We start from the raw sequence: 113,379 nt of genomic DNA, 5'->3' as shown, positions 1-113,379 counted from the left end.
GCCGATGGGCCCATCCCCGGGCCGCACTCGATGCTGAGCTTTGCGAGTGCCGCATACCTCGCCGACAAGACGCTCATCGGCACGTTCGAAGCGAATCTCGAAACGCTGCCCGGTGCACAGGGGCACCCAATCCAGATGCAATGGTGGCAAACGCAGCCCGAAGCCTGGGCTGCATGTCGCAAGAATCTCGAAGCGCCTGAAGTGGCTTTGCCGCGCTACGTGGAATGGGTCGAGAGCCTGCCCGGCAAGCCGGTGTTCGTGGCGTTTCCGGCGGGGTTCGATTTCACGTACATGTTCTGGTACATGATGCGGTTTGCCGGGCGCTCGCCGTTCGGCTGGGCGGCGCTCGACATCAAGACGCTGGCCTTTGCGCTTACGGGCTTGCCGTATCGGCGCAACGTCAAGGCGGCCTTTCCCGAGCACTGGCACGACCCGCTGCCGCACACGCATGTCGCGCTGGATGATGCGAAGGAGCAAGGCGCCCTCTTCTGCAACATGCTCGCTGAACTGCGTGTGCGAGAAGCCGAGCACGCGGCAATACAAACGGCCCTGCACAGCGCGCAAGACTGAGCGCCGCTCACATCACGCATTTCGCGAAGAGCCACAGTCCGTTTGCGTTTTGCCCGCGTGATGCACGCACCATGACGCAACGCAACTTGCGGCGCCGCAAACCCGCGTCTACGCTGGGCTTGTGCGAGGCGACCAGACGACTGCGCCACCCGGCGCCGACAAGCAAAGCCACTCGCATACGCCATTTGCTTGTCGTATCGTTTTCGGGCCGCGCGTACCCCCGACGCCGGTGCGTGCCGGCGTCGGCTATCAGCTAACGACGGGAGGTGCCGCGATGCGATTTTCCCGTGACGCGTTTGACACGCAACACTTGCGAGCGATGACGGAGCGCTTGCATTGGCATCGCAAAACAACCGCCAAGGCGATCCCGCTGAGCGCGCACACGCATCTGCATCGTGCCCGCGGCGACGAGAGCGACGACGCGGAAGTGATGAAGGTCACGGTGGTCTCGACCACTGTGGCGCTGGCAGTGGTGCTGGTTGCCCTGCTGGCAGTTGGATTCGGGTCAGAAATGGCCCGATGGATGGGCCTGGAATGATCCGGTGCCCTTGCGCGTCTTGACGGACGCAGCCCCGGCCCTCGCGCAAGGCGATACGGCCACCCCTGAACGGCCTGTCCGATGGAAATCGGCAGGCCGTTCAACTTTGGGGCGTGGGCGTTTGCGTCACTTCAGGAACGCGTCGAGCGCTTCCGGCGTCCGGCCGATGGTGGCCTTGCCATCGCGCACGAGCACGGGACGCTGCAGCAGCTTCGGGTGTTCTGCAATTGCCTTGAGCAGCGCATCGTCTGAGGCGGCGGCCAGGTTGAGTTGCGCGTATTCGTCTTCGTTTTCACGCACCAGGCTGCGCAACGGGGTGTCGAGCTGCTTGGCGAGGGTCTTCAACTCGGCCAGCGTGGGCGGCGTCTTCAGATACTCGATGACTTCGAGCGATTCGCCCTGCTTTTCGGCAAAGGCCTCAGCCTGTTCAAGCGCGGTGCGCGATTTGGAGCAGCGGGGGTTGTGATAGATCTGCATGGTCGAGATGGCTGACGGGTGCTTGGAGGTGCCATCTTAATGGCTTGGTGTGGTGGAGGACTTCGCCTCTCGCTAAGAGGGGGTTCGTCGAGTTTGACCCTGACGCCCCAAAGCAAAAAGGGCTGGCAAACGCCAGCCCTATCCAAGACGCAACGGTGATGATCAAGCGCCGCCGAGCAATTCCGCCACGGCACAACCCACCACCACCGTGGCACCACGCAAGTCATTGAGGCGCAGGTTCTCGTCGGTGTTGTGGCCGCGTGCTTCCATCAGCGTGCGCGGCCCAGCGCCATACAGCACCGTCGGCACACCATGCGCCGTGTAATGTCGCGCATCGGTGTACAGCGGCACACCATGCACCGGCACATCCCCACTAAATACCGTTAACGCATTGCGCCGCAGCGCACCGATCAGCGTTTCCACGCCCGGTAGTTCAGCCAGCGGCGCGGCCAGCAGAATGCGTTCAACCGACACCGCAATCCCCGGCCGCTCCGCCGCTGCACGCTCAATCACCGCACGCAGTTCGCCTTCGGCATCGCGCCCAGCCTCTTCGGGAATCATCCGGCGGTCGATCCGGAACGTCACCAGATCCGGCACCACGTTGGTGTTGATGCCACCCTGGATCAAACCGACATTCAGCGTCGCATGATCAATGCCCGAGACGCTCGATTTGCGTGTCGCCAGCTCCGCACGATACGCATACACGGCCTGCAAGATGTGTGTCGCGGCCTCGATGGCGTCGATGCCCGTGTGCGGCATGGCAGCGTGCGCCTGCTTGCCGCGCACCGTTACCTGCACGTGCAGGCAGCCGTTGTGCGCCGAGGTGATGCCATACGCAAACCCCGCCGAGATGGCGTAGTCGGGCTTGGAGAGGCCCTGGTCCAGCAACCACTTCGGGCCGATGTCGCCGCCGGTTTCCTCGTCGTACGTGAAGTGCAGTTCGACCGTGCCGTTGAGCTTGGCACCGCGCTTCTCCGCCTCAATCAGCGCGAGCAAGGCCCACGTGTAAGTCGCGAAATCCGACTTGGACACCGCCACGCCACGGCCAAACATGGTGGGGCCGTGTTCGGTCTCGACGATCTCGCCGCCGTACGGGTCGTGCGTCCAGCCCAGGCCCGGCGGAACCACATCGCCGTGCGCATTCATGGCGATGGTGGGGCCGCCGTTGCCGAACGTGTGCCGCACGATCAGATTGGTGGCGCTGACCATGCCGACAGCACGCACCTGCGCCTCCGGCACGGCATGTGCCTCGACGGTCAGGCCCAGTACCTCCAGCAGCGCCTTGGCGCGTGCTGCGTGCGGCGCGCAGTCGCCGGACGGGTTGTCCGACGGCACCTTCACCAGCTCGCGCAAGAACTCGGTTTGGCTGCCGTGTGCGGCCTCGACAAACGCACGGATATCCGTGCCGATGCCGGCGGTGGTGAGTTGAGCCTGAGTCATGTCGATGGTCTCCTTGTAGGTTCTAGAAGTGACTGAGCCCCCGTTGTGCGGGGGCCCAAAGTTGTCACCGATTCAGGGGAGGCTTACTGCGCGGCTTGCATCGCCTCGGCAGTCAACCACACCGATTCCGGCAAGTCCTGCTCGTCGCAGTTGTGGCCTTCGCCGCCGCGGTCGACGACGAGGAAATCGCTCACCTCGCCCAGTGCCAGCAGCGGGTGATGCCACACGCCGCGCGCATAGTTCACGCCCTGCCAGCCTTGCGAGACGAACGCGCGCAGCTTGGACGGATCCAGCTCACCGGCCGGCGCCACGACCACCAGGTAGGGCTTGTCGTTCTGCGGGATGAAGGCCTGGCTGCCACGCGGGTGGCGCTCCAGCATCTTCACCTCGAACGGCAGCGTGCGCGGCTGGCCACGGAACAGGCTGATCAGCGCCCGGCCACCCTCGCCCACATCCACGTTGGCGAGGTCATGAAAGCGGATGGTCGTGCCCTGGTTGATGGGGAACTGCTTACACCCCTCCAGCTCGATCACGTCGCCGAACGGCGCGAACGCTTCGCGCGTGAGCGGCTCGATGGTCAGTGCAATGCGAGGGTTGGCAACTGCAGCGGTGTCTTGGCTCATTCCAGTACCCCCCACAGACGCAGGCGCGACACGCCGCCGTCCGGGAACATGTTGAAACGCACGTGCGTGACGATACCCAGATCCGCGATTTCGGCTTCGTAGTAGTGCTGCAGGTCCATCTGCAGCTTTTGCTCGGGCAGCAGCGTCTGCCAGAACATCGCTTGCGTCTTCAGCGAGCTGTCGGTGCCGCCCACCACGCGTGCTGCCTGGATGGACACGCGGTCGGCAAAGTTGCCCTTGAAGTGCGCGGTGTCGACTTCGATCTTGCGGATGCGGCCCGGGTGGGCCAGGGCGATCACGCACCAGTCGTTGCCCGGCTCGCGGCGGCGGCGCGTTTCCCAGCCGTCGCCCATGTTCACGCCGCGGCCCGGCATCAGCATGCGCGAGGCCGGCCCAAAGTGTTCGTTGTTGGCTTCGACCACGTAGGCGCCGTTTTCCATGGCAGCCAGGTCGATCAGCTTGGTGCGGTCAGCGCCCTTCCAGTCGACTTGCGGCTGGCCGTACACGCGCAGGCGCGCAATGCCGCCGTCCGGGAAGATGTTCACGCGCAGGTGCGTGAAAGCGCCGGTGTTGGTCACGGCCACGTAGGCGTGGCTGTTGCCTTGCAGCGTGGTCGACGGAACGATTTCGGTCCACTGCGTGGCATCGGTCGGCTCGCCGTCCGGCAGGTAGGCAGCCTCAATGGACGCAGCCGGCGGGAAGTTGCCGGTGAAGTGGCTGGTGTCGATATCGACGCCCTTCACAACGCCCGGGCGGGCCAGCTTGACGATGCAGTGGTCGTAGCCACCGTTGCGGCGACGGCGCGTTTCCCAGCCGTCCATCCACTTGCCGTGGTCGTCGTACTTGCCGGGGATGAACACCGCCGGCTCCGGATTGAGCATGCGGTCTTTCGGCGCGAAGAATTCGTCGGTCGCGAACGTGGCCACGGCACCCAGGCGCGGATCGGCCAGGTTCGGATAGCGGCGGGTGAAATCAGGGGCGTTGGGATCGAGCGTAGGCAGCGCCATGAAGAAACTCCTTGGTGTTTGTCTCTGGATGTTATACGGCACGCCCATCGAACAAAAACGGCGAGTAAGAACACTCGAAACCATGGCGACGGGAACACCGGAAGTGCAGTGTAAATGGCGGAACCACAAGGGTTCGCGGGACTGCATGAACCGATGCTAGCATGTGAATTCAAAAATTGCATACAAAAATTGGATCGCCTATGATGCCGTCACCGCCCAACAATTCGCGACAACAATTTGTTGCGGTGCGATGAGCAAAAACAAAGCCGTGACGACAATCGCAATAGACCGAATTAGACGATTGGGCAGGGCTTGAGACACCTGAAATCCAAAGGAGGATTCACCATGCAACGCTTTACGCGCCCGTTGTTCGGGCAGGTTTTGATTGCCCTAGCAATCGGTATTGCGCTGGGCGTCTGGGCGCCTGAATTTGCACAGAAACTGCAGCCGCTCGGCGACGGCTTTCTGAAGCTCATCAAGATGCTGATCGCGCCGATCGTGTTCTCGGTGGTGGTGGTGGGCATCTGCGGCGCGGGCGAACTGAAGAAGGTCGGGCGCGTGGGCGGCAAGGCCGTCATCTACTTCGAAGTCGTCACGACGATTGCGCTGGCGCTGGGCATTGCGCTGGCTTATCTGTTCGGGCCGGGCCACGGCATGAATGTGGACCCGAAGACGCTCGACCCGGCGGCCATGGCCTCGTACATGACGACGGCCAAGCAGGTGGAGTCGACCGGCGTGGCGGCGTTCTTCCTCAAGCTGATCCCGGATACCTTCGTCAGCGGCTTTGTGAAGGGCGACATCCTGCAGGTGCTGCTGGTGTCGATCCTGTTCGGCTGCTCGCTGTCGCTGCTGGGTGAGCGCACCAAGCCGCTGGTTTCGTTCATCGACCAGCTCTCGCATGTGCTGTTCCGCATGATGGCGGTGATCATCCGCCTGGCGCCGCTGGGCGTGCTGGGTGCGGTGGCCTTTACCGTAGGCAAGTACGGCGCGGGCTCGCTCAAGCAGCTCGGCTTCCTGGTGCTGCTGTTCTATGCGGCCGTGGCGATCTTTGTGGTGGTGGTGCTGGGCACGATCCTGCGCGTGGCGGGTTTCAACATCTTCAAGCTGATCCGCTTCCTGCGTGCCGAACTGCTGGTGGTGCTGGGCACGGCGTCGTCCGATGCTGTGCTGCCGTCCATCATGAACAAGCTGGAAAAGATGGGCATCAAGCGCTCGGTGGTGGGTCTGGTGATCCCGACCGGCTACTCGTTCAACCTCGATGCGTTCTCGATCTACCTGACGCTGGCCGCGGTGTTCATCGCCCAGGCCACCAACACGCCGCTGGCCTTCCAGGATCTGCTGCTGATCCTGGGCGTGGCGCTGATCACCTCCAAGGGCGCGCACGGCATTCCGGGGTCGGCCATCGTGATTCTGGCGGCCACCCTGTCGGTCATCCCGGCCATTCCGGCCGTGGGCCTGGTGCTGGTGCTCTCTGTCGACTGGTTCATCGGGATCGCCCGCGCGCTGGGTAACCTGATCGGCAACTGCGTGGCCACGGTGGTGATTGCCGCGTGGGAGAAAGACATCGACCGCGTGCGTGCCAATGCGGTGCTGGACGGCAAGATCGACATCACCGAAGAAGGCGAGGCGATTGCGCATGGCCATGCCGCCCCGGCCGCCGCAGCGCACACCCTGCCACATGCCTGAAGCCGGCATCCTGTCGGACGGCGGTAAAATCGGCACCATGACCGAAACCACCGCCGCCGACATCTCCTCCGAAGGCATTGCCGACGACATCGCCCAGGCGATCGTCGCGCATCGGCTGCCTCCGGGCACCAAGCTGCGCGAAGAGGCGCTGGCGAAGGTCTACGGCGTCAGCCGCACCAAGATTCGCGCGGCGCTGCTGATGCTGGCCAAGGACAAGCTGATCCGCATGGAGCCCGACCGCGGCGCCTTCGTGGCCAAGCCGGACGAGACCGAGGCGCGCGAGGTGTTTGCCGTGCGCCGCGTGCTGGAGGTGGCGCTGGTGCGCGAGTTCATCGCGAAAGCCACGCCAGCCGATTACAAGCGCCTGGAAAAACACCTGGCCGAAGAACACCACGTGGCCGCCAGCGGCAACCTTGCCGACGTGCCGCGCCGCAACCGCCTGATGGCCGACTTCCACCTGCTGCTGGCCGACGTGGTCGGCAACAGCGTGCTCAAGGAAATGCTGCGCGAGCTGTCCGCCCGCAGCTCGGTCATCACAATGATGTACCAGTCCACCTACGACGCCGTGCGCTCGTCCGATGAGCACACCGCCTTCCTGGAAGCCGCCAAGCGCGGCGACGTCGAAGGCGCCATCGCCCTGATGGAAGAACACATGGCGCACACCGAGGCGTCACTCAAGTTCGAATCGCCGGGTGGTCGGGCAACAGACCTCGTTGCCGCCCTCCTCGCCTGACACGCGCGTGCCGACGTATACGCTGCGCGCGCCAGTCTCGGTCGAGCTGGAAATCAAGAAGAGCCGTTTCATTGGATGGGCCGTGCCGGTCGAGGACCGCGCCGCTGCCATGGAGGTCGTGGCACGCCTGCGCGCTGAGCATCCGGCGGCCACGCACGTTTGCTGGGCGCTGCTGGCGGGCGGGCAGTCCGGCATGTCGGATGATGGTGAGCCCTCCGGCACCGCAGGGCGCCCCATCCTCGAAGTGCTGCGCCATCACGACCTGGACAGCACGCTGGGCGCCGTGGTGCGTTACTTCGGCGGCGTGAAGCTCGGCGCGGGCGGGCTGGTGCGTGCCTATACCGATGCCATTGCCACCGCGCTCATGCAAGCCGAACGCGTGGAGCGCATCGCCCGCATCACTCTCACCCTGGTTACTGATTATGCCGATGAGGCGCGTATCCGGCGGTGGATCGATGATGGTGGCTATGCGTTGCTTGATGCTGCTTACGATGCGGGTGTCACGCTCACCGTGCGCCTGCCTGTGACGGGTGAAGCAGCGGCGCGCGTGGCGCTGCGGGATCTGACGCAGGGGCGCGTCATCATCGCGAGCTAGAAATCCAGTTGCTCCGGAAGAATGCCAAGTGCCCCTGCGATCTTTTCGCGGGATGACTTGCGCAACCTGTCGCTGTTCTCCTGCTGTGCGTAGGCAGGCTGCGAAATGCCCAGACGTTTTGCGATCTCGGCCTGCGTCAGGCCCAGGTGCTCACGCCAAGCACGGGCCGGCGAAGCGCCTTCGATTGTGCGTTCGATGACCCCATGCGGAATCAAGTCTCGGGCTTCGGCACGCTCCGCGAGGTAGTCGTCATAGGGAATGACGACGAACGCCGGCGAGCCGTCCGGACCGTTGATGATCTGGATGTTAGTAGGTGCGTTCATCACGTTTCCTCACCTCTTGGATGTCGACCACGCGGATGTCGCCATCCCAGTCGAAGAGCACGCGGTAGTTGCCGACACGCAGTCGGTAGCCGTACTGGTGTTCAACCAATGCCTTGACGTTCTGGCACGCCGGCATGGCGGCAAGCCCGCCCACCGCGCGCACGACCACTTGCTGTTGTGGCCGATCCAGCTTCCGAAGTTGCTTGGCAGCCCGTGTTGTCCATTGGATCGCATTCATGATGCGACCAGCGAACGATTTATAAGTTTATAGTATTTTTTATACGTTTTCATCGGCGGGGCTCACATAGCGTGCTAGCCCGCCATGATTCCCAGCGACCCGCGTCACGTCGATCAGACCGCGCCTTGACTTAACTGCCGCGCGACCAATACCCCGGCTGCGCATACACCGCCTTCAGGTGCTCAATAAAGAACCGAATCTTTGCCGGCACCGGCCGCTGCTGCGGGTACACGGCGAGGATGTCGTAGTCAGGCAGCGCGTAGTCATCCAGCACCGTCATCAGCGCGCCGGATTCCAGCTCGGGTTGGATCTCCCAGGTTGAGCGCCAGCCCAGGCCCAGGCCCTCGCCCATCCAGCGGTGCAGCAATTCACCATCGTTGCAGTCGAGGTTGCCGCTCACCTTGACGGTGACGGCCTTGCCGTTCTGCTGGAAGTACCAGCCGCGCTGTTGACCGCCCTGCAGGTTGAAGGCCAGGCAGTTGTGCCGCTCCAGATCGTCCAGCGTGCGCGGCACGCCGTGCTTGGCGAAGTACGCAGGCGTGCCGCACACCACGCGCTTGTTCGACGCCAGGCGGATCGCCACGAAGTTCGGGTCGATCGCCCCACCAATGCGGATGCCCACGTCGTAGCCCTCGCGCACCAGGTCGACCACGCGGTCGGTCAGGTTGAACGAGCAGCGCACATCGGGGTTGGCGCGCAGGAAGTCCGGCGCGTGCGGCGCGACGTGCTTGCGGCCGAACGCGGCCGGCGCGGACACGATCAGGTGCCCCGTCGCCTTGTGGCGGCCTTCGGCCACCAGCAGCTCGGCGCGGTCCAGCTCGCCCAGTGCCTTCTTGCACTGTTCCATGAACACCGCGCCCTGCTCTGTCACGGCAATGCGGCGCGTGGACCGGTGCAGCAGCTTCACGCCCAGTCGCGCCTCCAGCGCGTTGATGCGCCGGCCGATCATGACGGGCGTCACGTCCTGCGTGAGCGCGGCGGCGGCCATGCTGCCGTGTTCCACCACGGCGATGAACGCCTCGATCTGCTTGAGCTTGTCCATTCCATCATTCCAGTTCGCAATGTCTGACCATTTTATGGAGGATTCCATATGCGGATTGGTGCTATCCAACGCATATCACCTGTGACGAATGACTGAAATGACTGTCAGTGATGTGATCAATGGTTACGCGCGGCCTTGAGTTTTTGCGCCGCACAAAGTCGCGTGAATTTGGCTTGGTGACAGGCATCTCCGGCTGATTCCCTGGCCTCGGATTGCTGCGGTACGCAAAACCATTCGATACGAGAGGTTCGCAATCAACTGACGAAAGCTGCGTTTATCCATATCGGCATGCGGGAATAGGATCAGCTCAACCTTATTCCCACCTTCCCCTTCCTGGAGACACACCATGCCGAAGATGAGAGCGATTGACGCCGCAGTTGCGGTGATGGAAAAAGAAGGCATCACCACCGCCTTCGGCGTGCCTGGTGCCGCCATCAACCCGTTGTATTCCGCGCTGCGTAAGGCCGGCAACATCAGCCACGTGCTGGCCCGCCACGTTGAAGGCGCTTCGCACATGGCCGAGGGCTATACCCGTGCCGAACCCGGCAACATCGGCGTGTGTATCGGCACCTCGGGCCCGGCGGGCACCGACATGATCACCGGCCTGTACTCGGCCTGGGCCGATTCGATTCCCATCCTCTGCATTACTGGTCAAGCGCCGCGCGCCCGCCTGTACAAGGAAGACTTCCAGGCCGTCGACATCGAGTCGATCGCCAAGCCAGTCACCAAGTGGGCCGTCACCGTGCGCGAGCCGGCGCTGGTGCCGCGCGTGTTCCAGCAAGCGTTCCACCTGATGCGCTCGGGCCGCCCGGGTCCGGTGCTGATCGACCTGCCGTTCGACGTGCAAGTCGCCGAGATCGAATTCGACATCGACACCTACAGCCCGATGCCGGTCTACAAGCCCGCGGCCACGCGTGCCCAGGCTGAGCGCGCTATTGAGATGCTGTGCGCAGCCGAGCGCCCGCTGCTGGTGTGTGGCGGCGGCGTGATCAACGCGGATGCGGCCAAGCTGATGGTCGAGTTTGCCGAGCTGGTGAACGTGCCCGTGGTCCCGACTCTGATGGGCTGGGGCGTGCTGGCCGATGACCACCCGCTCAACGCCGGCATGGTCGGTCTGCAAACGTCGCACCGCTACGGCAACGCCACGCTGCTGGCGTCGGACTTCGTGTTCGGCATCGGCAACCGCTGGGCCAACCGTCACACCGGCAGCGTCGACGTCTACACCAAGGGCCGTAAGTTCATCCACGTCGATATCGAACCGACGCAGATCGGTCGCGTGTTCGGCCCGGACCTGGGCATCGTGTCGGATGCTGGTGCTGCGCTGGAGAAGTTCATTGAAGTGGCGCGCGAGCTGAAGGCTGCCGGCAAGCTGCCCTGCCGCAAGTCGTGGAACGCCGACGTGCAGAAGCGCAAGCGCACGATGCTGCGTCGCTCGGACTTCGACAACGTGCCGGTCAAGCCGCAGCGCGTGTACCGCGAGATGAACCAGTACTTCCCGCGCGACGTGCGTTACGTGTCGACGATCGGTCTGTCGCAGATTGCTGCTGCGCAGTTCCTGTCGGTCAACCAGCCGCGCCACTGGATCAACTGCGGCCAGGCAGGCCCGCTGGGCTGGACGATTCCCGCCGCGATCGGCGTGAAGGTGGCTTCGCCCAACAGCGACGTGGTCGCCATCTCGGGTGACTACGACTTCCAGTTCATGATCGAAGAAATGGCGGTGGCCGCGCAGTTCAAGGTGCCGTACATCCACGTGGTGGTGAACAACTCGTACCTGGGCTTGATCCGCCAGGCGCAGCGCAACTTCGACATGGACTACTGCGTCCAGCTCGCCTTCGACAACGTCAACGCGCCTGAGCTGAACGGCTACGGCGTCGACCACGTGAAGGTTGTCGAAGGCCTCGGTTGCAAGGCGATCCGCGTGTTCAAGCCGGAAGACATCGAACCGGCCTTCGCACAGGCTCGCAAGCTGATGGCTGAGTTCTCGGTGCCGGTGATGGTGGAAGTGATCCTCGAGCGCGTGACGAACATCGCGATGGGCACGGAGATCGACAACGTGGTCGAGTTTGAAGAGGTGCTCGACCTGGAAGACACCCTCACGGAAGCCGAAGGCGCCACCGCATAAAGACGGCGCGTCTTTCCCTCACCGTCCGATAAAGGAGAAAACATGACAAAGCTGGCAGCCAACCTGACCATGCTCTTCAACGAGCAGGCCTTCCTTGACCGCTTCGAAGCCGCCGCCCGTGCGGGCTTCCGTGGCGTGGAGTTCCTGTTCCCCTACGCGTTTCACGCAGACCAGATCGCCGACAAGCTGAACACCTACCAACTGGACCTGGTGCTGCACAACCTGCCGGCCGGTAACTGGGACGGCGGCGAGCGCGGCATTGCCGTGCTGCCGGATCGCGTGGGCGAGTTTCAGGAAGGCGTGGGCGAAGCCATCAAGTACGCCAAGGTGCTCGGCGTGAAGCAGCTCAACTGCCTGGTGGGGATTCGCCCGGAAGGCGTGAGCGAAGACGCTGCGCGCAAGACGCTGGTGGAGAACCTGAAGTTTGCAGCGAAGGCGCTGAAGGCCGAGAAGATTGATCTGCTGGTCGAGCCGATCAACACGTTCGACATTCCCGGCTTCTACCTGAGCCGCACGCAGCAGGCGCTGGACCTGATCAACGACGTGGATGCGTCCAACCTGTACGTGCAGTACGACATCTATCACATGCAGCGGATGGAAGGCGAAGTGGCGAATACGCTCAAGCGCCATCTGGACAAGATCAAGCATGTGCAACTGGCCGACAACCCGGGCCGCAACGAGCCGGGCACGGGCGAGATCAACTACCAGTTCCTGTTCCGCTGGCTGGATGAGATTGGCTACAAGGGCTGGGTCGGCTGCGAGTACAAGCCCAAGGCCGGGACCGTGGAAGGTCTGGGCTGGCGCGCCGCGCATCACGTCGCCTGATTTTCTGTTCGCCTTGACCCGGTGGGTGCGTTCATCGCTCCCCGGGGGCTAAAGAAGGTGGGCCACCGGCCCGCCTGTCAAACCACTCACATTTAAACCAAGGAGATCCCTCACCATGGCAAACGCACTCAACCTCGGTTTCATCGGTCTCGGCATCATGGGCGCGCCCATGGCAGGCCACCTGCGCGCCGCGGGCCACACGCTGTTCGTGCACGACGTCAACCCGGCACCGGCCGCATTGGTGGAAGCTGGCGTGACGGTCTGCACGAGCGCCGAGGAAGTCGCCAAGCGTGCCGACATCATCTTCGTGATGGTGCCGGACACCCCGCACGTTGAGGCCGTGCTGTTCAGCGAAAAGGGCGTCGCCAAGGCGCTGAAGGACGCAGGCAAGGATGCGGCTGCCAACAAGATCGTCGTCGACATGAGCTCGATCTCGCCGATCGCGACGAAGGACTTTGCTGCACGCATCAACAAGACCGGCGCGCAATACCTGGACGCTCCGGTGTCGGGTGGCGAAGTGGGTGCCAAGGCGGCCTCGCTGACGATCATGGTTGGTGGCGAGCAAGCTGCATTCGACCGCGCGCTGCCCCTGTTCCAACTGATGGGCAAGAACATCACGCTGGTGGGCGGCAACGGTGATGGCCAGACCACCAAGGTGGCCAACCAGATCATCGTGGCGCTGAACATTCAGGCCGTGTCGGAAGCGCTGCTGTTTGCATCGAAGGCTGGTGCAGACCCTGCAAAGGTGCGTCAGGCGCTGATGGGCGGCTTTGCCAACTCGCGCATTCTGGAAGTGCATGGCGAGCGCATGGTCAAGCGTACGTTTGATCCGGGTTTCCGCATCGAACTGCACCAGAAGGATCTGAACCTCGCGCTGCAAGGTGCCAAGGCGCTGGGCGTGGCACTGCCGAACACGGCGACGGCGCAGGAGCTGTTCAACACCTGTGCTGCCAACGGTCTGGGTAAGCAGGATCACTCGGCGCTGTGCCGGGCGATTGAGATCATGTCGAACCACGACATCGCCTGATATTGCTTTGTGGCGGGGATGGACTTTGGTTTCTGTGTTGTTGGTTCATCCCTTGTTTCATCCCCTGCCGGGGCTGACTCACTTTCTTTGTCTTGCCAAAGAAAGTAAGCAAAGAAAGGCGCGCCCGAGATGGCGAAAGACTCCTTGAATTTCTGTCGCAGAGAGGGAGTGCAGGCAACTCGCTTCGCTCAAACAGGCCTGCACTCTTTTCCTCTCTGCAACAGAAATTCAAGGCGCCATCAAGGGCAGGAACGTCAAAGGCCAAACCATCGAGGCACAACCGCAGTAGTAGTAAGCACACGCAGCAAGCAGCAGCAAATCGCAGCAAAAAACAAGAGCCACTAGGGCATGCAGACCAACGGTTTGCTTTTCCTCTGCCCTAGATGGCGCCTTGAATTTTTGTAAGCGGGCGGAAAAAAGACGGGGAACTGTTTGAGCGAAGCGAGTTTTCCCCGTCTCCGCCCGGTTACGAAAATTCAAGGAGGGTGTCGCCATCTTGGGCGCGCCTTTCTTTGCTTACTTTCTTTGGCAAGACAAAGAAAGTGAGTCAGCCCCGGCAGGGGATGAAATGAGGGATGGACCACCCAGGTCCAAACAACAACCCACCGGAGCCATCCAAAGTGCGCCGCTTCCGCAACACCAAAATCCTCGCCACCCTCGGCCCCGCCAGCAGCGACAAAGACACCATCCGCGCCCTCTTCGACGCCGGCGCAGACGTCTTCCGCCTGAACTTCAGCCACGGCTCGCACGAAGACCACCGCAAGCGCTACGACACCGTACGCGCGGTGGAAGCAGAGACCGGCCGCCCCATCGGCATCCTGGCCGACATGCAAGGCCCGAAGCTGCGCATCGGCACGTTTGCCGAAGGCCGCGTCGTGCTCAAGAACGGCGACCGCTTCGTGCTCGACCGCGACCCGACGCCGGGCGACGTTACCCGCGTGCACCTGCCACACCCCGAGCTGTACGCCGCCACCGCACCGGGCCAATCGCTGCTGCTCGATGACGGCAAAATCCGCCTGGCCGTGGAAGCCGTCGACCCAACTGCCATCGTCACGCGCGTGGTCGACGGCGGTCCGCTGTCGGACCGCAAGGGTGTGAACGTACCCGACGCGGTGATCCCCATCCCCGCACTCACCGAGAAAGACTTGCGCGACCTGGAGTTCGCCCTGTCGCTGGGTGTGGACTGGATTGCCCTGTCGTTTGTGCAGCGCGCCGAAGACGTGATCGCCGCACGCGAGATCATCGGCGACCGCGCCGGCCTGCTCTCCAAGATCGAGAAGCCCGCTGCGCTGCTGCACCTGGAAGACATCGTGCAGGCCTCCGACGCGCTGATGGTCGCGCGCGGCGACCTGGGCGTGGAACTGCCGCCCGAGCGTGTGCCCGGCGTGCAGAAGCGCATCCTGCGTATCGCGCGTCAGCACGGCAAGCCGGTGGTCGTGGCCACGCAGATGCTGGAATCGATGATCGAAGCACCGGTGCCCACGCGCGCCGAAGCTTCCGATGTGGCAACGGCTGTGTACGACGGCACCGATGCGGTGATGCTCTCGGCCGAATCGGCCAGCGGCAAGCACCCGGTGGCCGCGGTCAGCATCATGAACCGCATCATTGCCGAGACCGAGCGCGATCCGCTCTACCGCAACCTGATCGACGCACAACACCAGGCCCCGCTGCCGACGCGCCAGGATGCCATCTGCGCGGCCCTGCGCGACGTGACGCACATCCTGGGGGCGGTGGCCACCGTCACCTACACGTCCAGCGGCAAGACCAGCCTGCGCGCCGCGCGTGAACGGCCGCTGGCACCCATCGTGAGCATCACGCCGCGCCTGGATACGGCGCGCCGTCTGGCAATCACCTGGGGCGTGCACAGCACCGTGAGCGCCGACGTGCACAGCGTGGATGAAATGGTGGATGCGGCCTGCCGCGCCGCTGCGCGTGAAGGCTTTGCCGTGTCGGGCGACCAGATCGCCATCACGGCGGGCATGCCGTTTGGTCAGGCAGGGTCGACCAACCTGCTGCGTCTGGCCGAAGTCTGGCCGCAGACGGTCGCAACCGCGCAAACGGAAACGACTGCGCAGGAACCGGCCACGGCCTAATACAGGTCAGCCGGTCAGACCACCTTGGAGTAGCGCGGAACGAAGGCGACGGGCTTGCCCTGCGCCTCGACCGCGCGCTCGGTGCCAACGGCACGCAGATGCGCGTCGAACACCATCGCGATACGCCGCACCAGCAGCCGCCCCTGCGGCGTGATGAGGATGCGCTCGTCGCCCACCTTCACCAGGCCGGCTTCTTCCAGCGGCGCCAGCGCCTCCAGTTCATCGGCAAAGGTGCGCTTGAAGTCCAACCCATGCGCCGCGCCAAACGCGCGCATGTCCAGTTCGAACCCGCACATCAGTTCGCCAATCAGCGCACGCCGCACGTGGTCGTCCGGCGTGAGCGACAGGCCGCGCAGCACCGGCAGCTCGTTGGCATCGATGCGCGCGTAGTACGCATCGAGCTCCTTCTCGTTCTGCGCATACACATCGCCCACACGGCTGATGGCGGATACGCCAAAGGCCAGCAGGTCGCAATCAGCATGCGTGGAATAGCCCTGGAAATTGCGCTGCAAGCGCCCTTCGCGCTGCGCAATCGCCAGCGCATCATCCGGCCGCGCGAAGTGGTCCATCCCGATATAGACATAGCCTGCGTCCACCAGACGCTCCACCGTCATCGCCAACAGGTCGAGCTTCTCGTCGGCGGTGGGCAGCGCGAGCAAGTCGATGCGGCGTTGCGGCTTGAACAGGTGTGGCAGGTGCGCATAGCTGTAGACAGACAGCCGATCCGGCGCCATCTCCAGCACGCGATCCAGCGTGGCGTTGAAGGTCTCGGTACGCTGATGCGGCAAACCGTATATCAGATCGAAGCTGATCGATTCAAAACCGAGGCGGCGCGCACTGTCCACCACGCGGCGCGTGTCTTCCACGCTCTGGATGCGGTGGACGGCGCGCTGCACCTCCGGATCAAAGTCTTGAATGCCAAGGCTGGCGCGATTGAAGCCGAGGTCGGCCAGCACTTCCAGCGTGGCATCGTCTGCATGGCGCGGGTCGAGTTCGACGGAGATTTCCGCGTCGGGCATCAGATCGAAATGCGTACGCGTGGCGGCCATCACGGCGCGCATCTCATCGTGCGTGAGGAAGGTGGGTGTGCCACCGCCCCAGTGGAGTTGCGTCACGCGGCGCAGCGGGCCGATGTGCCCGGCCACGAGCGCCATCTCCTGCGCCAGGGCGCGGATGTAGCGCGCGCTGCGCGAGTGGTCCTTGGTGATGACCTTGTTGCAGCCGCAGTAGTAGCAGAGGTTCGCGCAGAACGGCAGATGCATGTACAGCGACAGCGGTGCATGCAGCGCTGGCGCAATCGCGGCGCGGCGGTGCAGTGCATCGAGGTAGGCCGCGTTGCTGAAGCCGTTGTGGAAACGGTCCGCTGTGGGGTACGACGTGTAGCGCGGGCCGTGCGTATCAAAGCGCTGCGCCAGCGCACGTACTTGCGGTGCAGACCAACGGAAGGCGGCGTCATTGGCGGCCGCATCCTCGGCGGCCGGTTGGGCAAAGGGGAACATGGGGCGTGGGGTGCGAGGGCGATGGTTGATGCTATGCCTGCGCTATCGGCGGCGCGTTGATATGTGTCAACGTCGGTCAATGCGGGTTCAAACGCGCCAATCCCTCCATCAGGAGGGGCTGAACTTCACTGATCTGTCACGTTGCACTGTCTAACATCGGCGATTGGCGCGCACCCGGCCTGCCAGGCTGATCACAACAAGAACAACGCGCCGTCGATTCGTCTTTGGGGGAAGCATGATGTGGCAGACACTGGCACGCCGCTGCGCGTGCGCATTCGCCTGCGCAACCGCCGTTGTGACGCTGACGGCGCATGCGCAAGGCAATACCACCTTCGTTGTCGGACAGTTGGTCGAGCGCGGAGGCGCCCAGGCCGACTACGCGCGCGACTTCATGGCCGGCGCCAAGGTCGCGTTTGATGCGGCCAACCTGAGCGGTGGTATCAAGGGCCGGCGCATCAGTCTGATCCGCCGCGACGTCGAACAGCCCGAAGCGGTGCCGCAGGCCATCGACATGATCGAGCGCGATCGCGTGGAAGTGCTCTTTGGCGTGAGTGAGCGCCTGTTGCCCGCGCTGACCGCGTCTGCGGAGATCGCGCGGCGCAATGTGCCGCTGCTGGCACCGCTCTCTGGCGCCACGTCCACGTCCGACAACGTCTGGTTCATCCGCCCCGACTACGACCACGAGATCGTCGCCGCCCACAACCGCCTGCGCCAGTTCGGCATGCGGCGCATCGCGCTGGTCACCACTGCGGGGTTCGATCCGCAACTCGGCGCGCGCCTGCGCAACACGCTGGCAGCCACACCGCCCGCCAAGGGGGATGTTGCCGAGACGCTCGATCTCTACACCCTGACGGGCGATCCGGGTGAACTGGCCGCACGCATCGCCCCCACCAAGCCGACTGCCATCATCGTCGCAGGCGACACCCTCGCCTACGCCAGCGTTGGCCGCGCATTGGCGCAGCATGGGTGGTATGGCTTCCTAGTCGGGCTCTCCTCGGTCAATCCGCAGGTGGCGCGTGAAATTCTCGGCACCGACTACAGCGGCGGCATGCTGCTCGCGCAGACCGTACCCAACCCAGCTGTCGGCAACACCAAGATCACGCGCGAGCACATTGCACGCATGAAGCAGTTTCTGGATGAGCCGCCCTCAGGGGCAACGTTGTCGGGTTATATCGCGGCCACGTATCTGATTCAGGCGATGAATGCGGTGGGTGGCAAAGCGGCCGGGGCTGAGTTGCGGCGCGCGCTGCAGACGCGTGCGGATGTGGGGGGATTTACCTTGGATTTCACTCGGGGGAATCGGGGGAGTGAGTTTGTGGATTTGAACTACATCCAGGGGACGGGGAATTGAGCGTTAGTGGTCTGCCCCCCCTTTCGCCCCCTGCCGGTGTCGACTCACTTTCTTTGTCTTGCCAAAGAAAGTAAGCAAAGAAAGGCGCGCCCGATGCGGCGAAAGACTCCTTGAATTTATGTCGCAAGGAGGGAGAGGAGGCAAACTCGCTGCGCTCAGACAGCCTCCTCTCTTTTTCCTCCTTGCAACAGAAATTCAAGGCGCCGCATAGGGCAGGAAAGTCAAAAGCAGAAGCCAAACCATCTGGACGCCAGCCAGAACGACAAAGGCCAATTTCGCGATGGGTTGGCCTTTTTCTTTTGACGTTGAGCCCTTGATGGCGCCTTGAATTTTTGTGAGCGGGCGGAAAAAGGAAGGAGGCTTGTCTGAGCGAAGCGAGTTTGCCTCCTTCCCCGCACGGTCACACAAATTCAAGGGGGTGTTACCATCTCGGGCGCGCCTTTCTTTGCTTACTTTCTTTGGCAAGACAAAGAAAAGTGAGTCAGCCCCGGCAGGGGATGAAACCAGGGACGAACCGCAACCGATTCAAGTCGCCACGGGTTTTTTAGCCGCCAACAACCCCTTCAGTGCCCCCAACCGATCCTTAGGCGACATCGCCGGCATCGAATCCTCGGGCGTCGGCCCAGCATCATCCCCAAGCTTCATCTCAGCGATGTAACGCGACGGCTCACACACCACCGTCTCCCGCGCGCGCTTGCGCTTCTTGCACCAACTGATATGCAAGCTGCGCTGCGCCCGCGTAATCCCCACGTACATCAGCCGCCGCTCTTCTTCGATCTTCTCGTCGGTCAAGTCGTCGTCCTCACGGCAGTGCGGGAGGATGCCCTCCTCCACGCCCACGAGAAACACGTGCGGATACTCCAGCCCCTTGCTCGCATGCAGCGTGGAAAGGCGCACCGCATCCGGGTCCTCTTCCCGGCCTTCGAGCATGCTGATCAGCGCGATGGTCTGCGTGAGCTCCAGCAGGTTCTTGCCTTCGTCCATCAAACCATCGGCATTGTCGAAACCGGTGGCCTCTTCAGCGTCTTCTTTCTCGGGCTTGGTGCCCTTGCGCTTGAGCCAGTCCACAAACTCCAGCACGTTGGTCCACTTGTTCTGGGCCTGGCGCTCGTCGTACGTGTCGTACAGGTAGGCCTCGTAGTGGATGCCGCCCATCATCTCGTCGAGCAGCGTGGCGGCGGGCTCCTTGGCGGCGCGGTCCGACAGCCGCACGATGAATTCGCAGAACACCCGCAGCGGCTCCAACTGGCGCGGTGCGAGTTGCCCTTCGATGCCACCCATCATCGCCGCCTCAAACAGCGACACCTTGGCCTGCCCCGCGAACGAACCCAGCACTTCCAGCGTCGCATTGCCCACGCCGCGCTTGGGCGTGGTGATGGCGCGGATGAAGGCGGGGTCATCGTCCGCATTGGCAATCAGCCGCAGGTACGCACACAAGTCCTTGATCTCGGCCTTGTCGAAAAAGCTCTGCCCACCCGAGAGCACATACGGAATGCGCTCACGCCGCAGGATCTGCTCGAACAGGCGCGCCTGGAAGTTGCCGCGATACAGGATCGCGTAATCCCGAAACTGCGCGCGACGCTCGAACTTGTGCGCGGAGAGCTTGAAGACCACGCTCTCGGCTTCGTGCTCCTCGTCGTTGGCGCTCGTCACGTTGATGGCGTCGCCCATGCCGTGCTCGCTCCACAGCGTCTTCTCGAACAGCTTCGGGTTCTGCGCGATGACCGCGTTGGCGGCGTTCAGGATGCGCACCGTGGAGCGGTAGTTCTGCTCCAGCTTGATCACCTTCAGGTTCGGAAAATCCGTCTGCAGCAGCTTGAGGTTGTCGAGCGTGGCGCCGCGCCAGCCGTAGATAGCCTGGTCGTCATCGCCCACCGCCGTGAAGGCCGGCGCACGCAGGTGCGAGCCACCCGCCAGCAGCTTCAGCAGCTGGTACTGGCAGGCGTTGGTGTCTTGGTACTCATCGACGAGGAAGTAGCGCAGGCGGTTCTGCCACTTCAGGCGCACTTCCTCATTGCGCGCGAACAGCTCGGCGGGAATGCGGATCAGGTCATCAAAGTCCACCGCCTGATACGCATGCAGCGTGGCGACGTAGTTGCGGTAGACCAGCGCGGCCTGGTGATCGTCGACGTTGTTGTTGGCGAGCGCTTCGGCAATGGCGGTTTCCGGATCGACGAGACCGTTCTTCCACAGCGAGATCGTGCTCTGCACGCGGCGGATCAGTTGCTTGTCGGTGGTCGCCAGCTGCTCCTGGATCATGCCGAAGCAGTCGTCTGAATCCATGATCGAGAAGCGCGGCTTCAGGCCCACGTGCTCGGCCTCCGCACGCAGGATCTGCACGCCCAGCGAGTGGAACGTACACACCGTCAACTGCTTGATGGGGATGCGCTTGCCGTCAGCGCGCGTCTGGCCGTCCATCAGCTTGGCCACGCGCTCCTGCATCTCCTTGGCCGCCTTGTTGGTGAACGTGACGGCGGCGATGTGCTTCGGCTCGAAGCCCTTGTCGAGAATCAGGTGTGCGATCTTCTGCGTGATCACGCGCGTCTTGCCGGAGCCCGCCCCGGCCAGCACCAGACACGGGCCGTCGAGGTAGTGCACACCTTCGGATTGGGCAGCGTTGAGCCCGTGGGCGAGACCAGAAGACATGGGGGCAGGCGGAGAAAAGCAGGCGGGAAGGTACAGCGGAGGGCGATGGTAGCACGCACGGGCGACAGGGCTTGGGGCCTCATCTGGCGTGGCGCGCACATGACTCGGCGCCGTACCGGTCAGGCATTTTCAGACGTGTTCCTGCAGGTGATTTTGAGATGCTCTGCTGGAGCTCACCGGCAAGCTGACCGTCCTGGCGTTCAACCCAACGTCTATGGATTGGCCAGCGTCAAACCCAAAAATAAGAATTTGCCGATCTTTGGGATTTTTCGTAACGGAGAAAATCGCGTCACATCGCGTCAACGGTGTCACGGACAGCAACACGGCGCACAGGATGCCGCGTGTTATCAGCGCTTTCTGATTCTTCAATTTCCGCAATTCATTGCGATTGCCATACAAATCGACGGAACTCATCCCTCGATTTCTCCAGACTCTGCGGCCGCCGATCAATGACATGGATCGGCTCGGAATTCCACTTTTATTCCCGCAGGGGGGATTGATATGAACAAGGCATATCGCGTTGTGTTCAACAAGGCGACTGGCGTATGGATGGCGGTTTCGGAGATCGCGCGTGGGCGCGGCAAGGGGCGTTCCGTTGTGCGGCCAGTGGGCGCCGCGCTGATCGCAAGCGCAGCATTGTTTTCTGCGCCTGGGGCGATGGCGCAAGTTCTGATCGAGCAGCCGGACGGTGGGGGGCCGATCAATATCGGCAGCAGCGTGACCGGGGGCTCCGTCAGTTTCTCCAACGTAGCGGGCCAAAACCGTCGCCTCACGGGTATTGAGAACGGTGTTGGTACAACCGATGCCGTGACCGTCAATCAGCTCAACGGTGCTCTCACCGCGCTCGGTGGGCGTATCAACAGTGTGACAGGCGCGATTGTTGCCCCGACATACACGCTGGGCGCAGACAGCAAGGGAGGCACAACGTACTCCACCGTGCCAGGCGCGCTGGGCAACTTGGATGACCGGATCAAGGGTAACACCGCCAGCATCGTCAACAACACCACCGACATCGCCAACCTGACCAACGGCACGGCCGGCATGGTCCAACAGGCCACGGCTGGCGCTGAGATCACCGTAGCAAAAGACACCGATGGCGACGCAGTGAACTTCGGCGGCAAGGGCGCGGACGGCAGCCCCATCACGCGCAAGCTGACCAACGTAACGGCTGGCACGAACGCCACTGACGCCGTCAACTTCAGTCAGTTGAGCGACGTCAAGAACACGGCTGAACAGGCCGCCACCAAGGCGAACAACTCGGTCCAGTACGACGCTGCTGGCGACACCATCACTCTCACGAACCCGGCGACTGGTACTGGCCCCGTGCAGATCAAGAACGTGGCTGCCGGCACGGCTGACACCGACGCCGTAAACAAGAGCCAGCTCGACAGCGTCAAGGCCGTGGCCGACACTGCCGTGCAGTACGACAGTGCAGCCAAGAATAGCGTCACGCTGGGCAATGTCGGCACACCGGTCAAGCTCTCGAACGTGGCCGATGGTGCAGTGGCTTCGGACAGCAAGGACGCTGTCAACGGTGGCCAACTGTTCGACGTCAAGAGCACGGCTGAGCAGGCTGCAAAGGCTGCCGCCAACTCTGTTCAGTACGACGCTGCGGGCAACACCATCACCCTCACGAACCCGGCGACTGGCACGGGCCCCGTGCAGATCAAGAACGTGGCAGCCGGTACGGACGACACTGACGCCGTCAACGTCAAGCAGCTCAAAGACGCAGGTCTGGTGGGCAGTGATGGAAAACTGGCCAACGTTGTGACATACGACAGCGATAAGAAGGACAGCGTTACTCTGGGTGGCCTGAAGGACGATGGTACGGGCGCCATGGTTCCGGCAACGGCACCGGTCAAGCTGTCGAACATCGCCAATGGCGTGAATGCCAATGACGCCGTCAACTTCAGCCAGCTCAATGGCGTAGGTAGCGCGTTGGGCGGCGGTGCTGGGTTCAACAACGGTGTGTGGACCGGCCCGACCTACACCTTCCGGAATGGCGACCAGTCGACCACTGTGGGCGATGCACTCTCGAAGTTGGATAACCGCGTTTTCACCCTGGAAGGCAGCAGCGTCGGCGGCGGTAGCGCTGCCAACGACAAGTTCTCCGGTAGCGGTGCAAACAACGGTAATCCCGGCCAGAAGGAGGAGGCCGTAGCATCGGGTACCTACGCCACGGCATCGGGCGCCAACGCGGTTGCCAAGGGCCAAAACTCCACGGCGACGGGCGCCAATGCCCGGGCAACCGCAGACAACAGCGTCGCCTTGGGTGCCGGCTCGATCGCGGATACGGCCAACACGGTGTCCGTCGGCTCCGTTGGCAACGAACGCGCCATTACCAACGTTGCGGAAGGTACGAACCCCACCGATGCGGTCAACAAGGCACAAATGGATCGTCAAATTGCAGGCGTGCAAAACAGCGTCGGCAACCTGCAGAACCAAGTCAGCCAGATCGACAGCAAGGTCAACCGCGTAGGCGCCATGAACGCAGCCATGTCGACCATGATTGCCAGCGCGGCCGGTCTGCAGACCGACAACCGCATGGCCATCGGCACGGGTCTGTATCGCGGTGAAACCGCATTGGCGATCGGCTACCAGCGCAAGGTCGGCTCGCGCGCCACGGTGACGATCGGCGGTTCTACCGCTGGCGGCAAGGAGTACAACGTGGGCGTGGGCGCTGGTTTCGGCTGGTAACCCACCGTCGTTGATGGTGTGAAGTAAAACGGGCGCGCGGGTCTCCACTGCACGCCCGTTTCTTTTTATGGGCGCAATCGTTTGTGCCCCTCGCTTTTTCCGATGGCGTTACACGGCTCACGTGCCTTGACACGTCCCACGAAGTGCGGCCAGTTTTTTGGGCAGCATTGCTGCCAAAAAGCGCCGCCGACTTGCCCTGATTGACAATCCCAGCCCCCTTCCGTAAATTCCGCCCATCCATCCGGGAGAGCGTGCCCGCCGCACACGGCCAGGCACCGCCGAAGGGGTAGCACCCGAAAACTCTCAGGCATCCAGGACCGGGTGGATCGGCCAGACATGCGTCTGACCGCACTCTGGAGAGCTGGCGCTGCACGACCACTGCAGGCGCCCACCGAAGGGGCTCACGAACGGCGCGCACCGCTATGCGCTCTGCTCGCAATCTCTCAGGTACCAAGGACAGAGGGGCCATCCGCGCAGCTTATATTTTCATGGCGTCACCATGAGGAAGCAGGCTGCGCGGGTGGCTTTTTTGCTTTTTGGTCCCCGATCCATGCGCCGCGCCCAGGCCACCGGCGGCGCACTCAGCCGAGAGATTCCATGACGCTCCAACACACGCCGCTCAACGCCATCCACCGCTCGCTGGGCGCCCGCATGGTCGACTTTGGCGGCTGGGACATGCCCGTCAACTACGGCTCCCAGATCGAAGAACACCACGCCGTGCGCCAAGACGCCGGCATCTTCGACGTCTCGCACATGTGCGTGGTCGACCTCACCGGCGCGCGCGTGCGCGATTTCCTGCGTGGGCTGCTGGCCAACAACGTCGACAAGCTGCAAACCCCGGGCAAGGCGCTTTACAGCTGCATGCTCAACCCCAAGGGCGGCGTGATCGACGACCTGATCGTCTATTTCTTCCGCGAAGACTGGTTCCGCCTGGTGGTCAACGCCGGCACCGCGCCGACCGACCTGGAGTGGATCGTCGCCCAGAACGCCGCTGCCGGCACCAACGTGACCATCACGCCGCGCCGCTCGGACAACAACGCTGGCGCCGAGCCGCTGGGCATCCTCGCCGTGCAGGGGCCGAACGCCCGCGCCAAGACGTACGCCGCACTGCCCGGCACGCAGGCCGTGGGCGAGGCGCTCAAGCCGTTCAACGCGGGCTTCGTTACCGTGGATGGCGTGGGCGAGATCATGGTCGCGCGTACCGGCTACACCGGTGAAGACGGCTTCGAGCTGGTCGTGCCCGCCTCGCAGATCGCCGGCGTGTGGGAGCGCCTGCTGCAGGCCGGCGTCCGCCCGGCCGGTCTGGGTGCGCGTGACACGCTGCGCCTGGAAGCCGGCATGAATCTCTACGGCCAGGACATGGACGAGCACGTCTCGCCGCTGGACGCGGGTCTGGCCTGGACGGTTGACCTGCAAAGCGAACGCGACTTCATCGGCAAGGCTGCGCTGCAAGCCGGCGGTCAGCGCGAGCAGTTCGTCGGCCTGATCCTGCGCGACAAGGGCGGCGTGCTGCGCGCCCACCAGAAGGTCATCACCCCCGCCGGTGATGGCGAGATCACCAGCGGCACGTTCAGCCCGAGCCTGTCGCTCTCCATCGCGCTGGCGCGCCTGCCCAAGGACGTGGCCATCGGCACCGACGTACAGGTCGAGATCCGCGACCGCAAGTTGACCGCGACTGTGGTTAAACTGCCGTTCGTGCGCAATGGCAAGGCGCTGGTCAGCTGAACCCGAATTCCAATCATTCCAAATCTTCCGGAGAACCTTTCATGAGCAACATCCCCGCCGATCTGAAGTACACCGAACACGACGAGTGGATCCGCGTTGAAGCCGACGGCACGCTGACCATCGGCATCACCGACTTCGCGCAAGACGCGCTGGGCGACATCGTGTTCCTCGAGCTGCCGGACGCCGGCCGCACCGTCGCCAAGGACGAAGCGATTGCCGTGGTGGAATCGGTCAAGGCTGCCTCCGACATCTACGCCCCGGTGTCGGGCGAGATCGTCGCCAAGAATGAGGATGCTGCTGGCGCACCGGAGTCGGTCAACGCCGACGCCTACGCCGCGTGGCTGTTCAAGATCAAGCCGACCAACGCCGACGACGTGAACGCCCTGCTGTCGGCCGAGCAGTACACCGCCAAGATCGGCTAAGCCGGTCCTTCAAGCCGATGTGCGCGCCCTGACCTGCGCCGCGCATCGGCTTTTTGCTGCATTGCCTGAATTTCAAGCCCTTGCCATGAACGCTCCGCACCCCGCTTCCTCGGCGCTGTCCGCCGAACGCCCCTCTTTGGCTGACCTGGAGGCGCGCGACGCCTTCTCGCACCGCCACATCGGCCCGTCTGCCGACGAGCAGGCCCAGATGCTCGGCACGCTCGGCTACGCCAGCCGCGCCGCGCTGATCGACGCCGTGATCCCCGCTGCCATCCGCCGCCAAGACGTAATGCCGCTGGGCGAATTCACGCAGCCGCTGACCGAAGAAGCCGCACTGGTCAAGCTGCGCGGCATCGCCGGACAGAACCGCGTGGTCAAGAGCCTGATCGGCCAGGGCTATTACGGCACGCACACACCGGGCGTGATCCTGCGCAACATCCTGGAGAACCCGGCCTGGTACACGGCTTACACGCCGTATCAGCCGGAAATCTCGCAGGGCCGTCTGGAAGCGATGCTGAACTTCCAGCAGATGGTGATCGACCTGACGGCCATGGACATCGCCAACGCGTCGATGCTGGATGAAGCCACCGCCGCCGCTGAAGCGATGACGTTGCTGCAACGCATCGGCAAGTCGAAGTCGACCGTGTTCTTCGTGGCCGACGACGTGCTGCCGCAAACGCTGGAAGTCGTGCGCACGCGCGCCGAGCCGATCGGCGTGCAAGTGGTGACGGGCCCGGCAGCAGACGCTGCCAAGCACGACGCCTTTGGCGTGCTGCTGCAATACCCGGGCGCCAACGGTGCGCTGCTGGGCGATCTGGCAACGTACCAAGCGCTGACCGATGCCGTGCACGCTGCCGGCGGCCTGGTCGTTGCCGCCGCCGATCTGCTGGCGCTCACGCTGCTGGCCGCGCCGGGCGAATGGGGTGCCGACGTGGTGATCGGCAACACGCAACGCTTTGGCGTGCCGTTCGGTTTCGGCGGCCCGCACGCCGGCTACATGGCCGTGCGTGATGCGTTCAAGCGTTCGATGCCGGGCCGCCTCGTCGGCGTGACGATCGATGCGCAAGGCAACTCGGCGTACCGCCTCGCGCTGCAGACGCGCGAGCAGCATATCCGCCGTGAAAAGGCCACCTCGAACATCTGTACCGCGCAGGTGCTGCTGGGCGTGATGGCGTCGATGTACGCCGTCTACCACGGCCCGCAGGGCCTGAAGCGCATCGCCCAGCGCGTGCACCGCCTGACCGCCACGCTGGCCGCCGGCCTGCGCGCGGTCGGCTACACGCTGGAATCGGACGCTTTCTTCGATACGCTGACCGTCGCTACCGGCCCGCGCACCGCCAACCTGCACATCGCTGCACAGGCGCACGGCATCAACCTGCGCCAGATCGACGATGCGCGCCTGGGCATCTCGCTGGACGAGACCGTCACGCGCGCCGACGTCGTTGCGCTGTGGGACATCTTCGCGCACGCCGCCCACGCTACCGCACCGGACTTCGACAAGACCGAAGCCGCCGTCGCCGATGCGTACCCGGCGTCGCTCGTCCGCCAGAGCGCGTACCTGACGCACCCGGTGTTCAACGCCCACCACTCCGAGCACGAAATGCTGCGCTACCTGCGCAGCCTGGCCGACAAGGACCTGGCGCTCGACCGCACGATGATCCCGCTGGGCTCGTGCACGATGAAGCTCAACGCCACCGCCGAGATGCTGCCGGTGACGTGGCCCGAGTTCTCGAACATCCACCCGTTCGCGCCGGCCGATCAGACCGTGGGCTACCGCGAGATGATCGACCAGCTCGAACAGATGCTGTGCGCCGCCACCGGCTACGCCGCCGTGAGCCTGCAGCCGAACGCCGGCTCGCAGGGCGAATACGCCGGCCTGCTGATCATCCACGCCTACCACGCCAGCCGCGGCGAAGGGCACCGCAACGTGTGCCTGATCCCGTCGTCGGCGCACGGTACGAACCCCGCATCGGCGCAGATGGCCGGCATGCAGGTCGTCGTGGTCGCCTGCGATGAGCGCGGCAACGTCGACCTGGCCGATCTGGAAAAGAAGGCGGCCGAGCACAGCAAGAACCTCGCCGCGATCATGATCACCTACCCGTCCACGCACGGCGTGTTCGAGGAAGGCGTCAAGCGCGTCTGCGAAATCGTGCACAGCCACGGCGGCCAGGTCTACGTGGACGGCGCCAACATGAACGCCATGGTTGGCACCGCAGCGCCGGGCCACTTCGGCGGCGATGTCTCGCACCTGAATCTGCACAAGACGTTCTGCATTCCGCACGGCGGTGGCGGCCCGGGCGTCGGTCCGGTGGCTGTGGGTGCGCACCTCGCACCGTTCCTGCCGGGTCGCGCAGCGTCGGGTGAAGACGCCAGCCAGAACATCGGCAACGTGTCGGCTGCGGCATTCGGTTCGGCGTCGATCCTGCCGATCTCGTGGATGTACATCGCCATGATGGGCGCGGCGGGCCTGACGGCTGCGACCGAGACGGCCATCCTGTCGGCCAACTACGTGGCCAAGCGTCTCGCCCCGTACTACCCGGTGCTGTACACGGGCGCGCACGATCTGGTGGCGCACGAGTGCATTCTCGACATCCGTCCGCTGCAGAAGGAATCGGGCATCAGCAACGAAGACATCGCCAAGCGCCTGATGGACTTCGGCTTCCACGCACCGACGATGAGCTTCCCGGTGCCGGGCACGCTGATGATCGAGCCGACCGAGAGCGAGCCGAAGGTGGAACTCGACCGCTTCATCGACGCGATGATCGCCATCCGTGGCGAAGTCGACAAGGTGATCTCGGGCGAATTCGACCGCGAAGACAACCCGCTCAAGCACGCGCCGCACACCGCTGCCGTGGTGATGGCCGATGACTGGCAACACAAGTACACGCGTGAGCAGGCCGCCTACCCGGTGGCGTCGCTGCGCAAGCAGAAGTACTGGCCGCCGGTTGGCCGCGCCGACAACGTCTACGGTGACCGCAACCTGTTCTGCGCCTGCGTGCCGATGAGCGAGTACGCGCAAGACTAAAAATGAAGTGCGTCTACTGTGCGGAGATCATCTCAGTCGGTTCACTTGAGCATGTGCTACCACAGTGCCTTGGGGGTGATTTCGCCCCCAAGGAGCTTCAAACTCAACACTGCTGTAAGGGCTGCAATAGTCTGCTGGGGCGCTACGTCGACAGAATTTTTAGACGTAACTGGTTTATCAGTAATTTCCTGGCAATTTCCGGTCACGCCTATCTAGAGTCCGATACACCTCGACCTATTCCGCTGGTCTACTTAGGTCCGACTAACGAATTCAGCAGCGAAGCAGACGAAGACGTTTGCGAAGTCTGGCTCGGCCCGTGCGGAGAACAAGTGCTGCATTTTCGGCCACGCGATGCATCGGACGATTTTTTGGGGGTCGCCGGCGGCGATCCCGTGCGCGCCCGCAAAGAGTCCTCCGTAGCGTATGTCTCCCTCACTACTGTCGAGCCGTTTTGGCTTGAAGTGACACTCCGCTCCATCGTTGATCACTTCAAGAAGTACAAGAAGGTCCGCAAGTTTTTGCTTTCCACGCCCGGCGATGACGCAACTCGACATGCCATGGAACGCCTCGGGTTCGATTTCCCAACACGAGCGGATTCTAGATTCGAGTTCATCAGAGATAGGGTTTTTGCTCCTGGTAGGCAGGGGTCCGGCAAGATCACATGGGATGTGAATTTTGAGCGACGCTTCCTCGCCAAGCTCGCACTCGGCTTGGGTGTTTGCAGTGGAGGAGATCGTTACGTTGAGAGTTCCTATGCGGACAAGCTCAGAGCAGTGTTATGGCGCAAGGACGAAACTGCTGCCGCCCCAGAGTTGCTGGGTTACTCGGACATGCTCGCATCCACTTCACCAAAGGAACCATGGCAAGAGCTGATATCACTTCCGAATGCAATCACACTGACAACTGCCTTATCAGAGCAGAGCTTTGGCTATCACCTGTCTCTCGGCGGCAAACACCTTGGCGGTCTGCAGATTTCTGATGATCCGGATCTATTTCCCAGGCCAGATGGTGAACCTGCCTCGCAGCCAGTTTATGTATCTGTGCCGAGTCTAAATACTGTCGTCACGCTGCCCTTGCATGAGTTGATTGCTCACAAGACAGGGAACTACAGACATCCCCAACTGACGTGGTTGGAGTCCGTTGCTGCGCGGTCAGCCTGCCTGCCCCCGAAGCGCCCAGGAATTTCAGGTGTTGGCCCATCACATTAGCAACCTAGCGCAACCGTTGTAACTTGCCCTGACAATTCACCCCTTTGGGTGCCTCGCCAAGTAAGGTGACGACCGTTCACCTGACTGATGAGACCCTTCCATGCCGATGTTCCACCGCGCCCCGCTCCTTCGCCTGCTTGCCTGTGCTGCCGCCGTTGCGGTGTGCAGCGCATGCTCGCCGACACAAGCGGGAGCAGCGGCATCTGTGTATGCCGGTGCACATGGTCCGGCAGGTCCGGCGCGCGACTGGTGCAGCGTTTCGCCTGCGCAGTCCGGCGACCCGGCTGCCGCCAAGCTGATTGCTCGCGCGACGCAGCACCTTGGACAGACCCCGCATCCGCTGCCGCGCCTGCATACCGAAGGCACGCTGCCGCATCAGGGCATCTACGACGAATCCGTTGCGGCCGCGCGGGACTTTCCCGTCATGCGCGACGCCGCGCTGGCCTGGCGACTCACCAGCGACAAGCGCTTCGCCGAGCAGGTCGATACCTTCCTGCACGCGTGGGTCGGCACGTATGTACCGAGCTTCAACCCGATCGACGAAACCAAGTTCGATGCGTTGATCCAGGCCTACACGCTCGCCCGCGACGGCCTCACACCCGGCACGCGGGAAGAGACGCAACGCTTCCTGCGCACGCTGGCCGAGGGCTACATCGGGCGCACGGACGCTGCCCGCCAGCCGCTGTCCCACACGTGGGTCAACAACTGGCAGAGCCACCGCATCAAGCTGATGGCGATGTCGGCCGCCGCGCTGGGCGACCGCGCGCTGATCGAGCAGACACATCGCCTGTTCCTGCGGCAACTCGCCAACAACATGCGCCCCGACGGCTCAGTGGAAGACTTTGAAGACCGCGATGCGCTGCACTACGTCGTCTACGACCTGGAGCCGCTGACGATGGCTGCGATTGCCGTCCAGCCGTTCAGCCAGCATTGGCTGCGCGAGCGCGCAAGCAATGGCGCCACACTCGCCGCCGCCATCGACTGGCTCGTGCCGTATGCCGATGGCAGTCGTACACACGAGGAGTACGTTCACTCGCACGTCGCGTTCGACAAGACGCGCGCCGATGCGGGCCTGCCCGGCTTCTCCGGTACGTGGGAGCCGAAAAGCGCCGGCACGCTCTACTGGCAAGCCGCACGACTGGACCCGAACTACCGCCCGCTGGCCGAACGGCTGGCCGCCACCGCGCCCGATTGGCTGGCGCTGTGCGCGGCACGCTGATCGGCGCATCATTGCAGCAGACAGCGGGCACGCAACAACCCGGCGCAACTGGCCACAAGCCAACTTGCCCTCACTAACGCCCCCGGAGCCCTACCCCATGGCTGTTTCTGTTTTCGACCTCTTCAAGATCGGCATTGGCCCGTCCAGCTCGCACACCGTCGGGCCGATGCGCGCCGCGCTGATGTTCGCCTCGGGCCTCGAAGCCGATGGGCTGATGCCGCAAGTGGCCAGCGTGCGCGTGGAGCTGTATGGCTCACTCGGCGCCACTGGCAAGGGCCACGGCACAGACCGCGGTGTCATCCTCGGCCTGATGGGCGAGGCGCCGGACACCATCGACCCCGACACCATCGACGCCAAGCTGGCAGCACTGCGCGCATCGCAGTCGCTATCGCTGCTGGGCCGTCATGCGGTGCGCTTTACCGAGAAGGAACACATCGCCTTCTACCGCCGCGAGGCGATGGCCGAGCACCCGAACGGCATGAAATTCCACGCCTTCGATGCGGCCGGCGAACGGCTGCGCGAGGCGCGTTATCTGTCGGTGGGCGGCGGCTTTGTCGTGACAGCCGGCGCGGCGAATACGCAAGTGCTGTCGGCGCATGACCAACTGCCGCATCCGTTCCGCAGCGGCAAGGAACTGCTGACGATGTGCGAATCGACGGGCAAGTCGATCGCCCGCCTGATGCTGGAGAACGAACTGACCTGGCGCTCGGAAGCCGAGGTGCGCACCGGTCTGCTCAACATCTGGCATGTGATGCAGGCATGTGTGGCGCGCGGTTGCCGCACGGAAGGCGAACTGCCCGGCCCGTTCCACGTGCGTCGCCGTGCGGCTGAGCTGTATTCGCGGCTCACAGTGCAGGCCGAGCGCACGCTGTCCGATCCGCTGTCGGTGATCGACTGGGTGAACCTGTACGCCATCGCCGTCAACGAAGAGAACGCCGCGGGCGGGCGTGTGGTGACGGCGCCCACCAACGGCGCGGCCGGCATCATCCCGGCGGTGATGCATTACTACGATCGCTTCGTGCCCGGCGCGAACGACAACGGCATCGTGGATTTCCTGCTCACGGCGGGCGCGATCGGCATGCTTTACAAGATGAATGCGTCCATCTCCGGTGCGGAAGTGGGTTGCCAGGGTGAAGTGGGCGTGGCGTGTTCAATGGCTGCAGGGGCGCTGGCTGCGGTGCTGGGCGGCACGCCTGCACAGGTCGAGAACGCGGCTGAAATCGGCATGGAGCACAACCTCGGCCTGACGTGCGATCCCGTTGGCGGGCTGGTGCAGATTCCGTGTATCGAGCGCAATGCGATGGCGTCTGTGAAGGCCGTGAATGCGGCGCGCATGGCGTTGCGGGGGGATGGTACGCACTACGTTTCGCTCGACTCCGTGATCAAGACAATGCGGGAGACGGGGGCGGACATGAAGACCAAGTACAAGGAAACGGCGCGCGGTGGGTTGGCTGTGAATATTGTGGAGTGCTGATTTGGGCTTGGGCCTTGGTGGTCCATCCCGTGTTTCGTCCCCTGCCGGGGCTGACGCACTTTCTTTGTCTTGCTGCTAAAGAACGTCAGTAAAGAACGGCGCCGCATCGGGTGGGAACGGCCAAACCGTTGGTTCGCGAGTGTTGTTGCTCGGGGGCTTGGCGGTTTGGCCGTTTTGCATGTTTGATGTGGTCGCTTAATGTTCACGACACGAGACTTCACGCAAACACGCCGCAACATCGGAGCATTCTCATACACGCACATGTTGCCTGGGCATAACGTCTGACACATTCAATCCCGTGCCGCCCGAGTCAATGTGTCGCGACAGGATCAGTTCGCTCGACCGGGTCGTCCGCTTGCTCTAGAGAACCCTTCAAGGGACACCCTCGTCGCATGCGGCCGCACTACGTTATGAGGGAAACTCAGTGCCTTCTCGCGAGAAATCTTCGGTCTTAGCGCCACAACTCGCTGCCCCCGCGTCTCCCATCCACGGCGCAGCCCCGGTTGAAACTGCGCCGGCACCGCACTGCGTCGCCGTTGTCGGCCTCGGCTACGTCGGTGCGTCACTGGCACACGCACTCTCAGGGCATTTCCGTGTGTGGGGCGTGGATATCGACGCCACGCGCGTGGCGGAGTTGCGCGAAGGCTACGACCGCACCGGCGAGCTCTCTCGCGATGCGTTGCTAAGCGCGCCAATACAACTGACCACCGATGCATCGGTACTGAAGCAGGCCGACATCATCATCGTCGCCGTGCCGACCCCAGTCGACGAGGCTCGGGTACCAGACCTCCGCCCCCTGGAACAAGCGTCCGCCGAGGTAGGCCGGCACATACAGCGGGGTGCGACCGTCGTGTACGAGAGCACGGTCTACCCTGGCGTGACCGAAGACGTATGCATCCCCCTGCTCGAACGGCACAGCGGCTTGAAGCACCTGCATGACTTCCACGTTGGTTACTCGCCCGAGCGCATCAACCCGGGCGATCGCGAGCACACGCTCACCACCGTCACCAAGATTGTTTCGGGCGACACGCCGCAGACGCGTGACACGCTGATGAAGCTGTACAGCGTGATCACACACGTGCATCCCGCCAAGAGCATCAAGGTGGCTGAGGCTGCCAAGGTGTTGGAAGACACGCAGCGCGACGTGAACATCGCACTGATGAATGAGGTGTCACAGCAGCTCAGCACGCTCGGCGTGGATACGTATGACGTCCTGGACGCCGCGCGCAGCAAGTGGAACTTCGTGGATTTCCGGCCGGGCCTGGTTGGCGGTCACGGCATTTCGGTCGATCCGCATTACCTGATGCACGGGGCGATCCCCCCCGGGTTCAATGCCAGCCTGATCCTGTCTGCCCGCGAAACCAACGATGGCATGGCGCAGTTCGTTGTCGACCAGTTGCTCCACTGGATGACGAAACGCCACCTGCTGCATCCGCAGACCATCGTGACGGTGCTTGGCGCCACGCTCAAGGAAGACGTGCCCGACGTTCGCCACTCGAAAGTGATCGACATCGTCAAAGCGCTCAACAGGCTGGGTATCCGCACGCAGATCGTTGATCCGCTGGCCAACAGCGACGAGGTGGCACAGGCGTATGGCCTCCACCTGACCCCGCTGGCCGAGGCCGAGCCTGCCGATGCCATCGTACTGGCGGTGCCGCATGCCGAATATCGGGACGGCGGCTGGCGTTTGATTGCATCGCTGGTCAAGCCTCACGCGCGGTTCGTGGTCTGCGACCTGAAGGCCGTGCTGGATCGGGATCTGCGCCCGGAACACGCGACACTCTGGCGGCCTTGAGCGTCGGTTGAGCAGCCGGTGTTGCCGCGTGTCGATGGGCGCGGCACAAGCCCGCCTCCCACCGAAGACGACCACCCACGGATCCGCCGTGCGCCCGTACGCAATTTAGAGGAAGCTCAAAACAAATCATTCGTCCCGTCGCATCCCGCCCCTCCTATAATCCGGGCCACAAAAACCCTCATCGGAGACCCGCAGGATGCAATCTCCTCGTCCTCTCAAGCACACACCGGCAGCCACGCTGCCGGAGTTGACGCTGCGCGGCATGATCCTCGGTGCCATCATCACCGTGATCTTCACCGCTTCGAACGTGTACCTGGGCCTGAAGGTCGGCCTGACGTTCTCATCGGCGATTCCCGCCGCCGTGATCTCGATGGCGGTGCTGCGCATGCTCGGCGGCACCAACATCCTCGAGAACAACATGGTGCAGACGCAGGCGTCTGCAGCCGGGACGCTGTCTTCCATCATCTTTGTTCTGCCGGGCCTGGTGATGATTGGCCACTGGCAGGGCTTTCCGTTTTGGCAAACGTTTGGCGTCTGCATGGCCGGCGGCATGCTGGGCGTGGTGTTCACGATTCCGCTGCGCCACGCCATGGTGGTGCAGAGCGATCTGCCCTACCCCGAAGGTGTGGCCGCGGCGGAAATCCTGCGCGTGGGCAGCGGCCAATCCGCTGACGGCACACAGGCCGCCAGTGGCGATGCCGTGCCGGCGGCCACCGGCATGCGCGATCTGGCGGCGGGCGGCATTGTCGCGGCCATCGTTGCGTTTGCGACCAGCGGCCTGCGTGTGCTGGGCGAAGGGGCGAGCTGGTGGTTCGCTGCAGGGGCCTCGGTGGTGCGTTTGCCGCTGGGCTTCTCGACGGCGCTGCTGGGTGCGGGCTACCTGATCGGCCTGATGGGCGGGTTGGCCATGCTGGTGGGCCTGGTGATCGCCTGGGGCATCGCCGTGCCGTATCTGACTGCCATCACGCCGATGCCGGAGGGCAAAGCGCTCGCCGCCTTCGGTGCAGATGTCTGGCGCACGCAGGTGCGCTTCATCGGTGCGGGCGTGATTGCGGTGGCGGCGGTGTGGACGCTCGGCACGCTGATCGGCCCGGTGGTGCAAGGCGTCAAGCGCTCGTTCGGCAGCCTGCGCCCGCAAGGCGATGCCCGCCAGCGCACCGAACAGGACATGGCGCCACGCTGGATTCTGCTGGTCACGCTGGCAATGGTGGTGGTGCTGGTCATCACCTTTGCAGCCTTCCTGGCGCCGACCATGCTGTCGGCCGGCTCGCGCTGGACGCTGATCGCCTGCGCGGTGGTGTTTGCCGTGGTGTTCGGCTTTCTGGTGGCGGCGGCGTGCGGCTACATGGCCGGGCTGATCGGCTCGTCCTCAAGCCCCATCTCGGGGATCGGCATGATCGCCATCACGCTGGTGTCGCTGCTGCTGTTGGCCGTGGGGGCAGACAACGGCATCGTCGGTTCGCCCGAGGCTAGCAAGCTGGGCATTGCGCTGGCGATCTTCACCACGTCGGCCGTGGTGGCGGTGGCCACCATCTCCAACGACAACCTGCAGGATCTGAAGACCGGCTGGCTGGTCGGGGCCACGCCGTGGCGCCAGCAGGTCGCGCTGCTGGTTGGCTGCGTGGCGGGTGCGGCGGTTATCTCGCCGGTGCTGGAACTGCTCTACAACGCGTACGGCTTCCCGGGTGCGCTGCCGCGTGCCGGCATGGATGCCGCGCAGGCGCTGTCCGCACCGCAGGCCACGCTGATGACGGCCATCGCCACCGGCATCTTCACGCACAAGCTGGAATGGAACATGGTGATTACCGGCACCATCGTCGGCGCCATCCTCATCGCCATCGACTGGGTGCTCAAGCGGCGCGGCGGTGCAGCACGGCTGCCGGTGCTGGCTGTGGGCATCGGTATCTACCTGCCGCCGACGGTGAGCGCGCCGCTGGTGATCGGTGCCGTGCTGGCGTGGATCATTGAGAAGATTCTCGCCAGGCGTGCCCAAGCGGCCGGCGTGCCGTACGAGCGCTATGCAGAGGTGCCGAGCCGCCACGGCGTGCTGCTGGCCTCGGGCCTGATCGTGGGTGAAAGCCTGGTGGGCGTGCTGATGGCGGCCATCATCGGCACCACGGGCACCGATGCGCCGCTGGCGATTGTCGGCGCGTCGTTTGAAAGCGCCGCGCAATGGCTGGGGCTGATCGTGTTCGCGCTGATCTGCTGGGCGTTTGCACGCCGCGTGCTGGCGGTGCGCCCCGCTCACTGATCAAGCGCTGTCACTCCACTTACGCAGGTTGTGTTGCCGCCTGCGTCCACCGCCCGCAACCCCGTCGCACGGTCTCGTGCAGGTTGCGGGTTTCGTTTTGGGCACGGCGGATCCACTCCGCATCCGTGTCACGCGCTTCCACCACCTCACGCACCATGTCGAGCGCACCTTCGGACGACAGCGCCTCGGCGTGTGTCGACAGCACCTTGCTGGTTTCCAGGATGTGATCGGCCAGCGCGCCACGATTGCCGGTAGCCGGGTCGACGTATTCCCCCGCAAGCCCGAAGCGGCACGCCTGGAAGCGGTTGAAGGTGTAGACGAGGTAGTCGTCTTCCACCGGCGTGAACGGACGGTCGAGCAGCAGCCAGCGGCCCAGCGCCTGGATGTAGGCGGCAATGGCGGCGGCGCGCTCAACGGTGAGCGGGGTGTCCATCACGCGCACTTCGATCGTGCCGAATTCGGGCTTGGGGCGGATGTCCCAGTAGAAGTCCTTCATGCTTTCGATCACGCCGGTGGCGTGCATCTTGTCGAAGTACGCGATGAAGGCGTCCCACGTCAGCACGAACGGCGCGCGGCCCGACATCGGGAACGCGCTGACCGAGTTCATGCGCGCGGAAGCAAACCCGGTATCCACGCCCTGCACAAACGGCGATGACGCGGCCAGCGCAATGAAGTGCGGCACGTAGCGCGACATGGCGTGCAGCAGGTACAGCGCGTCGTCGGGGTTCGGGCAGCCAATGTGCACGTGCTGACCGAACACGGTGAACTGCTTGGCCAGATAGCCGTACAGATCCGAGATGTACTGATAACGCGGCGATTGCGAGATCGTGCGCTGGCTCCACTGCTGGAACGGGTGCGTGCCGCCGCCGCAGATGCCGATGTTCAGCGCCGTGGCGGCTTCGGCCATGCGGTCGCGCATCTCGCGCAGCTGCCATAGGGCCTCGTCGTGGCTGTGGCAGATGCCGGTGGAGATCTCGATCATCGAATCGGTGATCTCCGGCTTGATGTCGCCGGGGTACTCCTTGCCCTTGAGCATGCGCAGCAAGTCCGGCGATGCCGAGGCTAGGTCGTAGTCGTGACGATTGACGAGCTGCAGCTCCAGCTCAACGCCAAACGTGAGGGCTTCGGATTTCGAGAACGGTTCGAGCGACATGCCTACCTCTTAGCGATGGTCGTTGTCCTGACGCACCTCACCGGCCCAGCGCAGCGACCGTGCAGTCAGGATGGGCGCAGCAATCTGCTGGATCGCCAGCGTGCACAGGATGATGGCCGCCAGCGGCGCGCCGGTCTGTGGATACAGCGCCGCCGTATCGTGCATCAACAACCATGACAATCCCGACATCGGCCCCAGCGCCAGGCCCAGCGCCACACTCTGGCGCATCGACAGCCCCGAGAACGAACCCAGCGCCGTCGTACCCGCCAGCTTGGCGACAAAGCGCGCCAGCACGAGTGCCACTGCCGCCACCCCGCCGATGGCCCAATCCGACGCGGTGAGCGGCAGCCCAAGCGACACGATCATCACCACAATCAGGATGCTGCCCGCGCTGCCGAAGTGCGACGGCCACACGCGCGGGTGCGCATCCTGGTGCTTGAACACCACGCCCGCCAGCAACAGCGTGAGCGGCACCGACAGCTTCAGCAGCTTGGCCATCGCCAGCGCAAACAGCACCAAGCCCACCAGCACCAGGAACGCGTAGTGATCGTCACCCGCCATGCGGTGATACAGCGCATGGCCCGCCTTGCCGACCACCCAAGCGAGTAGCACGGAGCCTGCCAGCAGATAGAGCGGGTGGATCAGCGCGGCAGCCCAGTGGCCGTATTCAGAGTGCAGCCAGCCGGCGGTGAGCGGCACCAGCACGCTGGCGTAGATGCTGTTGAGCGCCCCCAGCGAAAGCAACCGTTCGGTCACCTGGCCTTCGGCGCGCAGTTCGTTCTTCAGTTGTAGCAGCACGGTGGGCGAGGTCGCCACCGCAATCGCACCGGCCGCCACCGCCACCGGTGTTGCCACGCCAAACAGTTGCAACACCCAGGTGACGAGGCCCCAGGTCAGCAGGCTCTCGAAACCACTGGTGAGCAGCAGCCAGCGGTTGGCGCGCAGCCACTCGAACGAGAGCCGATGCCCTAGCTCGAACAACGCCAGCGCCAGCGCCATCTCGATCAGGATGTGGGTCTGGTCGAGCATGTCGGCGTCGATCAGCGGACGACCGAGTACCCCGGCTGCCAGCCCCGCCACCGCGTAGCCGACAATGCGCGGCAGCCTGAGCGCCACGCGCGCAAACTCGCCGCACAGCGCCGCGCCCACCAGCGCCAGCCCGATCCAGAACAGGCCGCCCGGAGCGGGGGGCCACGAAGGGAAGAGATCGTGAAGTCCTGTCATGGGCGACATGGTACCCGAAGCACCCAAACGGGAAAGTCAGTCAAGCACTGACACGCGATGAGATCGCGTTACACGATATTTGATATCAGATGAAAGATATTTGAAGAAGATCGCAGAATTAGCGTGTTTGCACCAGCCGGCGCCGGACAAAGAAAAACCGCCCCGAAGGGCGGCTTCTCATGCTGCGAACGGCGCAGAGCCGGTCGACGGGGGCTTATTTGCCGCCCACGCTTTCCAGCGGTGCCCACTTGCCACCGGTGACCTTGTAGACGGTGATGCCGCCGTCCTTCAGGTCGCCCTTGTCGTCGTAGGCGTAGTGCTTGGCGGTCACGCCTTGTGCGTTGGTCGCCGCCAGGATCGGCAGGTACTTGGCCGGGTCCGACGAGCCGGCAGCCACCATGGCCTTCATCAGGGCCATCGCGCCGTCGTAAGCGTACGGCGAGTACGTCTGCACAGGCGTGCCGAAGCGCTTCTCATAGCGCTGCTTGTAGCCCGCGCCGCCGGGCATCTGCTCCAGCGGCAGGCCAGCCAGCGATGCCACCATGCCTTCAGCCGCTTGCGGGCCGGCCAGCTTGATGAATTCGTCGGTCTTGGACATTTCGCCCGACATCAGCGTGGACTTGATGCCCAGTTCGCGCATCTGCTTGAGCAGCGGCGCGGATTGGCCTTCGGCACCGCCGTAGAACACGGCATCCGGGTTCTTGCTCTTGATCTGCGTCAGGATGGCCTTGAAGTCGCTGGCCTTGTCGTTGGTGTACTCACGACGCACGATGGTGGCGCCGGAAGCCTTGGCAGCCTTTTCGAACTCGTCAGCCAGACCTTGGCCGTAGGCGGTGCGGTCGTCAATGATGGCGATGTTCTTGTAGCCCAGCTTCTTGACCGCGAAGGTGCCGACCACCGAACCCTGCTGGGTGTCGGAGGTCATCATGCGGAAGGTCGTCTTGTAGCCTTGCTTGGTGTATTCCGGAGCCGTCGCCATGGCGATCTGTGCGATGCCGGCCTGGTTGTACACGCGCGATGCCGGAATGCTGGTGCCCGAGTTGAAGTGGCCGAGCATGCCCTTGATGCCGCTATCCACCAGCTTCTGTGCGACAGCAGTGCCCGTCTTCGGGTCAGCCTGGTCGTCTTCGGCCATGAGTTGGAACTTGACTTCCTTACCGGCGATCTTCGGGTGCGTGGCATTGAACTCTTCAACAGCCAGGGTCGCACCGTTCTTCATGTCCGTGCCGTATTGCGCTTGCGGACCCGACATCGGGGCAGCAAAGCCCAGTTTGATGACTTCCTGCGCCGATGCTGCGCTACCCAGCGCACACAGTGCGGCCGCCACCCACAGTTGTTTCAGTTTCATTTGTGCGTCTCCTAGTTCAAACGCAATTTGGATCAATAGCGCGACGGGATCGCCGTCGCCCTCCTCCCGCTTCGCATTCCACCCGCACCCGTCGTGTGGGTGAAACCGCGAATCCTGCTCGTGCTCCCCGTCAGCCGATGGTCATCAGGCTGGCGTTGCCACCCGCCGCGGCCGTATTGACCGATAGCGAACGCTCAATCAGCAGGCGCTCCAGCGCCAGCCCTTCCCCGCCGTGCGGCAGGCCTTGCACCCCCACGATCGGGCCGGCGCGTCGTGCCAGCCCTTCGCAGATGGCGCGTAGATGGTCCGAATCGCCATGGTGCAGCACCGCGTCGAACTCGGCCCCATCCAGGGCCGGCACCACACGGACGCGCGATTGTACTGCCGGCGGCAACTCCCGCAACACAGCTTCTACAGCAGGGTTTTCCAGCACCACAGCCATGCTGCCGACCGCCAGCACGGCGGCCAGTTGGCGCAGCCAGTCGGCCGGATCCACTGCCACGCACAGCACGGCTTCGCGCGGCAACAGCGTGTAGGTATTGCGCTCACCCGTCGGGCCCGGCAGCGTTGCCGTGGCACCGGTGGCCGAGGCAGCCGCCAGGCGTTCGCACAGCGCCGTCAGGTTGGCCAACTGCGCCACGGGCGACTGCTTGCGTGCCCAGTCAACCAGCGCATCGAACGGCGCGAGCAGTGCGCGGCGCGCTTCGGTGTCCACTTCGGTGCCAGCACCCGCGGTGAGCGACAGCGCAGTGCGCATGCCGTCCTGCGGGCAGGTCGACAGCAAACGCAGCAGATACAGCGGGCCGCCCGCCTTCGGGCCGGTGCCCGACAGGCCCTCGCCGCCGAACGGCTGCACGCCCACCACAGCGCCGACGATATTGCGGTTCACATACAGGTTGCCGACGTGCGCGCGGTCCACCACGTGCGCGATGGTCTCGTCGATACGCGTGTGGATGCCCAGCGTCAGACCGTAGCCCGTGCCGTTGATCTGCTCGATCAGCTTGGTCAGGCCGGCGTTGTCTGCTGAGCGCTTCCAGCGCACCACGTGCAGCACCGGGCCGAAGATTTCGCGCGTCAAGTCCGACAGGCTGTCGAGTTCGATCACGGTCGGCGGTACGAAGGTGCCGTGCGCGCAGGCTTCTGGCACTGGCGTCTGATGCACGCGACGGCCCTTGGCGCGCATCGCTTCGATATGGCCGACGATGTTGTCGCGCGCTTCGGCGTCAATCACCGGGCCCACGTCGGTCGACAGGCGATCCGAGTTGCCCATCGCCAACTCGGCCATGCCGCCCTTGAGCATCGTGAGCACGCGGTCGGCCACGTCGTCCTGCACGCACAGCACGCGCAGTGCCGAGCAACGCTGGCCTGCGGAATCAAACGCGGAGGACAGCACGTCCGCCACCACCTGCTCGGCCAGCGCGGACGAATCCACGATCATCGCGTTCTGACCGCCGGTCTCGGCAATCAGGGGGATTGGTGCGCCGTTGGCATCCAGGCGACCGGCCAGCGTGCGTTGCAGAATGCGCGCGACTTCGGTGGAGCCCGTGAACATCACGCCCTTGGTGCGCCCATCTTTCACCAGCGCCGCGCCGACGGTCTCGCCGCGGCCCGGCAGCAATTGCACGGCACCGGCCGGCACACCAGCTTCGCGCAGAATGCGCACGGCCTGGGCGGCAATCAGCGGGGTCTGCTCGGCGGGCTTGGCCAGCACCGGGTTGCCGGCGGCCAGCGCCGCGCTCACCTGGCCGGTGAAGATCGCCAGCGGGAAGTTCCACGGGCTGATGCAGACCACCGGACCCAGCGGGCGGTGCGTGTCGTTCGAGAACCCGCCGCGCACTTGCGCTGCGTAATAGCGCAGGAAGTCCACGGCTTCACGCACTTCAGCGATGGCGTTGGACAGCGTCTTGCCCGCTTCGCGAATGATCAGCCCCATCAGGTGCTGCATCTCGCCTTCCATCAGGTCCGCGGCGCGATCGAGCAGCGCGGCGCGCGCTTCCGGCGGCGTGGCTTGCCAGATCGGCGCGGCAGCAGCGGCAGCAGCGAGTGCAGCATCAACGTCGGCCTCGGTGGCTTCGGTCACGTGGCCAACGACATCGCGCAGGTCCGACGGGTTGCGCACCGGTTGCGGTGTGCCGCCCACGTACGATGCGTCACCGATCGTCGGTGCGGCGGTCCAGACCGTGCTGGTGCCAGCAAGAAGGGCGGACGACAACGACGCCAGGCGCTGCTCGTTCGCCAGGTCAATGCCCGACGAGTTTGCGCGAACGTCACCGTAAAGGTGGCGCGGCAGCGGAATTTTCGGATGCGGCATGCCGAGCGTCCCTTCATCGGCGTGCATCCGTTCCACCACCGCCACCGGATCGGCGACGAGGTCGTCCAGAGAAATCGACTCGTCCGCAATGCGGTTCACGAACGAGGTGTTGGCGCCGTTTTCCAGCAGACGGCGCACCAGGTAAGCCAGCAGCGTTTCATGCGTACCAACCGGCGCGTAGATGCGGCACGGGCGGTTGAGCTTGCCGGGCTTGTTGCCGACCACCTGCTCGTACAGCGGTTCACCCATGCCGTGCAGGCACTGGAACTCGTACTGGCCGGGGTAATAGTTCTGGCCGGCCATCTGGTAGATCGCAGCCAGCGTGTGGGCATTGTGCGTGGCGAACTGCGGGAAGATCGCCTCCGGCGCCGCCAGCAGCTTGCGCGCGCAGGCCAGGTACGACACATCGGTGTAGACCTTGCGCGTGTAGACCGGATAGCCCTCCAGGCCCTCGACCTGAGCGCGCTTGACCTCGCTGTCCCAATAGGCGCCCTTGACCAGGCGGATCATCAGGCGGTGCTTGCTGCGGCGGGCCAGGTCGATGATGTAGTCGAGCACGAACGGGCAGCGTTTCTGGTAACCCTGCACCACGAAGCCGATGCCGTTCCAGCCGGCCAGCTCGGGCGCAAAGCACAGGCGCTCCAGCAGATCGAGCGACAGCTCCAGGCGGTCGGCCTCTTCCGCATCAATGTTGATGCCGATGTCGTATTCACGCGCCAACACGGCCAGCGCCTTCACGCGCGGGTACAGCTCGTTGATGGTGCGATCGTATTGCGCGCGGCTGTAGCGCGGGTGCAGCGCCGACAGCTTGATCGAGATGCCCGGCCCTTCGTAGATGCCGCGTCCGCCCGAAGCCTGCCCGATCGCGCGGATGGCCTGTTCGTACGACGCGAGATAGCGCTGCGCGTCTTCCTCCGTCATGGCGGCTTCACCGAGCATGTCGTAGGAGTAGCGGAAGCCTTCGGCTTCAAACTTGCGTGCGTTGGCCAGCGCTTCGGAAATGGTCTCGCCGGTGACGAACTGCTCGCCCATCAGGCGCATCGCCATGTCCACGCCCTTGCGGATCAGCGGCTCGCCGCTCTTGCCGATGATGCGCGTAAGCGCCTTCGACAACCCCGCTTCGTTATGCGTGGCGACCAGCTTGCCGGTGAGCAGCAGGCCCCAGGTGGCGGCGTTGACGAACAACGACGGGCTCTGGCCGACGTGCGAGTGCCAGTTGCCGTTGCTGATCTTGTCGCGGATGAGTGCGTCGCGCGTGGCCTTGTCGGGGATGCGCAGCAGCGCTTCGGCCAGGCACATCAGCGCCACGCCTTCCTGGCTCGACAGGGAGAACTCCTGAATCAGGCCCTGCACCAGACCTTCGCGGCCGGTGCCAACCTTTTGTGTACGCAGCTTGCCGGCGAGATCACGTGCCAGCCGCTTGGCTTCCGAGGCGAGCGCGGCCGGCAGACGGGCTTGCTCCAGCAGCATCGGAATGGCTTCGGTTTCCGGCCGGCGATATGCGGCGGTAATGGCCGCGCGCAGCACCGATTGCGGTTGCACGCTTTGTGCGAATTCGAGGAACGGTTGCACCGCAGGGTCATCACCCTCGTGCACATCCGAGACGGCTGCGGCGGCGGACGGGAGGCCATCCGCCGCCGTGCCGTTTGCGTCTGCTTTTACGTCATTTGGCAGCTGCCCCCGCTCCACTTGATCCAGATACGTGAAGATCGCCTGCTTGATCAGCCAGTGCGGCGTGCGGTCAATGGACTGCGCAACGCGCTTGAGGCGTTCACGCGAAGCATCGTCCAGCTTGACCCCGAGGGTGGTTGTAGCCATGTGGGTTCCTATCCGTAGCTGCCATTGCCAAAGCTTGTGGCCGGCAAATCGAAGCGGATCATACGCCCGGTGGATTTGAAGGTGCAACCTAGTAAAACCCCTTGCATCGAAGGGGGTAGGTTTGGTGCAACCGCACGTGACGCGTGCTTGGTTTTGGGGCGACTGGCAGCCCTCGGGGGGTGCGTTTCGGCGCTCAGATCCGCAGCGGATCAATCTCCAACTGCCACCGCACGCCTTTCACTGTCTTCGTAATCTCCCCAAACCGCTCGGTCCAGGCAGACAACAGCTTCTGCAGCGCAGCGCGAGAAGCCGATTCCACCAGCAGTTGCGCCCGCTCGCGGTTGGCTAGCCGCACCATGGTCATCGGCACCGGATCATGCAGAAATACCGGCGCCCCCAACTCTGCGACGAGGGTTTCGCCCAGCGCCCGGGCAGCGGCGAGGAATTCCAGCGCGCGCGCCACTTCCTTGTGCTCGGTAGTCAGCAACGCCTGGTACGCAAACGGCGGCAACCCGGCCTGCTTGCGCTCACGCAGCAGTTGGCGCGCGAACCCGCCGTAGTCATGGCGCACGAGTGCCTGCAACGCGGGGGCATCCGGATAGCGCGTCTGGATCAGCACCTCGCCCGCCAACCCGGCACGTCCGGCGCGCCCGGCCACCTGCATCAGCGAGGCAAACAGGTGCTCCCCGGCGCGGAAATCATGCGAGAACAGCGACGGGTCTGGCGCCACCACGCCCACCAGCGTCACGCGCTGGAAGTCGTGCCCCTTGGCGACCATCTGCGTGCCGATCAGGATGTCGACGCTGCCTTCGTGCACGGTGTCGAACAGCGCTTCGGCACTGCCCTTGCGGCGCGTGGAATCGGCGTCGATGCGGGCGACACGGGCTTGCGGGAACAGCTCGCCGAGCGTCTCTTCGATGCGCTGGGTACCGCGCCCGAGCGGGGCGATATCGACGTTGCCGCAGTCGGGGCAGTGATGCGGAATGCGCGATTCGTAACCGCAGTGGTGGCAGCGCAGGCGCCGCTCCGGTTTATGCAGCACCAAGTACGCCGAGCACCGCGGGCAACCCGACAGCCAGCCGCACGCATCGCACGAGAGCACCGGCGCATAGCCCCGGCGGTTGAGGAACAGCAGGCTCTGCTCGCCACGCGCGAGGCGATCGGCCATCGCGTCGACGAGCGGTTTGGACAGCCCATCTCGAATCTCGCGCCCGGCGCGCCGCTCCAGATTCAGGTCGATGAGCGACACGCGCGGCAGCACCGCCTCGGCCTGTGCGCGCTGCGACAGCGTCAAGCGCGTGGTGGCGCTCTGCTCCGCGCGCCACCAGGTTTCCAGCGACGGCGTGGCCGACCCCAGCACGACGGGGATGTTGCGCTGCTTGGCCCGCCACAACGCCAGATCGCGTGCGGAGTAGCGCAAGCCCTCCTGCTGCTTGTAGGACGTATCGTGCTCTTCGTCGACGAGAATAAGCGCCAGGTTGGGCAGCGACGCCAGCATCGCCAGCCGGGTGCCGAGCACGATGCGCGCCTCGCCACGATGGGCCGCCAGCCAGTTCAGCGCGCGCGGCTGCTCCGCCAGGCCGCTGTGCAGCGCCGCCATGGGCACGCCCGGAAAACGCGCCGCGATGCGCGCTTCCAACTGCGGCGTCAGGTTGATCTCGGGCACCAGCATCAGCACCTGCGCGTTGGCGTCGCGCGCCAGGGCATCGGCGATGGCGTGCAGGTAGACCTCGGTCTTGCCGCTGCCGGTCACGCCGTAGAGCAGGAACGGGCTGAAGTTGCCGCTCGCCCCGCCCTGCGCGATGGCAGCCACGGCCGCAGCCTGTTCGGCATTCAGTGCGGGCGCGACAGACGGTTCGGGCAATTCCAGCGGTTGCGGTAACAGCGCCTTCGGTCGCAGTTCTGCGCGCAACCAGCCGACGGCGGCCCAGTCGCGCAGCTTGGCCACGGCCTGCCCGTGCAATGCGACGGCAGCGCTCGTGGAAAGCTCGCCGTCGCCAGTCAGCGCTTCAGCCAGCCGCATGGCGCCGGTCGCGCGCTTGGGCACGCTGTCCAGCAACGCGGCGCCGACGGTCGATGCAGGCTCCTGCATCACATAGACGGTTTCGGCGGCTTGGCGCGCGAGGTTGTCCCAGCTACCGGGTGTGCGCCACAGCGGCGGCAGCGCTGGCAACGTCACTTCGCCCAGCGCGCGGTGGTAGTAGCCGGCGGCAAATTCGGCCAGCGCACGCCATTCGGCATTGAGCGGCGGCACCCAGTCGAGCACGCGCTCCAGGTCACGCAGCTTGTCTTGCGGCACCTCGGTGGTGGCGGCGGTTTCCACCACCAATGCCACCACGCGGCGGTTGCCGAACGGCACGACCACCAGTTGCCCCGGCAACACCGGCTGCGCACACCGGTAATCGAACACGGCATCGAGCGGCGTGTCGATCACCACCCGTGCGATCGCGGCTGCGGTCTCGGCACCCGCCACGGCATCGGGAAACACGGTGTCGGCTTGTGCGGTGGTCATCCGAGAGGCAAACGGTTGAATTGCAAAGGAATTGTTGCGGTGCAGCGGCGCATCACGCACCTGGCGAAAGCGCGGCGCCCGTCTCACCTTGCCAGCACAGTGATTGCCATGCCTGACTCAATCTTCAAGTATCACTTGAGGTTTACGCAGTGGCACCCTGATCGGTGGCCGATTTTTAGGTCTATCCACACAGGCTGTGGATAACTTTGTTGAAAAGTCGCCCGCAACGCCCGGGAAAGCCGATGAATCCGCCGTTTTTCTGGCTTGCACGATTTCGGCGCGCACGCCATTCCCTCAAAAAAATCAAACACTTATGCGATGAGCGCACAAACCCGACTGTGTTGCGCCGCGAAAAAAGCCAGCCGCGACAGCTTTGTGCATAAGTCAAGTCTTGACAGTCAGGTTACGCACCAAAGTGCGCGAAATAAATCGCTTGACACCCCTTTGGGGCCAATCTGCGGGCCCGGGCATGCGAGTAGACGCTCACCCTCTTTGCACCAAAGCGGCGAGCGTTCCACTCATGCGCTCGGCTTCACGCACTGCGATGGCTCAATTCAAACGCCATCGCACCGCACCATGACTCTGTTACGCGGCTTTTTTGCGCAGTGCACGACTGAAGCTATGCACCTCATCCACCAGCACCGTGACAGCCTCGGGCGGCGTGAACTGCGAGATACCGTGGCCCAGGTTGAAGATGTGGCCATCGCTGTCGCCGCTGGCAGCGTAGTCTTCCAGCACGCGGCGCACTTGCGCGCGAATGGCGTCGGGTGCCGCAAACAGCACGGTCGGGTCGAGGTTGCCTTGCAGGGCGACGCGGCCGCCAGTGCGCTGGCGGGCAAGCTGCAAGTTGACCGTCCAGTCCACGCCCAGCGCATCGGCGCCGGTCTCGGCCATGGCTTCGAGCCACAGGCCGCCGCCCTTGGTGAACAGGATGACCGGCACGCGCTGGCCGTCGGCCCCGGCGCGGATGCCTTCCACCACGCGCTGCATGTAGGCCAGCGAGAACTCGTGATAGATGCCATCGGCCAGTGCGCCGCCCCAGGTATCGAACACCTGCACGGCCTGGGCGCCGGCCTCGATCTGCGCGTTCAGGTAGTCGATCACGGCCTGCGCGTTGATCTCCAGGATGCGGTGCATCAGGTCCGGGCGCGCGTAGAGCATCGACTTGACGGTGCGGAAGTCGTCCGAGCCGCCACCTTCGACCATGTAGCAGGCCAGCGTCCACGGGCTGCCCGAGAAGCCGATCAGTGGCACGCGCTGGCGGCCGTCCTGCACGAGCGCGCGGCGGATTTCCGCCACCGCATCAAACACGTATTGCAGTTGCGACATGTCGGGCACCGACAGCGCAGCCACATCCGCCTCGGAGCGCACCGGCTTGGCAAAGCGCGGGCCTTCGCCCTGCGCGAACGACAGGCCCAGGCCCATGGCGTCGGGCACGGTCAGGATGTCGGAGAACAGGATGGCCGCGTCCAGCGGATAGCGGTCCAGCGGCTGCAGCGTCACTTCCGTCGCATATGCCGGCGACTTGGCCAAGCCCAGGAAGCTGCCGGCGCGGGCACGCGTGGCGTTGTACTCGGGCAGGTAACGGCCTGCCTGGCGCATCAGCCACAGCGGCGTGTAGTCGGTCGGCTGGCGGCGCAGGGCGCGCAGGAAGGTGTCGTTGGCGAGCGGTGCAGACATGGCGTTGGACTCTTGATGAGGGCGCCATTGTAAGGGATGGTGTTTTTATCCCGGGCTGATCCACGCCAATACTCGGCACAGCTCAGGGCACCTTTTGCGTATCCCCCGCCCGCTGCGGCGGCAGCTTGATCGCCATGGCCTTGAAATCCGGGCTGGTGGTCAGCGTGCCGTGCACCACCCCGCGCGGGATAACGACCAGATCCCCCGCCCGCACCTCACGTGGCGCGTTGTCGAGCCAGAACGTGGCCGTACCGGCCATCACGTACTGAATCTCGTCCGAATATGTATGCGTGTGCTTGGCGACCGTACCCACCTGAACGCCCACCGTGCCGTTGGCGGCGTTCACCAGCGTTTTGGTGCGCAACGTGCCCATTTCGGCGATGACGGGGCCAATTTCCTCCGCCGTCATGCTGCCCATGTTGATGAGCTGCGGGGTGAGCGCGGCCGGCGCCGATGCCTGGGCTAACGCGCCGGTGCAACCAACAAGTACAGCGACGGCGCTGGCCGCCCGAATGCCAACCAGAGTGCGGTGCATGATGCCTCCTCTTTGCGCGGCCGCCGTCGGAGTGCGGCAGTCCGTGGCGATTGTCGCATCGGCGGGCGGGCGCGAAGAGTTAGGGCGATTCCGGAGCGTGCCGTGACGAGGCGGCTTAGCCCGCGCGCAACTTGAACAACCCCACCGTGCGCGCCAGACCCTGTGCCTGCTCGTTGAGCATCGCCGAGGCAGCGGTCGATTGCTCCACCAGCGCCGCGTTCTGCTGCGTGGCCTGGTCCATCTCGGCGACACTGCGGTCGATCTGGCTGATGCCGCTGCTCTGCTCGTGCATCGCCCCGTCGATCTCGCCAATGATGCGGGCGACACGCTCGATGCCGGACACGATCTCCTGCATCGTTGCGCCGGCGGCCTGCACGCGCTGCGCGCCGGTCTTCACGCTGGCCTCCGAGGCCTGGATCAGGTCCTTGATCTCGCGGGCGGCGGTGGCGCTGCGTTGCGCCAGCGTGCGCACCTCACCGGCCACCACGGCAAAGCCGCGGCCATTCTCGCCGGCGCGGGCGGCTTCCACAGCGGCGTTGAGCGCCAGGATGTTGGTCTGGAAGGCAATGCTGTCGATCACGCCAATGATCTCGGTAATACGCGCCGACGACTTGGCAATCTCGTCCATCGTGCTCACGGCGCTGGAGACCACCTCGCCGCCGCGCGTGGCGGCATCGCTCGCGTCGCTCGCCAGGCGCGTGGCCTGCACGGCCGCATCGGCGGAGTTCTTCACGCTGGTGGTCAACTCGGTCAGCGCGGCAGAGGTTTCCTGCAGGTTGCTGGCCGAGACCTCGGTGCGGTTGGAGAGATCGCGGTTGCCCATTTCGATCTCGCCGGTGGCCGACTTCATGCTGTCGACGCTGGCGCGCACTTCCAGCAGCACTTCGCCAATCTTGTCGATGAAGGTGTTGAACGCGGCGCTGATCTGCGCGACTTCGTCATTGCCGACCACGGGCAGGCGGTGCGTCAGGTCACCACCACCGGCGCCAATGGTCTCCATCGCATCGCGCACCTGCGACAGGCGGCGGAACGATTGCGACGTGAAGAACGCGGCGATGCCCACGGCGGCCAGCGTCAGCAGCACCATGGCCACAGCCAGTGCCTTGACGACGTTGCGCAAGCCGGCGGTGGCTTCGGCCTTGTCCAGGGCGATCACCAGATACCAGTCGGTGCCCTGCACGGCCTGCGCCTTGAGCAGCTTGGGCGCGCCGGCCAGTTCCACCTCCAGCGGGGTGCTGGCCTTGGCGAGCGTGGCGAGCGTGTCAGCATTGAGCGATGCGGCCACGTCGGTGGCCGGCTTGAGCATCAGCTTGGCATCGGGGTGGGCGATCACCTGGCCATCCTTGGCGACCACGAAGGCGAGGCTGGAGGGCGTGGGGTGCACGGCCGCCACCACTTCACGCACGCCGTCGAGCGGCACGGCGCCCGAGATGGCGCCGGTCGTTTCACCGTTGTGCACGAGCGGTGCGGCAAACGACACGTACTGCACACCGGTCGACACATCGCCGTAGGGCTTGGTTACGAGCAGCTTGCCGGCTTCGATGGCCTGCTTATACCAGGGCCGCCCGGTCGGGTCGTAGTCCTTGGGCGTAGTGGAGCTGGTGGAGAAGAACGTCTTGTCCGTCCAGCCGATGGTGATGATGGGGAAGCCGTTGGCATTGCCCATGTGCTTGCCAAAGCCTTGCGGATCGCCGTGCTCAACCACCTCGGCGGTGGCCTTCACGGCCTGCGCCTTGGCGGCCACCCACTTGTCGATGGCGAGCGTGTTGCCGCTGGCGATGGCGGCGAGGTTCTGGTCGATCGATTCCATCGTATTGCTGCGCACGATGGAATACGTGGCGGCGCCGGACAGCGCCAGAGCGCCGATCACGGTGGCCGACGAGATGAGGAGAATGCGGGTCCGAAGAGAGGAGATCATGATTCTTATAGGTGGAATGTCCTGCGTGAATCAGACTGCGTGCGGCGTACAGCGCTCGGTGCTACCGTTGCGCCCTCCAGAACGGCGAACCGCGGGCTGTTGGGGGGGCCACTGAGCAAGCTACGGCAGTGTTGGAGCGAACTTGAGGCGCAAAGCAGGAATGGCACCCCCGACGTATGAGGGGTATGTGCGCGCAGTGGGGTTGTTGTGTGAGTGCGCCGAAGTCAACAATGTCAGTTGCCCAGGCATCACGGGCCTTCGCCCTTCCTCTGACAACCGTCACGCATGCAAAAGATTCTTTTGGCCCTCGCTCTGCTTCTGTCCGCCTCAGTTGCCCGCGCCGGACTCGATATCACCGCGCTCAGTGGCCTGACCCAAGTCACCGCACCCACCCTCGATTCCGATGGCCAACCACAGGGAAAGAACCAGGTGATCCTGTCCCCGGTCAACTTCCCCGAGCGTTTCGACGACCTGCAAAGCGGCACGGTCTACGCGTTCAAGTCGTCGTTTGAGTTTCGCGCGGGGTCGTATTCGGGCTACAACGCCTGGCGAAATGAACTTGCCAAGCTGGCCGGCTACAAGGCAAGCCCATACGAATTCCTCGGCAAGACGGAGCTTCGATACGACGCCACTGCGTGGAGGCTTCAGCAGGGGCCGTTCTGGGAGTTGATCAATTTCTCCGACGCAGAAGGCGTCATCGGCCCAATCGCCTGCAAGAAGGTCTATCAGGACTTCATCCAGTACAGCGAAGCGGCTGAAAAGCATCCGGACCCGTATTTCAAGGAGTCCTACGCCGACTGGAAAAAGGCCTTTGAGATGTGCGCCGACAACGGTGCCATCGTGTTTCACTGATAGGCGTGGCGGCCTAGCGAAAGCCGATAGGCTGCCCCTGCTTTCTGGCGTTCCCTCGGATTGTGGGCACCTGAGCGTTGCGGTAGTGTCCTTGGCACCCCACCGGAGCCCCGCGCCATGGCCGTGCTGTTCACCATCCTGAAGATTGCCGTCGTGCTCGTGCTGGTGTCGTCATTGGCCGAGGCGCTGGCGCTGTCGTTCCTGCGCGGCTGGAGCAACTACGACTGGAAAGCCGCTGGCTTGTCAGTGGTCGATTTCCTGGTACGCGAGTACCCACTGCGCTGGCTGTTGCCGATGGCGTTCTGGCTGCAAGGCCTGGACTGGGTCTACCAGCACCGCCTGTGGACCCTGCCGATGGACAACTGGACCGGCTGGGCAGCCTGCTTTCTCGGCCAGGAGTTCTGCTACTACTGGTACCACCGCGCCGCGCACCGCGTGCGCTGGTTCTGGTGCACCCACGCCGTCCACCACTCGCCCAACGATCTGAACCTGTCGGCCGCCTACCGCTTTGGCTGGACGGGCAAGCTGACCGGCACCCTGCTCTTCTTCTCGCTGGCGCCGCTGCTGGGCATGCCGCCGCGCATCGTGCTGATGCTGCTGTCGCTGAACCTGCTGTACCAGTTCTGGATTCACGCGACGTGGATCCCCCGCCTTGGGGCCCTGGAGTGGGTCTTGAACACGCCATCGGCGCACCGCGTGCACCACGCAGCCAACCTGGAATACCTCGACGGCAACTACGGCGGCGTGCTGATCCTCTTCGACCGCCTGTTCGGCACCTACATCCCCGAGCGCAAAGACGTGCCCTGTCGCTATGGCCTGGTGCACCCGCTGCGCACATACAACCTGCTGACCATCGAGTTCAGCCAGTGGCGCGGTTTGTGGCAAGACCTGAAGACCGCCCGCTCGGCACCCGAGGTGTTTGGCTACCTGTTCCGCCCGCCGGGCTGGCGGCCCGATGGCAACGGCGAGACGACGGAGGATTTGCGCCGGCGTGCTGCGCTGGTTGCCGACGAGGGCGCCGTTGTGCCAACCACGGCCGTCGCCAACTGACCACGCCTCACGGCATGCGCAACACCTGCGCCAGATGCCCGTACACGGTCGCAATCCGTCGCAAGTGGCGCGACTCCGGATGCGTCAGCAACCACAGTTCCGACTGGTTCGCGTCCTGCAAGTCCCGCAGCGACACCAGATCACTGCGCGCCTGCGCCATCACCACGGGAAGGATGGCGATGCCCGACCCTATCGCCACCATCTCGGCCGCGATCTGCAGGCTGTTGACGAAGTAGGTGGGGACCACCTTGGGGAAGTGCCGCTTGCGCCAGGCCACGGAGGGGTGCTCCGGAATCGCATCGTCAATGGCAATCCACGGCACACGGCCTGCTTCCACGTCGGCATACGTGGTGTCGCAACCGCGCCCCGCATACAGCCCCACGCGAATCGGCCCCAGGTGTTTGCCGACCAAGTGCTGCGGCGGGCGGCGGGTGGCGCGCACGGCGATGTCGGCATCGCGGCGGGTCAGGCTCGCCAGCTCGTTGCCCACGCGCAGGTCATAGGTCAGGTTTGGGTGCTGCGCTTGCAACGCCTTCAACGCGGGGGCCACCAGGCCGACCAGGATGGTGTCGGTGGTGGTAATGCGCACCGTGCCCGACACCTGATCCGGCGCGGCATGCACCGCAGAGCGTGCGCCCTCCAGCGCGGCCTCCACCTGCTCCGCCCGCTCAGCCAATGATTGCGCCAGCTCGTTGGCCAGATACCCCGTACGCGAGCGCGCAAACAGCGATTGCCCAAGCCCCCGTTCGATACGCTGCAGAGACCGGAACACGGTGGACGCATCCACGCCCAGCCGATCGCCCGCTGCCGCCAGCGTGCCGGTGCGCGCCATCGCCAGCACGACTTCCAGGTCGGCGGCGCTCAGCCGGTATTGCGTTTCTGCATGCATGATTTTCCCTGTCGCCTATTTCATTGGCATGCATGCAATCCTACAGTGTTGATACCGCTGCCGCTGGCACCCCATCGCAGTTGGCGGCTTTCCAACTTGATGGATGAGAAAACGATCATGAAGCTCTACTACTCGGCCGGCGCCTGCTCGCTGGCTGTGCACATCGCCCTGCGTGAAGTCGGCGCCAAGTTTGACGTGACCTCGGTCGACCTTACCAAGCACCTCACCGCCGACGGCACGGATTTCTATACGATCTCGCCGCGCGGCTACGTGCCGCTGCTGGAGCTGGCCGACGGCTCGCGCCACACCGAAGCCGCGGCGCTACTGCAATACGTGGCCGACCTCGACCCGACCCAGGCGCTCATCGGCAAGGCCGGCAGCGCACGCCGCCTGGCCGTGATCGAATGGCTGACCTTCGTCAGCACCGAACTGCACAAGGGCTTCAGCCCGCTCTGGTACAAGGAAACGCCCGACGTCACACGCCAGGGTGCCAAGGACAAGCTGGCCAAGCGCTTTGCTGAACTGGATGCCCGCCTGGCCAAGCAGCCGTATCTGGCGGAGGACTACAGCGTGGCCGATGCCTACGCCTTTACGATACTGAACTGGGCCAACTTCCTGGCACTGCCGATGGGGGCATATCCGAATGTGCAGGCGTACATGGCGCGGGTGGGTGCACGGGCCGCGGCGCAGGAGGCGATGAAGGTGGAAGGGCTGGTGAAGTAACGCGCGACTGCGTTGCTGCGAATGCGAAGCGCTGGGCTGCAAGGTCTGGCGCTTTTTTTGTTTGGTGCGTGAGCCGGCCGCCGGTGATGTCCGGTGGCATGGCCAGCCCGATCCAGGCTTAATCAAAACCGCCTAATCCACCCCCTACACCGCCCAACGTTTGCGGAACGTCTTACAACACATGTCCATGTAGTGGATGGGCTCTATCAACGCAGCATGCCGCACCGCAGCACGCGCATCGCTACAATTTCAGGCTTCGCATTCCGCTGCCCGCAGGTCGTCTCATGTTCAAGCACGTTGTTTTGGCCCTGGCCGTTGTCGCCGCAGGCTTTTCCGCTCTCGCTCGCGCTGAGGTTCGTGGAGCGGGGTCGACCGCTGCTGCGCCGGTCTATCGCGTCTGGTCGGCGGGGTATGCGGCGGCGGCGGGCATCACGCTCAACTACGATGCCGTGGGTTCGGGTGAGGGCATCAAGCGTATCCGCGCAGGTTCGGTGGATTTCGGTGCGTCGGACGTGCCGCTGTCTTCAGCCGATGCGGCCAAGGCGGGCCTGGTGTGCGTGCCGTCGGTGGTGACGGGCGCGGTGCCGTTCATCAACGTGCCGGGCGTGGCGCGCGGCCAGCTCAAGCTGACGGGCGAAGTGCTCGCCCATCTCTTCCTGGGCAAGATCGATAGCTGGGACGCGCCCGAACTGCGCACGCTGAACCCGGGTATGGCGCTGCCCAAGCTGAAGGTTCGCCTCGTAGTGCGCGCCGATGGTTCGGGCACCACGTACCACTTCACGGATTACCTGAGCGCAGTCAGCGCAGACTGGAAGAGCACCTACGGCACCAAGTCAACCATCGCCTGGCCGGCGGACTACCTTGGCGTCAAAGGCAGCGGCGACGTGGTCAAGGCCGTGCAGGCCACCCCCGGCGCCATCGGCTATGTCGACTACAACTACATCCTCGACAACGACCTGAACGCCGTGCAGTTGCGCAACGCGTCCGGCCGCTTTGTCAGCCCGCAGGTGAGCGGCTTCCGCGAAGCCGTGGTGCAAAGCGCCTGGAACCGCAAGGGCGATTTCACCGCGCCGCTGGTCAACCTGCCGGGTGCAGAGACCTGGCCGATCACCATGGGGACCTTCATCGTGGTACCGGCGGTGAGCCAGTCCGGCCCGCGCACGCTGGCGGCGTTGAAGTTTCTGACGTGGGGCTACTTCCACGGCGACGAGCTGGCCGCCAAGGCCAAATTCGTGCCGCTGCCCGAGCGCGTTCAGGCGATTGCGTATCGTGAGTTGGCACGCATTACCGATGCGTCGGGTGCCGCCATCGGCCTGCAAAGCATGCCCGCAAACTGGGGCAAATAAGCGGTAAATGCGTCTTGCCGGTGCAGTCTTTGCACTGGCAACGGCATCGCAGTAGCACCGTTTTGATGCTGCGCAGACAGCGCGCTGAAAGCTTTGCAACAGGGCTGGATTGTTCCTGCGCGTTACCTATAGTGGTCACTCGTTGCGCGAACCAGCCGCGCAAGTCACTGCCACAGCAACGACGGGGAACCGCAATGGGCACCGCCATCGCAGACCAGGACGAACAGATCGACAAGATCGCTCACGACACCGGCGCACCTGCTGATCTCGTCCGCGTTCAGTACCAGGAAACCATGCGCGCATTGTCGGCGGACGCCAGCGTGCACGACTACCTCTCGCTGTTCGTCACACGGCGCGTGCTGGCAGCGTTCCGCCCGCGCCGCGCACCACAACGCTAGTTCCTGCTTATTCCTCGCTGATCATCCCGACGAATGCGTGCGCCGCGCGGCGCATCCATTCGCGTGCGCGCTCGACATCGGGTTGCATGCGCGCAAAGCCGTGCGTCATACCTGACGCTTCAATGGTGATGACCTGCGCGCCGTGCTGCACGAGGTAGTCGGCGTAGTGCAGGCCGTCGTCGCGCAGCACGTCGTGTGCGGCCACGATGACCACCGTGTCGGGCGGCGTGTATTTCGGCGGCTGCGCCATCAGGTAGATGCGCCCGTCCTGCTCAGCCAACGACTTGGTCAGCGCTTCAGCACCGATGAACTTCTCCCAGTACCAGCGCATCTCGTCGCGCGTGAGGCCGGGACCTTGCGCGAAGGCGTTGTAGCTCTCGCTGCCGAAGGCGGGTGTGCTCACCGGATAGACCAGCAGTTGCGCGTTGACGAGGCCCGGGCGCACGCTTGCCGTGGCTTGCACGGCGAGATGCCCGCCCGCGCTATCCCCGCCCACGGCCAGAAAATCGGGATCGCCCCCGAGGTTTGAGCGTTGCTCCGCCAGGTACACCAGCGCATCCCGCGCATCATCGGCCGGCACAGGAAACGGATGTTCGGGCGCAAGGCGATAGTCCACGCTCACGACCGCACAGCCGGTGTCCTGTGCGAGCAGCGCTGCCAGCAGGCGGTGCGTTGTGCGCGGCGCGCCCACCACCCAGCCGCCGCCGTGAAACCACACCAGCATGCGCGGCGTGGCCACGTGCTTCGGTCGAAAGACGATCGCGTCCAGCGTGCGGCCCGGCAGCGGCAGGCTCAGGTCGGATGCTTCAACGCTGTCCGGATCGGGGCGATCGGAGAGCGCGGCAATCGCCTCGAAGCGCTCGCGTTGGGCGGGGGCATCTTCGGGCGCAGGCAACGCGCCAAAGCGCTCGGCAACGCGTTGATAGAACTGCAGGATCTGCGGATCGACGGCCATGGTGCGGATGCTTCGTGCAAGTTTCGATGACCGTCGAAGTGTAGCGCGTGAGCTTCAGCACCCGCCTTAACTTCCACGGTACGTCGAGAAGCCGAACGGACTGAGCAGTAGCGGGATGTGATAGTGCTGCGCCGCGTCCTGCACGCGGAAGACGACGGGCACCTCGGGGAAGAACGTGGCCGTGTGATGCGCGCTGAAGTAATCGCCGGTATGGAAGGTCGCACGGTAGTCGCCAGCAGCAAGCGGCTGGTCCGCTTTCAGTAGCGTCTTGATGCGGCCGTCGGCATCGGTCGTGCCGCGGGCGATGGTGTGCCAGGCACCGCCCGTACGGGCCTCTAGCGTGACGCGCATGTCGGCTGCGGGTGTGCCGGTTTGCTGATCGAGCACGTGCACGCTCAGACCGCCTTCAGCAGCAACCGCCAGGGACGATGCAGCGGCCAGGGCGATGGTCGAGATCCAGTGTCGGAATGGCATGGGGGCTCCTTGAAAGTTGGAGCCCAAAGCCTAGGTGAAACGCTCTCGGTTTACCGTCATAAATGGTGGCGCTTTCAGGCGCGCTCGCCGATACCGAGTCGCCAGTGCTCGATCTTGGTACAGCGGTCCTGCACGGCAGGTATACCGGCGGCGCGCGCGGCGGCCATGGCCTCATCGTTGACGATGCCAAGCTGCACCCAGATGCCCCCCACACCCACGGCAATGGCTTCCTGCACAACGGGCAGCACCTGCTCTGCGCGGCGGAAGATGTCGACCAGGTCGATGCGCTGGCCGGCGGCCGCCAGTGTTGTCGCCGCTTCGGCCAGCGTGCCGTAGCACGGCTCGCCCAGCACGTCTTCGCCGGCGTGCTGCGGGTTGACCGGCACGATGCGATAGCCGGCCTGCTGCAGATAGCGCGCCACGTCATAGCTCGGCCGCGTGGGGCGCGGTGAGAGACCCACCACGGCGATGGTCTTGCCGGACAGCAGCCGGCGCATGATGGCTTGTTCGTCGACGTAGGAAGGACTGGCGGACATGGCGGACAGATAGCGCGTGTTCAGGTGGTGGGCCGCTTGCACGCGGCACCCAGATCATCGACCCGCACAGCGGCACGGAACGCGCCCGATGAATACGGGCCCACTTCATACGGCCCGTAGTGCACGACGATGCGGTCTCCTTGGAGCGTAAACGGAAACGCCGGGTTACGCAGATCCTTCTCTTTGAGCACGCCGCGCGTGGCTTCGGGCGCGCCTTCGCGTTTGAGCGCATCGACGATCTGCGTATTGAAGCTTTGCAGGCAGGTGGGCGTCGGGTTCAGTACATCCGCCAGGGTGATCGGCTGGAAACCCTGCGCGCTGCGTCGCCAGTTGCCCGCCGTGAAGCCGTAGTTGCCGTGCGCACCACCGCTGTACGCCCAGACCATGCGCAGCAGGCTCACCGTGTCGCCCAGGCCGACGGCGCTGATGCGGATGACGCATTCGGTGTCGTACTGGTCGCAGCGGTTGACGCGCAGCGATTGCACCAGCGCATCAACGGCCGCATCGCCGGTCACGGGGTAGCGCTCGGTGATGGTGGCCTGGCCGGCGGTGCCGGTCACTTCGCGATAGCGCGCTACGCGCTTGAGCGTGAAGGGCTGACTGCGGCCGCCGTCGCTCCAAGTGCCGGTGGCGGCAGTGCCGTCGGCCGACAGCGCGCCGGAGAGCGTACCGCCCTCGCGCACGATGGGCTGCCCGCTGGCATCGAGTGCATCGGCGCGCTCACGCCACACGAAGCGGCGCTCGGGCGCGTTGCGGCCTTCGATGGTCCACATGGTACGGCCTTGGGGGCGATCGTCGTAGGCGTCGCCGGTGAGCGTGTCCGCGACCGGGTCCTTGTCTTGGTCACGCGCCTTGGGAGGCGGGTCGTACACGCTCAGCCAGATGTTCCAGCCGGGGTTGTCGGCGCCCTTGCCGACCGTGCCTTGCCAGAACGTGCCGGCGTGGCGTTCGCGTGACTCCTGCGGTTTTGTAAGGGGGGTGGCTGGCGTGGAAGCAACAGGTGCAGAAGCGGCAGATGCATTTGCGGGCGCCGTAGACGGCGCGGAGGCCGCTTCGCCCGCGGCATGTGCCGAACCGACCGCGCAGACTGCCGCCATCAAGGTAACAAAAACGCCGCCTCCGGCCGATTTCCGTGCTGCCGAATGCGCCCAACAATGCACCGTCTGCCTGTGCATGCTTCCCTCCTATGACCCAACACCCCAGACGGGTCCGCACGTGGCAGGCCCGCCTATCCTCAAGCCCCGCGCCCCTGCGCGGCAAAGTCGTGGGACTGTGCAGGTGCAGCAGACGTTCCCCAGAACGTGCTTTCCAGCGCTTGTTGCACCACGCCAGGCGGGTTCTTACAGCACTTGCATTCGATTGCAATCCGACACATTTTGTTACGCCTTGTGGCCCCCTCGTCGCCCACAATGCCTCGGCACGCGACGTCTTTGTGTCCAATTGTTGTGCGCCAGCCGGGTTCTCTTCCCAGCAATGCGGCGCACACCAGACACGGTTGCGCTGCGAGGTTACCCCTTCCTTTCGAATTGACCCCTCGAAGGGATTTCCCGTCCGCGCGGTGCTCCCCGGCCCGCGCGCTTTTTTTTGCCTGCGCACTTTGCGTAAGCACCCCCTCACGGGTGAGCACGGTCCGTGCCGCCGCAGGGTCACCCCCCCCGATACACGCCCTTACAAAGCCAGGTCGACCCTTCGCCGCCTGCTGCGTTAAATGGAGACATCCACGCGGCACGTGCCGCCACAAAAACGAGGGCTCATCATGTCCACCACTCCATCCCGCCGTTCTCTCCCTCTCTCCGGTGTGCGGCTGCCGCACGTGTTGCGCGCCGTGGGTATTGCCGCGGTGCTGCTGGTCTGTGGGTCGCGCGCGGCGCTGGCCGCTGATCCGGCGTCGCGCGTTGCGCGGCTGTCTGACTTTTCGGGTGCGGTGAGCTTTGCGCCTGCAGGCTCCGACGACTGGGCCGGCGCCACCCTCAACCGCCCATTCACGACCGGCGACCGACTCTGGTCCGACCAAGGCAGCCGCAGCGAACTGCACGTCGGCTCCACCGCGCTGCGCCTGGGGCAAAACACCGGCGCCACGCTGGTCGACCTGGATGATCGCAATACGCAAGTCAAGCTGATGCAGGGCGCCTTGTCGGTACGCGTGCGGGCGTTGCCGCCCGATCAGACCATCGAGATTGATACGCCGAACCTCGCCTTCACACCTCAGGCGCCGGGTGAGTACCGCCTCGACGTGGCCCCCGATGGTTCCAGCACCACCGTCACTGTCTGGCACGGTCAGGGCACGGCCTACGGCGACGATCGTTCGACCCCGCTGGGCGCGGGCCAGCAGATCCGCTTTGGCGGCACGGACCTGGCCGAGGCCGGTGGCATGGACAACCCCGGCCGCGATGGCTTCGATCGCTGGGCCGAGTCGCGCGACGCGCGTGAAGATGCTTCCATCTCGGCCCGTTACGTCGGCCGCGAAATGACCGGCTACGAAGCCCTGGACGGCTACGGCTCATGGCGCGAGGAAGACGGCTACGGCGCCGTATGGGTGCCGAGCGCGGTGCCAACCGGCTGGGCGCCGTATCGCACGGGCCACTGGGCATGGGTCGCACCGTGGGGCTGGACCTGGGTCGACGATCAGCCGTGGGGTTTCGCGCCGTTCCACTATGGCCGCTGGGCCTATGTGGGCGCGACGTGGTGCTGGGTTCCAGGGCCGGTGGTACCGCGTCCGGTGTATGCGCCGGCGCTGGTCGGTTTTGTGGGCGGCGGCGGTGGCGGCGGTGTGAGCTGGGGCATCAACATCTCGATCGGCTCACCGGGCGTCGCGTGGTTCCCGCTGGCGCCAGGCGAGGCGTATCGCCCCGTGTATGCCGCCAGCCCCACCTACGTCACCAACATCAACAAGACGGTGGTGGTGAACAACGTCACGGTCAACAAGACCATCATCAACAACAACGTGACCAACATCACCAACGTGAACCGGGTCACGTATGTCAACGCCAACAACCCCGCCGCGCTGACGGCCATACCCGCCAAGACATTCGTGAGCGGCCAACCGGTCGGCCCGGCGATGACGACACTGCGCCCCGAGCAGATGCGCGCGCAACTCGCGCATGCGCAGATCGTGTCGACGCCGGCGCTGGCTCCGGTGAAGGCCAGCCTGGTGGGCGCGGCGGCCGCCAATGGCGCGCACCCGTTGCCGCCGGCACAGGTGTTCTCGCGGCAAGCCATTGCGGTGCGCGCACCGCAGGCGCTGGCGGGTGGGCACGATGCATTGGCCGAGCGCTTCCACGCCCAAGGCGGCACGTTGGCCGGCGCCGGCCCGGTGTGGACGGGCGGCAATGCCCCCGCGCACATCGCACCGGTACGTGGCCCCGCCAATGCCGGCGCTCAACCGATGCCGGTGGGTGCGCAGGCGGCTGGTCTGCGCCTCACGCGCGCCACACCGGCCAACATGCCGCATGGTGAAGGTGCGCCGCGCCCAGGCAACGAACCCAATGGCCCGCGCGGTGCCAACAACGAGCCGATGCCGGGGAATGCACAAGCCCCGCATGGTGCGCAGCCGCCTGCGCAGCAAGCCTTCACGGCGCCGGGCACGACCACGCGCCCTGGACAACAACCCGGTGCACAGCCCCCGCAGGAGCAACGTCGTGGTGAGGAGCGCGCCGTCTTGCCCAAGACCGCACTGCCCCCGCAGTCGCCCGCCGGGATGACGTCACGTCCGCAGTCGCAGGAAGGCGTACGCGGCGAGGAGCATCGTCCGGTGCAGGCGCAACAGCCACAACCGCGCCCCGCTGAAGTCATCCGGCCGACCGCACCCGCTCCGCAGGAACGCCCGCGCTCAGAGCCGCAAGCACAACCGCGTCCTGAGCCGCGTCAGCCTGAGCAGCACTTCGAAGCGCCGCGCCCATCGGCACAGCCGCCGCGTCCGGTGGAAATTCACCCGTCGCAACCGCTGCCTCGGCCCGAACCGCGTCCGGAGTCGCCGCGTCCGCAGCCCCAGCCGCAACCTCAACCGCCGCACGTCGAGCATCATGAAGCCGCGCCCGCACAGCAGCCTCACCCACAAGGCCAAGGCGGCGGCCACAACGAGCAGCACCGTGAAGAGGACCACCGCTAAGCAGCAGTAGCGACAGGCAACAAAAAAGCAGCCCGTTTGGGCTGCTTTTTCTTGGGTCATACCGACCTGCCAGGCAGATCGGCAATCACCGGCGTTCAGCGCTTGCGACGCAGTCGCGCGATCGCTGCCAACTGCGCAGCGGCCACGGCCAGTTCACCTTGGGCACGAGCCAGATCGATGTCGCTGCTTTGGTTCTGCAGCGCCTCTTCGGCCGCACGCTTGGCTTCGTTCGCCTTGGCTTCGTCCAGGTCGTGACCGCGGATTGCGGTATCGGCCAGCACGGTCACCTTCTTCGGCTGCACTTCGAGAATGCCACCGGCAACGAACACGAACTCTTCGCCGCCATCTTCCTTCTCGATGCGCACGGCGCCCGGCTTGATGCGCGTGATCAGCGGCGTGTGGCCGGGCAGAATGCCCAGCTCACCAGCCTCACCCGGCAGTGCCACAAACTTGGCATTGCCGGAGAAGATCTCGTGCTCAGCGCTGACGACGTCTACATGAATGGTTGCCATCTCGATTCCTTTGCTCAGAAAAGCGGCTCTCCGAGAATGTCAGAAAGCCAGTACTGGCCCAGCGTTACACGTACATGCGCGCACCGGGCCAGACATCGCTCTTACTGGAGCTTCTTGGCCTTCTCGAAGGCTTCGTCGATCGAGCCGACCATGTAGAACGCCTGTTCCGGCAGGTGATCGCACTCGCCGTCCACCAGCATCTTGAAGCCGCGGATGGTTTCCTTCAGCGGCACGTACTTGCCCGGCGAACCCGTGAACACTTCTGCCACGTGGAACGGCTGCGACAGGAAACGCTGGATCTTACGGGCGCGGCCCACAGCCAGCTTGTCTTCAGGCGACAGTTCGTCCATGCCCAGAATCGCGATGATGTCGCGCAGTTCCTTGTAGCGCTGCAGCGTCTTCTTCACGCGGTCGGCCACTTCGTAGTGCTCTTGGCCCACGACTTGCGGGTCGAGCTGGCGCGAGGTCGAGTCGAGCGGATCCACTGCGGGGTAGATACCCAGTGCAGCGATGTCACGCGACAGCACGACGGTCGAGTCCAGGTGCAGGAAGGTCGTAGCCGGCGACGGGTCGGTCAAGTCATCGGCAGGCACGTACACGGCCTGGATCGACGTGATCGAGCCGGTCTTGGTCGACGTAATACGTTCCTGCAGCTTGCCCATTTCTTCAGCCAGCGTCGGCTGATAGCCCACGGCGGAAGGCATACGGCCCAGCAGTGCCGACACTTCGGTACCGGCCAGCGTGTAGCGGTAGATGTTGTCGACGAAGAACAGGATGTCACGGCCTTCGTCGCGGAAGCGCTCGGCCATCGTCAGGCCGGTCAGCGCCACGCGCAGACGGTTGCCCGGCGGCTCGTTCATCTGGCCGAACACCATGGCCACCTTGTCGAGCACGTTGGAGTCCTTCATTTCGTGGTAGAAGTCGTTGCCCTCACGGGTACGCTCGCCCACGCCAGCAAACACCGACAAGCCCGAGTGCTGCTTGGCGATGTTGTTGATCAGCTCCATCATGTTCACGGTCTTGCCGACGCCGGCGCCACCGAACAGACCCACCTTACCGCCCTTGGCGAACGGGCAGACCAAGTCGATCACCTTGATGCCGGTTTCCAGCAGGTCCACCGACGGCGACAGTTCGTCGAACTTCGGGGCCTTCTGGTGAATCGCGCGCTTTTCGTCGCAGGCGATCGGGCCGGCTTCATCGATCGGACGACCCAGCACGTCCATGATGCGGCCCAGCGTGCCGTGACCGACCGGCACCGAGATCGGCGCGCCGGTGGTGGCCACGCGCATGCCGCGGCGCAGACCGTCGGACGAACCCAGTGCAATGGTACGCACCACGCCGTCGCCTAGCTGTTGTTGCACTTCGAAGGTCAGGCCCTTCTCGGCGAACGAGGCTTCGTTGCTGTCATCCAGCACCAGCGCGTCGTAAACCTTCGGCATCGCGTCACGCGGGAACTGAATGTCCACCACGGCGCCGATGCACTGCACGATATTTCCGTTTGCGATACTCATGTGTATCTCCAATAACTTAATGCTTTGCCGTGGGCGTCAGACCGCTGCCGCGCCGCTGACGATTTCGGACAGTTCCTTCGTGATCGCTGCCTGACGGGTCTTGTTGTAGACCAGTTGCAGTTCGCCGATCACGTTCTTCGCGTTGTCCGAAGCCGCCTTCATCGCCACCATCCGGGCCGATTGCTCGGAGGCCATGTTCTCGGCCACCGCTTGGTACACCAGCGCCTCGACGTAGCGGATCAGCAGCTCGTCGACCACCGTTTGTGCGTCCGGCTCGTAGATGTAGTCCCACGAGTAGGCTTGCTTCTCGGCGTCGGTCTGCGTCAGCTTGTCGGCCGTGAGCGGCAGCAGCTGCTCAACCACCGGCTCCTGCTTCATCGTGTTGATGAAGCGGGTGTACGCAAGGTACACAGCATCGATCTCACCAGCAGTGAACGCATCGAGCTGAACCTTGATCGCGCCGATCAGCTTTTCCAGATGCGGCGTGTCACCCAGGTGCACGACGTTCGAGACGACCTTCGCGCCAATACGGCCGAGGAACTGCATACCCTTGGTACCGATGGCCGTGGCCTGCGTCTCAATGCCCTTGCCCTGCTGCTCGCGCAGCTGGTTGGTGACGGCGCGCAGCACGTTGGTGTTCAAGCCACCGCACAGGCCCTTGTCCGTCGTCACCACGATCAGGCCGGCACGCTTGATGTCGCGCTCCACCATGAACGGGTGCTTGTACTCCGGATTGGCCAACGCCATGTGCGCAGCCACGTTGCGGATCTTCTCAGCGTACGGGCGGGCAGCACGCATCCGTTCCTGCGCCTTGCGCATCTTGGATGCGGCGACCATTTCCATCGCCTTGGTGATCTTGCGCGTGTTTTGCACGCTCTTGATCTTGGTGCGGATTTCTTTTGTTCCGGCCATTTCTTCCTCTCCGTTCAGTCCTGGCCACGCAGGCCGAATTTCTCAACCTCGTGTGGCCAGTTCCGGGAATGACGCGGTTAGAACGCGGCGGACTTCTTGAAATCCTCGATCGCGGCACGCAGGGCGGCCTCATCGTCCTTCGACAGATCCTTCGTATCTTCGATGCGGTTGATGAGATCGGCGTACTTCGTCTTCAGCGTGTCGTGCAGGCCCTTTTCGAAAGCCAGGATGTCCTTCACGTCCACGTTGTCGAGGAAGCCGTTGTTGGCTGCGTACAGCGACGCGGCCAGCTGCCACACTTGCAGCGGCTGGTATTGCGGCTGCTTGAGCAGTTCGGTCACGCGGCGGCCGCGCTCGAGCTGCTTGCGGGTCGCTTCGTCCAGGTCGGAAGCGAACTGCGCGAACGCAGCCAGTTCACGGTACTGGGCCAAGTCGGTACGGATACCGCCGGACAGCTTCTTGATGACCTTGGTCTGAGCGGCACCACCCACACGCGACACCGAGATACCGGCGTTGATAGCGGGGCGCACACCTGCGTTGAACAGGTCGGTTTCCAGGAAGATCTGGCCGTCGGTAATCGAGATCACGTTGGTCGGCACAAACGCGGACACGTCGCCGGCCTGCGTTTCGATCACGGGCAGTGCGGTCAGCGAACCGGTCTTGCCCTTGACTTCACCGTTGGTGATCTTTTCGATGTGGTCAGCGTTCACACGGGCAGCACGCTCCAGCAGGCGCGAGTGCAGGTAGAACACGTCGCCCGGGTAGGCTTCACGGCCAGGCGGACGGCGCAGCAGCAGCGAAACCTGACGGTAGGCCCAAGCTTGCTTGGTCAGATCGTCATACACGATCAGAGCGTCTTCACCACGGTCGCGGAAGTATTCGCCCATCGTGCAGCCGGCGTAGGCCGACAGGTACTGCATCGCAGCGGAATCCGAAGCGGCAGCCGCCACCACGATCGTGTATTCCAGCGCGCCGTGCTCTTCGAGCTTGCGCACCACGTTGGCGATCGTCGAAGCCTTCTGGCCGATTGCCACGTACACGCAGAAGATGCCCTTGCCCTTCTGGTTGATGATGGCATCGACGGCCACGGCGGTCTTGCCGGTCTGGCGGTCGCCAATGATCAGCTCACGCTGGCCACGGCCGATCGGCACCATCGCGTCGATCGACTTCAGACCGGTCTGCACCGGCTGGCTCACCGACTGACGTGCGATCACGCCCGGAGCGACCTTCTCGATCACGTCCGTCTTCTTGGCGTTGATCGGGCCCTTGCCGTCGATCGGCTGGCCCAGTGCGTTGACCACGCGGCCCAGCAGTTCCGGACCAACCGGCACTTCCAGAATGCGGCCCGTGCACTTGACTTCCTGGCCTTCGGAAATGTGCTCGTACTCACCCAGGATCACGGCGCCGACGGAGTCGCGCTCGAGGTTCAGCGCGAGGCCGAACGTGTTGCCCGGGAATTCCAGCATTTCGCCTTGCATCACGCCCGACAGGCCATGAATGCGGCAGATACCGTCCGTCACGGAGATGACCGTGCCGGTGTTCTTTGCGTCAGCGCCAGCCTTCAAGCCCTCGATACGGGTCTTGATCAGGTCGCTGATCTCGGAGGGGTTCAGTTGCATCGAATGCTCCTAATTCTTCAATCTGTCCGCGGGCAATCTCATCGGCGCCTCGCGGAACAGCATTACGCGGCGGTCAGCGCAGACTGCATCTGCGTCAGGCGCGCGCGCACCGAGGTGTCGAGCACTTCGTCGCCAATCTGCACACGCACGCCGCCGATCAACGAAGGATCGACACTTACGTGAGCCTGCAGCTTCTTGCCGAACTTGTGTTCGAGCGTGGCGACCAGTTCGGTCAGGGGCGCGCCCTCAAGCGGGAACGCACTGGTGATCTCGACGTCGGCGGCGCCTTCGCTGGCATTCCGCAGCACATGGAATTGCGCGGCAATTTCCGGCAGCAGCGACAGGCGCTTGTTGGCCACCAGCAGGCCAACCAGTTCCTTCGCCTCATGCGATACCGGAGATTTCAACGCCGACAGGAAGATCCCCGCCACATCGGCTTTGGAGAGCTTCGGATCATCGGCGATTGCCTTCATGTCGGGCACGGCGGCGACTTGCCCCATTTCCGACACGAGCTCAGACCATGCACCCAGATTGCCGGCCTTCGCTACGCGAAACAGCGCCTCTGCGTACGGACGGGCAACGGTTGCGAGTTCTGCCATGATTACAGCTCAGCCTTGAGTTGATTGAGCAGATCAGAGTGCACCTGCGCATTGACTTCACGCTTGAGGATCTGCTCGGCACCCTTCACAGCCAGCGTGGCAACCTGGTCACGCAGCGATTCACGCGCGCGCACGGTTTGCTGCTCGGCTTCGGCCTTGGCTTGCGCGATGATGCGTGCAGCTTCAGCTTGGGCGTTTTGCTTGATCTCGTCGGCGCTCATCTGGGCACGCTTTTCAGCGTCCGCGATGCGCTGCGCGCCTTCATTGCGCGCTTCGGTCAGTGCCTGCTCGACCCGCTTGTTGGCCAGCTCCAGCTCAGCCTTGCCCTTATCGGCAGCGGCCAGGCCATCGGCAATTTTCTTTGCGCGTTCGTCGAGCGCCTTCACCAGGGGCGGCCAAATGAACTTGGCAACAACCCACCACAGGATGAAGAACACGACCATCTGCGCAACGAGTGTGGCGTTCAGGTTCATGGTGTGTTCCTTTCGGTATTGAGACTACGGATCAATGCACGAAGCGGCGAGGGACACGCAGAGCGTTCACCCAAGCCGCCTCCGGCATCATGCAGACCGAAAAGAATTACTTGATGACCGACAGCAGCGGGTTGGCGAACGCGAACAGCATGGCCACACCAACGCCGATCAGGAATGCCGCGTCGATCAGGCCAGCCAGCAGGAACATCTTGGTTTGCAGCGGGTTCATCAGCTCAGGCTGACGTGCGCAGGCTTCGATGTACTTGCCGCCCATCAGTGCGATGCCGAGGCAGGCGCCGATAGCACCCAGGCCGATGATGATGCCGATACCGATGGCGGTCAGACCTTGGATGTTGGCGAGAAATGCTTGCATGATGACTCCCTTTTACGTGAAAGACTAAGAACTTGAGAACTTGGAAAAATCAAACGGAACCGGAGAACCTGAACCGCAACTACTTAGTGGTGTTCATGTGCCTGGCCGATGTACACCAGCGTCAGCATCATGAAAATGAAGGCTTGCAGCAGCACGATCAGGATGTGGAAGATCGCCCACACTGCACCCGCCACCACGTGACCCACGAAACCCAGTGCCGACGTGTCAGCACCGAACGTCCAGACCGAGCCAAGCAGCGCGATCAACAGGAACACCAGCTCGCCTGCGTACATGTTGCCGAACAACCGCATGCCCAGCGACACAGCCTTGGCGAGGAATTCAATGATGTTGAGGACCAGGTTGAACGGCGCGAGGTACCACTTGGCGCCGAACGGAGCGGACAGCAGCTCGTGCGCGAAGCCGCCCGCACCCTTGATCTTGAAGCTGTAGTAGATCATCAGGATCAGCACAGCGAACGACATGCCGAAGGTGCCGTTCAGATCAGCCGTGGCCACTGCGCGATGGTGCGGCACGTGCAGGCCGAAAGTGCCCAGAAGATGATTGACGCCCGTCACCCAATCCACCGGGATCAAGTCGACCGCGTTCATCAGCGTGACCCAGACGAAAACCATCAGGGCCAGCGGAGCGATCCAGGAGCGATCGCCGTGGATGATGCCCTTGGCCTGGTCGTCGACCATCTCGACAACCAGCTCAACGAAGGCTTGAAAACGACCGGGAACGCCAGAGGTGACACGGCGCGCGGCCATGCCCAGGAAGATGATGCCGATCAGGCCCATCAACACGGACCAGAACATCGTGTCCCAGTTGATGACGGTGAAGTCGACGACGGACGCCTGCTTGCCACCGATGCTATTGAAATTCTGCAAATGCTCCGCGATATACGCGGAAGGCGTGAGAGCGTGCTCGGCGGCGTGGCCGGCGGCTTCTGCGACTTCAGTTGCCATGATGATTCAGTCCAATATTGCGAAACATTCTTCGTGATCCGTTCCAGCTCGCGCCCGATGCTCAACAGGTTTCCCTGGAGATCGCGGACTGCACGCGGCTTGAACGCGCCACCTTATTCTTGCGGAGTGTCAGCGCAATGAACCGGGGCCTCTCCTGCCGCCAGTTCCTGCGGTGTTCCGACACATCCCGTGCGCCTGCCGCCATGCTGCAGGCTAAAGGTCCATCATCGCAATGCGAGACCGACCCAGTACATCTTGAGTGCCAGGATCAGGGTGATCAGCAAAGGCGGCCAGTGCAGCCCCTTGAACACCACCACCACGATCACCAGCAGTGCGACCGTGCCGAGCACCTTGATCGCCTCACCCACCACCAGACGGGCGATGGACTCGAACCCCTTGGCCGTCGACAGTCGCATCGCGAACCATGCCGAAGGCACCACGCACACACCGCCACCCAACAGGGCCGACAACGCAGCTTGGCCTGCCGACGCAGCGCCTGTGCCCGCAAACCAGCTACCCACATACCATCCGAGCGCACACAACAGTGTGATGGCCACCTGGCCGAGCACGATGGAGAAAGGCGTGATACGCGAAGCCCGCAGGGCCTGCTCGCCGAACATGGCAACCGCTTCGTCATGTGAGAGCACATGCACTGGCGGCTCCGCCTTCCCGGCATCGTCGTCCCAATCATCGTGCTTCGGATACTGCGCCGACTCAGGTCGGGCGGCTTCCAACGAAGCGTAAGAATCGGGCCGTTGCCGGTCAGCTGGCTGCATGGAAGAATGCGCTTTCGTCATGCCGCACCGCTTTGGGTCAGGCGGATTTAAAACCGCACGATTTTACGGGACATGGCGTTCACCAGTCAACGCGCAAGCGAACGGTCGTGCGGGCGCCTTCGACAGCACTCGGAGCGACTGCGTTCCACGCTCCCTACGCAATGATGTGCTGCTGCCAGGGCACCGAATCCGCCTGATGGAGCGGTGCCCCGGTGATTCCATGATGGTATTGCCCGCGCACAGCGTCGATGACGTGCGAGGTAATCGCACTGATTCGGTGCCGGCGGATGCCCGCAAATGACGCAGCGGCGCGGGTTACGCCAACTGCGTCAAACTGTCGCAGCAATACAACTCAGGCAGCCTCTTCGCCGCCGTCCGGACGCAGGCGCGCCAGCAAACCGTCAAACTCGTCGAGGCTGCTGAACTGCACGGTCAACTGGCCACGGCCCTTGGCCGCCAGCTTGATCTGTACGCCCAAGCCCAGTTGGTCCGCCAGTTCTTCTTCCAGGCGAGCGACATCGCGCCCCCCTTGATGTGCGCCCTTCTGCTTGAGCGACTTCAGCTCGAACGGCTTGAGCGTCAACGCCACCAGCTTTTCCGTCTCGCGCACTGACAGGCGCTTGTTGACGATCTGGTTGGCCAACAGGATTTGTGTCGCACTGTCGACTGCCAGCAGCGCACGGGCGTGGCCCATGTCGATGTCGCCGGCCATCAACATCGTCTGCACAGGCTGGGCGAGATTCAACAGGCGCAATAGGTTCGATACCGCGCTGCGCGAGCGGCCCACCGATTCTGCCGCCTGCTCGTGCGTGAACTGGAATTCACGCACCAGGCGCGCAATGCCCTGCGCTTCTTCCAGCGGGTTGAGGTCTTCGCGCTGGATGTTCTCGATGAGCGCCATGGCGGCGGCCGATTCGTCCGGCACGTCCTTCACGAGCACCGGCACTTCGGTCAGACCGGCCAAGCGCGAGGCGCGGAAGCGGCGTTCACCCGCAATGATTTCGTACTTGGGTTGCGGGCCGTCGGACGCGATCTTGCGCACCAGGATCGGCTGCATCAGGCCTTGCGCGCGAATGCTCGCGGCCAACTCCTGCAGCGCACCTTCGTCCATGCGCGTACGCGGCTGGTACTTGCCGGGCTGCATCTGGTCGAGCTTCAGCACCGTCGGCGCGCCCTCCTGCTTGGCGGTCTCGACAATCTCGGCGGGACTGCCCAGCAGCGCCTCGAGGCCGCGGCCCAGTCCCTTTTTCTTCATCGTGCTCATGTTGTCCTCTTACCGCATCAGGCCGGCGTGTCGGCCATCTGCCGCACGCGCGCGATCATCTCGGCGCCGAAATCCAGGTAGGCCTTGGCGCCCTTCGACGCAGGGTCGAACGCCACGCCCGGCATGCCATACGACGGTGCCTCGGCCAGGCGCACGTTGCGCGGGATCAGCGTCTTGAAGACCTTGTCGCCAAAGTGCGACTCGAGCTGCGCCGACACCTGCTGCTGCAGCGTCACGCGCGGGTCGAACATCACACGCAACAGGCCGATCACCTTCAGATCACGGTTCAGGTTGGCGTGCACCTGCTTGATGGTGTTGACCAGATCCGACAGCCCTTCGAGCGCGAAGTACTCACACTGCATCGGCACCACCACACCGTGCGCGGCGCACAGGCCGTTGAGCGTAAGCAGCGACAGCGACGGCGGGCAATCGATCAGGACGAAGTCGTAGTCGGCATCGACCTCAGCCAATGCGAGCTTGAGGCGGTTTTCGCGATGCTCCAGGTCGACCAGTTCGACTTCAGCACCGGCCAAGTCACGGTTGGCGGGCAGCACATCGTAGCGACCGGCTTCCGAGCGCTGACGCGCCTGCGGAATCGTCGCCAAGCCGACGAGCACCTGATACACGCTGAATTCCAGCGTGTGCTTGTCGATGCCCGAGCCCATCGAGGCGTTGCCCTGCGGGTCCAAATCGACCAGCAGCACGCGCTGCCCTTGCGCGACCAGGCCGGCGGCGAGGTTCACCGTGGTGGTGGTCTTGCCGACCCCACCCTTCTGGTTGGCGATCACGAAAATATTCGACATGACTCCTCTGCGGTGAATGACTCACGCCGACGGCGCAAGAATGACCAGATGACGCTCGGCCGGCAGCCCCGGCACGGTCAAGCGTTCGATGGATTCGACGGTCCAGCCGGCGGGCAAGCGTTCGATTTCGGTGTCCGGGCGCACGCCCTTCATGGCGACCATGCGGCCGCCCGGCGCCAGCAGGTGGCCGGCGAGATTCACGAAATCGACCAGCTCGGCAAACGCGCGCGAAGTGATGACGCCGTAGCCGGTGGTATCGGCCAGTTTTTCGACGTGACCCCAGTGCGACTGGGCGTTGGTCAGACCAAGCTCGGCGCGGCATTGCGTCAGGAACGCGGTTTTCTTTTGCACGATGTCGACCATCGTGACGCCCACATCCGGGTAGGCGATGGCCAGCGGAATGCCAGGCAAGCCGCCACCGGAACCAACATCCAGCACGCGTGGTGCATCAGGCTGCGCGCGGCGCGCCAACTCGGCAATGCGCGACACGGCCGAGAGCGAATCCAGCAGGTGATGCGTGAGCATCTCACCCGCATCGCGGATAGCGGTCAGGTTGTAGACGCGGTTCCACTTGGCAAGCAGCCCCTGGTACGCCAGCAGGCGATCCACTTGAGCTTCGTCCAGTGACAGGCCGAGCGCACGGGCACCCGCTTCCAGTTCCGATCGGGCATCAGTCAGTGCATTCGCCATCAAGCGGCCTCGCCTTCTGCGCCGGCGCGGGGGCCAACTTGGCCGCGCAGCACGCCCTTCTTCAGATGCACCAGCAGCAGCGACACCGCTGCCGGCGTGATGCCGGAGATACGCGACGCCTGCCCGATGGTCTCGGGCTTGTGCTTAGCCAGCTTCTGCTGCACTTCGATCGACAGGCCACGCACCTGCGAATAATCGAAATCCGCAGGCAGACGGGTGTTCTCGTTGGCGCCCAGGCGCTCGACTTCGTCGGCCTGGCGGGCGATATAGCCGTGGTACTTGATGCCGATCTCAACCTGCTCGCGGATTTGCTCGGCCAGCAGCGGATCTTCGGCAAACGGACCCTCGGGCGCGTACTTGCCGCCCTGCATGCCCATCAGCGATTCATACGTCACGTTCGGGCGGCGCAGCAGATCGGCCAGCGCATATTCGCGCTCGATGCCCTTCCCTAGCACCGGCTCGGCATCGGCTAGCGGTAGCGTGGCCGGATTCACCCAGGTCGACTTCAGGCGTTCTGTTTCACGTGAAACAGCGTCGCGCTTGCGGTTGAACGCATCCCAGCGGGCATCATCGACCACGCCAAGCTGGCGGCCGACTTCGGTCAGGCGCATGTCGGCGTTGTCTTCACGCAGGCTCAGGCGGAATTCGGCGCGGCTGGTGAACATGCGGTACGGCTCGGTCACGCCTCGGGTGATGAGGTCGTCGACGAGCACGCCCAGGTAAGCCTGGTCACGGCGCGGCGTCCAGGCATCCTTACCCTGCACTTGCAGGCCGGCGTTGATACCGGCGAGCAGGCCTTGGGCGGCCGCTTCTTCGTAGCCGGTCGTCCCGTTGATCTGGCCGGCGAAGAACAGACCGGAAATCGCCTTCGATTCCAGCGAAGCCTTCAGCCCGCGTGGGTCGAAGTAGTCATATTCGATGGCGTAACCGGGGCGCAGGATGTGCGCATTTTCCAGGCCGCGCATCGAGTGGATCAGGTCCAGCTGCACGTCAAACGGCAGGCTGGTCGACACGCCGTTCGGGTAGAACTCGTTGGTCGCCAGGCCTTCCGGCTCCAGGAAAATCTGGTGGCTGTCCTTGCTGGCGAAGCGGTGGATCTTGTCTTCGATGCTGGGGCAGTAGCGCGGCCCCACCCCTTCGATCACGCCCGTGTACATCGGCGAGCGGTCCAGCCCGGCGCGGATGATGTCGTGCGTGCGCTCGTTGGTGTGCGTGACCCAGCACGGTACTTGGCGCGGATGCATGTCCGCACGGCCCATGAACGAGAACACCGGCACCGGATCGAGGTCGCCCGGCTGCTCTTCCAGCACCGAGAAATCGATGGTCCGGCCGTCGATCCGAGGCGGCGTACCGGTCTTCAAACGGCCCTGCGGCAGCTTCAATTCCTTCAAGCGCGCCGACAGCGACACCGCCGCCGGGTCACCCGCACGGCCACCGGTGTAGTTATTCAGGCCCACGTGGATCTTGCCGTCGAGGAACGTCCCCGCCGTCAGTACCACGGCACGTGCGCGGAACTGCACGCCCACCTGCGTCACCGCGCCGACCACGCGATCGCCTTCCACCAACAGGTCTTCGACGGCCTGCTGGAACAGCATCAGGTTCGGCTGGTTCTCCAGGCGATGGCGGATGGCGGCCTTGTACAGCACACGATCCGCCTGGGCGCGGGTCGCGCGGACGGCCGGCCCCTTGCTGGAGTTGAGGATGCGGAACTGGATCCCGCCCTCGTCCGTGGCAATGGCCATGGCACCGCCCAGCGCATCCACTTCCTTGACCAGATGCCCCTTGCCAATGCCCCCGATGGACGGGTTGCAGCTCATCTGCCCCAGCGTCTCGATGTTGTGCGTCAGCAGCAGGGTCTGGCAACCCATGCGCGCCGCCGCCAGGGCGGCCTCGGTGCCGGCGTGTCCGCCGCCCACCACGATCACATCGAATTCAATTGGATACAGCATGGCTTCCTCCTCGCATGGAGGCATCAGAAATTTGGAGAAGCGGAATTATAAGTCGCGCAGCTACCCCGCTGTTCGACGATGCGGCAATCGAGACGAAATTCAGCCGCATTTCATGTTTCACGTGGAACATGCATCGCTTGTTTCGCAGCGTTTGTGTTTCACGTGAAACACATCACTCGGTTGACTCACCGCCCTTGCTGCCCGACCGAGCGCGCAGGAAATCGATGAAGACCCGCAGCTTGCCCGGCATCTGTGGCGTGCGGGGGAAATAGAGATGAAAGCGATACATCGGCGGACACCACGCCTCAAGCACCCGGACCAAGCGCCCGGCCGCCACGTCCTCGGCGACGAGGTCTTCCAGCACGTGCGCTAGGCCAACGCCCTGCCTCGCCGCCTCGACCATCGCCAACACATCATTCGCGATGAAGCCGCCCGTCACGTCGACCGACTGATTGGCGCCGCCCTGCTCGGGCTCGACAAACTCCCAGTCGTATAACGCGCCACTGCTCGGAAAGCGGTAGCGGATGCAGCGATGCCCGCGCAGTGCGTCCGGCGAATCGGGGGTGCCGTAGGCTTGCAGATACGCTGGGCAACCCACCACCGCGATGCGCCGCGCCGGGCCGATCGGCACGCCCACCATGTCGCGCTCGACCCGCTCACCAAAGCGGATGCCGACGTCAAAGCGGTCTGCGACGATGGCCGACAAACCATCGTCCACCGACACCTCCAGCTCGATGCGCGGATAACGCGAGAGGAAATCGCCAAGTACCGGCTGCAGCACCGCCTGATACGCCACGCGTGAAGCCGTCACGCGCAACGTACCGCGCGGCTCCGTCGCACGCTCGCCCACTTCCGCCATCGCGCCGTACAGCGCGTCGAGACTTGGCCGCGCGACAGCGAGCAAGGCCTCCCCCGCTTCGGTCGCGCTCACCTGCCGTGTCGTACGCGCCAGCAGTTGCGCGCCGAGCGCAGATTCCAGCCGCCGGATCGTCTGCGACAACGCAGAGGTGGAGACCTCCAGCGCCGCCGCTGCGTGCGTGAAACTCCCCGCCTCGGCCACGCGCCGCAATGCATCGAGCGCAGGCAGCAGGTCCGGATCGATTGTGAATTCTGTCTTCATAGTGCATCCGATTCTATCCACTTAATCGGCGCGATCATGCTGCCTAGACTGGCGACTCCTCTCCCTGACCTGACAAGGACATCGCCATGCAGACACGACAACTCGGTCAATCCGACCTGTACATCTCCCCACTCGGCTTCGGTACCTGGGCTTCGGGTGGTGGCAACTGGGAATACGGTTGGGGCGCACAGGACGACCGCGACTCCATTGCCGCGATCGCCGCTGCGGTGGACGCCGGCATCAACTGGATCGACACCGCCGCCGCCTACGGACTGGGTCACGCCGAAACCGTAGTCGGCCAAGCGCTCAGCGAACTGCCGGCCAGCCGGCGGCCGTACGTGTTCACCAAGGGCTCTCTGTTGTGGGACGCACAAGGGCGGATTTCGCATTCGCTCGATCCGGCGTCGCTCGCGCGCGAGATCGATGACAGCCTGCGTCGGTTGAACGTGGAAACGATCGACCTGTACCAGATCCACTGGCCCGCCTTTCCGCCGGGTGCGCCGGAGCAATCGATCGAAGCGGCCATCGCCGCCTTGGAACAGGCGCGCCGCGCGGGCAAGATCCGGCAGATCGGCGTGTCGAACTTCGATGCAGCGCAGATGGCGCGCGCGCAGTCTGTCGCGTCGATTGCCGCGCTGCAGCCGCCCTACTCGCTGCTGATGCGCGGCATCGAGGCATCCATCCTGCCCTACACGGCGGCGCATGGCATCGGCAACATCGTCTATTCGCCGCTGCAATCGGGGCTGCTGTCAGGGCGCATGACACGCGAGCGTATTGCCAGCCTGCCGGCCAACGACTGGCGCGCGCAGCGCAGCCCGGAGTTTCAGGAGCCCAACCTGACACACAATCTGGCGCTGGTAGAAGTGCTGCGTAGCGTGGGTGCACGGCATGGACGAACGCCTGCCGATGTCGCCATCGCGTGGACGCTGCGCAACCCGGTGGTGACCGGCGCCATCGTCGGGGTGCGACGACCAGATCAGCTCGATGGCCTGCTCGGCGCGGCGGACCTAAAGCTGACTGACGCGGATCTCGCCGAAATTCAGGCCGCACTGCCCGAGACGACGGCATCGCCAGTACCGCAAAGCCTGGTCAACGCTTGAGCGCCAAAAGCAAAACGCACGGCGCGAACCGTGCGTTTTGCGTGGGGCGATGAGGCTGCTACGTCGTCAGTTCTGCAGCTTCCACTTGCCGTCCTTGATCTCGACCATCACCCGCGAGCGCTGATCCAACCCCAGGTGATCCTTGGCATTCATATTCATCACGCCGTGCGAGATCGCCAGATTGGTCGTCGCCTCCATCGCATCGCGCAGCCCCTTGCGGAATGCTGGCGTACCCGGCTGCCCCTTCTTCAGCGCTTCGGGCATCGCGTTCGCCAGCAGCAACCCCGCATCCCACATATGGCCGCCGAAGGTCGAGACCTGACCACCGTATGCTTTCTCGTACGCCGTCTTGTACGCCAGCGCCGGCTTCTTCACCGGGTTGCTATCCGGCAGTTGCTCCGCCACCAGGATCGGGCCGGCCGGCAGGAACGTGCCCTCGCAGTCCTTGCCGCAGACGCGCAGGAAGTCAGCATTCGCGACCCCGTGCGTCTGGTACAGCTTGCCCTTGTAGCCCCGCTCCTTGAGCGCGCGCTCCGGCAGCGCGGCCGGCGTACCCGAGCCTGCGATCAGCACCGCATCCGGATTGGCCGACATGATCTTCAGCACCTGCCCCGTCACCGACGTATCGGTACGTGCAAAGCGCTCATTGGCCACGACCTTCAGCTTGCGCAGCCCCGCCACCTTGTCGAACTCCTGCGCCCACGAATCGCCATAGGCATCGGCAAAACCGATCAAGGCGACCGTCTTCACGCCGTGGTTGGCCATGTGCTCGGCAATGGCGGTCGCCATATGCGAATCGTTCTGCGGCGTCTTGAACACCCACGCGCGCTTGGCGTCCATCGGCTCGATGATGCGTGCGGAGGCGGCCAGCGTGATCATCGGCGTTTCGCTCTCGCCCACCAGGTCCACCATTGCCAGCGAGTTGGGCGTGACGGTCGAGCCGATGACCAGGTCGACCTTGTCTTCGGTGATGAGCTTGCGCGTGTTCTTAACGGCGGTGGTCGTGTCAGACGCATCGTCGAGGACGATGTACTCGATCTTCTTGCCCGCGATTTCCTTGGGCAGCAGCGCTACCGTGTTCTTCTCGGGAATCCCCAGCGAAGCCGCCGGCCCGGTGGCCGACACCGTGATGCCGACCTTGACCTGGGCGAATGCTGTACCCGCCAACAGTGCCGTGGCAGCGAGTGCAATGCGGGTGGCGCGCGAAACCTTCATGCCGTCTCCTGAAGTGTGCGGGCGGGTTCTGTGCCCGCCCTTGATCTGGGAATCTGGGAATTCACCGACCGATGGGTCGGGGATGAAGGAGTCTAGAAGGAGTCACGCCGCGCGGGCAAGGGGGAGATTCCCTTGTCCTTAACGTGTTCACGATCTGCACCGACTCAGCCGACCCGATACACCCGCCCGCTCTGTACGCCCTCAATGCTGCGCCGGTAGGCCAGTGCTGCACGCGCAGCCGGCACCGGTTCGAAACCGGGGAAGAACGGCCCGTAGGCACCCATCGATTCGGTCAGCACCGTCGGGCTCACCGCATTGATGCGGATGCCGCGCGGCAGCTCGCACGCAGCGGCGCGCACAAAGCCTTCGATCGCGGAGTTCACTGCCGTCGCGTTGGCGCCCTGGGCAATCGGCTCCTGGCCGACGATGCCGGTGGTGAGCGTGATCGATCCACCATCGTTCAGGTAGTGCTGACCGACCAGCGCCAGGCGCACTTGGCCGAGCAGCTTGTCCTGCAGGCCGATGTTGAAATCCGCCGCCGACATCTCGGTCAGCGGCCCGAAGAACAGATTGCCGGCGGTGGAGACGATGGCGTCCACACGGCCAACTTTGTCGAACAGCGCGGCCACGCTATCGGCGTTGGTGATGTCGACCTGGTGGTCGCCCTGCGTACGGCCCACGCGGATGATTTCGTGCGACCCACCCTGCTCCAGTTCGGCCACTACGGCGCGGCCCAAGGTACCGCTGGCGCCAATGACGATGATCTTCATGCTGTGCTCCTTTGCTGATTCGGTTGGAATGACGCCTATTCTTGGCCGAACCCTGCATGTGATAAAGTCGTGGTAACTTCGACCATTCCTAATCAACAGTTCGGAATATGGACAAGCTGCGCAGCATGGAAACCTTCATCGCCGTGGTGGAAGGCGGCAACTTCACCGAGGCAGCAGCGCGGCTGGAGATGTCGGCGGTGATGGTCGGCAAGTACGTGCAGGAGCTGGAGACGCGGCTCGGCGCACGCCTGCTCCAGCGCAGCACGCGCCGTCAGAGCCTGACCGATGCCGGCCGCGTGTTCTACGAAGACGCCAAGCGCGTGCTGGAGCAAGTCCGCTGGGCGGAGACCTCCGTCGAGCGGCTACGCGCGTCGCCCTCGGGCACGCTGCGCGTGAGCGCACCGACCACCTTCGGCGCATGCGTCATCGCTCCGTTGGCTGCGACGTTCCAGCAGGCGCATCCGCACGTGCGTGTGGAACTGAACCTGAGCAACAGCATGGTCGACCTCGTCGACGAAGGGTTCGACCTCGCCATCCGTATCGGCGCGCTGGGCGATGCCGATCTGGTGGCCAAGCCGCTGTGCGTGTATCGGATGGTCATCTGCGCATCGCCGGATTACCTGGCGCGGCATGGGCGACCCGAAACGCCCGCGGACCTGACACAGCATCGCTGCCTCTCGCACATGGTGTGGAACAACCGCAATGCGTGGCAGTTGCGCGGGTGGGAAGGCGACACGCCCTGGCGCGACGATCCGGCCTTCACGTGCAATGACGGCCACGGCCTGCGCATGGCAGCGATTGCGGGGGCCGGCCTGCTGCTGCAACCGGAAGTGCTGGTGGCCGAAGACCTGGCGAACGGCCGGCTGGTGCGCGTGCTGCAAGCCTATGCGCCGGAGCCTCGGCCGATACACATCGTGTACCGGCAGGATCGACGGCCGTTGCCGAAACTCTCCAGTTTTGTGGCGCATCTGCTGGAGCACGTAGCCGCGCGTGTGCCGGCCCAGGGTGCGACACCGTAGCCGTCGCAGCAAACGACATGGCTGACTACACTCAGGCCATCCTCCTCTGCGCCACCATCATGTTCCTCGCCCTCGTTGCTGGTCGTATCGCTTGCGCAGTGCTCGCCTTCCTCGGTTTGACACATCTGTACTGGGCAGCAGGAGGCTCCGCTGGCAAGCAAGCGGCACTGCCGTCGGTGGGTGCCGCACCGGTGTTCAAGCCGAGCGCGATTGGCACAGCATTGATCGCGGTGATCCTGCTGGCCATGGCAGCCTGGGTGGCTGCTGCGGCTGGCATCCTGGCCGCACCGGTTCCGCAAGGGGTACTGCGCGTTGGCGCCTTCGTGCTCGCCGCCATCTTTGTGCTGCGTGCGGTGGGGGACTTCCGCTATGTCGGCTTCTTCAAGCGGGTGCGCGGCAGTGTGTTTGCGCGGCGGGATACGTGGGGGTATTCGCCGTTGTGCGTGGTGTTGGCGGTGTTGATTGTCGCGGCCGCCTCACGCTGACACGGCACAATAGCGCCCATGCAACCCGAAGACCTCCAACGCCTCGTCACCACGCAAATGCCCTTCGGCAAATACAAGGGCCGGCTGATTGCCGACCTGCCGGGCCACTACCTGAACTGGTTCGCGCGCGAGGGCTTTCCACCGGGGCAGATCGGCCGCTTGCTGGCACTGATGCAGGAGCTGGATCACAACGGCCTGAAAGGCCTGCTCGATCCGTTGCGTCAGGGCAGATAGCGCGATCCCTCAATCGCCGTTGATGTAGCGTTGCAGCCCCACTGCCAGCGCATCAAATACCGCGCGGCAACGCGGGCTGTCGCGCAGGTCTTCATGCATGGCGAGCCACGTGTCGAGCGTGATCGAAACCTCGTCAACAAACAGGCGCACGAGATCCGGGTTGCGCTGCGCCAATCCCACTTGGCAGAAGCCGATACCGAAACCCGCGCGCAACGCGGCAATCGCTGCGAGATCGCTGTCGGTGCGCAGTGCGAAGCGGTTGCGTTGAATCCACGGTAACTGCGCACGCACGCCGCGCAGGAAGGCGTTCTCCTTGTCGTAGCCGATCAGCGTGTGACCGGCGAGATCACCCAGCGTGGCAGGCACACCGCGCCGCTCCAGATAACGCCGGTGCGCAAACGCCCCCAGCTCAATGCCACCGAGTTGCCGCGCAACCAGCACGCCCTGTGTCGGTGGCTGCATGCGCACGGCAATATCGGCCTCGCGGCGCAGCAGGTCTTCCAGGCGGTTGGACGGCACCAGCTCGATCGTCAGTTCCGGATACGCAGCATGCAGATCCGTGAGGATTGGCGGCAGCACTTCCACCGCCACCACCTCGCTGGCTGTGATGCGCACGGTGCCGCGCACACCCTCGCCCTGGCTGGATGCGGCGCGCAGCAAGGCGGCGCTGGTCGACTCCAGGGATTCGGCAAACGGCCGCAACGACAACGCCGCCTCGGTCGGGCTCAGCCCCTGCTGGGTACGGATGAACAGCGACAGGCCCAGCGCCTGTTCCAGCGCATCGACATGGCGCCCGGCCGTGGGCTGCGTCAGCCCCAGCGCGCGCGCCGCGCCTGATAGCGAACCCTCCCGCACAACGGCAAGAAAGGTCCGATACAGCTCCCAGCCCGGCTCGGTGAATGCTCCTGATTCAGTCATACAAATTCGTATAGCTGCACGATCATCATCAACAATTCCATTGAAGCACAAGCGCGACCAGAATGCCTCCATCGCAACGCTCATTCACTCGGGAGCAGGGTCATGGAACAAGCAAAACGCATCGCATTGGTACTGGGCGCCACCGGTGGCATCGGTGGCGAAGTGGCACGGCGTCTGGTGGCACGTGGCTGGCACGTGCGCGCACTGCAGCGCAATCCGGATGCGCTAGTGGATCGCAACACCGCCTTCGAGTGGGTGCAAGGTGATGCCATGGTGCGCGAGGACGTGGTCGGAGCCGCACAAGGCGCCGAACTGATCATCCACGCCGTCAACCCGCCGGGCTACAAGAACTGGGCTGGCCAAGTGCTGCCGATGATCGACAACACGATCGCCGCAGCCCGCGCTTCGGGCGCACGCATCGTGCTGCCCGGCACGGTGTACAACTTTGCGCCCGACACCTTTCCCGTGCTGCGCGAGAACACCGCGCAACAGCCGCTTACGCGCAAGGGCAAGATCCGCGTGGAACTGGAGCGCCGCATGCAGGCCGCCAGCGCCAATGGCGTGCGCAGTCTGATCGTGCGCGCGGGCGACTTCTTCGGACCGCACACGGGCAACAACTGGTTTGCCGCCGCGCTGGTGCGGCCGGGCAAGGCTGTCGGCACCGTCACCGTCCCTAACGCACGCGGCGTCGGGCACCAATGGGCGTATCTGCCGGATGTGGCCGAAACGATGCTGCGCCTGGTCGAGCAAGGCGACCGCCTGCCCGCTTTCGCGGTCTATCACATGCGTGGCCACTGGGACGCCGACGGCACGCAGATGCCCCGCTCGATCGGTCACAGCGTTGGCCGCTCGGTGAAGACGCGCATCTTCCCGTGGTGGATTCTGCCGGTCCTGTCGCCGTTTTCAGAGACGATGCGCGAGATGCGCGAAATGCGTTATCTGTGGCAGCAACCGGTACGCATGGACAACGCCAAGCTCGTGCAAACGCTGGGCGCCGAGCCGCACACCCCGTGGGATGAGGCCGTGGGCACGACGCTGCGCAGCCTACGCTGCGTTTGAGACGCGCGCAGCCGTCGCCAGAAAGTGCGCGAGATCGGGCGTCGACTGGCCCGCCACCTTGGCGAGGTCGTCCCAGCGGCGCAGCTGCAGCGCGTCCGCCGCGTAGGGGCGCTGCATGAAGGCCTCGGCCTCTTCCGCGGAAAACACCCCGCCCTGCAGCGCCAGGCTGCGCACGGAATCGGCCGACAGGCGCGCGTAGTAATGCGCATCCATCGCGCACAGGCAACGCTTGGCATCCACGTGCAGGCGGATCGGCTCCAGCACCGCGTCAGGAAACGTCGCACGCAGGAACGGCAGCGCAAAGTACTGGTGCTGATCGTCGATGCCGTGCGCGGTGGGCGTATCGCCTTGCAGGTTCAGCAGATGCCCGAGGTCATGCAGCAGCGCAGCGGTAATAAGCGCATCCGATGCCCCCGCCTGCTCCGCCAGCGCGGCGGTCTGCAGCGCGTGTTCAAGCTGGGTGACGGGCTCGCCGCTGTAGGCGATGTCGCCGTGGCGCTTGAATAGCGTTTGGATGTCGTCGAGGCTCAGGGCCATGGTGCTGCTGCACAAATGAAGGCGGAACTTTGCAGCGTAGTGCGCGCATGCGTCAAACCGGTGACAGCGCCATCGGCGCGCGCGCCGGCATTAGCCCGCGTGATCCGTGCGATTAGAAAGATTGGTTGGGAATGCGCCAGGCGCGCCCTTATCTTCAGGGCCTCCCCACGCCCCACACATCGGAGCCCATCATGCTCGCAGGACACGCGGTGCAGGTCGCAAACGCGCTGGAACAGGTCACGGACTATTGGTCGCCGCGCATCGTCGGCCAGGTCAACGACCAGTACATCAAGGTCGCCAAGCTCAAGGGAGAATTCGTCTGGCACGACCACCCGAATGAGGATGAGCTGTTCTTCGTGGTCTACGGCCGCCTGAAGATCGCCTTCGAAGACCGCGACGACGTCCACCTCGGCCCCGGCGAATTCTGCGTGGTGCCGCGCGGTGTGCGCCACTGCCCGAGTGTGGATGCGGCCGACGAAGAGTGCGGGATCATGCTCATCGAAACCGTGACCACGCAGCACACGGGTGACGTGATCACCGAGCGCACCGTGGCGCTCGACACGCAATTCAACGGATGAAGGCGTCGTAAGCCGTCTTCAAAATCAGCGCCAGCACCACCACGATGAACACCTTGCGCACGAAGCGGCTGCCGTGCCGCAGCGCAAGGTGGCTGCCGACCTGGTTGCCGGCCACGTTGGCCACCGCCATCACCAGGCCAAGCTGCCACCACACGTGGCCCTTGGCGGCCAGCAGCAGCAAGGCCGCCACATTGGTCGCCAGGTTGACGATCTTGGTGGAGGCGGATGCGTGCAGGAAGTCGTAGCCGAACACGCGCACAAACACGATCATCAGGAAGCTGCCGGTGCCCGGGCCGAACACGCCGTCGTAGAAGCCGATCACGGCACCGGCCAGCAGCGCCGCAGCGCGCTCGCGCCAACCTGCGAGGCTAGGGGCGTGTTCTGCACCCAGGTTCTTCTTCGCCACCGTGTAGATCAGCAGCGCGGCCAGCACGAACGGCAGCGCGCGGCGCAGTGGTTCGGCGGGGATGTGCACGAGCGCCCACGCGCCCAGCAGCGAGAAGGCAAATGCGGTGACCACCGCCGGCGCCGTCGCGCCCCAGTTGATGCGTACCGTGCGGCCGTAGCGCACCGCCGCCGTGGCCGTGCCCGACATCGACGCGACCTTGTTGGTGCCGATCAGCGTGGCCGGCGCAATGTTCGGGTACGCGGAGAACAGCGCGGGAATCTGCACCAGGCCGCCGCCACCGGCCACGGCATCGATCAGGCCAGCCAGAAAGCCGGCCACGGCGAGCAAAGCGAATTCCATCAGGGGAGTAGAGACAGGCAGGTGAGCGGGAAGGACTAGCCCAGCGATTTGGGCGACGGACGCGCGCTACGCCGCCAGCAACCGGACGCATCCGGCGCAAAGCCGAGCGCGGTGGCGTCATACGCGGCAAGCGCTGCAGGCGGCAGCAGGACGTGGAGTATGCCATGTGCGCGGGCGTACTCATTGACGGCGGCCAAGGCAGTGTCACGCGTGGCTACGTCATCGGAAAACAGCAGTACGCCGACCGGCAGCCACGCCACCAACCCGCCCAGCGCCAAGTGCGGTACGAGCGTGATCGGCGCGACACCAACCAATGCCCCGTCGTCCGCCTCAACGAGAAAGCACGGATGCGCGCTCGGCTGGGCCAGCAGCGTATCGACGGCGTGCGCCAATTGCAGCGGTGACGCGCTCGATGCGATGGCAGCCAACAGGCGGGGCCGGTCATCCGGCGTGGCAAGACGGGTGGACAGGGTCATGGGCGGCTCGAAGCGAAGACGCCATTGTCATGCAGCGCGCGCATAGGCGTCGACTGCGAATGCATTTCTCTTGTGCGCCGGCGCCGACGAGACTGTGGATATGTGGATATGTGGACAACCCGAAAACGGAGCCCGCCATGACCGACCCCACCCGTGCCCTCACCCTGCAATTGCTGCAGTCACTGGCCGAGCGGCCCAGGCCTTATGCGGAGGTTTTGGAGACGTGGCGGACATCGTGCCCGCGTTTGTCGATCTGGGAAGATGCGTGCATCGACGGGCTGGTGGACTGCGCGCCCGGGGCGTCACCAGAGCAACATCTTGTGACGGTCAGCGCCCGGGGCCGGGCTCTGTTGGCGGCGAGCGCCGCGCACTGAAGGCACAAACTAAAAGGCCCTGCCGGGGATCGCCTGGCAGGGCCTCTGTTCTATTTAGCATCTCCACCGTTTCGTGCGGTGTGTGCTGTCGTCTCCTCGCTCCCGCCTCATTTATCTCGTGCGAAAACCGTAACGAGACTGTAAAGAATGCACCGCAACGCAACAACTAGAGCAAACCCTTACGGTGCACCAAGCACCAAATCGGCGCCAAGATCATCCTTTCGGGGGGAGTGCGACGCCATTTGCGGTCATTGTGACCCTAGCGCCGCAACCAAGGTAGCCGCGCAGCAATTTCGCCCATGATGCCGCGGCGAAAGGTCAGCACACAGATCACGAAAATCGCGCCCGTGACCGTCGTGACCGATTCGCCCAGCACGTTGAAGCCGTCGATGCCGGTGGCGCCCGCCAGGAAGGTGCCGATGTCGCCCAGCTTGTTTTCCAGCGCAATCACCAGTGCCGCACCCAGGATCGGGCCCGACAGGATGCCCAGGCCGCCCACCAGCGTCATCAGGATCACCGAGCCGGACATTGACCAGTGCACGTCCGTCAGCGTCTCGAAGCCGAGCACCAGTGTCTTGAGCGAGCCGGCCAGGCCCGTGAGTGCCGCCGACAGCACGAAGGCCAGCAGCTTGAAGCGGTCGGTGTCGTAGCCGAGAGAGATGGCGCGCGGCTCGTTTTCCTTGATGGCTTTGAGGATCTGCCCGAACGGCGAGTGGATCGTGCGCACGATCAGCAGGAAGGCCAGCGCGACGATGACGAGCACCACGTAGTACAGCGTCATGTCGGACGACAGGTCCAGCATGCCGAACAGCTTGCCGCGCGGCACGCCCTGCAGGCCGTCCTCACCGCCGGTGAACGGCACCTGCAGGCAGAAGAAGTACAGCATCTGCGCGAGCGCCAGCGTGATCATCGCGAAGTAGATGCCCTGGCGGCGGATCGCCAGCAGGCCGACGATCAAGCCGATGAACGCGCCCGCCGCCGTGCCGGCCAGCAGACCGAGTTCCGGCGTGACGTGCAGGTCGCGCATCATGTAGCCGGCCACGTAGCCCGCGCCGCCAAAGAACGCCGCGTGCCCGAACGACAGCAGCCCCGTGTAGCCCAGCAGCAGATTGAACGCCGACGCAAACAGCGCAAAGCACAGCAGCTTGGCAACGAACACCGGGTACGCACCCACCAGCGGCGCCGCAATCAGCGCCACCAGCAGCAGGCCGTACAGGACGTATTTGAGGGAAGAAGTGTTTTGCATCGTGCCGCTTCGCTTATTTCTCTTTACCGAACAGGCCGGCCGGACGCACCAGCAGCACCAGCACCATGATCACGAACACCACCGTGGCCGACGCCTGTGGATAGAACACCTTGGTCAGCCCTTCGATCACCCCCAGGCCGAGGCCGGTGAGGATGGAGCCCATGATCGACCCCATGCCGCCGATCACCACCACCGCAAACACGGTGATGATCATGCTCTGCCCCATCAGCGGCGAGATCTGGATGACGGGTGCCGCCAGCACACCGGCAAACGCCGCCAGCGCCACACCAAAGCCGTAGGTGAGCGTGACCATCAATGGCACGTTCACGCCAAAGGCTTCCACCAGCTTCGGATTCTCGGTGCCGGCGCGCAGGTACGCACCCAGTTTGGTCTTCTCGATCATGAACCACGTGGCGAAGCACACCGCCAGCGAGGCCACCACCACCCACGCGCGGTAGTTGGGCAGCATCATGAAGCCGAGGTCGGTGGCACCCTGCAGCAGCTCGGGCGTGTCATACGGCAGGCCCGACACGCCGTAGATGGCGCGGAACACGCCCTCGATGACCAACGTCACGCCCAGCGTGAGCAGTAGGCCATACAGATGGTCGAGCTTGTAGATGAAGCGCAGCAGCGTACGCTCGATCACCATGCCCAACAGGCCGATCACCAGCGGCGAGAGCACCAGCATCGCCCAGTACGGCACACCCAGGTACGAGAAGCCCATCCACGTGAGCACTGCGCCCAGCATGAACAGCGCCCCGTGCGCAAAGTTGATGACGTTGAGCAGCCCGAAGATGACCGCAAGGCCCAGGCTCAACATCGCATAGAAGGAACCGTTGACCAGGCCCAGCAGCAGCTGGCTGAGCATGGCCGGTAGCGGAACGCCGAAGATTTCCATTGCGGTCAAGAAGAGAACACCACACCAACACGATTGACGGCGCCGCCTTCCATTGGACAGCGGCGCCGGTTCTTACACGCTTACTTCTTCCACAGCGCGCACTTCGATTCTGCCTGCGTGGCGAACGCCTGCTCGCCCGGAATCGTCGCGACCACCTTCAGGTAATCCCACGGCTTCTTCGATTCGGCCGGCGTCTTCACCTGCAGCAGGTACATGTCGTGGATGCCACGGCCGTCCTGGCGGATGTAGCCCTTGGTGTAGAAGTCGTCGATCTTGGTCTTCTTGAGCTGCGCGATCACCTTGTCCGGATCGTCCGTGCCGGCGGCGGCCACCGCCTTGATGTAGTTCGACACGGCCGAGTAGTCGGCGGCCTGCAAGCTGCTCGGCATCTTCTTCATCTTCATGAAGTAGCGGTTGGCGAACTTGCGCGTGGCGTCGTTCATGTCCCAGTACCAGCTGTCGGTCATCAGCAGGCCTTCGGCCGTTTGCAGGCCCAGGCTGTGCACGTCGTTGATGAACATCAGCAGGCCAGCGATCTTCATCGACTTGGTGATGCCGAATTCCTTGGCCGCCTTGATCGAGTTGATCGTGTCGCCGCCGGCGTTGGCCAGGCCCAGGATCTGCGCCTTGGACGACTGCGCCTGCAGCAGGTATGACGAGAAGTCCGACGCCGACAGCGGGTGCTTGACCGAGCCCACCACCGTGCCGCCGTTGGCCTTCACCACGGCTGCAGTGTCGTTCTCCAGCGAGTGGCCGAAGGCGTAGTCGGCGGTCAGGAAGAACCACGACTTGCCGCCCTGCTTGACCACCGCGCTGCCGGTGCCCTTGGCCAGCGCCACCGTGTCATACGCGTAGTGGATCGTGTACGGCGTGCACTCCTCGTTGGTCAGGCGGGCTGTGCCGGCGCCAATGCCGATGAACACCTTCTTCTTCTCGGCCGCCACCTTGCTCATCGCCAGCGACGTGGCGGAGTTGGTGCCACCCAGCAGCATGTCGATGCCCTGCTGGTCCATCCACTCGCGTGCCTTGGATGCCGCGATGTCAGCCTTGTTCTGGTGATCGGCCGTGACCAGTTCGATCGGCTTGCCGAGCACCTTGCCGCCCGCGTCTTCGATCGCCATCTTCACGGCCTCGACACCGCCCTGCCCGTCGATGTCGGCATACAGGCCGGACAGATCGGTGATGTAGCCGATCTTCACCTTGTCGCCGCTCACCTGCGCGTGCGCACCGAATGCCACAGTGCCCAGTCCTACCGCCATCAATGCACCAGCCAGCTTCTTGAGTGTCATGGTCTTGTCTCCTGTAGTGCGCGCATCGCTTGTGACGCGTCGCGCGGTGGTGAAGCAAATCGATATCGACAACGCGTTAAACGCCGAGCAGCTCGTGCAGCACCGGCATCTTGTCCTGCAACTGCGCCGCCTCGAAACGCTCGACGATGCGGCCGTGTTCCATCACATAAAAGCGATCGGCCAGCGGCGCGGCAAAGCGGAAGTTCTGCTCCACCATCACCACCGTGTAGCCACGCTTCTTGAGCATCAGGATCATGCGGGCCAGCGCCTGCACGATTACCGGGGCCAACCCCTCGGAAATCTCATCCAACAACAGCAAGTTCGCGCCGGTGCGCAAGATGCGCCCGACCGCCAGCATCTGTTGCTCACCGCCCGACAGGCGCGTGCCCTGGCTCTGACGACGCTCCTTCAGGTTGGGGAACATCGCGTAGATCTCGTCGATGCTCATGCCTGGGTTGCCGCTCTTGGCAACTTGGTCCTTGAGCACCGGCGGCAGCATCAGGTTCTCTTCGCACGACAGGCTGGAGAAGATGCCGCGCTCTTCCGGGCAGTAGCCGATGCCGCAGTGGGCAATCTTGTGCGTCGGCAGGTCGATGGTCTCGATGCCCTGGCCGCTGGCGTCGTGCACGACGATCGAGCCCTTGCGCGAGCCCACCAGGCCCATGATGGCGCGCAGCGTGGTGGTACGGCCCGCGCCATTGCGGCCGAGCAGCGTGACGACCTCGCCGCGGTTCACGGTCAGGTCGACACCATGCAGGATGTGCGATTCACCGTACCAGGCGTGCAGGTCCTTGATCTGGAGCGCGGGCGTGCTCATGCAGTGTTCTCGTGTGTTCGGGTCAAGCGTTCAGTCATGCAGCGTGCGGCCGCATCGCGGATCAGTCAGCGCTGATCAGTGGCCTTCCAGCGCCGCATCGGCGGTGCCCATATAGGCTTCCATCACCTGCGGATTCTTCGAGACGTCTTCGTACGGGCCTTCGGCCAGGATCTGGCCACGCTGCAGCACCGTGATCTTGTCGGCGATGGAGGACACCACATTCATGTTGTGCTCCACCATCAGGATCGTGCGGCCTTCGGACACGCGCTTGATCAGCTCCGTCACGCGGTCCACATCTTCGTGGCCCATGCCCTGCGTGGGCTCGTCGAGCAGCATCAGCTCGGGCTCCATCGCCAGCGTGGTGGCAATCTCCAGCGCGCGCTTGCGGCCGTAGGGCAGCTCCACCGTGACGGTGTGGGCGAACTGCGTGAGGCCCACCTGTTCGAGCAGCGCCATTGCACGGTCATTCAAGACATTGAGCGATTGCTCGCTTTGCCAGAACGCGTATGCCGTACCGAGTTGGCGCTGCAGTCCAACGCGAACGTTTTCCATCACCGTCAGATGCGGAAACACGGCGGAGATCTGGAACGAGCGGATCACGCCGCGCCGCGCAATCTGCGCCGGCTTTTCCGCGGTGATATCGACGCCGTTGAACAGGATGGTGCCGCGCGTGGGCACCAGGAATTTGGTCAGCAGGTTGAAGCAGGTCGTCTTGCCGGCACCGTTCGGGCCGATGAGCGCATGGATCGACCCACGCTGCACGCGCAGGTTGACGTCGGACACGGCGGTAAAGCCCTTGAAGGCTTTGGTCAGTCCGCGCGTTTCGAGAATGATGTCCTGCGCCATGATTCCCTCTGGTCTCCCGCCTCTTTTTTGGTGCGGACGATTGTCAACGGCTGTTGCGTCGCAAAACATCGGGGTTTGTACCAAGACGATTACGCGTCGCTTACGGCCCCGAAACCCGCGCCGGTACTGGCTTTGCGGCTGACCGACGCGGGTTACGTAGAGTTACGTATCGGAGCAATACCGATTGCCTATCGATATGACACCGGCGCGTGTCACGCCCGTGTCATCGGCCCGCAAACCGGCGTCAGGCGGCCACCGGCTCGCCGCGTGCACGCGCCTTGCGCGCCGCCCGAATCATCTCGCTCGCCTTCTCCGCAATCATGATCGTCGGCGAGTTGGTATTGCCCGAGGTGATGGTCGGCATGACGGACGCATCCACCACGCGCAGTCCCGCAATGCCGTGCACGCGCAACTGCGCATCGACCACCGCACCCGCGTCATCCGCCCGCCCCATACGGCACGTGCCGACCGGGTGGAAGATGGTGGTGCCGATATCGCCGGCGGCGCGGGCAAGGTCTTCGTCGGTCTGATAGCTGGGGCCGGGCAGGTATTCCTCCGGCCGGTACTTCGCCAGCGCCGGTTGCGCAACGATGCGGCGCGTGAGGCGCAGTGAATCGGCCGCGACCTTGCGGTCTTCCTCTGTGGATAAGTAATTGGGGGCGATCACGGGTGCGGCAAACGGATCGGCCGAAGTGACATGCACCGAGCCACGCGAGGTCGGCCGCAGGTTGCACACGCTGGCGGTGAAGGCGTTGAACGCATGCAGCGGATCGCCAAACTTGTCGAGCGAGAGCGGTTGCACGTGGTACTCCACATCCGGCCGCGACACTTGCGGACTTGAGCGCGCGAACACCCCCAACTGCGATGGCGCCATGCTCATCGGCCCGCTGCGGTTGAACGCGTACTCCATGCCGATCAGCGCCTTGCCCCACCAGTTAGCGGCGCGCGTGTTGAGCGTCGGCACACCGTGCACCTTGACCACGCTGCGCAGTTGCAGATGGTCCTGCAGGTTCTCGCCCACGCCCGGCAGCGCCTGACGCACGTGGATGCCCAGCGCCTGCAGCCGCTCCGGCTGACCGATGCCCGCCAGCTCCAGCAGCTGCGGCGAGTTGATCGCCCCAGCCGAGAGGATCACCTCTTCACGCGCGGCCACCGTGTAGTCCTGCCCTGCCCCGCGATACGTCACGCCCGTGCAGCGCTTGCCGTCAAACGTAAGCGAGCGCACCTGCGCACCGGTCACGATGGTCAGGTTGGGCCGCTGCGATGCCGGACGCAGAAAGCCCTTGGCCGTGTTCCAGCGGATGCCGTGTTTCTGGTTGACCTCGAAATAGCCGACGCCGAAGTTGTCCCCACGGTTGAAGTCACTCGTGCGCGGGATGCCCGCCTGCACGGCGGCCTCGATGAAGGTCTCCAGCACTTGCCACTGCAGGCGTTGCGCTTCAACGCGCCATTCACCGCTGGCGCCGTGCCATTCGTTGGCACCGCCGTGGTAGTTCTCGCTGGCCTTGAAGAGCGGCAGCACGGCGTCCCACTTCCACGACGCATCGCCGGTGATGGCGGCCCAGCCGTCGTAGTCTTCGCGCTGGCCGCGCATGTAGATCATGCCGTTGATGGATGAGCAGCCGCCCAGTACGCGGCCTCGTGGGTAGCCGAGTGAGCGGCCGTTCAGGCCGGGCTCTTCGCGTGTGCGGTAAAGCCAATCGGTGCGTGGGTTGCCAATGCAGTAGAGATAGCCGACGGGGATGTGGATCCAGTGGTAATCGTCCTTGCCGCCGGCTTCGAGCAGCAGCACAGAGATGTCGGGGTCTTGCGTCAGGCGGTTGGCGAGGACGCAGCCCGCGGAGCCTGCGCCGATGATGATGTAGTCGTAGGTTTCCATGTCTCCGTGCTTTTTCTCTTTGGTGTTGCTGGGTTTTGTTTTTGTTTTTGCTCTTGTGGTGCATCCCTTGTTTCATCCCCTGCCGGGGCTGACTCACTTTCTTTGTCTTGCCAAAGAAGGGCGCGCCCAAGATGGTGAAGGGTCATTTTGCACGGGATTGGGGGGATTTGTGGCGGACTGTTTTCTAGCCCATAGCGTGGCGTTGATACCAGCCTCGCGGGCTATACTCTGCGCGTCGTAAACAGCGACGATCGGTTTAGCAGCCGACGACTCAAGGCGGGCACCAATCATGCCGATTGGTGTTCCGTTCGCGTTCGCCCATACGGGCGGGCCTTGACAGGGAGGACTTCGGTCCTGCCGGTCCTTGAGTCGGTCTGCTAACCCTGACTTGTGCCCGCCCACCCCGTTTAGCAGCGGGGCGCGGGTCTAAACTTCTCAAGGAGTTAGATATGACCCATCTGCGCGTCACAACGCCACCGGTAAGCCAAGACCTCCCTCTTCTTGATCACGCGATCTCTGGCTTTTCACCATTCCCACTCTACGGCTCCATCGAGCCTCTCAATACGCAGGACACACAATCGCTCCTGCGCCTATGCGACACGACTGAGACTGTCGCTCGCGGCATCGGCACAGTTTTGAGGCTAGTTGCAAACAACGATGCAGACGGTTCGAGCATTCTTCGCCCGAACACAGTCTCCGACCTTCTTGCACTTTGCCGCGTTGCTGCTGAGACATTGGCAGATGAAGCGCTGGGCCTGCAGGACAACATCGATGTAAAGCCGGCGGCGAATTAAGGCCCCGGTTATGGCGCGGCGCCAATGCCGCGCCCAACGTAAGTCAATACTAAGCAAAAGATCACACACCTGACTTGCACAAGCTTGCTTCCCTTCCTAGGTTTCTGGAACGCACCTAAATAAACGTCCAGCGCGGGGTATGAGCCATATGCCCTGCCAAAGGGGGAGACGTGAAGGCGAAAATCTTTGCCGCGGTTGCCGTGTGCTCGGTTGCCGCGGCTTGGTGGTCGTTCTCATACACAAGTGAGAGCGATGCCCAGAAATCGGCGGCCGACTCAACAACGGGCAACACATCTGCGACATCCGGCTATACCCAGAACAACAACGGGTCACGCCTGAATCCACAGGTTGGTGCGGTCGAAAACCAGGCCGGTCGCCCCGGCGTGAAATCCACTGACTTCGATGCGTCCGTCGCTGGAATCGACGCCAATAAGAATGGCGTACGGGACGACATCGAACGCTACATCGAGAAAAAGTACCCGGACCCCGCACAACGGGCCGCAATGATGCAGTACGCCAAGGCACGTCAGAACTTCATCTTGACTGCTACCACACCAGAGAAAGCCCACGCCGCTGCGCAAGATCTTTGGCGTGCCTTTGCATGTACGCAGAGTCGGCTGGGTGCCGGTTGGCTTGACGCGACCAAGGATGTTCTCGCGATGTTCCTCAATACCCGAGAGCGCCTCAATGCCTCTACAAGGGCGCAAGACAATCTTGCAGGTCAAACAGTCGATGCCTACGCGGGAGACAAACCATGCGACTGAGAACAACTACCCTCTCGATGACATGCAGTCTAGCTCTCGCAATGCTTCCGTCCCCTACAAGCGCTCAAGTAGAAACAAAATGCGAATCGCGTTATCGCATCTACTTTGGTAACGGAATCCGAAACGTGCCAGAGGACTGGGAAGCAAGCCGGCGAGAGCTTTCAAATATGATCGGCACCCGCTTTAACGGCGTCCCCATCAGCTACTCAAATGCAATCAATCCTACGGGTGGTTTCATAGACGACCTTTCACGCGTTTTCCAACAGAAGCTTGCTGAGAACCCCAGCCTCTCTTGGGAATTGCTCGTGCGCGCGTCTTTAGGGTTGATCGAAGGTCTATCGCCTGAACTCGCAAAGTTCATCCTGGATTTAATTGTCAAAACGGAGAACGAGTCCACAGCAGAACTCAAGAAGAAGTGGGAAGCGGAGAACAGCTACATTGATGGCCGAGTTACCACCCATGTGACGGACTACACGCGAGACATCCTTGATAACGGCAGGCGAGTCTTGCTGGTAGCCCACTCCCAAGGCAACCTGTACGCCAACGCTTCTCATCGCCTTCTGTACACGAACCCAGAGGTCACCCCTGGAAGCTTCGGGACGATTGGTGTGGCAAGTCCAGCCAACTACGTAGCGGGCGGGGGGGAGTACATCACCTCCGATGCTGATGTCATTATCAACGCGCTGCGGTCCATCATCTCAGACCAAGTTTTGCCAGCCAATGTTTCGATCCCGTTCGATACGGCAGAGCTCTCCGGACACAACTTCATCAAAACTTATATGCATATCGAAAAACCTGCCCGGGAAAAATTAGGCAAATAACAATTTCCGGCCTAAACAAACTCGTGGAGCCTAAAGAAGCATACGACTACAAAATAGTCTCCCATATTTTCAGCGGCCCTTTCACTCCCAACACTGGTGAAATCACCGGCAACTTCGATCTAGACCGCAACGTACAGTACAATGATTTAAGTGGATGCCCAATCGGGGTTTTACTCTGCGCTCATCCTCCTGAAATTAAGAACATATACGACTCGACCGGCAAAGGTTATGACCGCCAGATAGCCGCCGAAAGAGATACATCCACAAAACTTTCCGTCGAAGCAATAAAAAAGCTAGCAGCATCCGATAAGAATGCGGAAGACCCCGCACACCCATTAAATTGGCACCTAAATGCTAGGCTTCCTCTTTTATATCTGAATTTTACTACTGAGCTACGCGAAAATAACGGCAACTACTATACCCATTATGTTTGGGGCACAAGCAGCTATGATTCTTCGGGAAAAATTAATACCCCTACCCAACAAGCAAGCAATCTTGTAACACTTGTAGCAAATCAATTTCTCATGCCCGTCTTTCCAACTCCACCATGGACCGCCGACAATCCTATTACTCCACCCGTGGTTTTTAATAATCAAGTTTGGAATCCCCTTATTTCATCACTTGATTCCTTGCGCCACAGAGCAGTTGAGTATGAGGTTGCCAAGTTGGAATCAGAAAAATTTGTATTTGCAACCCTCCCAGACCTTGTTCCCTTTTCAAACTACTATCGCGTGACCCGCTTAACAACAAAAATATGCAAATCAGAGTAGCCCAATGAAATTCCTTCGGCCCCAATATCTACATTTAATTAATTTAAATAAAATATATATCCCCTGTGATTTGCGCTGACAAATTCCCTCGATAGCTGGGCAAAATTTTCCAGATTTCCTTCATACGTTTGCTCTGCTCAAACAACCCGCATCAAATTCTGTCAGCCAACCACGTCGTCATCTTCCCAAACACCTCACCACGCAACGGTTCTGCCTCGTTGAAGATCTCGTGATAGCCGCTGTCGAACCACGCCAGCGTGCGCAGTTCTTCCGGCGCATTCGCATAGAAATCCCGACTGCCCGACGGATCAACAATCGAATCAGAACCACCCGCCATCAGCAGCATCGGCGCTTCCAGACGCGGCGCATCCTGCTGCGCCTGCGTAATCGCGTTGAGCATGAATTCAAGCAGCGAAGCACTGATCGTGCTCTGCACCAGCGGGTCGGCCCGGTAGGCAGGACCGACGCTCGGATCATGCGAGAGCTTGGCCGGGTCCACCGGATTGGGTACCGCCAACCGCGGCGCCAGTGCGGAAAGAATGCCGCGCACAATGCCCGCCCCCGGCGGCAGCTTCACGCGCAGCGCGGGCGATGACAGCAACACGCCGCGCACCGGCCGAATACGCGCAGTCGTAAAGCGCGCGACGATCAGCCCACCCATGCTGTGCCCGAGCACAAACGGCATTTCATGCCATTCAGCGACGGCCGCGTCGATGATTTCTGCGAGATCGGTGAGGTAGTTGTCTTGCGCGTCGAGTGCCATGCGCGGGCCGCCGCTCTTGCCATGGCCGCGCAGGTCGAAGGCCCGTACGCGCAGGCCAAGATCGGTGAGCACCTTGGCCACATGTGGATAACGCCCGCTGTGCTCAGCCATGCCGTGAACGAGGATGACGGTACCGCGCGGTTCGCCGCTGTCGGGCGCGGGTAACCAGGTCCGGACCAACAGCTCGGTGTGGTCCTTCATGCGCTGGCGGCTTTCAACCACGTTGACCTCGGCAGGGGCTTGCGTCATGGGCGTCTCCTCGTTGGGTTGCCAGATTGTGGCATAGACGCCTCTCGCCACAAGGGAGGGCTCTGGAGGCTTCCCTCAGTGGCAGCAGGCCCCTTCGTCGCCGGCTACGCCTTCGAGGATCGGGCAGTCGGGCCGGTCGTCACCATGGCAGGCGTTGGCCAGCGTCATGAGCGTGTCGCGCATGCCTTGCAACTCGCGGATGCGTGCGTCCAGGTCGGCCACATGGCGCATCGTGACGGCCTTCACATCGGCGCTGGCACGCTCGCGGTCATGCCAGAGCGACAGCAGCGTGCGAATCTCTTCCAGCGCGAACCCGAGCGAGCGCGACCTGTGGATAAAGCGCAGTACATGCAGCGCACGCGCGTCGTACATACGGTAGTTGCCCTCGGTGCGCGGGCTGGGCGGCAGCAGGCCGATGCTCTCGTAGTAGCGGATCATCTTGGCCGACACGCCGCTCGCCTTGGCGGCCTCGCCGATATTGACCGGCGCTTGGGTTGCGTTGAGATCGGTCTGCGTCATGCGCGGTCTCCGGAGGCTTGCCAGCGGCGCAGCATCAGCGCGTTGGTGACGACGCTCACGCTGGAGAACGCCATCGCCGCGCCGGCAAAGGTGGGGCTGAGCAGGCCGAAGGCTGCCAGCGGAATGCCCACCACGTTGTAGATGAAGGCCCAAAACAGGTTCTGGCGAATCTTGGCGACGGTGCGGCGCGAGAGGTCGAGCGCATCGCTCACCAGGCGCGGCTCGCCCCGCATGAGCGTGACGCCGGCAGCCTGCATGGCGACGTCCGTGCCGGTGGCCATGGCGATGCCGACGTCGGCCGCAGCCAGCGCGGGCGCATCGTTGATGCCATCGCCCACCATCGCGACTACGTGGCCGCTCTGCTGCCAGGCTGTCACGCGTGCCGCCTTGTCTTGCGGCAGCACTTGCGCGGCCACTTCGTCGATGCCGAGTGCAGCGGCCACCGTGCGTGCGGCGCCTGCGTTATCTCCGGTCACGAGCGCGGTGCGGACACCTCGAGCCTGCAGCGCAGCCACTGCCGCCTTGGCGCCCGGCTTGAGCGCATCACCAAACGCAATCAAGCCACGCAGTTGCACACCACCTTGGTTGCTTTGTGCAAGCCACGAGACGGTGTTGCCCTGAGCTTCCAGCGCATCGGCACGGGCCTGCAATGCACCGCGATCGAGCCCGAGTTCATCCATCCAGCGCGCGTTACCGAGTTGCAGTGATGCGCCGCTCACGATGCCGCGCGTGCCGCGTCCGGCCAGCACTTCGGGCGATTGTGCGGGCGCGATTGTGCGACCTTTCGTGCGGCCTCGCTCAACCGCGTACGCACGCGTGGCATGTGCGAGCGGGTGGGTGTTCTCGGCCTGCAGCGCGGTGAGCTGATCGAGCAGCGCATCAGCATCCACACCGGGTGCCGCTTCCACCGCCGTCACACGCGGCTGGCCGACGGTGAGCGTGCCGGTCTTGTCGAAGACGACGAAGTCCACTTGCTGCGCACGCTCCAGTGCCTGTGCATCGGCAATCAGGATGCCGCGCCGTGCGCCCGCACCGGTGCCTGCCATGATGGCCGACGGCGTCGCCAAACCGAGCGCGCACGGGCAGGCAATCACCAGCACGGCCACCGCATTGACGATGGCCGTCTCCCACGCTGCCCCGGCGATCGCCCAACCGGCCAGCGTGAGCAACGCTGCCACCAACACCGCCGGCACGAAGATCGCGCTCACGCGGTCCACCAGTTGCTGGATCGGCGGCTTGGCGGCTTGCGCGTCTTCCACTAGGCGGATGATGCGCGAGAGCATGGTGTCCGCACCGATGGCCGTGGTGCGCACCAGCAGCACGCCATCCGTGGCGATGGCGCCGGCGGTCACGCGATCGCCTTCGCGCTTGGGCACGGGCAAGCTTTCGCCAGTCAGCATGGATTCATCGACATGGCTGGCGCCTTCGAGCACCACGGCATCCACGGGGATGCGCTCCCCTGCGCGCACCGACACCACGTCGCCCACACGCACCTTCGCGACGGGCGTGTCACGCAGCGTGCCATCAACGCCGCGCACGCGGGCCATGTCCGGGCGCAGCGCCTGCAGTGCGCGAATGGCTTGCGCCGTCTGACGCTTGGCGCGCACTTCCAGCCACTTACCCAGGCGCACCAGCGTGATGACCACGGCGGCACTCTCAAAGTAGAGATGCGGCATCGCATCCGCACCCGCGCGCCACCACAGCCACAGCGACAGCCCATACGCCGCCGACGTACCCAGCGCGACCAGCAGATCCATATTGCCGGCACCCGCACGCGCGGCCTTCCAACCCGACTTGTAGAAACGCGCGCCGATCACGAACTGCACCGGCGTCGCCAGCAGCCATTGCACCCAGGCGGGCAGCATCCAGTCGCTGCCGATCCAGCCGGCGATCATCGGCAGCACCAGCGGCACGGACAGCGCGGCGGCAATCCACACGGGGCCGGCGCCGTCCCAGAAATCCGTTTCGATGGCGACGGGCGCTGCGGTCTCGTCTGCCGCAACGCGTGCCTCATAGCCGGCGGCCGTCACGGCAGCGACCAGCGCATCACGGGTCGCCCCGCCGTGTACGCGGGCACGTTCGGTCGCGAGGTTCACGCTGGCTTCAGTCACGCCGGGCACAGCGCGCAGGGCACGTTCTACCCGGCCCGCGCAGGCGGCACAGGTCATCCCGCTGATGTCGAGGTCAGTTGAAGCGTCGTCAAGTTCGGCGACGGGGCTGGCGGCAGTCATGGAAGCGTCCATTTCGGGGAAGATGGCATCAGCCTAGACCTTCCCATCTTGGTAAGGTCAAGCATTGATCTTACACTTGCGCTTCCCATGATGGGAAGGTTCATACTGCAGCCGTGACTTCCTCTCCCCTCTTTTCTCTCGATTCAGGAGCCCGAACCATGGCGACGTTTTCTGTGGAAGGTATGAGCTGCGGCCATTGCGTGTCTGCCGTCACCCGTGCGGTGCAACAGGTGGATGCCGCCGCCAGCGTGCAAGTCGATCTGTCCACGCAGACCGTGGCCGTCACCAGCGGCGCCGCCACCGATGCTGTGAAGGCGGCTATTGAGCAAGCCGGTTATCCGGTCAAGGCGGTTGCATAAACCGCGCATCAGGCAGACAACAAAAAAGGCGTGCCGCAGTGGCACGCCTTTTTGTTTGCGCTGAACCGGCTTAGAAGCGGTAGCCGACGTTCAGGAAGGTCACGACCGGGTTGATCTTGATCTTCGCTTCGCTCACGACATGCACGCCCGTGACCGTCGTGGTGTCGATCGTCGCGGTCGTCTTCAGCGGCAGGTACGACACGGACAGGCCGACGAACCAATCTTTGGTGATGGCGTAGGTCGCGCCCACGTTCAGCACCGGGTTAAGCGAACTACTGGTCGACACGCTGCTGGTGCTGCCCGGACCGCCCAGTTGCGTCTGGAACGCGCTGTTGGTGATCTTGGCATCGCTGAACCACGTGTAGTTCAGGCCCGCGCCAACGTACGGACGGAACTTGGCGTCGGCGTTGAAGAAGTACCACTTGGCCAGCACAGCCGGGCTCCACTGCTTGGCCGAGCCGATCTCACCGAAGCTCGACAGCTTGTCCGTCCCTTCAATTTTGTGGCGCGGTGGAATGCCACCCACCAGTTCCACCGCAAAGTTGTCAGTGAAGAAATGCGTGAAAGCGAGACCGACGGTATCAGCGTCCTTGATCTTGGCGCCCGTACCCGTCTCCGTCATCTGGATGGGGCTGGTGATCTTCAGCGGGTCGCTCGAGCTGTTCGGCATCACGCGGAACCAGCCTGCGCTGACGATGTTGCTGCCGGCAGCCTGTGCGTGCGCGGCGGTGGCGAGGATCATCCCGGCGGCGGCCGCCAGTGCTTTTTTATAGGCCATCTCTGTACGTGCTCCTGTTGAGACGCATCCAAGGCAAACGCAATTTGAACGTTTGCTGGTGCGTTCTAAGTCTCCTCCCAGGCGGAAGGGATGGCCATTATCCCGTGTGATTGCCCCGGCTAGAACCCTTTTTCTAGAGGTTTCCTGTTATAAGCGCCACGCCAAACCGGCCTGCGGCGGGCGTCTTCAGCACATGCTCAGTTTTTAAACAGGCTTGGACTTGGACAGCGCCAGCACGCATGCGGCCAGATCCCACAACGCGCTGCCGACGCTCTTGAACACCACCGGCAACACCGGCGGTGCCTGCGCAAGTGTGTCTTGCGGCGCATCGACGCACTGTTGTAGCGGCCGCACACGCGACCACGGCACCCCCGCCTGCAGCAGATCACCGGCTTCGACTTCCAGGTCGACCAGCGTATCGGCGTAGAGCCGATTGCCCGCTGCCGCCTGCACGCACAGGCGCGGCGGCAGTTCCGCCATGTCGGGCCGGAACGCGCCAACCGCCGCGATGAAGTGATGTGGGCTCCATGCGTAGCCATCCGGGTAATCCGGGCCTGCCAGATCGGGCAAGACCGGCTGCGCCGAGGGCGTCGCGGTAACGACCAGCGGCGTTTGCGGCAGCACCACGCGGGCGGCTTGCGCCACGCCCGTTGCATCGCCCCCAGCCACTGCTGTGGCATCCATGCCGAGTTGGCGCGCATAAACGACGAGCGCCTCGGCACTGTCCGCCGTGCGCGCAATGATGGTCACGCGCCGTGTGCCCAGCCCGAAGCGGAACGCCTCCAGGTGCGCGCGTGCCTGCGCACCGGAGCCAATCAACAGCAAGTCCCCCGCCGGCTCCGGGGCCAGCAGGCGCGCGGCAAGCAGCGATACGGCTGCGGTGCGGTGTGCAGTCACGGTCGGGCCATCCAACAGCAGGCGGCGCACGCCGGTCTGCGCATCCATCACCACCACCTCGCCGTGGATGGCCGGCAGGCTGCGCGCCGGGTTGTGCGGGTGCACGGTGATCATTTTGGTGATGGCGATGTCGGCATTGGATGCGGGCATCAGCAGCAGGCTGCCCGGGCCGGGCACCGGCATCACCAGCCGCGCAGGCGCCTGGGCTTTGCCGGCGCGCGCATCGCGCAATACCTGGGCAATGGCATCGGCCAGCGCGGCGTAAGGCAGGCGGACCGCCGTGGCGGCGGCGTCGAGAGTCTGCAGCATCGGGGACTCCTGCAGCGGATGGAAACGGGGGGATGGGCCTTGCGCTGATTACGCCGGAACAACCCGGCGCGGCGGCGGTGGCGTGCGGCGCGTCAGCAGCCCAGCGCTGATGAGAAGCTGGGCGCCGGCGTAGCTCCACCAGATCGCCAGCTCATGGTCGGTGAACGGAAAGACGAACACGCTGATGCCGATCATCGCGTCGGAGGCGGCAAAGGCGATCGCACCCCAAGCCGTGAGCGGCCCAGGCAAACGCGCCAGCAAGGCCGCACACACCATCGACGACAACACCACCATATAGACAATGACCGGCCCCTTCATCTCGCCCAGGCCAGGCCAGTACCAGACCAGCATGCCGATGGCCACGCCAATCATGGCCCCGACCCCGAGCAGGCGAAGGGGCGACGACGCCCCGCGCAGCCCGACCAGCACACGCAGGTAGCACAGGTGCGCCACCAGGAAGCTGCTCAAGCCTGCAATGAACGAGAACGTAAAGCCCGGCAGCGCCAGCCACAAATCCCCCAGCGCAGAGAACATCATGGCGCCGATCAACCAGCGGCGCTCGCGCGGCACCTCGTGCAACGCGGCGGCGCGCGCCAGCAGCAGCGCCATCAGCATCTTCCACAGCGGCTGCAGAGCGATGCGGCCGACCAACGGCGTGCCGGGCGGCACTTCCACGGCCACCATGGTCAGCATGCCGCCGTAGGTGACACCCGCGATGGCTGCGGCCACCCACCACGCGCGAACCCGCGCCGGCATGCCGTAGCCGCCCGCAAGATGCGCCAGCGGGTGCGCCGGATGCGTGGTGTGTCCTTCAACCATCGTGGTCTCCCGCCCAAGACAGGCTATTCAACTGCTGCAAAGTGATTGTCGGCTTGCAGCGTGACACGCCGCGCACCCCTGCGCAAGGCGCGAATCACCCACCAAGGTGTGATAGTGGCAACGCACCATCGCGCTTAAGCGCCGTCAGCACGATGTTGGAACGCACATTGTCCACACCCGGCACGCGCATCAGCTTGCGCATCACAAACTCCGACAGCGCGGGCAGATCCGGCACCACCACGCGCAGCATGTAATCGGCATCGCCAGCCACCGAATAGCACTCTTGCACGGCGTCGAGCAGGCTGATTTCTTCGTGAAAGCGCTCGACGATGGCATCGCCGTGGTGGGCGAGCTTGACGCTCGCGAACACCGTCACGCCCAGCCCCAGTCCGGTCGGCGACAGCACCACCCGATAGCCTTCGATCACCCCTTCGGACTCAAGGCGCGCCAGGCGCCGCCCAACCTGGCTGGCCGACAGGTGCACCTGCTCCGAAAGCTGCTGGTGGGTCGCACGGCCATCGCGCTGAAGTGCTGCTAGCAGGGCCAGATCGAAGTTATCCATGGAAATCATGCAAATCTCCTGCGTTGATAGGCAGGATTTTGCATGAAATCCGCAAACCGCGTGCAATGGAAGCCGGTTTTGCGGCCAATCCGCGTGGCCTCCCCAATACACTGGCCGGACTCTGATTGGACAAGATCGACATCACAAATGGACATCGCAACCACCGCCCCCGACGCTGCCCAAAACGCGGCCCAACATGCGGCACCCACAGGCTTCAACGGCACCCTGACCGACAAACTGCGCGAACAATTCGCCGAGGGCCTGGACGGCCAGACGCTGCGTGCTGATTTCACCATGCAGCAGCCGGTGCACCGCTACACCGCCGCCGACCACGCCACCTGGCGCACGCTGTACGACCGCCAGGAAGCCCTGTTGCCGGGCCGCGTGTGCGATGAATTTCTGCAAGGCCTGTCGACCCTGGGCATGAGCCGCGAGGGCGTGCCGTCGTTCGACCAGCTCAATGAAACGCTGATGCGCGCTACCGGCTGGCAGATCGTTGCCGTGCCGGGTCTGGTGCCGGACGAAGTGTTCTTCGACCACCTGGCCAACCGCCGCTTTCCGGCCAGCTGGTGGATGCGCCGCCCCGATCAGCTCGACTACCTGCAAGAGCCGGACTGCTTTCACGACATCTTCGGTCACGTACCGCTGCTGATTAACCCGATCTTTGCCGACTACATGGAAGCCTACGGCAAGGGCGGCCTGAAGGCAGCACGCCTGGGGCAGCTCGACATGCTGGCGCGCCTGTACTGGTACACGGTGGAGTTCGGCCTGATCCGCACGCCGGCCGGTCTGCGCATCTACGGCGCAGGCATCGTGTCGAGCAAGAGTGAATCGGTGTACGCACTGGATTCGGCCAGCCCGAACCGCATCGGCTTTGATGTGCGCCGCATCATGCGCACGCGCTACCGCATCGACACGTTCCAGAAGACCTACTTCACCATCGACAGCTTCGAGCAACTGTTCGACGCCACGCGCCCGGACTTCACGCCGCTGTATGAAGAACTCGCCGCGCTGCCGACCATCGGTGCGGGCGATGTCGTGGAAGGCGATCTGGTGCTGAACGTCGGCAACCGCGAAGGTTGGGCAGACACGGCGGATATTTGAGCGCTGACTATACTGCGCGCATTCACACCCATATTCCGCAAGACATCATGATGCCCACCCTGAACGACGACCAACGCAAGGCCCTGTTTGCCGAAGTGCCCGGCTGGACACTGCAGAGCGACCGCGATGCGATCCAGAAGACCTTCACCTTTGCCGACTTCAACGCCGCGTTCGGCTTCATGACGCGCGTGGCGATCAAGGCCGAGCAGATGAATCACCACCCGGAGTGGTTCAACGTGTGGAATCGCGTGGACATCACCTTGTCTACGCATGACGCAAACGGCCTCACGCACCGTGACGCCGATCTCGCGCGCTTCATCGAGCAGGCCGCGAAGAGCACCGGCGCGAAATAACGCCAGCCGAGTCCCGAGCTACGCGCCCACTGCGGCGCGCCACGCCTCAAACGCCGCCCGCGCCTTATCGCCCAGTTGCTCAGGGGCGATGCGGGTGGCGCCTTGTACAATCATCAGCGCATACGGCTTGGCCAGCGCCGACGCCTCGGCACACAGCCGCAATTCCTCGCCCTCGGCGGGCGAACGGGCGCGCCAAAAGTTGATGGCGGCCTCCAGGTCAGTGATGGTGAGCAGGGCATCGGTCATCCGCGCATTGTAGCGCTGCACTATGCGTGCGGATTGCCCTTTTCTGTGCGCTTCCTCGCCCCACTCCATTCCGATTGAAGGACCGCCGCATCCAGGCTCATTCCATGCGCATCCTGCTGATTGAAGACGACCGCGCCATTGCCAGCGGTATTCACGCCGGACTCACCCAGGCCGGGCATCGCGTGCACACGGTGCATGACGGTGTGTTTGCCGCCGAGCAGCTCGCCAAACAGACGCACGATCTGGTGATTCTCGATCTTGGTTTGCCGGGCATCGATGGCATGACGCTGCTGTCGCAATTTCGAACACGTGACCGTGCCACGCCGGTGCTGATTCTCACCGCGCGAGATGGCCTGCTCGACAAGGTCAACGGCCTGAATGCCGGTGCAGACGATTACCTGCTCAAGCCCTTCGAGATGCTCGAACTGGTGGCACGCGTGCAGGCATTGCTGCGCCGGCGTGGGGATCCAACCGAACCGATCGCACGCCCGGACATTCTGGTTGGCCGGTTGCGCATGAGCGGCATCGAGCGGCGCATCTTTGTCGAGGCGGCACCGCTGGAACTGTCGCCGCGCGAGTTTGCCGTGCTGGAGTTGCTGATGCTGCGGCAGGGTCGCGTGGTCAGCAAGGTGCAGTTGCAGGACCACCTGGCCAGCTTCGGCCATGCCATTGGTGAAGCCAGCCACGACGTGGTGGGCGATACGGCCATCGAGGTCTACGTGCACCGCGTGCGCCGCAAGATCGAACACTCCGACGCCGAGATCGTCACCGTGCGCGGCTTCGGTTATCTGCTGCAGGCACGCGGCGCGGCAGCCTAGCCCTCCTCTCATGTTCAAGCGCCACCGTCCCGCTGCCGCTCGCGATCCGGCTGCTCCAGCAACGGGGGCATCTGCCAACGTCGCCGTCAGCCTGCGCCTGCACCTGCTGCGCGCGCTGGCGACGCCGCTGTTTGGCCTGGTGGTCGGCACCGGTGCACTGTCGTATTGGCTGGCGGCGCACTACACCACGCAGGTGTTCGACCGCGCGCTGGTGGGTGTAGCCAATACGTTGGCGGAACAGATCCGCATTGCCGGTCCGCACGTGCCGGCAGCCAAGCTGTACGACATCGAGTTGAGTGCCCAGACGCTCGTGCAGAACGGTGGCGAAGACCGCGTCTTCTGGCGCATCGCCGGGCCCAGCGGCACGCTGGCCGGACGCGACACGTTACTCGGCTATGGCTCCGGCCAGGTCCGTATTGGCGATGCGCGGGTGTTCTATAGCTGGGTCGACGGCAAACAGGTGCGCGCCGTGCACCTGCTGGTGCCGGGCGTCAGCGCTGAAACACCCAAGGCTCACTCGCCGCGCCAACCCGCGCCGCCAGACCCGGAAGACGACGTCACGCGCCCCGCCCTCGCCCCCACACAGGCACAGATGGCTCCCGCGCTGAACCCGGCCACACCACCCGATGCCGGACCACCCGAAGACGGCATCGTCGTGGAAGTCGCAGAACTGCTGGACCACCGTGACACCGCGGCCAAGGAAGTGCTGCTATCGGTGTCGATTCCGCTGATCGTGTTGCTGGCCATTGGTGGCCTGATCCTCTCGCTGGTGCTCAAAGAAGAATTGCAGCCGCTGCAGACGCCGGCCGACACGCTCAACAAGCAGAGCGCACAATCGGTGACGCCGCTGCCGCCGGACTCCGCGCAACGCGTGCCGGCTGAATTGCAGCCGCTCATCAACGCGATGAATGCACTGCTCGCTCGCCTGCGCGATGCCCTGGAAGCGCAGCGCACCTTCATCGCCGATGCTGCGCACCAATTGCGTACACCGCTCACGGCATTGAAGCTGCATGCGGATCGCGCCGTCGATGCCAAGACATTGGAAGAGGCACGGCCTGCGCTGCTGGAACTGCAGTCGGGTGCCAACCGTGCCGTGCGTCTGTCCAACCAGCTGCTGACCCTGGCGCGCGCCGAACCGGGCATGACGCTCGATCAGTTGGGGCCGCCAATGCGGGTGGACCTGGTATCTCTCGCGTTTGATACCGGCGCGCAGTGGGTACCGCGTGCGTTGGCCCGCGGGTTGGATCTTGGCTTCGAGGCCTGGCCACAGGAAGCCGCCTCGCCAGGTTCATTGCAGGCGCCGGTATTGGCCAACGCAGTGCTGCTGCGCGAAGCCATCAACAACCTGCTAGACAACGCCATCAAATACGTGCCGACTGGGGGGCGCATCACCTTGCGCGCCGGCATGGAAGCGGACGCCGCTTCGCGCTGGTGGGGTGTCGTGAGCGTGGAAGACAACGGCCCGGGCATCCCGCACGAGCGCCGCGGCGAGGTGTTCCAGCGCTTCTTCCGCGGCGATGCGGACCACCTGCCCGGTCAGCCCCAAGGCAGCGGCCTGGGCCTGGCCATCGTGCACGACATCGTGCGCCTGCACGGCGGCACGGTCGCCATTGATGACGCCATCGCACGCGACGGCTGCCGCGTGATGCGCTTCGTCTTGCGCTTACCGTTGGTGAACGAATCCGTCTGAGCGATGGACCTTCGGCTTACTTCTTCTTGGTTTTCTCGGGCCGGGCCAGCATCGTGCCGCGGCACTTCTTGGCGCCGCAACGGCACGCAAACTGTTCCCGCAGCGCCTTAGTCTGACGGCCTTCAATGACGAGGCCGTAGTCGTAGAACAGCTCTTCGCCGGGTTCGATGTCACGCAGCGCGTGAATGAAGACGCGACCATCCTTCTCACGTGCCTCGCAGTTCGGCTTGCAGGAATGGTTGATCCAGCGCGCGCGGTTGCCACCAAACTTGGCGTCGATCACGCTGCCGTCTTCCAGGCTGAAGTAGAACGTGTGGTTCGGGTCGGTCGGGTCATGCGGATGGCGGCGCAGTGCCTCCTTCCACGAGATGTGCTCGCCCTTGTATTCGATGATCTTCTTGTTCTTGGCGATCGGAGCGGTGGCATAGACACCACGCCCGTGCACGCCCGATTCACGCACCTCGATGCGATCACGGCGGCGCAGTGTGGCCGGGGCTTCCGGCGCGGGCGAGGACTCAGCCAGGGCCGGCGTGGCATCAGGGGACGTGCGTGTCATAAGGCGTTGAGGCAAAAACAGAAAACGTCGATCAGCGAAGCCGTGAGCCTACACCAAAAGCATGGCAACTCGACACGTGCCGCAACCCCATGCAACCCACCCCATGTGGATAACCGATGTGGACAAGTCGTGTGGATAACCCGGCCTGCCGCTGTGGATAACTACCGGCAAAGGATGTGGGCTGTCTGTGGCTGCCCTGTCGATGGTGTGGGCACAAGTGACGGGGTTGCCGACGGGGGGTCTGGCGAAACCCGCAAGTCATCCACCTCAGGGCACACACTGTGCAAGTGGTTTTGCTTGCCGCAAGTGGTTGAACACAAAGCGCTTTTTCCGGTTATCCACAGAAGATATCCACCGTTATCTACTACTACTATGTGTATACATAAAGAAAAAGTTAAACCCATCGATCGACGTACGTCGCTCCTATCAACGACGAGCGAACCAGACCCAAAGCAAAACGCAATGTGTCGATCCTGATGTGATGGCCTCACCTCGCAAGGCAGGCACCATGCGGGTTTCCGGAACCTGTATGCCATGCGCCGTTACAAAGCACACATGCCGGCGGCAAGCGCATGCCGGTATCATGTCGCCCTTGGAGCCGCCCCCCGGAGGCTCCGATGTGTGTTTTATCTACTCTTGAAGGGAGTCAAGCAATGACGAAAACTGAACTGATCGACGCCATCGCCAGCGGCGTAGACGGTCTGACCAAGGCCAAGGCCGAGCAGGCACTGAACGTGACGCTCGCGGCCATCATGGAATCCGTTGGCAAGGGTGACGCGGTCAGCCTGATCGGCTTTGGTACCTTCAGCCAGGGCGAGCGTGCCGAGCGCATGGCGCGTAACCCGCGCACCGGCGAAGAAATCAAGGTGGAAGCCGCCAAGACCGTCAAGTTCAAGGCCGGCCAGAAGTTCAAGGACGCCGTGAATGCGTAATCGCGCCTAATGCGATGACGACCTTGGCGTGAACCAGCCTGCCTGGTCTCTCGCCAACGACGTGGCACGCCAATGCATGCGTGACCAGCCCGCAGCGCTGGCGTACCACGTCGGAGGGCCTGTCTCCCCGTCAGGCCGGATCTGACCCTCCCACACATGCTCCGCCCCTTCCAGCGCGTTCTGCGCATCGCGCTTCCGATTCTTCTCGTTACCCCCGTCGTCTGGATTGCCGGCTGTACGACACCGCCTGCGCGTCCGCAAGCCGAGCCGCTGCCCGACAACGAGGTCGTGCAGACGACGCCCGGTGCCACATCGCGCCAGAAGATGATTGAGATTGCGCTGACCGAATGGGATCGCTGGGGCCGTCAGGTGGTGCGTGTGGGGCGTGACGATACGTATTGCGTGACGGGAGGCGGTTTTCCTGATCAACCGCAAGGTCACTGGCTGACGCAGGACGACCCAACGCCTGTACCGTCCGATGAAGAGGCCGGCACGGATAGGCCGCCACTGTCGAAGCCGCAAGCCACCGCCGCCCCGTCACCCATACCGTGCCTGCGTTATCCCGACGGTACCGGTGGTGAGGCAACTGCGCGCGGCTGCGTGCTGGCCAAGCGCTATTGGGCCATCGTCGGCAAGACACCAACCTGCCAGCAGCTGACCACCGGCGGTTGGGCGTGGTCTGCGGTGTTCATCTCGTGGATCATGCGTAAGGCGGGTCTGCAGAACGACCAGTTCCTGACAGGCGCCACACACGCCGAGTACGTGACCGACGCGCGTGACCACCTGCTCCGGCATCCCGCCTTCGTACTCGAACGCACACCTGCCGTACCGCGCCCTGGCGACCTGATCTGCACCGCACGCGGCGCTGACCGCTTCATGACGGATCCGGCCGAGATCCGCTCGGGTATGACCCCCATGCACTGCGATCTGGTCGTCGAGGTGGATCCCGTCCGCCACGAGGTCAAGTCGATCGGCGGCAACGTGCAGCAATCGGCGTCCATGAGCATCACCGAGCTGAACGACGCCAATCAGGTGGACCCCTACACAAACTCGGTCATGCAGTGGATGGTGGTCCTGCGCAATCAACTGCCTTAGCAGTGAGCGGTACCCGATTTGACGTTTGCCGTAAATTAATTAACATGTGAAGCAACCAGGCGCCGGCAATCCGACCAGCGCCACGACCAGGAGACAGGTCATGACGGTGCTTTCGCTTTTTTCCGATGCCGGATCGGACATCCAGGCCCATCGCCCCGCTTGGTGCGGCCCGCGCGAATGGGCCGCACGCGTGAAGCTGGCGGCGTGCTATCGCATCTTTGCGCACCTCGGCTGGACCGAGCTGATCTACAACCACATCACGCTGCGCATGGTGCCTGAAGACGGCGCCAGCGAGGACGGCGGCCCTCACTTCCTCATCAACCCGTTTGGCCTGACGTATGCCGAGGTTTGCGCATCGAACCTCGTGAAGATCGATTTGCAGGGCAACGTGCAGCGTGCGGCGGGTCAGCCAGACTGGCCGGTCAATCCAGCCGGTTTTACGGTGCATGCGGCCATCCATGCCGGCATTCCGGGCGCGCATTGCGTCATGCACACGCACACCACCGCCGGCATGGCCGTGGCCTGCGCACGTGACGGCTTGTCGATCACCAACTTCTATGCGGCACAGTTGCACGGCAAGGTGGCCTATCACGACTTTGAAGGCATCACCGTGCATGCCGATGAAGGCCCGCGCCTGGTGCAGAACATCGGCGACAAGCCTGCGGTGATCCTGCGCAACCACGGCCTGCTTGCCTGGGGCGATTCGATTGCGCGGGCGTTTGCCGTGCTGTGGCTGCTCAACCGCGCTTGCGAGATCCAACTGGCTTCCACATCGATGGGCCCTGTGCTGGAGATTCCCGAGGCGATTGCGCGCAATTGCACGCGTGACTCCTTGCAGTTCAACCCGAACTTCGGCGCGGGTGAAGACGTGTTTGCGGCGCTCACCCGCACCATTGATCGTATCGACCCGTCCTACCGTTCCTGATTCTCTTCCCCTCTTCCAAGCACATGACACGTATCTGCATCGTGGGCGCCGGCGCTGTCGGCGGGTATCTGGGCGCGAAGCTCGCGCTGGCGGGCGAATCCATCAGCGTACTGGCACGCGGCGCGACACTGGACGCGTTACGCACCGAAGGCCTGCGATTGACGGAAGACGGCATCACACACACCGTCCCCGTTCAGGCGAACAACGATGCGACGGCGCTCGGTATGCAGGACGTGGTGATCGTTGCCGTCAAGGCGCCTGCCATGGAAAGCGTCGCGCAAACCATCGCGCCCCTCATCGGCCCGGATACCTGCGTGGTGGTGGCCATGAACGGCGTGCCGTGGTGGTTCTTCGATCGGCCCGGTCCGCTGGAGGGGCTGCGCTTGCAGTCGGTTGATCCGCATGGCCGGATTGCCGATGCGATTCCGACGAAGAACGTGCTCGGCTGCGTCGTGCATCTGACATGTTCAACGTCTGCACCGGGCCAGGTACGTCATGGGTTCGGCAAGCGATTGATTCTGGGTGAGCCGGCGGGTGGATCGTCATCGCGGCTGGAGGCGATTGGCACGCTGTTCGAACGCGCCAGCCTGCAGATCGAACGCAGTGAGGCTATCCAGCGTGACATCTGGTTCAAGCTGTGGGGCAACATGACGATGAACCCGGTGTCAGTACTGACCGGTGCCACGTGTGATCGGATGCTCGACGATCCGCTGGTCTCAGCGTTTTGTCTGGCAGTGATGGAGGAAGCCAAAGCGATTGGCGCGCGTATCGGCTGCCCGATCGCACAAAGCGGTGAAGAGCGCAGTGCCGTGACACGCCAATTGGGCGCGTTCAAAACATCAATGCTGCAGGATGCGGAAGCCGGACGTGGCCCGCTGGAGATCGATGCACTGGTGGCATCGGTGCGGGAGATCGGTCAGCACGTGGGTGTGCCGACACCGCAGATCGATGCCCTGCTGGGTCTGGTGCGCTTGCACGCCCAGACCCGCGGGCTTTACTGAGACAACGATACGGCTGCGTTACGGTGCCAGCGCCGGGTGCTTCAGCGCGTGCGCCGTTTCGATCCACTGCTGGTGATACGCGGCGTCATCGCGCTTGAGACCGAGCTCACCGTTCTGATACGCCATCGCCAGAGCCTGCACGGCTTCGGGCAATTCGTGCTCGGCAGCGTCTTGATACAACGCCAGTGCACGGGCTTCATCGTGCGGTACGCCATCACCATCCCGGTAGGCATTGGCCAGCATGAACATCGCGCCCGGTATGCCGTGCTGCGCGGCGCGGTCAAACCAATGCGCCGCCTGCACTGTGTCGATGCCCGTGCCGTAACCACTGCGATACATCACGCCGAGGTAGTACGCGGCAGCAGCATCGCCTTTATCTGCAGCCTGGCGCAGGAGGTGGAGCGCGCGCGGATAGTCACGCGCCACGCCCCCCGTGCCCAGCAACAGCGCCTTGCCGAGCGAGAGCTGTGCATACACATCACCGGGGACACCGTTGGCTGGTTGCGCGGCGGTTTCCAGCCAGCGCATCCCTTCGTTACGCAATGAGCCGTCGTGCGCGCTGAGCAAGGCTTCACCCAGTGCCGACTGTGCGGGCACCGAACCACTGCGTGCCAACTGCCGCAACTGCCGCAGTGCTTCGGGCTCCATCGCCTGCACGACCATCGCGCGCCACGATTCCAGTTGCGTGGCATCCACAGCAGGTACCTGGCGTGCGTGCGACAGCCAGCCGCCCAAGGCCACGATGATCGCCAACGCGGCGGCCACCGTGAGCATCGGCACCGACTGGCGCGGGGTTTCGATGGCCGGTGCACCAGCCCATGCGGAACGAAGAGAAGGCATGGTTGGCTCCTGCTTATTGCGTCAGATCGATCTGGTACACCGCCAGACCCTTGTTGGTGCCGTCATCTGCCGCCACTTGCGTGACGTTGTTGATGCCGGCAGCCGTGGCGTCCGCAATGCGCCCCGGAGCGGACGAGAACTGCACCTGTGCCACCGACGTCGCCAGCTTCGTGAAGCGCCAGCTGCGTTGCGAGCCATTGGTTGCGCGTTGCACGCTGCCGATCTTCTTGATGTAGCTGATCAGCACATCGCGGTTGGCATCCGGCGAGGCGTAGATCGTCTTGCTGCCATCCAGGCCGGGGAAGTTGCCGCCGCCGCTCGCACGGTAGTTGTTGGTGGCCACGATGAACTGACCTGCCGGATCAATTGGTGCGCCCTTGTACTGCAGGTTCTTGATGCGGCTGCCCACGGCTTGCGTGACGTCGATCTCATACGTCAGGTTCGGGTCGGTGAACATGTCGAAGTTGTAGCCCGGGAACGAGCTCACCAGCTTCTGCACCGTCGCGCTGGTCGGGTCGATGGTGTTGAAGCGCTTGGCCGCCGTTTCCAGCCAGTTCTTGATGTCGGAGCCTGCCACCTTCACGGCGTAGATCGTGTTCGGATACAGGTACAGGTCGGCCGCGTTGTTGATCGCCAGCGGGCCGGCGGC

105 protein-coding genes and 2 riboswitches (2 of these 107 running past the window's edge) are annotated in these 113,379 nt (G+C 63.9%); of the genes, 45 read left to right on the top strand and 60 right to left on the bottom strand.

The genetic code is table 11. The annotated features are described in order from the left end of the window. Nucleotides 1-570: the 3' portion of an exonuclease gene (locus C404_RS54245; RefSeq protein ID WP_021197213.1), read on the top strand. Its footprint begins 138 nt before the window's first position; only the last 570 of its 708 coding nucleotides appear in the window; the start codon falls outside the window, past its left edge; it ends in the stop codon at nucleotides 568-570. Nucleotides 571-844: 274 nt separating this feature from the next. After that, nucleotides 845-1,108, top strand: coding sequence for a hypothetical protein (locus tag C404_RS54240; protein ID WP_031330087.1), 264 nt, complete (start codon nucleotides 845-847; stop codon nucleotides 1,106-1,108). Between the two features lie 126 nt (nucleotides 1,109-1,234). On the opposite strand, the gene arsC is transcribed toward C404_RS54240, so the two are convergent. From arsC to alc, 4 genes are all read right to left on the bottom strand, one after another. After that, nucleotides 1,235-1,585 (bottom strand): arsenate reductase (glutaredoxin), encoded by a 351-nt coding sequence (gene arsC / locus C404_RS54235; RefSeq protein ID WP_021197211.1) that lies wholly within the window; start codon nucleotides 1,583-1,585, stop codon nucleotides 1,235-1,237. A gap of 162 nt (nucleotides 1,586-1,747) precedes the next feature. After that, nucleotides 1,748-3,025, bottom strand: coding sequence for a M20/M25/M40 family metallo-hydrolase (locus tag C404_RS54230; RefSeq protein ID WP_021197210.1), 1,278 nt, complete (start codon nucleotides 3,023-3,025; stop codon nucleotides 1,748-1,750). An 83-nt stretch (nucleotides 3,026-3,108) separates the two neighbouring features. Next, on the bottom strand, nucleotides 3,109-3,648 hold the full coding sequence (locus C404_RS54225; RefSeq protein ID WP_021197209.1) for an ureidoglycolate lyase: 540 nt from the start codon (nucleotides 3,646-3,648) through the stop codon (nucleotides 3,109-3,111). After that, on the bottom strand, nucleotides 3,645-4,655 hold the full coding sequence (gene alc / locus C404_RS54220) for an allantoicase (protein WP_021197208.1): 1,011 nt from the start codon (nucleotides 4,653-4,655) through the stop codon (nucleotides 3,645-3,647). Before alc ends, C404_RS54225 begins: the two co-directional genes overlap by 4 nt. A gap of 345 nt (nucleotides 4,656-5,000) precedes the next feature. On the opposite strand from alc, the gene C404_RS54215 reads away from it, so the two are divergent. Genes C404_RS54215 through C404_RS54205 form a run of 3 tightly spaced genes read left to right on the top strand, consistent with a single transcriptional unit; the run spans nucleotide 5,001 to nucleotide 7,669 of the window. Beyond that, nucleotides 5,001-6,341 carry a C4-dicarboxylate transporter DctA gene (locus C404_RS54215; protein ID WP_021197207.1) on the top strand — a complete coding sequence of 447 codons (1,341 nt, stop codon included), beginning with the start codon at nucleotides 5,001-5,003 and terminating at the stop codon, nucleotides 6,339-6,341. A 37-nt stretch (nucleotides 6,342-6,378) separates the two neighbouring features. Next, nucleotides 6,379-7,074, top strand: coding sequence for a GntR family transcriptional regulator (locus C404_RS54210; RefSeq protein ID WP_031330086.1), 696 nt, complete (start codon nucleotides 6,379-6,381; stop codon nucleotides 7,072-7,074). Between the two features lie 7 nt (nucleotides 7,075-7,081). Beyond that, a complete protein-coding gene (locus C404_RS54205; RefSeq protein ID WP_031330085.1) occupies nucleotides 7,082-7,669 on the top strand; it encodes an IMPACT family protein in 588 nt (195 codons plus the stop codon). Here C404_RS54205 and C404_RS54200 read toward each other — a convergent pair. The 3 genes from C404_RS54200 to C404_RS54195 form a co-directional block, all read right to left on the bottom strand. Further along, nucleotides 7,666-7,992 (bottom strand): helix-turn-helix domain-containing protein, encoded by a 327-nt coding sequence (locus C404_RS54200; protein ID WP_021197204.1) that lies wholly within the window; start codon nucleotides 7,990-7,992, stop codon nucleotides 7,666-7,668. The two genes, C404_RS54205 and C404_RS54200, sit on opposite strands and share 4 nt — an antisense overlap. Next, nucleotides 7,976-8,230 (bottom strand): type II toxin-antitoxin system RelE family toxin, encoded by a 255-nt coding sequence (locus tag C404_RS0130425; RefSeq protein ID WP_031330084.1) that lies wholly within the window; start codon nucleotides 8,228-8,230, stop codon nucleotides 7,976-7,978. The genes C404_RS54200 and C404_RS0130425 overlap by 17 nt, the downstream gene beginning before the upstream one ends. A gap of 130 nt (nucleotides 8,231-8,360) precedes the next feature. Continuing rightward, nucleotides 8,361-9,272 carry a LysR family transcriptional regulator gene (locus tag C404_RS54195; protein WP_021197202.1) on the bottom strand — a complete coding sequence of 304 codons (912 nt, stop codon included), beginning with the start codon at nucleotides 9,270-9,272 and terminating at the stop codon, nucleotides 8,361-8,363. 346 nt (nucleotides 9,273-9,618) lie between these two features. Between C404_RS54195 and gcl the strand changes: the two genes are divergently transcribed. The 4 genes from gcl (at nucleotide 9,619) to pyk (ending at nucleotide 15,339) form a co-directional block, all read left to right on the top strand. Further along, nucleotides 9,619-11,394 carry a glyoxylate carboligase gene (gene gcl / locus C404_RS54190; RefSeq protein ID WP_021197201.1) on the top strand — a complete coding sequence of 592 codons (1,776 nt, stop codon included), beginning with the start codon at nucleotides 9,619-9,621 and terminating at the stop codon, nucleotides 11,392-11,394. Between the two features lie 42 nt (nucleotides 11,395-11,436). Then, nucleotides 11,437-12,219 carry a hydroxypyruvate isomerase gene (gene hyi / locus C404_RS54185; protein WP_021197200.1) on the top strand — a complete coding sequence of 261 codons (783 nt, stop codon included), beginning with the start codon at nucleotides 11,437-11,439 and terminating at the stop codon, nucleotides 12,217-12,219. Between the two features lie 115 nt (nucleotides 12,220-12,334). Beyond that, nucleotides 12,335-13,246: a 2-hydroxy-3-oxopropionate reductase gene (gene glxR / locus C404_RS54180; RefSeq protein ID WP_021197199.1), complete on the top strand. Its 912-nt coding sequence runs from the start codon at nucleotides 12,335-12,337 to the stop codon at nucleotides 13,244-13,246. Between the two features lie 620 nt (nucleotides 13,247-13,866). After that, a complete protein-coding gene (pyk, locus tag C404_RS54175) occupies nucleotides 13,867-15,339 on the top strand; it encodes a pyruvate kinase (RefSeq protein ID WP_031330083.1) in 1,473 nt (490 codons plus the stop codon). A 14-nt stretch (nucleotides 15,340-15,353) separates the two neighbouring features. Here the strand turns inward: pyk and hemN are convergent, their stop codons facing one another. Further along, nucleotides 15,354-16,838 (bottom strand): oxygen-independent coproporphyrinogen III oxidase, encoded by a 1,485-nt coding sequence (gene hemN, locus C404_RS54170; protein ID WP_021197197.1) that lies wholly within the window; start codon nucleotides 16,836-16,838, stop codon nucleotides 15,354-15,356. 238 nt (nucleotides 16,839-17,076) lie between these two features. Here hemN and C404_RS54165 point away from each other — a divergent pair, with 238 nt between their 5' ends. Next, nucleotides 17,077-18,189 (top strand): ABC transporter substrate-binding protein, encoded by a 1,113-nt coding sequence (locus C404_RS54165; protein ID WP_021197196.1) that lies wholly within the window; start codon nucleotides 17,077-17,079, stop codon nucleotides 18,187-18,189. Nucleotides 18,190-18,714: 525 nt separating this feature from the next. Here C404_RS54165 and C404_RS54160 read toward each other — a convergent pair. After that, complete coding sequence (locus C404_RS54160) at nucleotides 18,715-20,835, bottom strand: UvrD-helicase domain-containing protein (protein WP_031330082.1); 2,121 nt, start codon at nucleotides 20,833-20,835, stop codon at nucleotides 18,715-18,717. 129 nt (nucleotides 20,836-20,964) lie between these two features. Then, nucleotides 20,965-21,249: a hypothetical protein gene (locus C404_RS54155; RefSeq protein ID WP_021197194.1), complete on the bottom strand. Its 285-nt coding sequence runs from the start codon at nucleotides 21,247-21,249 to the stop codon at nucleotides 20,965-20,967. A gap of 87 nt (nucleotides 21,250-21,336) precedes the next feature. Between C404_RS54155 and C404_RS54150 the strand changes: the two genes are divergently transcribed. The 9 genes from C404_RS54150 (at nucleotide 21,337) to C404_RS54110 (ending at nucleotide 36,651) form a co-directional block, all read left to right on the top strand. After that, nucleotides 21,337-23,532, top strand: coding sequence for an ESPR-type extended signal peptide-containing protein (locus tag C404_RS54150; protein WP_021197193.1), 2,196 nt, complete (start codon nucleotides 21,337-21,339; stop codon nucleotides 23,530-23,532). Nucleotides 23,533-23,764: 232 nt separating this feature from the next. Next, nucleotides 23,765-23,862, top strand: a riboswitch (glycine riboswitch). A 13-nt stretch (nucleotides 23,863-23,875) separates the two neighbouring features. Then, a riboswitch (glycine riboswitch) is annotated at nucleotides 23,876-24,002 on the top strand. 127 nt (nucleotides 24,003-24,129) lie between these two features. After that, on the top strand, nucleotides 24,130-25,257 hold the full coding sequence (gcvT, locus tag C404_RS54145) for a glycine cleavage system aminomethyltransferase GcvT (RefSeq protein ID WP_021197192.1): 1,128 nt from the start codon (nucleotides 24,130-24,132) through the stop codon (nucleotides 25,255-25,257). Nucleotides 25,258-25,298: 41 nt separating this feature from the next. Continuing rightward, nucleotides 25,299-25,679, top strand: a complete 381-nt coding sequence (gene gcvH, locus C404_RS54140; RefSeq protein ID WP_021197191.1) for a glycine cleavage system protein GcvH — start codon at nucleotides 25,299-25,301, stop codon at nucleotides 25,677-25,679. Between the two features lie 85 nt (nucleotides 25,680-25,764). Beyond that, nucleotides 25,765-28,704 carry an aminomethyl-transferring glycine dehydrogenase gene (gcvP, locus tag C404_RS54135; protein WP_021197190.1) on the top strand — a complete coding sequence of 980 codons (2,940 nt, stop codon included), beginning with the start codon at nucleotides 25,765-25,767 and terminating at the stop codon, nucleotides 28,702-28,704. A 2-nt stretch (nucleotides 28,705-28,706) separates the two neighbouring features. Continuing rightward, nucleotides 28,707-29,912, top strand: a complete 1,206-nt coding sequence (locus C404_RS59610; RefSeq protein ID WP_080981275.1) for an HNH endonuclease — start codon at nucleotides 28,707-28,709, stop codon at nucleotides 29,910-29,912. A gap of 106 nt (nucleotides 29,913-30,018) precedes the next feature. Continuing rightward, nucleotides 30,019-31,131 (top strand): alginate lyase family protein, encoded by a 1,113-nt coding sequence (locus tag C404_RS54125; RefSeq protein WP_374754723.1) that lies wholly within the window; start codon nucleotides 30,019-30,021, stop codon nucleotides 31,129-31,131. Between the two features lie 97 nt (nucleotides 31,132-31,228). Next, nucleotides 31,229-32,605, top strand: coding sequence for an L-serine ammonia-lyase (locus tag C404_RS54120; RefSeq protein WP_021197187.1), 1,377 nt, complete (start codon nucleotides 31,229-31,231; stop codon nucleotides 32,603-32,605). Between the two features lie 484 nt (nucleotides 32,606-33,089). Further along, a complete protein-coding gene (locus C404_RS54115) occupies nucleotides 33,090-34,400 on the top strand; it encodes a nucleotide sugar dehydrogenase (RefSeq protein ID WP_049286214.1) in 1,311 nt (436 codons plus the stop codon). Between the two features lie 196 nt (nucleotides 34,401-34,596). Further along, nucleotides 34,597-36,651 carry an OPT family oligopeptide transporter gene (locus C404_RS54110; protein WP_021197185.1) on the top strand — a complete coding sequence of 685 codons (2,055 nt, stop codon included), beginning with the start codon at nucleotides 34,597-34,599 and terminating at the stop codon, nucleotides 36,649-36,651. A gap of 19 nt (nucleotides 36,652-36,670) precedes the next feature. Here the strand turns inward: C404_RS54110 and C404_RS54105 are convergent, their stop codons facing one another. The 8 genes from C404_RS54105 to C404_RS54070 all read right to left on the bottom strand — a co-directional run bounded on the left by C404_RS54105 (nucleotide 36,671) and on the right by C404_RS54070 (nucleotide 51,150). After that, on the bottom strand, nucleotides 36,671-37,804 hold the full coding sequence (locus C404_RS54105; protein ID WP_021197184.1) for a YbdK family carboxylate-amine ligase: 1,134 nt from the start codon (nucleotides 37,802-37,804) through the stop codon (nucleotides 36,671-36,673). Between the two features lie 9 nt (nucleotides 37,805-37,813). Continuing rightward, nucleotides 37,814-39,037: a cation:proton antiporter gene (locus C404_RS54100; protein ID WP_021197183.1), complete on the bottom strand. Its 1,224-nt coding sequence runs from the start codon at nucleotides 39,035-39,037 to the stop codon at nucleotides 37,814-37,816. Between the two features lie 205 nt (nucleotides 39,038-39,242). Then, on the bottom strand, nucleotides 39,243-40,376 hold the full coding sequence (locus C404_RS54095; protein WP_021197182.1) for a branched-chain amino acid ABC transporter substrate-binding protein: 1,134 nt from the start codon (nucleotides 40,374-40,376) through the stop codon (nucleotides 39,243-39,245). Nucleotides 40,377-40,506: 130 nt separating this feature from the next. After that, nucleotides 40,507-44,505 carry a trifunctional transcriptional regulator/proline dehydrogenase/L-glutamate gamma-semialdehyde dehydrogenase gene (gene putA / locus C404_RS54090; RefSeq protein WP_021197181.1) on the bottom strand — a complete coding sequence of 1,333 codons (3,999 nt, stop codon included), beginning with the start codon at nucleotides 44,503-44,505 and terminating at the stop codon, nucleotides 40,507-40,509. Nucleotides 44,506-44,698: 193 nt separating this feature from the next. Then, complete coding sequence (locus tag C404_RS54085) at nucleotides 44,699-47,017, bottom strand: primosomal protein N' (RefSeq protein ID WP_031330080.1); 2,319 nt, start codon at nucleotides 47,015-47,017, stop codon at nucleotides 44,699-44,701. Between the two features lie 585 nt (nucleotides 47,018-47,602). Continuing rightward, complete coding sequence (gene hemE / locus C404_RS54080; RefSeq protein WP_021197179.1) at nucleotides 47,603-48,697, bottom strand: uroporphyrinogen decarboxylase; 1,095 nt, start codon at nucleotides 48,695-48,697, stop codon at nucleotides 47,603-47,605. Between the two features lie 82 nt (nucleotides 48,698-48,779). Further along, nucleotides 48,780-49,232 carry a cupin domain-containing protein gene (locus tag C404_RS54075; protein ID WP_021197178.1) on the bottom strand — a complete coding sequence of 151 codons (453 nt, stop codon included), beginning with the start codon at nucleotides 49,230-49,232 and terminating at the stop codon, nucleotides 48,780-48,782. 115 nt (nucleotides 49,233-49,347) lie between these two features. Beyond that, nucleotides 49,348-51,150, bottom strand: coding sequence for a methyl-accepting chemotaxis protein (locus tag C404_RS54070; RefSeq protein WP_021197177.1), 1,803 nt, complete (start codon nucleotides 51,148-51,150; stop codon nucleotides 49,348-49,350). Between the two features lie 285 nt (nucleotides 51,151-51,435). Here C404_RS54070 and C404_RS0130420 point away from each other — a divergent pair, with 285 nt between their 5' ends. Beyond that, entirely contained in the window at nucleotides 51,436-52,002 is a 567-nt protein-coding gene (locus tag C404_RS0130420) for a hypothetical protein (RefSeq protein WP_064496254.1), read from the top strand. Nucleotides 52,003-52,119: 117 nt separating this feature from the next. Then, nucleotides 52,120-53,052 carry a sterol desaturase family protein gene (locus C404_RS54065; protein WP_021197175.1) on the top strand — a complete coding sequence of 311 codons (933 nt, stop codon included), beginning with the start codon at nucleotides 52,120-52,122 and terminating at the stop codon, nucleotides 53,050-53,052. A gap of 7 nt (nucleotides 53,053-53,059) precedes the next feature. Here C404_RS54065 and C404_RS54060 read toward each other — a convergent pair whose 3' ends face one another. Continuing rightward, nucleotides 53,060-53,941 carry a LysR family transcriptional regulator gene (locus C404_RS54060; RefSeq protein WP_021197174.1) on the bottom strand — a complete coding sequence of 294 codons (882 nt, stop codon included), beginning with the start codon at nucleotides 53,939-53,941 and terminating at the stop codon, nucleotides 53,060-53,062. Between the two features lie 117 nt (nucleotides 53,942-54,058). Here C404_RS54060 and gstA point away from each other — a divergent pair, with 117 nt between their 5' ends. The 3 genes from gstA (at nucleotide 54,059) to C404_RS54045 (ending at nucleotide 56,408) form a co-directional block, all read left to right on the top strand. Beyond that, nucleotides 54,059-54,664, top strand: a complete 606-nt coding sequence (gene gstA, locus C404_RS54055; protein ID WP_031330077.1) for a glutathione transferase GstA — start codon at nucleotides 54,059-54,061, stop codon at nucleotides 54,662-54,664. Nucleotides 54,665-54,948: 284 nt separating this feature from the next. Then, complete coding sequence (pstS, locus tag C404_RS54050) at nucleotides 54,949-56,010, top strand: phosphate ABC transporter substrate-binding protein PstS (protein ID WP_021197172.1); 1,062 nt, start codon at nucleotides 54,949-54,951, stop codon at nucleotides 56,008-56,010. A 194-nt stretch (nucleotides 56,011-56,204) separates the two neighbouring features. Then, complete coding sequence (locus C404_RS54045; RefSeq protein WP_021197171.1) at nucleotides 56,205-56,408, top strand: DUF3562 domain-containing protein; 204 nt, start codon at nucleotides 56,205-56,207, stop codon at nucleotides 56,406-56,408. 7 nt (nucleotides 56,409-56,415) lie between these two features. Here C404_RS54045 and C404_RS54040 read toward each other — a convergent pair whose 3' ends face one another. The 4 genes from C404_RS54040 to C404_RS54025 form a co-directional block, all read right to left on the bottom strand. Then, on the bottom strand, nucleotides 56,416-57,363 hold the full coding sequence (locus tag C404_RS54040) for an alpha/beta hydrolase (RefSeq protein WP_021197170.1): 948 nt from the start codon (nucleotides 57,361-57,363) through the stop codon (nucleotides 56,416-56,418). Nucleotides 57,364-57,429: 66 nt separating this feature from the next. Further along, nucleotides 57,430-57,837, bottom strand: coding sequence for a hydroxyisourate hydrolase (gene uraH, locus C404_RS54035; RefSeq protein ID WP_021197169.1), 408 nt, complete (start codon nucleotides 57,835-57,837; stop codon nucleotides 57,430-57,432). Between the two features lie 74 nt (nucleotides 57,838-57,911). After that, a complete protein-coding gene (locus tag C404_RS54030; RefSeq protein ID WP_031330076.1) occupies nucleotides 57,912-58,373 on the bottom strand; it encodes a CoA-binding protein in 462 nt (153 codons plus the stop codon). A gap of 20 nt (nucleotides 58,374-58,393) precedes the next feature. Next, nucleotides 58,394-59,470, bottom strand: coding sequence for an RsiV family protein (locus C404_RS54025; RefSeq protein WP_021197167.1), 1,077 nt, complete (start codon nucleotides 59,468-59,470; stop codon nucleotides 58,394-58,396). Between the two features lie 659 nt (nucleotides 59,471-60,129). Here C404_RS54025 and C404_RS54020 point away from each other — a divergent pair. Continuing rightward, nucleotides 60,130-62,481 (top strand): DUF6600 domain-containing protein, encoded by a 2,352-nt coding sequence (locus tag C404_RS54020; RefSeq protein WP_031330073.1) that lies wholly within the window; start codon nucleotides 60,130-60,132, stop codon nucleotides 62,479-62,481. A 95-nt stretch (nucleotides 62,482-62,576) separates the two neighbouring features. Here C404_RS54020 and C404_RS54015 read toward each other — a convergent pair whose 3' ends face one another. From C404_RS54015 to C404_RS53945, 14 genes are all read right to left on the bottom strand, one after another. Continuing rightward, the gene (locus C404_RS54015) at nucleotides 62,577-62,993 is read right to left on the bottom strand and encodes a F0F1 ATP synthase subunit epsilon (RefSeq protein WP_021197165.1); all 417 of its coding nucleotides are present in this window, start codon (nucleotides 62,991-62,993) and stop codon (nucleotides 62,577-62,579) included. Between the two features lie 101 nt (nucleotides 62,994-63,094). Continuing rightward, on the bottom strand, nucleotides 63,095-64,498 hold the full coding sequence (gene atpD / locus C404_RS54010) for a F0F1 ATP synthase subunit beta (RefSeq protein ID WP_037012562.1): 1,404 nt from the start codon (nucleotides 64,496-64,498) through the stop codon (nucleotides 63,095-63,097). Between the two features lie 42 nt (nucleotides 64,499-64,540). Next, the gene (gene atpG, locus C404_RS54005; protein WP_021197163.1) at nucleotides 64,541-65,416 is read right to left on the bottom strand and encodes a F0F1 ATP synthase subunit gamma; all 876 of its coding nucleotides are present in this window, start codon (nucleotides 65,414-65,416) and stop codon (nucleotides 64,541-64,543) included. Between the two features lie 77 nt (nucleotides 65,417-65,493). Next, nucleotides 65,494-67,035 (bottom strand): F0F1 ATP synthase subunit alpha, encoded by a 1,542-nt coding sequence (gene atpA / locus C404_RS54000; protein ID WP_021197162.1) that lies wholly within the window; start codon nucleotides 67,033-67,035, stop codon nucleotides 65,494-65,496. Nucleotides 67,036-67,097: 62 nt separating this feature from the next. Continuing rightward, entirely contained in the window at nucleotides 67,098-67,634 is a 537-nt protein-coding gene (locus C404_RS53995; protein ID WP_021197161.1) for a F0F1 ATP synthase subunit delta, read from the bottom strand. 2 nt (nucleotides 67,635-67,636) lie between these two features. Further along, nucleotides 67,637-68,107: a F0F1 ATP synthase subunit B gene (locus C404_RS53990; protein WP_013210897.1), complete on the bottom strand. Its 471-nt coding sequence runs from the start codon at nucleotides 68,105-68,107 to the stop codon at nucleotides 67,637-67,639. 106 nt (nucleotides 68,108-68,213) lie between these two features. Continuing rightward, a complete protein-coding gene (gene atpE / locus C404_RS53985; protein ID WP_003262709.1) occupies nucleotides 68,214-68,480 on the bottom strand; it encodes a F0F1 ATP synthase subunit C in 267 nt (88 codons plus the stop codon). 83 nt (nucleotides 68,481-68,563) lie between these two features. Beyond that, complete coding sequence (atpB, locus tag C404_RS53980; protein ID WP_021197160.1) at nucleotides 68,564-69,445, bottom strand: F0F1 ATP synthase subunit A; 882 nt, start codon at nucleotides 69,443-69,445, stop codon at nucleotides 68,564-68,566. Nucleotides 69,446-69,669: 224 nt separating this feature from the next. Continuing rightward, the gene (locus C404_RS53975) at nucleotides 69,670-70,098 is read right to left on the bottom strand and encodes an ATP synthase subunit I (RefSeq protein WP_374754729.1); all 429 of its coding nucleotides are present in this window, start codon (nucleotides 70,096-70,098) and stop codon (nucleotides 69,670-69,672) included. 475 nt (nucleotides 70,099-70,573) lie between these two features. After that, nucleotides 70,574-71,485: a ParB/RepB/Spo0J family partition protein gene (locus C404_RS53965; RefSeq protein WP_031330071.1), complete on the bottom strand. Its 912-nt coding sequence runs from the start codon at nucleotides 71,483-71,485 to the stop codon at nucleotides 70,574-70,576. A 17-nt stretch (nucleotides 71,486-71,502) separates the two neighbouring features. After that, nucleotides 71,503-72,288: a ParA family protein gene (locus tag C404_RS53960; protein WP_021197156.1), complete on the bottom strand. Its 786-nt coding sequence runs from the start codon at nucleotides 72,286-72,288 to the stop codon at nucleotides 71,503-71,505. A 21-nt stretch (nucleotides 72,289-72,309) separates the two neighbouring features. Continuing rightward, nucleotides 72,310-72,978: a 16S rRNA (guanine(527)-N(7))-methyltransferase RsmG gene (rsmG, locus tag C404_RS53955; RefSeq protein ID WP_021197155.1), complete on the bottom strand. Its 669-nt coding sequence runs from the start codon at nucleotides 72,976-72,978 to the stop codon at nucleotides 72,310-72,312. Further along, entirely contained in the window at nucleotides 72,978-74,927 is a 1,950-nt protein-coding gene (mnmG, locus tag C404_RS53950; protein ID WP_021197154.1) for a tRNA uridine-5-carboxymethylaminomethyl(34) synthesis enzyme MnmG, read from the bottom strand. The genes rsmG and mnmG overlap by 1 nt, the downstream gene beginning before the upstream one ends. 172 nt (nucleotides 74,928-75,099) lie before the next feature. Then, on the bottom strand, nucleotides 75,100-76,047 hold the full coding sequence (locus C404_RS53945; RefSeq protein ID WP_021197153.1) for a LysR family transcriptional regulator: 948 nt from the start codon (nucleotides 76,045-76,047) through the stop codon (nucleotides 75,100-75,102). A gap of 86 nt (nucleotides 76,048-76,133) precedes the next feature. Here C404_RS53945 and C404_RS53940 point away from each other — a divergent pair, with 86 nt between their 5' ends. Then, nucleotides 76,134-77,147: an aldo/keto reductase gene (locus C404_RS53940; RefSeq protein WP_021197152.1), complete on the top strand. Its 1,014-nt coding sequence runs from the start codon at nucleotides 76,134-76,136 to the stop codon at nucleotides 77,145-77,147. 66 nt (nucleotides 77,148-77,213) lie between these two features. Here the strand turns inward: C404_RS53940 and C404_RS53935 are convergent, their stop codons facing one another. Both C404_RS53935 and C404_RS53930 read right to left on the bottom strand, forming a co-directional pair. Continuing rightward, complete coding sequence (locus C404_RS53935) at nucleotides 77,214-78,362, bottom strand: ABC transporter substrate-binding protein (protein ID WP_021197151.1); 1,149 nt, start codon at nucleotides 78,360-78,362, stop codon at nucleotides 77,214-77,216. 164 nt (nucleotides 78,363-78,526) lie between these two features. After that, the gene (locus C404_RS53930) at nucleotides 78,527-79,162 is read right to left on the bottom strand and encodes a short chain dehydrogenase (RefSeq protein ID WP_275043513.1); all 636 of its coding nucleotides are present in this window, start codon (nucleotides 79,160-79,162) and stop codon (nucleotides 78,527-78,529) included. Between the two features lie 77 nt (nucleotides 79,163-79,239). Here C404_RS53930 and crgA point away from each other — a divergent pair, with 77 nt between their 5' ends. The 3 genes from crgA to C404_RS53915 are packed head-to-tail and all read left to right on the top strand — an operon-like array spanning nucleotide 79,240 to nucleotide 80,870. Beyond that, the gene (gene crgA, locus C404_RS53925) at nucleotides 79,240-80,151 is read left to right on the top strand and encodes a LysR family transcriptional regulator CrgA (protein ID WP_021197149.1); all 912 of its coding nucleotides are present in this window, start codon (nucleotides 79,240-79,242) and stop codon (nucleotides 80,149-80,151) included. 17 nt (nucleotides 80,152-80,168) lie between these two features. Beyond that, nucleotides 80,169-80,636: a DUF3995 domain-containing protein gene (locus C404_RS53920; protein WP_021197148.1), complete on the top strand. Its 468-nt coding sequence runs from the start codon at nucleotides 80,169-80,171 to the stop codon at nucleotides 80,634-80,636. Between the two features lie 18 nt (nucleotides 80,637-80,654). After that, nucleotides 80,655-80,870: a DUF3820 family protein gene (locus C404_RS53915; protein WP_021197147.1), complete on the top strand. Its 216-nt coding sequence runs from the start codon at nucleotides 80,655-80,657 to the stop codon at nucleotides 80,868-80,870. Between the two features lie 9 nt (nucleotides 80,871-80,879). Here C404_RS53915 and C404_RS53910 read toward each other — a convergent pair whose 3' ends face one another. Beyond that, entirely contained in the window at nucleotides 80,880-81,788 is a 909-nt protein-coding gene (locus tag C404_RS53910) for a LysR family transcriptional regulator (protein WP_021197146.1), read from the bottom strand. Nucleotides 81,789-81,890: 102 nt separating this feature from the next. Between C404_RS53910 and C404_RS53905 the strand changes: the two genes are divergently transcribed. Continuing rightward, nucleotides 81,891-82,847, top strand: coding sequence for an SDR family oxidoreductase (locus C404_RS53905; protein WP_021197145.1), 957 nt, complete (start codon nucleotides 81,891-81,893; stop codon nucleotides 82,845-82,847). Here the strand turns inward: C404_RS53905 and C404_RS53900 are convergent. Beyond that, nucleotides 82,833-83,384 (bottom strand): phosphonate degradation HD-domain oxygenase, encoded by a 552-nt coding sequence (locus tag C404_RS53900; RefSeq protein WP_021197144.1) that lies wholly within the window; start codon nucleotides 83,382-83,384, stop codon nucleotides 82,833-82,835. The two genes, C404_RS53905 and C404_RS53900, sit on opposite strands and share 15 nt — an antisense overlap. Before the next feature lie 191 nt (nucleotides 83,385-83,575). Between C404_RS53900 and C404_RS53895 the strand changes: the two genes are divergently transcribed. Beyond that, entirely contained in the window at nucleotides 83,576-83,962 is a 387-nt protein-coding gene (locus C404_RS53895) for a cupin domain-containing protein (RefSeq protein ID WP_021197143.1), read from the top strand. On the opposite strand, the gene C404_RS53890 is transcribed toward C404_RS53895, so the two are convergent. Then, entirely contained in the window at nucleotides 83,952-84,710 is a 759-nt protein-coding gene (locus C404_RS53890; RefSeq protein ID WP_031330066.1) for a sulfite exporter TauE/SafE family protein, read from the bottom strand. The two genes, C404_RS53895 and C404_RS53890, sit on opposite strands and share 11 nt — an antisense overlap. Nucleotides 84,711-84,745: 35 nt before the next feature. Further along, nucleotides 84,746-85,186, bottom strand: a complete 441-nt coding sequence (locus tag C404_RS53885) for a hypothetical protein (RefSeq protein WP_021197141.1) — start codon at nucleotides 85,184-85,186, stop codon at nucleotides 84,746-84,748. Between the two features lie 137 nt (nucleotides 85,187-85,323). Here C404_RS53885 and C404_RS53880 point away from each other — a divergent pair, with 137 nt between their 5' ends. Continuing rightward, nucleotides 85,324-85,560, top strand: a complete 237-nt coding sequence (locus tag C404_RS53880) for a hypothetical protein (protein WP_021197140.1) — start codon at nucleotides 85,324-85,326, stop codon at nucleotides 85,558-85,560. A 259-nt stretch (nucleotides 85,561-85,819) separates the two neighbouring features. Here C404_RS53880 and C404_RS53875 read toward each other — a convergent pair whose 3' ends face one another. The 6 genes from C404_RS53875 to C404_RS53850 all read right to left on the bottom strand — a co-directional run bounded on the left by C404_RS53875 (nucleotide 85,820) and on the right by C404_RS53850 (nucleotide 92,535). Further along, nucleotides 85,820-86,806 (bottom strand): branched-chain amino acid ABC transporter permease, encoded by a 987-nt coding sequence (locus tag C404_RS53875; protein WP_021197139.1) that lies wholly within the window; start codon nucleotides 86,804-86,806, stop codon nucleotides 85,820-85,822. Nucleotides 86,807-86,819: 13 nt separating this feature from the next. Then, entirely contained in the window at nucleotides 86,820-87,704 is an 885-nt protein-coding gene (locus C404_RS53870) for a branched-chain amino acid ABC transporter permease (protein WP_031330065.1), read from the bottom strand. A gap of 80 nt (nucleotides 87,705-87,784) precedes the next feature. Beyond that, nucleotides 87,785-88,993: an ABC transporter substrate-binding protein gene (locus C404_RS53865; protein ID WP_021197137.1), complete on the bottom strand. Its 1,209-nt coding sequence runs from the start codon at nucleotides 88,991-88,993 to the stop codon at nucleotides 87,785-87,787. Between the two features lie 76 nt (nucleotides 88,994-89,069). Next, nucleotides 89,070-89,810 (bottom strand): ABC transporter ATP-binding protein, encoded by a 741-nt coding sequence (locus tag C404_RS53860; protein WP_021197136.1) that lies wholly within the window; start codon nucleotides 89,808-89,810, stop codon nucleotides 89,070-89,072. 75 nt (nucleotides 89,811-89,885) lie between these two features. Further along, nucleotides 89,886-90,656, bottom strand: a complete 771-nt coding sequence (locus tag C404_RS53855; protein ID WP_021197135.1) for an ABC transporter ATP-binding protein — start codon at nucleotides 90,654-90,656, stop codon at nucleotides 89,886-89,888. 244 nt (nucleotides 90,657-90,900) lie between these two features. Next, the gene (locus C404_RS53850; protein WP_021197134.1) at nucleotides 90,901-92,535 is read right to left on the bottom strand and encodes a GMC family oxidoreductase; all 1,635 of its coding nucleotides are present in this window, start codon (nucleotides 92,533-92,535) and stop codon (nucleotides 90,901-90,903) included. Between the two features lie 449 nt (nucleotides 92,536-92,984). Here C404_RS53850 and C404_RS53845 point away from each other — a divergent pair, with 449 nt between their 5' ends. From C404_RS53845 to C404_RS60130, 4 genes are all read left to right on the top strand, one after another. Then, entirely contained in the window at nucleotides 92,985-93,329 is a 345-nt protein-coding gene (locus tag C404_RS53845) for a hypothetical protein (RefSeq protein ID WP_021197133.1), read from the top strand. A gap of 170 nt (nucleotides 93,330-93,499) precedes the next feature. After that, the gene (locus C404_RS58945) at nucleotides 93,500-94,093 is read left to right on the top strand and encodes a hypothetical protein (protein ID WP_021197132.1); all 594 of its coding nucleotides are present in this window, start codon (nucleotides 93,500-93,502) and stop codon (nucleotides 94,091-94,093) included. Between the two features lie 125 nt (nucleotides 94,094-94,218). Next, a complete protein-coding gene (locus C404_RS53840) occupies nucleotides 94,219-94,914 on the top strand; it encodes a hypothetical protein (RefSeq protein ID WP_160170186.1) in 696 nt (231 codons plus the stop codon). 23 nt (nucleotides 94,915-94,937) lie between these two features. Beyond that, nucleotides 94,938-95,684, top strand: coding sequence for a hypothetical protein (locus C404_RS60130; protein WP_152524489.1), 747 nt, complete (start codon nucleotides 94,938-94,940; stop codon nucleotides 95,682-95,684). 151 nt (nucleotides 95,685-95,835) lie between these two features. Here C404_RS60130 and C404_RS53835 read toward each other — a convergent pair whose 3' ends face one another. The 3 genes from C404_RS53835 to C404_RS53825 all read right to left on the bottom strand — a co-directional run bounded on the left by C404_RS53835 (nucleotide 95,836) and on the right by C404_RS53825 (nucleotide 99,446). After that, the gene (locus C404_RS53835; protein WP_021197130.1) at nucleotides 95,836-96,696 is read right to left on the bottom strand and encodes an alpha/beta hydrolase; all 861 of its coding nucleotides are present in this window, start codon (nucleotides 96,694-96,696) and stop codon (nucleotides 95,836-95,838) included. Nucleotides 96,697-96,771: 75 nt separating this feature from the next. Then, nucleotides 96,772-97,215, bottom strand: a complete 444-nt coding sequence (gene cueR, locus C404_RS53830) for a Cu(I)-responsive transcriptional regulator (RefSeq protein ID WP_021197129.1) — start codon at nucleotides 97,213-97,215, stop codon at nucleotides 96,772-96,774. Then, complete coding sequence (locus tag C404_RS53825) at nucleotides 97,212-99,446, bottom strand: heavy metal translocating P-type ATPase (protein ID WP_031330063.1); 2,235 nt, start codon at nucleotides 99,444-99,446, stop codon at nucleotides 97,212-97,214. Before C404_RS53825 ends, cueR begins: the two co-directional genes overlap by 4 nt. Before the next feature lie 158 nt (nucleotides 99,447-99,604). Between C404_RS53825 and C404_RS53820 the strand changes: the two genes are divergently transcribed. Beyond that, on the top strand, nucleotides 99,605-99,805 hold the full coding sequence (locus C404_RS53820) for a heavy-metal-associated domain-containing protein (protein ID WP_021197127.1): 201 nt from the start codon (nucleotides 99,605-99,607) through the stop codon (nucleotides 99,803-99,805). A 70-nt stretch (nucleotides 99,806-99,875) separates the two neighbouring features. Here the strand turns inward: C404_RS53820 and C404_RS53815 are convergent, their stop codons facing one another. From C404_RS53815 to C404_RS53800, 4 genes are all read right to left on the bottom strand, one after another. Further along, complete coding sequence (locus tag C404_RS53815; RefSeq protein ID WP_021197126.1) at nucleotides 99,876-100,583, bottom strand: OmpW/AlkL family protein; 708 nt, start codon at nucleotides 100,581-100,583, stop codon at nucleotides 99,876-99,878. Nucleotides 100,584-100,787: 204 nt separating this feature from the next. Next, nucleotides 100,788-101,789 (bottom strand): delta(1)-pyrroline-2-carboxylate reductase family protein, encoded by a 1,002-nt coding sequence (locus tag C404_RS53810; protein ID WP_021197125.1) that lies wholly within the window; start codon nucleotides 101,787-101,789, stop codon nucleotides 100,788-100,790. A 48-nt stretch (nucleotides 101,790-101,837) separates the two neighbouring features. Next, on the bottom strand, nucleotides 101,838-102,608 hold the full coding sequence (locus C404_RS53805) for a lysoplasmalogenase (protein WP_021197124.1): 771 nt from the start codon (nucleotides 102,606-102,608) through the stop codon (nucleotides 101,838-101,840). Nucleotides 102,609-102,702: 94 nt separating this feature from the next. Beyond that, nucleotides 102,703-103,179: an Lrp/AsnC family transcriptional regulator gene (locus C404_RS53800; RefSeq protein ID WP_021197123.1), complete on the bottom strand. Its 477-nt coding sequence runs from the start codon at nucleotides 103,177-103,179 to the stop codon at nucleotides 102,703-102,705. Between the two features lie 138 nt (nucleotides 103,180-103,317). Between C404_RS53800 and phhA the strand changes: the two genes are divergently transcribed. Both phhA and C404_RS53790 read left to right on the top strand, forming a co-directional pair. After that, on the top strand, nucleotides 103,318-104,274 hold the full coding sequence (phhA, locus tag C404_RS53795) for a phenylalanine 4-monooxygenase (RefSeq protein WP_021197122.1): 957 nt from the start codon (nucleotides 103,318-103,320) through the stop codon (nucleotides 104,272-104,274). 47 nt (nucleotides 104,275-104,321) lie between these two features. Then, the gene (locus C404_RS53790) at nucleotides 104,322-104,627 is read left to right on the top strand and encodes a 4a-hydroxytetrahydrobiopterin dehydratase (RefSeq protein WP_031330062.1); all 306 of its coding nucleotides are present in this window, start codon (nucleotides 104,322-104,324) and stop codon (nucleotides 104,625-104,627) included. Nucleotides 104,628-104,645: 18 nt separating this feature from the next. Here C404_RS53790 and C404_RS0130410 read toward each other — a convergent pair whose 3' ends face one another. Further along, on the bottom strand, nucleotides 104,646-104,873 hold the full coding sequence (locus C404_RS0130410) for a DUF3717 domain-containing protein (protein ID WP_031330061.1): 228 nt from the start codon (nucleotides 104,871-104,873) through the stop codon (nucleotides 104,646-104,648). A gap of 104 nt (nucleotides 104,874-104,977) precedes the next feature. Between C404_RS0130410 and C404_RS53785 the strand changes: the two genes are divergently transcribed. After that, nucleotides 104,978-105,691 (top strand): response regulator transcription factor, encoded by a 714-nt coding sequence (locus C404_RS53785; protein WP_021197119.1) that lies wholly within the window; start codon nucleotides 104,978-104,980, stop codon nucleotides 105,689-105,691. Nucleotides 105,692-105,701: 10 nt separating this feature from the next. Beyond that, complete coding sequence (locus tag C404_RS53780; protein ID WP_021197118.1) at nucleotides 105,702-107,381, top strand: sensor histidine kinase; 1,680 nt, start codon at nucleotides 105,702-105,704, stop codon at nucleotides 107,379-107,381. 16 nt (nucleotides 107,382-107,397) lie between these two features. On the opposite strand, the gene C404_RS53775 is transcribed toward C404_RS53780, so the two are convergent. Continuing rightward, nucleotides 107,398-107,937, bottom strand: a complete 540-nt coding sequence (locus tag C404_RS53775) for an SET domain-containing protein (RefSeq protein ID WP_021197117.1) — start codon at nucleotides 107,935-107,937, stop codon at nucleotides 107,398-107,400. A 653-nt stretch (nucleotides 107,938-108,590) separates the two neighbouring features. On the opposite strand from C404_RS53775, the gene C404_RS53770 reads away from it, so the two are divergent. From C404_RS53770 to C404_RS53755, 4 genes are all read left to right on the top strand, one after another. Next, nucleotides 108,591-108,869 (top strand): HU family DNA-binding protein, encoded by a 279-nt coding sequence (locus C404_RS53770; protein WP_021197116.1) that lies wholly within the window; start codon nucleotides 108,591-108,593, stop codon nucleotides 108,867-108,869. Between the two features lie 156 nt (nucleotides 108,870-109,025). Next, nucleotides 109,026-109,964: a DUF2272 domain-containing protein gene (locus C404_RS53765; protein ID WP_021197115.1), complete on the top strand. Its 939-nt coding sequence runs from the start codon at nucleotides 109,026-109,028 to the stop codon at nucleotides 109,962-109,964. Nucleotides 109,965-110,064: 100 nt separating this feature from the next. After that, entirely contained in the window at nucleotides 110,065-110,889 is an 825-nt protein-coding gene (locus C404_RS53760; protein ID WP_021197114.1) for a class II aldolase/adducin family protein, read from the top strand. Nucleotides 110,890-110,912: 23 nt separating this feature from the next. Then, nucleotides 110,913-111,890: a 2-dehydropantoate 2-reductase gene (locus C404_RS53755; protein ID WP_021197113.1), complete on the top strand. Its 978-nt coding sequence runs from the start codon at nucleotides 110,913-110,915 to the stop codon at nucleotides 111,888-111,890. 18 nt (nucleotides 111,891-111,908) lie between these two features. Here C404_RS53755 and C404_RS53750 read toward each other — a convergent pair whose 3' ends face one another. After that, the gene (locus C404_RS53750) at nucleotides 111,909-112,730 is read right to left on the bottom strand and encodes a tetratricopeptide repeat protein (protein ID WP_021197112.1); all 822 of its coding nucleotides are present in this window, start codon (nucleotides 112,728-112,730) and stop codon (nucleotides 111,909-111,911) included. A gap of 13 nt (nucleotides 112,731-112,743) precedes the next feature. Further along, nucleotides 112,744-113,379, bottom strand: the 3' portion of a protein-coding gene (locus tag C404_RS53745; RefSeq protein ID WP_031330059.1) for a bifunctional 2',3'-cyclic-nucleotide 2'-phosphodiesterase/3'-nucleotidase. It continues 1,443 nt past the right edge of the window; the window shows 636 of its 2,079 coding nt (coding positions 1,444-2,079); the start codon falls outside the window, past its right edge; it ends in the stop codon at nucleotides 112,744-112,746.

The organism is Ralstonia sp. AU12-08, assembly GCF_000442475.1.
Lineage (GTDB): Bacteria > Pseudomonadota > Gammaproteobacteria > Burkholderiales > Burkholderiaceae > Ralstonia > Ralstonia insidiosa.
This window is presented reverse-complemented; position numbering and strand designations above follow the sequence as displayed.

What these genes read in the sequence shown, in the direction of transcription:
- C404_RS54155 (WP_021197194.1), bottom strand. Translation starts at nt 21,249, where the DNA reads ATGAGTTCCGTCGATTTGTATGGCAATCGCAATGAATTGCGGAAATTG.
- C404_RS54200 (WP_021197204.1), bottom strand. Translation starts at nt 7,992, where the DNA reads ATGAACGCACCTACTAACATCCAGATCATCAACGGTCCGGACGGCTCG.
- C404_RS53860 (WP_021197136.1), bottom strand. Translation starts at nt 89,810, where the DNA reads ATGAGCACGCCCGCGCTCCAGATCAAGGACCTGCACGCCTGGTACGGT.
- C404_RS53780 (WP_021197118.1), top strand. Translation starts at nt 105,702, where the DNA reads ATGTTCAAGCGCCACCGTCCCGCTGCCGCTCGCGATCCGGCTGCTCCA.
- C404_RS53750 (WP_021197112.1), bottom strand. Translation starts at nt 112,730, where the DNA reads ATGCCTTCTCTTCGTTCCGCATGGGCTGGTGCACCGGCCATCGAAACC.
- C404_RS53835 (WP_021197130.1), bottom strand. Translation starts at nt 96,696, where the DNA reads ATGACGCAAGCCCCTGCCGAGGTCAACGTGGTTGAAAGCCGCCAGCGC.
- C404_RS53885 (WP_021197141.1), bottom strand. Translation starts at nt 85,186, where the DNA reads ATGACCCTGTCCACCCGTCTTGCCACGCCGGATGACCGGCCCCGCCTG.
- C404_RS54125 (WP_374754723.1), top strand. Translation starts at nt 30,019, where the DNA reads ATGTTCCACCGCGCCCCGCTCCTTCGCCTGCTTGCCTGTGCTGCCGCC.
- C404_RS53995 (WP_021197161.1), bottom strand. Translation starts at nt 67,634, where the DNA reads ATGGCAGAACTCGCAACCGTTGCCCGTCCGTACGCAGAGGCGCTGTTT.
- C404_RS53775 (WP_021197117.1), bottom strand. Translation starts at nt 107,937, where the DNA reads ATGACACGCACGTCCCCTGATGCCACGCCGGCCCTGGCTGAGTCCTCG.
- C404_RS54040 (WP_021197170.1), bottom strand. Translation starts at nt 57,363, where the DNA reads ATGGCCGTCGATCCGCAGATCCTGCAGTTCTATCAACGCGTTGCCGAG.
- C404_RS53960 (WP_021197156.1), bottom strand. Translation starts at nt 72,288, where the DNA reads ATGTCGAATATTTTCGTGATCGCCAACCAGAAGGGTGGGGTCGGCAAG.
- crgA (WP_021197149.1), top strand. Translation starts at nt 79,240, where the DNA reads ATGGACAAGCTGCGCAGCATGGAAACCTTCATCGCCGTGGTGGAAGGC.
- C404_RS54075 (WP_021197178.1), bottom strand. Translation starts at nt 49,232, where the DNA reads ATGCACCGCACTCTGGTTGGCATTCGGGCGGCCAGCGCCGTCGCTGTA.
- C404_RS0130425 (WP_031330084.1), bottom strand. Translation starts at nt 8,230, where the DNA reads ATGAATGCGATCCAATGGACAACACGGGCTGCCAAGCAACTTCGGAAG.
- C404_RS53945 (WP_021197153.1), bottom strand. Translation starts at nt 76,047, where the DNA reads ATGAAGACAGAATTCACAATCGATCCGGACCTGCTGCCTGCGCTCGAT.
- C404_RS0130410 (WP_031330061.1), bottom strand. Translation starts at nt 104,873, where the DNA reads ATGACCGATGCCCTGCTCACCATCACTGACCTGGAGGCCGCCATCAAC.
- C404_RS53905 (WP_021197145.1), top strand. Translation starts at nt 81,891, where the DNA reads ATGGAACAAGCAAAACGCATCGCATTGGTACTGGGCGCCACCGGTGGC.
- C404_RS53920 (WP_021197148.1), top strand. Translation starts at nt 80,169, where the DNA reads ATGGCTGACTACACTCAGGCCATCCTCCTCTGCGCCACCATCATGTTC.
- C404_RS53790 (WP_031330062.1), top strand. Translation starts at nt 104,322, where the DNA reads ATGATGCCCACCCTGAACGACGACCAACGCAAGGCCCTGTTTGCCGAA.
- glxR (WP_021197199.1), top strand. Translation starts at nt 12,335, where the DNA reads ATGGCAAACGCACTCAACCTCGGTTTCATCGGTCTCGGCATCATGGGC.
- C404_RS53755 (WP_021197113.1), top strand. Translation starts at nt 110,913, where the DNA reads ATGACACGTATCTGCATCGTGGGCGCCGGCGCTGTCGGCGGGTATCTG.
- C404_RS54230 (WP_021197210.1), bottom strand. Translation starts at nt 3,025, where the DNA reads ATGACTCAGGCTCAACTCACCACCGCCGGCATCGGCACGGATATCCGT.
- C404_RS53895 (WP_021197143.1), top strand. Translation starts at nt 83,576, where the DNA reads ATGCTCGCAGGACACGCGGTGCAGGTCGCAAACGCGCTGGAACAGGTC.
- C404_RS53785 (WP_021197119.1), top strand. Translation starts at nt 104,978, where the DNA reads ATGCGCATCCTGCTGATTGAAGACGACCGCGCCATTGCCAGCGGTATT.
- C404_RS54195 (WP_021197202.1), bottom strand. Translation starts at nt 9,272, where the DNA reads ATGGACAAGCTCAAGCAGATCGAGGCGTTCATCGCCGTGGTGGAACAC.
- C404_RS53800 (WP_021197123.1), bottom strand. Translation starts at nt 103,179, where the DNA reads ATGATTTCCATGGATAACTTCGATCTGGCCCTGCTAGCAGCACTTCAG.
- C404_RS54150 (WP_021197193.1), top strand. Translation starts at nt 21,337, where the DNA reads ATGAACAAGGCATATCGCGTTGTGTTCAACAAGGCGACTGGCGTATGG.
- C404_RS54215 (WP_021197207.1), top strand. Translation starts at nt 5,001, where the DNA reads ATGCAACGCTTTACGCGCCCGTTGTTCGGGCAGGTTTTGATTGCCCTA.
- atpA (WP_021197162.1), bottom strand. Translation starts at nt 67,035, where the DNA reads ATGCAACTGAACCCCTCCGAGATCAGCGACCTGATCAAGACCCGTATC.
- C404_RS54045 (WP_021197171.1), top strand. Translation starts at nt 56,205, where the DNA reads ATGGGCACCGCCATCGCAGACCAGGACGAACAGATCGACAAGATCGCT.
- C404_RS53815 (WP_021197126.1), bottom strand. Translation starts at nt 100,583, where the DNA reads ATGGCCTATAAAAAAGCACTGGCGGCCGCCGCCGGGATGATCCTCGCC.
- cueR (WP_021197129.1), bottom strand. Translation starts at nt 97,215, where the DNA reads ATGACGCAGACCGATCTCAACGCAACCCAAGCGCCGGTCAATATCGGC.
- C404_RS59610 (WP_080981275.1), top strand. Translation starts at nt 28,707, where the DNA reads ATGAAGTGCGTCTACTGTGCGGAGATCATCTCAGTCGGTTCACTTGAG.
- C404_RS54030 (WP_031330076.1), bottom strand. Translation starts at nt 58,373, where the DNA reads ATGTCCGCCAGTCCTTCCTACGTCGACGAACAAGCCATCATGCGCCGG.
- C404_RS53850 (WP_021197134.1), bottom strand. Translation starts at nt 92,535, where the DNA reads ATGGAAACCTACGACTACATCATCATCGGCGCAGGCTCCGCGGGCTGC.
- C404_RS53820 (WP_021197127.1), top strand. Translation starts at nt 99,605, where the DNA reads ATGGCGACGTTTTCTGTGGAAGGTATGAGCTGCGGCCATTGCGTGTCT.
- C404_RS53825 (WP_031330063.1), bottom strand. Translation starts at nt 99,446, where the DNA reads ATGACTGCCGCCAGCCCCGTCGCCGAACTTGACGACGCTTCAACTGAC.
- C404_RS53910 (WP_021197146.1), bottom strand. Translation starts at nt 81,788, where the DNA reads ATGACTGAATCAGGAGCATTCACCGAGCCGGGCTGGGAGCTGTATCGG.
- putA (WP_021197181.1), bottom strand. Translation starts at nt 44,505, where the DNA reads ATGGCTACAACCACCCTCGGGGTCAAGCTGGACGATGCTTCGCGTGAA.
- gcvH (WP_021197191.1), top strand. Translation starts at nt 25,299, where the DNA reads ATGAGCAACATCCCCGCCGATCTGAAGTACACCGAACACGACGAGTGG.
- C404_RS53940 (WP_021197152.1), top strand. Translation starts at nt 76,134, where the DNA reads ATGCAGACACGACAACTCGGTCAATCCGACCTGTACATCTCCCCACTC.
- hemN (WP_021197197.1), bottom strand. Translation starts at nt 16,838, where the DNA reads ATGTTCCCCTTTGCCCAACCGGCCGCCGAGGATGCGGCCGCCAATGAC.
- C404_RS53935 (WP_021197151.1), bottom strand. Translation starts at nt 78,362, where the DNA reads ATGAAGGTTTCGCGCGCCACCCGCATTGCACTCGCTGCCACGGCACTG.
- C404_RS54060 (WP_021197174.1), bottom strand. Translation starts at nt 53,941, where the DNA reads ATGCATGCAGAAACGCAATACCGGCTGAGCGCCGCCGACCTGGAAGTC.
- C404_RS54210 (WP_031330086.1), top strand. Translation starts at nt 6,379, where the DNA reads ATGACCGAAACCACCGCCGCCGACATCTCCTCCGAAGGCATTGCCGAC.
- C404_RS53865 (WP_021197137.1), bottom strand. Translation starts at nt 88,993, where the DNA reads ATGACACTCAAGAAGCTGGCTGGTGCATTGATGGCGGTAGGACTGGGC.
- C404_RS54025 (WP_021197167.1), bottom strand. Translation starts at nt 59,470, where the DNA reads ATGGCGGCAGTCTGCGCGGTCGGTTCGGCACATGCCGCGGGCGAAGCG.
- C404_RS54065 (WP_021197175.1), top strand. Translation starts at nt 52,120, where the DNA reads ATGGCCGTGCTGTTCACCATCCTGAAGATTGCCGTCGTGCTCGTGCTG.
- uraH (WP_021197169.1), bottom strand. Translation starts at nt 57,837, where the DNA reads ATGCCATTCCGACACTGGATCTCGACCATCGCCCTGGCCGCTGCATCG.
- atpB (WP_021197160.1), bottom strand. Translation starts at nt 69,445, where the DNA reads ATGGCAACTGAAGTCGCAGAAGCCGCCGGCCACGCCGCCGAGCACGCT.
- arsC (WP_021197211.1), bottom strand. Translation starts at nt 1,585, where the DNA reads ATGCAGATCTATCACAACCCCCGCTGCTCCAAATCGCGCACCGCGCTT.
- C404_RS53965 (WP_031330071.1), bottom strand. Translation starts at nt 71,485, where the DNA reads ATGAGCACGATGAAGAAAAAGGGACTGGGCCGCGGCCTCGAGGCGCTG.
- gcl (WP_021197201.1), top strand. Translation starts at nt 9,619, where the DNA reads ATGCCGAAGATGAGAGCGATTGACGCCGCAGTTGCGGTGATGGAAAAA.
- C404_RS54165 (WP_021197196.1), top strand. Translation starts at nt 17,077, where the DNA reads ATGTGGCAGACACTGGCACGCCGCTGCGCGTGCGCATTCGCCTGCGCA.
- C404_RS54100 (WP_021197183.1), bottom strand. Translation starts at nt 39,037, where the DNA reads ATGTCGCCCATGACAGGACTTCACGATCTCTTCCCTTCGTGGCCCCCC.
- hyi (WP_021197200.1), top strand. Translation starts at nt 11,437, where the DNA reads ATGACAAAGCTGGCAGCCAACCTGACCATGCTCTTCAACGAGCAGGCC.
- atpG (WP_021197163.1), bottom strand. Translation starts at nt 65,416, where the DNA reads ATGGCCGGAACAAAAGAAATCCGCACCAAGATCAAGAGCGTGCAAAAC.
- atpE (WP_003262709.1), bottom strand. Translation starts at nt 68,480, where the DNA reads ATGCAAGCATTTCTCGCCAACATCCAAGGTCTGACCGCCATCGGTATC.
- mnmG (WP_021197154.1), bottom strand. Translation starts at nt 74,927, where the DNA reads ATGCTGTATCCAATTGAATTCGATGTGATCGTGGTGGGCGGCGGACAC.
- C404_RS54110 (WP_021197185.1), top strand. Translation starts at nt 34,597, where the DNA reads ATGCAATCTCCTCGTCCTCTCAAGCACACACCGGCAGCCACGCTGCCG.
- C404_RS53770 (WP_021197116.1), top strand. Translation starts at nt 108,591, where the DNA reads ATGACGAAAACTGAACTGATCGACGCCATCGCCAGCGGCGTAGACGGT.
- C404_RS53855 (WP_021197135.1), bottom strand. Translation starts at nt 90,656, where the DNA reads ATGGCGCAGGACATCATTCTCGAAACGCGCGGACTGACCAAAGCCTTC.
- C404_RS53765 (WP_021197115.1), top strand. Translation starts at nt 109,026, where the DNA reads ATGCTCCGCCCCTTCCAGCGCGTTCTGCGCATCGCGCTTCCGATTCTT.
- C404_RS53915 (WP_021197147.1), top strand. Translation starts at nt 80,655, where the DNA reads ATGCAACCCGAAGACCTCCAACGCCTCGTCACCACGCAAATGCCCTTC.
- gcvT (WP_021197192.1), top strand. Translation starts at nt 24,130, where the DNA reads ATGACGCTCCAACACACGCCGCTCAACGCCATCCACCGCTCGCTGGGC.
- C404_RS53990 (WP_013210897.1), bottom strand. Translation starts at nt 68,107, where the DNA reads ATGAACCTGAACGCCACACTCGTTGCGCAGATGGTCGTGTTCTTCATC.
- phhA (WP_021197122.1), top strand. Translation starts at nt 103,318, where the DNA reads ATGGACATCGCAACCACCGCCCCCGACGCTGCCCAAAACGCGGCCCAA.
- C404_RS53805 (WP_021197124.1), bottom strand. Translation starts at nt 102,608, where the DNA reads ATGGTTGAAGGACACACCACGCATCCGGCGCACCCGCTGGCGCATCTT.
- C404_RS53870 (WP_031330065.1), bottom strand. Translation starts at nt 87,704, where the DNA reads ATGGAAATCTTCGGCGTTCCGCTACCGGCCATGCTCAGCCAGCTGCTG.
- C404_RS53890 (WP_031330066.1), bottom strand. Translation starts at nt 84,710, where the DNA reads ATGGAATTCGCTTTGCTCGCCGTGGCCGGCTTTCTGGCTGGCCTGATC.
- C404_RS54160 (WP_031330082.1), bottom strand. Translation starts at nt 20,835, where the DNA reads ATGTCTTCTGGTCTCGCCCACGGGCTCAACGCTGCCCAATCCGAAGGT.
- gstA (WP_031330077.1), top strand. Translation starts at nt 54,059, where the DNA reads ATGAAGCTCTACTACTCGGCCGGCGCCTGCTCGCTGGCTGTGCACATC.
- C404_RS53760 (WP_021197114.1), top strand. Translation starts at nt 110,065, where the DNA reads ATGACGGTGCTTTCGCTTTTTTCCGATGCCGGATCGGACATCCAGGCC.
- C404_RS53880 (WP_021197140.1), top strand. Translation starts at nt 85,324, where the DNA reads ATGACCGACCCCACCCGTGCCCTCACCCTGCAATTGCTGCAGTCACTG.
- C404_RS54240 (WP_031330087.1), top strand. Translation starts at nt 845, where the DNA reads ATGCGATTTTCCCGTGACGCGTTTGACACGCAACACTTGCGAGCGATG.
- C404_RS54105 (WP_021197184.1), bottom strand. Translation starts at nt 37,804, where the DNA reads ATGTCGCTCGAACCGTTCTCGAAATCCGAAGCCCTCACGTTTGGCGTT.
- C404_RS54020 (WP_031330073.1), top strand. Translation starts at nt 60,130, where the DNA reads ATGTCCACCACTCCATCCCGCCGTTCTCTCCCTCTCTCCGGTGTGCGG.
- alc (WP_021197208.1), bottom strand. Translation starts at nt 4,655, where the DNA reads ATGGCGCTGCCTACGCTCGATCCCAACGCCCCTGATTTCACCCGCCGC.
- C404_RS54085 (WP_031330080.1), bottom strand. Translation starts at nt 47,017, where the DNA reads ATGACCACCGCACAAGCCGACACCGTGTTTCCCGATGCCGTGGCGGGT.
- C404_RS53875 (WP_021197139.1), bottom strand. Translation starts at nt 86,806, where the DNA reads ATGCAAAACACTTCTTCCCTCAAATACGTCCTGTACGGCCTGCTGCTG.
- rsmG (WP_021197155.1), bottom strand. Translation starts at nt 72,978, where the DNA reads ATGGCGAATGCACTGACTGATGCCCGATCGGAACTGGAAGCGGGTGCC.
- pstS (WP_021197172.1), top strand. Translation starts at nt 54,949, where the DNA reads ATGTTCAAGCACGTTGTTTTGGCCCTGGCCGTTGTCGCCGCAGGCTTT.
- hemE (WP_021197179.1), bottom strand. Translation starts at nt 48,697, where the DNA reads ATGTCTGCACCGCTCGCCAACGACACCTTCCTGCGCGCCCTGCGCCGC.
- C404_RS53845 (WP_021197133.1), top strand. Translation starts at nt 92,985, where the DNA reads ATGACCCATCTGCGCGTCACAACGCCACCGGTAAGCCAAGACCTCCCT.
- C404_RS0130420 (WP_064496254.1), top strand. Translation starts at nt 51,436, where the DNA reads ATGCAAAAGATTCTTTTGGCCCTCGCTCTGCTTCTGTCCGCCTCAGTT.
- C404_RS54225 (WP_021197209.1), bottom strand. Translation starts at nt 3,648, where the DNA reads ATGAGCCAAGACACCGCTGCAGTTGCCAACCCTCGCATTGCACTGACC.
- C404_RS54015 (WP_021197165.1), bottom strand. Translation starts at nt 62,993, where the DNA reads ATGGCAACCATTCATGTAGACGTCGTCAGCGCTGAGCACGAGATCTTC.
- C404_RS54070 (WP_021197177.1), bottom strand. Translation starts at nt 51,150, where the DNA reads ATGATCTCCTCTCTTCGGACCCGCATTCTCCTCATCTCGTCGGCCACC.
- C404_RS54120 (WP_021197187.1), top strand. Translation starts at nt 31,229, where the DNA reads ATGGCTGTTTCTGTTTTCGACCTCTTCAAGATCGGCATTGGCCCGTCC.
- gcvP (WP_021197190.1), top strand. Translation starts at nt 25,765, where the DNA reads ATGAACGCTCCGCACCCCGCTTCCTCGGCGCTGTCCGCCGAACGCCCC.
- C404_RS54095 (WP_021197182.1), bottom strand. Translation starts at nt 40,376, where the DNA reads ATGAAACTGAAACAACTGTGGGTGGCGGCCGCACTGTGTGCGCTGGGT.
- C404_RS53810 (WP_021197125.1), bottom strand. Translation starts at nt 101,789, where the DNA reads ATGCTGCAGACTCTCGACGCCGCCGCCACGGCGGTCCGCCTGCCTTAC.
- C404_RS53900 (WP_021197144.1), bottom strand. Translation starts at nt 83,384, where the DNA reads ATGGCCCTGAGCCTCGACGACATCCAAACGCTATTCAAGCGCCACGGC.